The sequence below is a fragment of the Mesorhizobium sp. BHbdii genome (assembly GCF_053848045.1).
On the sequence record NZ_JBSPKX010000001.1, the window covers coordinates 1,290,571 to 1,403,326 of the forward strand.

Below are 112,756 nucleotides of genomic sequence, written 5' to 3' on the forward strand. Positions count from 1 at the left end.
ATGTCGATTCCAGGGGCGTAGCCCGTTATCCGGTCGGCACGATGCCGGTGATGGACCCGCAAACGGGTGAGACGCTGGTCGACGAACTCGGCCGCCGGTCGTTCACGACCTCGATCGCCTATGGCCCGACCATCGGCAAGAACATCGCGCTCGCCTATCTGCCCTGGGCGTATTGCCAGGAAGGCCGCAAGCTGAACGTCGAATATTTCGGCGAGACATACCCGGTCGAAGTGGCCGCCGTCGGCTACAGGCCGCTCTACGACCCGGAGAACCTCAATCCACGCAGCTGAGCCTCCCACAATAGATGGTGAGGGGCGGACTCGCAAAAATGTGAACGCAAAGCCTTAAAGCGCGTCGCGTCTGAGGGGAGTCATGCGACGCGCTTTAAGTTATTGTTTATCATTACCGCAAACCGCTGCGCACTTTTGGCGACATGCATTAGCCCAGCGCCGGGCTTTTCGCTTTGTGACACGACGATTCTCGCTTACCTTGCGGCATGTCTGCTTTTTCTCGTGCAGGACATCTCCTTTCAGGCGCCGCAGCGCTGGCGCTGATGCTGGGGCTGGCGCCGGAATCCCGCGCCGCCGAACCCGTCGATATCGAACTGGTGCTGGCGGTTGACGTTTCGCTGTCGATGTCACCGGCGGAGCTCGAAATCCAGCGTCGCGGCTATGTCGCGGCGCTGACGCACGATACGGTACTGCAGGCGATAGCCGATGGCGCCTATGGCAAGATTGCCGTCACCTATGTCGAATGGGCCGGCACGACCTGGCAGCACGTCATCGTGCCGTGGACGGTGATCGCCAATCGTGCCGACGCCGAGCGGGTGGTCGAACAGCTCGCCGCCCATGCGCCCAACAGCGCACGGCGCACCTCGATTTCCGGTGCCTTGCAATTCGGCAGCGATCTCTTCGCCGAAAGCGGCTTTCAGGGCGTCAAGCGCGTCATCGACATTTCAGGCGATGGCCCCAACAATCAAGGTGCTCCCGTCGACATCATCCGTGACGAGCTGGTCAAGCAAGGCATCACCATCAACGGCCTGCCGCTGATGACCCGGAGCGGCTTCACCAGTGTCTACGACGTCAACTATCTCGACCGCTACTACACCGACTGCGTCATCGGTGGGCCCGGCGCGTTCATGATCCCGGTCAATGAGTGGACGCAGTTTCCCGAAGCGATCCGCCGCAAGCTGGTGCTCGAGCTTGCCGGGCCTGCCTCACCGCAATGGGCGGCGGACAAAGCGGCGCATCCGCCGGTGGTACTGGCGCAAGACAAGCCGGCCACCGACTGTCAGGTCGGCGAGAAAATGTGGCGCGACCGAAGCTGGATGTTCGACAGCCGCTAGAGCATCGGACGTTCTAGAATTGGCGAGCACTCCTCTCCGGGAGGCAATGGCGTCTACACCATCCAGGTGTTGCCTTTTTTACGCGACCAGCAACTGCTTGCGATCGACGCGCTCCTGCTGCGGCGAGCGCGCATAGAGCTCGCGGTAGCATTTGGAGAAATGCGAGGCGGAGACGAACCCGCAAGCGACCGCCACTTCGACCACCGGCATCGATGATTGGATCAGCAAGTGCCGGGCCCGGTCGAGGCGGATTTCCAGATAGTAGCGGGCAGGGGATCGTCCCATTTCGGTGCGGAACAGGCGCTCGATCTGGCGGCGCGACAAGTCGACATGATCGGCAATCTCGATCAGCGACAGCGGCTCGGACAGGTTTGCTTCCATCAATTCGATGATGGTCAGCACTTTGGAATTCTGCACGCCAAGGCGCGCACGCAGCGGCAGGCGCTGGCGATCGGTCGGGCTGCGTACGCGGTCGGTCAAAACCTGCTCGCAGACCCGGTTGACGAGGTTGTCGTCGAAATCGTCGCCGATCAGCTTCAGCATCATGTCGAGCGCCGCGGTGCCGCCCGCGCAGGTGTAGATGTTCTGGTCAATTTCGAAGAGGTCGGCAAAGACATTGGCCTTCGGGAACGCCTCGGAAAAACCCGGCAGGTTCTCCCAATGAATGGCGCAGCGCTTGTTGGACAACAGGCCGGCGGCGGCCAGTATATGTGCGCCAGTACACAAACCGCCGATGGCGACGCCGCGGTTGTATTCCTCGCGCAGCCAGGCGAAGGCCGATCTGTTCTGGTAGCGCTCGACATTGATGCCGCTGCAAACGACCGCCATGTTCGGCCGTTCGGGGCCGGACATCTTCTTGCGTTCGTCCTCCAGCGAGGTGTTGACGGCGCATTCGACGCCGTTCGAGGCGCGTACCGGCTTGCCGTCGATGCTGGCGAGCCGCCAACGATAGGCCTCGTAGCCGAGCATCCGGTTGGCCGAGCGCAACGGATCGAGCGCCGTTGCAAAGGCGATCATGGTGAAATCGGGGACCAGGAAGAATACAAACGACCGCCTGATCGGATGATTTACGACGTTCACAGGGTAACCCTCACGCTGCAATGGCGCGAACAGGATGTCGCGATCAGCATAGCGACATCAGGAAAAACCTTTCCTGTCAATTGGCTAGGCGGCGAAAGACAGACTTTATTTGCGACATGGGTCGCAAATGGGCAATCGCTATGCGTTGACGGTCCCAACATGCCGCCGGTTTGAGCAGATATGCGGCATGTGGTCGGCACATACAAAACACGCCGCCTCGGCAGAACCGAAGCGGCGCTGTGATCAACTTCGAAGCAGCAGCAGATAGCGCCGCTTGCGAGCTTGTCAGATCAGGCGACGAAGCCGAGGCGTGCGGCGGCCACGGCGCCGGTCTGGCCGGGCATGGTGTTGGCAAGGCGCTGGCGCTCGAGCGCGGTCGTCAGGTTCATTTCACGGCGAGAAAAAAGGCGGGCAAAAAGCTTCATCATCATCTCCATTCGGTTGCTCAGACGGGTCGCCTTCGCTTGATGGAGTGGGGCAGCTCGTTGGCTGGCGCTGATATAGGCTTACGTGAGGGGAAACTAAATCGCAAAAGCGAAGCACTTGATATGAAAAGCGACACGGAATGCGACAACTTTGGGCATTCCGCCCAATATTTATGATCACTTACAAGGCGTTAGTTCGAGATGTGAGCTGCTATGCAGCCCGCTCATATGCGCCATGCAGCGGCGACATGGCTTCAAGAAACATTTGACTGCAAACAAAAAGGCCTGCCGGGCATGATCTGCGCGACAGGCCGTCAGCTTTGAATACACACGATCTATTTTGCTCCGCCAGCCCAGGATCCAACGCCATAGCGAGTGCCGGTCTTGGTGTCGGCGGCTTCAGGCCAGCCGATATCCTTCTGCAGTTCGATCGGCAGAGAGCGGATGGCGCGTTCAGTCTGGTAGCGGGCGCGAGCCGCGCTGAATTCGGTCGCGATGCGGCCGATGGATGACAGGATGGACATTTTCATTCTCCTTTTGCATTGGGTCGAGAGCTTGCCGATTGCTCGGCATACGAAGCGCTAGACCCGGTTTGTTTCGCCTTCATTTCGTGTCGATTGCAGATCGATGTCGTGGGCGTTCAAGGCCGCTTTCGATACACCTGCCTTCGATGGAGTTGACTATCCCACCAAAGTGATGTTCAATCAAACGAAATGGAATGATAGTTTGCATCAGAAAAATTGAAGGCTGCATCCCATGAACGCCCCACTCAATCACCCGTTGCCGCTGCTTGATCTCGACGTCCTGCGCACCTTCGTGGCAATCGCCGAGACCGGCAGTTTCACAACCGCGGCCAATGCCGTCTTCCGCACGCCGTCGGCCGTCTCCATGCAGATCAAGAAACTTGAGGACATTCTCGGCCGCTCCGTGTTTGCGCGCGACGCGCGCTCGGTGACGCTGACCACGGATGGCGAGATGCTGCTCGGCTACGCCCGCCGGCTGTTGTCGATCAACCGCGAGGTGGTGTCGAAATTCATCATCCCCGACATTGTCGGGGTGGTGCGGCTCGGCTCGCCGGATGATTATGGCGAGCGCGTGCTGCCACATGTCTTGAAACGTTTTGCGCAGTCGCATCCCTCTATCGCAGTCGATGTCACCATCGACCAGAGCAGCAATCTGCGCCGGCGCATGGACGACCGGGCGCTCGACATCACGCTGCTCACCAATTCCTATAAGACCAGCGCGCTCGGCGCCGAAGTGCTGCTCACCGAACCGATCGTCTGGGCCGGCGCCAAGGGCGGCTGCGCGCATCTGCGCGAACCGCTGCCGGTGTCATTGTGGGAAGAGGGCTGTGCCTGGCGGGCCGGGGCGCTCGAAGCGCTCGGCCGCGAAGGCCGCAACTATCGCGTGGCCTATATGAGCGCGCATACGGCCGGCCAGCGCGCTGCAATCATGTCCGACCTCGCGGTAGCGCCGCTGCCGAAATCGTTCCTCGGCAGCGACATGGTCGAGCTTTGCCCGAAGGACGGCATGCCCGATATCGGCACCTACAATCTGGCCATGGTCGTGGCGCCGGACGCCAGCGCGCCGGTGAAGGCGGTCGCCGACCACATCCGTGCGACCTTCGAAGTGTTCAGGGAAACCGGGAAATTTTGATTCAGGACCTCAACGGCGTGGCCAGGTTGTGAGCGGTGACGCCGCGATCTGTCTTTTGCAGTGACAATTTGTCGGCTTTGGCGTGATAGCTCTCGGTTTCGCTGGTCAAAAACGCCACGATGCTATCGCGCGCACGCCGCGCCTCGGGCATGTCGATGAGCGGCCATGCATGGAACATGCCTTGCTCGAGAACAACCTCAATTTCGACACCGGCGGCACGGGCCTTTTGCGCGAAGATCAGGTTGTCGGGGGTCAGCATGTCGCGCGAACCGGTCAGAAGCAGCGTTTTCGGCAACACCGAGAGGTCACCGTAAAGCGGGCTGATGCGCCAGTCGCTGGGATTTATGCCGGCACTGTAGAGCCGGACCGCCTCCAGCCCGCCCGGAATTCCCAGCCACGGATCGTAGCGTTCCGCCTCGAACACTTCGGGGTTGGCGAGCGACACGTCGAGGCCGGGCGAGATCAGTACATGGCGTGACGGCAAGGGCAGGGCGTCTTCCGCGGCCATCATGGTCAGCACCACGGCCATATTGCCGCCGGCGGAATCGCCCATAAAGACGATGTCCTGCGCTTCCGTCTCATCGAGCATCTGCCGGTAGACCTTGCCGACCATGCCGAACATGGAGTGGAAATCGTGTTCGGGAGCAATCGGGTAGATCGGCACGGTGATGCCGAAGCCCAACCGACGGGCCATATCGCCGATCAACCGCCAATGATACGGCGTGATTTCAAAAACGTAGGCGCCGCCATGCAAGTAGAGGATACGCTTCCGCTCGCCAGCCTTTGGCGCGATTTCATAGACGGGAAAGCCGTCCACGCTGCGCGTCGTGATGTCGAAACGTGATCGGAGCAAGGCAGGCGGCTGATGGTTCTCCGTCTTGCGCGCATAGGCAATCCAGCGCTGCAGGTTTTCCGGACTGGAAAAGGCTTTCTTGCGGCTATACCTGAGGACAAAGGAAACGACGTGGCTTTTGAGGCTGGGCATGCGGACACACGGACTTCGGTTGAGCCGACTAAGAGAACCCCCGCTATCGAAGATCGTGCCTTCGCCCAGAATGTCAAGATTTGCGCTGAGACAACACGGCGGTGTGATCGGGCTGGCAATCAAGGCCAGCAGCTAGTCATGGCTCGCTGCAATGCTCAGCGCCGGTGCAGCAGTGCGGCGCGCAACCGCGGGTCGCTTGCCGCCGGAGCCGTATGACGGCTCCGGCGCTTGGCCAGCAGCTTGCATTTGTCGGCGAACGTCATCAGCGCGCCGAACCCAGAAGCAGGGCCGAGAAGGTGACCTGCGGGTCTTCGCGCGGCGACACTGGCCAGCCGATGTCCCTCTGAATTTCGGGCGGTAGGCTGTTCAGGGCCCGGACGGACTTGCTCCCTGTTGTGCGCATGCTTGATGGCCGTACCAAAGCGGCCGAGGCTTTCGAACATCGACATCTTCATCTCCCTTGGAGTGCTGCGGCGGCTGGAAGTTATTTCCTGCCTGCTGTTCGATGCCGGTTAAATGCGCCGCGCATGTATCTGGTGGATTTCACGAAAACAGCGCCTTGTTTCAGTTTGGGCTGATCCGGAAACATTTGCATGCAAACGAGAATGAGGGCGAAATGCTGCTTTCGCCGGCGGGATATTACCCCCGGCCGCGCCGGGCCGCGTGGCCTTCGCGCGAACGCCGCCGCGGGGCGGCGTCGCCGGCAATGCCGTCTTCGCTGACCGTCTTGCGCGGTGGCAGTTTCACCGCCGCCGAAAGTTTCGGGAACGGGTCGACCTTGTTCGGCAGCGCCATGGCGTAGACGAAGTGCTCCTGGAATTTCGGCTCCAGCGCGGTCTCGATCTTCTCGATCCGGCTCACCGTTTCCTCGATCTCGCGGCGATAGCCGCGGTTCAAAAGCGCCATGCGCGCGCCGGCACCGGCGGCATTGCCGACGGCCGAGACCTTGTCGAGATCGCAGTCGGGGATCAGTCCCAGCACCATGGCGTATTTCGGATCGATGAAGGAGCCGAAGGCGCCGGCGAAGTGGATGCGGTCGACATGATCGGTGTGCTGTTTTTCCATCAACAGCTTGGTGCCGGCATAAAGCGCAGCCTTGGCGAGTTGGATGGCGCGCACGTCGGTCTGGGTGATGGTGATCCTGGGCTCGCCCTCCTTCAGCACGTAAGAGAAGGTGCGGCCATTCGCGATGACCCGCGGTGAGCGGGCGGAGAGCCCGCCATCGACGACGCCGTCCTCGGAGATGATGCCGGCCAGATACATTTCGGCGACCACCTCGATGATGCCGGAGCCGCAGATACCAGTGACGCCGGTTGCCTGGACGCTGTCGAGGAAGCCGGGCTCGTCGGACCACAATTCCGAGCCGATGACGCGGTATTTCGGCTCTAGCGTATCGGGATCGATGCGCACGCGCTCGATGGCGCCGGGCGCGGCGCGCTGGCCGCCGGAGATTTCCGCGCCCTCAAAGGCCGGACCGGTGGGCGAGGAGGCCGCCACGACCCGCTGGCGATTGCCGAGCACGATCTCGGCATTGGTCCCGACATCGACGATCAGCATCATCTCGTCCTGGCGGTGCGGGCCTTCCGACAGCGTCACCGCAGCCGCGTCGGCGCCGACATGGCCGGCGATGCAAGGTAACATGTAGAGCCTGGCACCCTGGTTGAGCTTCAGGCCGATATCCGACGCCTTGATGTGCACGGCGCCCGAGACGGCCAGCGCGAAGGGCGCGCCGCCGAGCTCGGTCGGGTCGATGCCGAGGAACAGATGGTGCATGATCGGATTGCCGACAAAGACGGAATCCAGGATGTCGTTGCGCTGGACGTTGCCTTCCGCGCAAACCTTATCGACGAGACCAGAGATCGCCTCGCGCACCGCGACCGTCATGCCTTCGCGACCGTCCGGGTTCATCATCACATAGGAAACGCGGCTCATCAGATCCTCGCCGAAGCGGATCTGCGGGTTCGACGTGCCCGACGAGGCGGCGACGCGGCCCGACAGAAGCGAGACCAGATGCATGGCGATGGTGGTCGAGCCTATATCGCAGGCAAGCCCGTAGGCCTCGTTCTTGAGGCCGGGCCACAAAGAGATGACCCGCGCGGTCTCACTCTCGGCATCCTTGTGGATGGCGGCGGTGGCGGTCCAGTTGCCTTTGCGCAAGATGCCTTGCACCTGCGGCAGCAGATGGACGTCGAAATCGAGGCTCTTGAGCCCCCAGTCCTTCATCAGCGCGATCTTCAGGCGATCGAGATCGCCTAGCGGCTTGTGCATGTCGGGCTCTTCGATCTCGACATAGCACATGTGGATTGCCGAATCGCGGGCGATGACCCTGGTGTCGGCGTCCTTGCGGATGGTCTGCGCGTTGATGACCGTGTCCTGCGGCACGTCGACGACGAGATCGCCGAGGATCTGCGCCGAGCAGGACAGACGGCGTCGTTCGGGAAGGCCGCGCACGCGTTCGTAGCGCTCCTCCTTGGCACCCTTGGGCGAGATGTGGTCGTTGGAAGAGACGATCTTATGCTTGGCGAAATTGCCTTCCTGCACCTCGACCTGGCAGCGCCCGCAAGTAGCGCGTCCGCCGCACACGCTCTCGACATAGACGCCGAGCTGGCGTGCGGCATCAAGCACCGGCGTGCCGACCGGAAACCGCCCGCGCTTGCCGGACGGCATGAACAGCACGAGCGGATCGGTGATATTGGCAGGTGAGTTCACGATTGCGCGCTTATCCCCGGGCCATACGGGCTTCACGGCCGCCGCGCCGGCGGCCGCCATTGCCATTGCCTTCACCCGGCGTATTGACTTGCGTGGGCGCCGCGATCGCCTGGCCGCCTTCGGCCGGCTTGTAGTCCTTGTATGTCCTGATCCAGTTGGTGCAGTTCTCGTCGGTGCCGTTCAGCACATTGGCGCCGCGCACAGCTTCCATCTCCTGCGGCCGCACCGGGTTCATGATCGCCGAGGTCATGCCGGCGCCGATCACCATCGGGATGAAGGCGGCGTTGATGCCGTGGCGGTGCGGCAGGCCGAACGAGATGTTGGACAGGCCACAGGTGGTGTTGACCTTGAGCTCTTCACGCAGCCGGCGCAGGAGGGCAAAGACCTGGCGGCCGGCATCGCCCAGCGCCCCGATCGGCATGACCAGCGGATCGACGACCACGTCATGCGCCGGAATGCCGAAATCGGCGCAGCGCTCGACGATCTTCTTGGCGACGGCGAAGCGCACGTCCGGATCCATCGAAATGCCTGTCTCGTCGTTGGAGATGGCAACCACCGGAACGTTGTATTTCTTGACCAGCGGCAGGATGGCTTCGAGCTTCTCTTCCTCGCCGGTGACGGAATTGACCAGCGGCCTGCCCTTGGCGACCTTGAGCGCCGCCTCGATCGCCGCGGTCACCGAACTGTCGATCGACAGCGGCAGGTCGACCAGGCCCTGCACGATCTCCAGCGTCTGCACCAGCAGCGCTGGTTCGGTTGCGTTGGGGTCGACGGCGGTAACGCCGGCATTGACGTCGAGCATGGTCGCGCCGCAGGCGGCCTGTTCCAGCGCATCCCTGATGACGGTGTCGAAATTACCCGCGATCATTTCAGCGGCGAGCTTCTTGCGCCCGGTCGGATTGATGCGTTCGCCGATCACGCAGAAGGGCTGGTCGAAGCCGATGATGATTTCTCGTGTCGCCGAGGCGACGATCGTCCGGGTCATGAAGTCTCTCCCTCGTGATATAAAGACTTCTTTATATCGTTTCTGATTTCGATCAAGCGAATGGTGACCGTCCGCGCCATCAATGCGCGGTCTTGACCATATCCACTTGGGTTTCGGTGATCTCGTCGTGCAATATGTGGTCGAGCCGGTCGGCGACGAGCTGGTCGTCGCGGCGGATTTCGCGTTTCCAGGGCTGGCGGCCCTTCAGCACGCCCGATTCATCGACGATCTCGGCGACATATTCCTCCTGGCGATAGGCCATAACATGGACGCCGGAGACGCCAGGAATTTCCTTCACCTCGTTGATGATGTCGATGCAGAGCTGCTTGCCTTCCTTCTTCTGGTCCTGGGCGCCTTCCAGCCGCTTGACGATCGAATCGGGGATATGAATGCCCGGCACGTTGGAGCGGATCCATTTGGCCGTCTTGGCCGAGGCCAGCGGCCCGACGCCACACAGGATGAAGCATTTTTCCGTGAAACCGAGATCGCGGACCTGCTGCATGTAGGTGCGGAACATCGGCACGTCGAAGCAGTACTGGCTCTGCACGAATTGCGCGCCGGCGGCGATCTTCTTGCCCAGCCGGTAGGGGCGGAAATCGATCGGCGGCGCGAAAGGGTTGATCGCCGCGCCGAGGAAAAGCTGCGGCGGCGTCGTCAGCTTGCGGCCGGACAGGAACTTGCCGTTGTCGCGCATGATGCGGCAGGTTTCCAGGAGCGACATACAGTCGAGATCGAACACCGGCTTGGCGCCCGGCTGGTCGCCGGCCTGCACGCCATCGCCGGTCAGGCACAGCATGTTGGCGACGCCCATCGCCGCCCCGCCCAGCACGTCGCCCTGGATGGCAATGCGATTCCTGTCGCGGCAGGCGATCTGCATGATCGGGGCATAGCCCATGCGGGTCAGCAGCGCACAGATGCCAACCGACGACATGTGGCAGTTGGCGCCCGACGCGTCGACGGCGTTGATGGCGTCGACCCAGCCGTCGAAGATTTTCGCGCGGTTGTAGACGTCCTCCGGATCGGCGCTGTCGGGCGGGTTGAGTTCGGTGGTCACCGCGAACTCGCCGCGCCTCAGAACGCGCTCCAGCCGGCCGCGCGAGGTGTGGCCGGGCAGGGGATCGAGCGGCAGGTGGATGCCGGCCGGGTTCTCGTCGCGCTGGCGGCCGATCATGCCGATGCCCCGGTGTTCGTGGTATTCTGGGCCGCATTGCGGGCGGCTTCGCGCGCGGCGGCGCCCTGTGCGGTCACCCGCAGCCATGCCGAGGTCTCGCGCAGCGATTGGTCGACCGGCTTCTGCACGTCGAGGATCTTGTCGCCATGCTTCATGTTGCGAGAGCCTTCCCAGGCCTTGACCCAGACGCAGGGCATATCAGGCTCGACCTCGCAATTGCCGTTGGCGCGCACACCGCCGCAGGGGCCATTGCGCAATTGCTTGGGGCAATTCATCGGGCACGACATGCCGGTGGAGGAAAGGATGCATTGGCCGCACATGCGGCAGTCGAACATAAAACCCTTGACGCGTTTTTCGACGAATTTGATCGGGCCTTCGACGCGGCCGTAGCCGATGCCCTTCCACAGCGGATGGAGGAGCAGGAAAATGTCGGCGAATCTGGCGTAGAACCATTCGAGCAGTCGCGAGTGGCGGACGGACCACAACCTGACCGCGAAGGAGCGCTGCACGCGCCGCTGCGGCGACACGCTGGCCGGCTTGTAGTCGGATTTCGGCGCTGCCTTCTTGACCAGAGTGGCCTGGGTAACCGCCGGGGTTGTTTCAGGCATTTTCTTTTCCGCCCCCCTTGACCAGAGCGACCAGCCGCTCGCGGTCGTATTTCGCGTCGATGTCCTGAAGGGCTTTTTCGGCCTCGCCTTCAAGATCGTCGCTGACCGGCACAGGGTCGGCCTTGCGCCATTCGGCCAGGTAGTCGTCGGTACCGCCGGCGCCGGTGCGCATCGCACACATGTCGATCGCCTCAGTGAAGCGCAGCGGCAATTCGCGCTTGGCGTTCTGCCGGCCTTTCTTGACGATGACCTGGGCGGGGATGTCGCGCCAGTAGACGACGATCAGATCGGCCATGAATTCCTACTCCCGTAGAGCGCCGTGCGTCCAATCGGAAAGGACGCTCTACTACTTTGGCTCAGCTGCATCGTACTTTTCCGGAGATCGATTCCGATCTTCGGGCCGATGCAGTGGTTCGGAGCATTGCCGGAAGCGCTGTTGGGCTGCTTGTTATGGGACGACGCGCGCGCATTCAAAAGCGACGCAATTGGAGGCCGCAAAAGGAAAGGTGAGAGTTTTCGATATTGGCTTGGTTTGGATCAGCCGGTGCGACGATCGAAGCTGCCGACAAGCTTCCTGTGGAAACGGATATAGCCTCGCTCGGTTGTTCGCAGGTGTTCGGCGACGATCTGATGGAAACGCGGCAGGCGGTGAAAGGGAACGGCCGGATAGGAATGGTGCTCGGAGTGGTACGGCATGTTCCACGCCACGAAGCGCACCAGCCGCGTGGTAAAGGTGGTGCGGGTGTTTTCGAGCATGTTGGCGACATGCGGGCAAAGCGCGTGCTCGGCCAACAAATAGGCCCGCAAGAAGGGCTGGCCGACGAGCACCGGCACAATCCAGACCGACAGCAGCAGCGCCGACTGCGCGGCAAGGGAAGCCGCCAGCAGCACCGCATAGGCGATCAGAAACCAACGTGCTTCCGAAGTCACCTTGTCGCGGCCCTTTTCCGGCACGAAGCCGTCTCGGTTGCGGCCAGCGGCGTTGGTAACGACGACGCGCGCCATGCCGCTCCAGTAGGGGACGCCGGAGAGATAGCGCAGGTACTGGGCAATGGTCTTCGGTTTCGGCGCCATCAGTTCGGGATCATTGTCCGGATCATGCGTGTGGCGATGGTGCGCGAAATGGAAATAGCGAAACCACGCCGGCGGCAGCAGGATCAGGAAACCGGACACTGCGGCGATGGCGCGATTGAGCCACGCCGTCCTGAAGGCCGTTTCGTGAATGGTCTCGTGCAACAGCGTGAAGAGGAAGACGATCAGGATTCCCTGCGGCAGCATGAGAATGGGCCAGAACGAAATGCGGGCGGCGATCAGCGCGCCGAGCACGACAACCAGCCCGCCATGAACGGCCAGCCGGACTATGCCGGGCCTGTCCAGTTTGGCGGTGAGGTCGCGACGATCCTCGGCCGAAAGGCTGGCGATGATGGTGCGGTGGTCGATTTCGCTCATACCGGCAAGCTTATTGCCAGGGCGCTGTCCGGTAAATCGGTGCTCGTCAACAGACGCCGGTTTTTACGCCGGTCCAGAGATAGAACCAGGCCGTCGGATGGTGCCACTGTTTCGAAGGCAGGCCCGGGATATGATATGGCAAGCTTCCCGGCTGCGCATCCCTGACCGCCTCGATGCTGTCGCGTGAGAATGCCGCCTGCAGCAGCGCGTAGCTTGAAATCATATCGCCTGCCTCAGGCTTGCCGCGCGCCTGCCGCAGCACGCCGCAAGCCAGGGATCGCGCGCTCAGCGCTTGAATTCAAGGATGTCGAGCTTCGATTCGTATAAGGGCCCCGGGAACTCGATGCGCCATTCGTTGGCGCTGTTGCGAAAGGTATAGCCGACCTGATCGCTTTGCGGGCCGCCGCCATAGGGTTTTGCAGGATCGTCGTTGACAAAAAGGGAGCCGAGATAGATCGAGCGCTTTTCGCCGTCGTCGAAGAAACGCCCCTTGGTGCGCTGCGAACCGGTGATTTTTTCCAGCATCCAGCCCGAACCGTCGTCGCTCACCTTGCACTTGAACCAGCCATAGATGACGAGCGGGCTCAGCCCGCCGGCCTTGATCGTACGGCACTGCCAGTTGCCGGTCAGGTCCTTGTCGGAAAACGAGACCAACGGCTTCGCCAGCAAGGCGTCGAGCTGCTTGACATCGGCGGCGTCGCCAGCCCTGGCTTCGTCAAGGGCTGCCTTGCGCGTCTCGTCATATTTGTCGAGCCGCACCTTGTCGGCGGGCGTGATCAGCTTCTGCACCTCGCCATCGGCGAGCGCGGGCAGGGCGAAGCAGACAACGCCTGCGGCAACCAGGAGGCGAGCGATCATCGGTGCGTTTCCTGGTCGAAAGCTGGAACAGCCTGTTTTCTCGTTTGGCATACAACTTACCCGTTCGCGGTGACATGTCATCCGTGCTTAACAGCGATCAGCTTAAAAATCGTGGTTTCGCCGATGCGGATCTTGCTTACGGGATCGTCAGGGTGGCTGGGCAGCGCGCTAGCGCCGCGCCTGCGGGCTCTTGGCCATGGCGTCATCGGTCTCGATCCCACCCCGTCGGCGCAAACGCAGGTGATCGGCTCGGTCGCCGACCGTGATCTGGTCATGCGGACGATCAGGGAAAACCGCATCGAGGCGATCATCCACAGCGGCGCGCTGCACAAGCCTGACATCGAACACCAACGTAATGAGGATTTCATCGAGACGAATGTGCGCGGCACGCTCAACCTGCTCGACGCGGCGGTGGTATCAGGCGTTCAGCGCTTCGTCTTCACGTCGACGACCTCGCTGATGATCTCGAAAGCCATACGCGCAGGCTTGACCGGCGGTACGCGCAAGGCCGCCTGGCTGACGGAAGACGTGTCGCCCGAGCCGCGCAACATCTACGGCGTAACCAAGCTTTCGGCCGAGCATCTTTGCCGCCTCTATCACGCCCAGTCCGGACTGCCGGTGATCGTGCTGCGCACTGCGCGGTTCTTTCCTGAGACAGACGACATGGCGCATGCGATCGAGCAGTCGGACGCCAACACCAAGGCCAATGAGCTGTTGTTCCGCCGGCTGACCGTGGAAGATGCCGCCGAGGCCCATGTGGCGGCGCTGGAGAAGGCGCCACGACTGGGCTTCGACATCATCATCGTCTCGGCGCCAACGCCGTTCCGGCCAGATGATTGCGAGGCATTGATCGCCGACGCGCCGTGCGTCGTCGCGCGATATTTTCCGGAATTTCCGGCGCTCTATGCGCGAAAGGGCTGGACGATGTTTTCCTCGATCGACCGTGTCTACGACGCCTCGCGGGCGCGGGACAGGCTGGGCTTCGTCTGCAAGACAAGCTTTGCCGATGTGCTTGCCGCGCTCGCAGCGGACGAAGGGGCCGCCTGATCGAACCGTCAGGCGTGTGCCGCCGCGCTGGCCAGCTCCGTCGTCAGGTCGCCATAGCCGGTCGAGCGGCGCTCATAGGCGAGGCCGAGCATTCTTGCGGCCTTCTCGGCGACCTTGTCGAGTTCCGGGTCGTCGGTCTGGGCGATATAGACCAGCTTCTCGTAATTCCCGAAATAGTCCTTGATCAGCTCCGGATGCCTGTCGAGGCCGAGCGGCTTCATGAAGAAGGCCTCGAACTGCCGGCACAGGAAATCGGTCATGTAGAACGACATCATGTCGTCGTCGGCGACCTTCGCATAGGCATCCATGCCCTGATAGAAAGCAAAGCAATGCGGCCCGGCCATGCGCTCGACCCCATGCTTCTCGCAGACACGGTCAAGCAGGCCGCCGGTGCCGCAATCGGCGTAGCCGACGAAGATGTTACTGTAGCCGTCTGCCTTGGCCTTTTCGATTGCCTTGTCCATGGCGGGCGCGATGCGGTCCGGGTAGAAATGGAATTCCGCCGGCAGGCAGGTCAGGTCGAGATGGTCGAGCCCCAGCTGCTCCTTGACGGCCAGAACTTCGCGCGCAATCATCCCGCAGGCGATGACAAGCAGCCTGTCGCGTTGATCGGGTTTTAGCTTTTGCGCAATGCTCATGGAACCAGTCTAACCGATTTTCGTTGCTGTCCCACGAATCTATCTGTTGAGGGAGATACCATTCATGAAACCGCTACGCATTGCCCCGATCGCCATTCTCGCTTGCGCCCTGGCACTTTCGGCCTGCGCCAACACCGTCCGTGGCGTTGGCAGGGACGTCAAATCGACAGCCAACGCGGTTGAGGACACGGTCGAGAACCCCTGATCCGCAGTCTCGCCAAGGCGCATTGCTCTCAAGATAGTTCAAGCGATGCGTATTAAGCCCTTGTAACATCTGGGAACGAGAAAGTCGTGCTGCAAGGCGCGGATCGGATTATGGTCCATGCCGAATTCGCCCAGACGAGGCCGAAGCGCGGACGTCGTGTCCGCCTATTGCAGTTATTTTCGTTGGGGCGGGCACGAAAAGTTGACTTTTCGAGCGGGGGATATGCCGTTAATCTTTCCCTGTACCCTCAACAACGAAGCTAGGAGCCATAGGATGAAGACCGCTCTCTTAGTTGTTGCCGCTCTGGGTCTTTCGGTGTCCGGCGCCGCAGCGGAATGTGTTGGCCACACTAAAACGACGGCTTCCGTAGATCAGCAGACCAAAGCTGCAAGCGTAGATCAGCAGACCAAAGTCGCAAGCGTCGCGAATACGCCGACAACTGCCGAAACGCCGATCCTGAAAAAGGAAGAGGCGAAAAAATCAGAATAGGCGCTTCAACCCGCCCGATCCTACCATAAGCACCCTAGCCGCTAGCGCCGGAAGCTTCCATCGCGGCAGCCAGCGAGGTTAAGCCGTCTACTAACGGTGTCGTTCTTTGGCGTGACACTGGATGCCGAAGGCCAGTCGAGTGGCTGGCAAGCATGCGCAATGGTTGCGGCCATGCAACTGGCGTTAATGCAACAAACACCTACAGCGTACAGGCCTGGGTGGCGGTGTCGTACAGAAATTCGTAAAAAGGGGCCGGCGCGACGAACGCCGACCCTTCTCAGGCAGTAAGAGCGCTGGGTTTTAGCGTGTCAGATTCCGACGCCCGTTCCCTCGTTGCAGGTGCCGAGCGGCGAGGCTTCCAACGCGGCGCACAGGCCGGTGAAACGCCCGGTGACCCAGCCACCAATCGCCGGGATCGCAAGTATCGCTGCTGCGGCATGGACAGGCTCGGAACCGAATAGCACAAACTGCTTCCGCGCTCGGCAACACCCCGGCTGGGCGGGTTTGTTCAATAGTTATGCGAACCAGTTTGAGGGCGGCCCAGGCGCTGCGGATGTTCTCTTGGACTCTATGCTAGCCACCATGTCACGCAGCGGCTTGTTGCGCTTCTGGGGCCGGTATCTCTCCACCCGCCTGGTTCTCGCGTACCCGCTTTCGCACTGTAGCGGCGATCGCCACCACGTCACCAATACCCTATGCCCCGCGCCATGAAATCGAGTCTGGAGCGCGCTAGGGTTTGGTCAAGATGTTGCTAATATGCGGGACAACGCTCTTCGCTCTAGCGGGGGGCCGGCCCAGCGGCTTGGTTGCGAGGGGGACTGGCAGCTGGAGGCCGCTGGGCCTTGACCACCAGCGAGCTTAAGAGGAGGCGCTGTGCTGGCTGACCAAAACTTGCGCTCAAGGCAACGGAATAGCATCATTCGAACGAACACTGTTCGTCAGTATGTTCCTCATGCCGAACATTGGGGGCGCTCAATCTGCTCAGCCGCAGGCCAGCGGACGATGAGCAACCGCATTTTGCCGCCATGTCGAGAGGCTGACGGAATCTATTGTTCGGTCGGCAGCGGCTCATGGTCGAGGAGCAGCACCTCGCCAAGGTCCCGCTTGTCGAACGTCTGGCCACAAACGGGGGCAGGTAGAACAGCCCGACAGCCAATCGGGGGTGACCAGCGGGCCGCCGGGCCTAACCAGCGGGCAATTGGGTCCGTTCGCCGGGAGCCGGGCCTATCCCCGCGCTTAGCCCCCACTGCAGATCGGACCCGATCGGCCCCGCTCGGAGGAGGAGCGCGGGTTTCTCCTTGCCGGTCCGATGCGCCAGATTAGGGAAGGCCGGCGCCGCTTTGGGGGGCGTTGGGATAGATTGCCTTGTAGGGCGCCGGCCAGGCGGCGTTGGGGTCTGCCGCACGAATTAGCTGACAGAGGTTGGGACCGTGGGCATGGCGTGATCGCGGAAGTACCGTGCGTCCAATAGCTAGCCGGCCGGCGCCATGCCGACGGCAATGCCTATGCCGATCGAGAAATCCAGTGGCGAGCTTGCCGCCGAGGTCAATGGGACAAAGGCGCCGAGGGCACCGCGCCAGTCCCTCGGGAAATTGGCTAAAAAGCTCAGGCCGACGCGCGGACGTTGTGCTTGCGCTTCATGAAGTCCTTGGCGGTCTCGACCGCCACGGCCGCGTCGCGGCAATACGCGTCGGCGCCGACGGCTTTGCCGAATTCCTCGTTGAGTGGCGCGCCGCCGACCAGCACGACATAGTCGTCGCGGATGCCCTTTTCCTTCATCGTGTCGATGACGACCTTCATATAGGGCATGGTCGTCGTCAGCAGCGCCGACATGCCGATGATGTCAGGCTGGTGCTGTTCGATGGCGTCGAGATATTTTTCCACCGCATTGTTGATGCCGAGGTCGATGACGTCGAAGCCGGCGCCTTCCATCATCATGCCGACGAGGTTCTTGCCGATGTCGTGGATGTCGCCCTTGACGGTGCCGATCACCATCTTGCCCTGCTTCGGTGCGCCGGTGGCGGCGAGCAGCGGACGCAGGATGAACATGCCCGCCTTCATTGCATTGGCGGACAACAGCACTTCCGGCACGAACAGGATGCCGTCGCGAAAATCCTCGCCGACGATGCGCATGCCCTCGACCAGCGCCTCGGTCAGCACCTTGTAGGGCGCCCAGCCGCGCTCGAGCAGGATTTGCGTCCCTTCCTCGATTTCTTCCTTCAGTCCGTCATAAAGGTCGTCGTGCATCTGCTGCACGAGCTCGTCGTCGGAAAGCTCGGAAAGGATGATCTCGTCGTCGGCCATTTTTAATCCAGCTCCTTGCCGCACGGATACAGTTGCGGGGCCCCAATATCACGTCAATACCTAACCCGCTACAGGCTTGCGTCCATAGCTGATTTGCGACTTCCCGCAAAAGGAAAGCGACTGCAAATCTATTGGAATTCTTGTCGATTTTGCGACAGGCGTTGGCGCTGGCGGGCCGTTTCGAATAGGGTGCATGGCTACGATCCGGCCAGAAGCCGCGATATGCGGCCGTAATAATCAGGCCAGAACAAAAGTCAGGGAAGGACGATCATGAGTGAGAACGCGCCGGTCGACCAGGAAGCGTCAAACGCGCGGCGCGGACGCGCCGCCAGCGGTGGTGCCGCTGCCCGCCGGGCAGCGCGCTCGGGTGGCGGCCCCGGCACCCAGCTCACCTACATCAAGCGCAAGATCAACGTTTATGAGGTGCTGGACGAGGAAGGGCTGGCGCTGATCGAGAAGAACACCGACACGGTGCTCGAAGAGATCGGTATCATCTTTCGCGACGACGCCGAGGCGCTGCAGCTGTGGAAAGAGGCCGGCGCCGACGTCAAGGGCGAGCGCGTGCATTTCCCGAAGGGGCTCTGCCGCTCACTTTTGAAAACCGCGCCATCCGTCTATACCCAGCATGCCCGCAATGCCGAACGTTCGGTGCAGATCGGTGGCAACGCGACCGTCTTCGCACCGGTCTACGGCCCGCCCTTCGTGCGCGACCTCGATGGGGTCAGGCGCTATGCGACGATCGAGGATTTCCGGAATTTCGTGAAGCTCGCCTATATGGCGCCGTCGATCCATCATTCGGGCGGCACGGTGTGCGAGCCAGTCGACGTGCCGGTCAACAAGCGCCATCTGGACATGATCTACAGCCACATCAAATATTCGGACAAGCCGTTTATGGGCTCGGTCACCGCGCCCGAGCGCGCCGAAGACACGGTGGCGATGGCCAAGATCGTGTTCGGCGACGATTTCGTCGAAAACAACACGGTGCTAACCAGCCTGATCAACGCCAATTCGCCGATGGTGTTCGACGAGACCATGCTGGGTGCGCTGAAAGTCTATTCGCGTCACAACCAGGCCTGCATCGTCACGCCGTTCATTCTCGCCGGCGCAATGAGCCCGGTGACGGTCGCCGGCACGCTGACCCAGGTTCTGGCCGAAGTGCTGGCCGGCGCGTCGTTCACGCAGCTGATCCGGCCGGGCGCGCCGGTGCTGTTCGGCACCTTCGCCTCGTCGATTTCGATGCAGTCGGGCGCGCCGACCTTCGGCACGCCGGAGCCGTCGCTGGTTTCCTATGGCGCGGCGCAGCTCGCCCGCCGGCTCGGCCTGCCGTTCCGCACCGGCGGCTCGCTCTGCGCTTCGAAGATACCGGACGCGCAGGCGGCCTATGAGAGCGCCAACACGCTGAACTCAACGATTCTCGCCGGCACCAATTTCGTGCTGCATTCGGCCGGCTGGCTCGAAGGCGGACTCGCCTCCTGCTACGAAAAATTCATGATGGACATCGACCAGCTCGGCATGACGCAGAAATTCTCCGAAGGCGTCGACCTGTCGGAGAACGGCCAGGCGATGGATGCCATCCGCCAGGTCGGCCCGGGCAGCCACTATCTCGGCTGTGACCACACCCAGGCCAATTTCCAGACCGCCTTCTACCGTTCCAACATCGCCGATAACAATTCCTACGAGCAGTGGCTGGCCGAAGGCGAAAAAACCGCACCGCAGCGCGCCAACGAACTCGCCCGCCGCTGGCTGGAAAGCTACGAGGCGCCGCATCTCGATCAGGGTATCGACGATGGGCTGAAGGAGTTCATCGCCAGGAAGAAAGCGTCGATGGCCGACGCCTTCACCTGAAAGGAGCCCGAGTCAGGCGGGGCTAAAGTCGCCAACATCATCCATAAGGAAGTCTGGCGGAGCGCCTTCTCCGACCCGGACAGGAAGGGATGATCCTTGAGCGCAGCATGATCGAAACCATCGCGGCAGCGCTTTCCGCTCACGGTCTCACCTTGCGCGGCGGTGTCAAATTTGCAGGCGGCGAGGAAACGCCTTCCGGCCTCTCTGGCGGTGCCGCCAGATCGGTGCTGCTCGTAGGGCAGGCGGGCGCCGCACCATGGCCGCATTTCCTGCGCTGGAAAGAAAGCCAATCACAGGCCGTCGCCAATCCGCTCGATACATGGTCTCGCGAAGTGATCGGCGGGGTGGCGAACGACTTCGGCGCGCGTGCCGTGTCTCCGTCCGACAGACCGTATCTGCCGTTCCAGCAATGGGCGATGCGGGCCGAGGGGTTGCGGCCGTCGCCGCTCGGCATCCTCATGCATCCGCAATACGGACTCTGGCACGCCTATCGCGGCGCGCTGCTGTTCGAGGTCGAAATAGCGCTTCACGAACCCCGCGGCGTGATTCACCTTTGCGACACATGTGTAGACAAACCTTGCCTCAAATCCTGTCCCGTCAGCGCGTATTCTGCGGATGGTTTCGCGTATGAAACTTGTCTGGCGCATGTGCGTGGGCAAAGCGGCGCGCCTTGCCGCACCGGCGGCTGTCTCGACCGCAACGCCTGTCCCTATGGTGCCGACTACCGCTATCCGCCACAGGTTCAGGCCTTTCATATGGCGGCGTTCGCGGGTCGGTAGCGTCGCCGAATGCCGCACGCAATCTTGAAATAGGTTGCCTCATTGTGACTTGCCCTGTTGGCCTGCGTGGATATTGATCGCGCGACAATTAGAAGGAGTGGGTGATGGCGAAGCGGGACATTCAGATCAAGACCAGCGACGGCTTGGCAAAAGCCGGGCTGTTCCGCTCGGCGGCCTCGGCCAAGGCCGCAATCATCCTATATATGGACGCTTTTGGCCCGCGGCCGGCGCTCGACCAGATGGCGGAACGGCTTGCAGGCGATAATTACGCGGTATTGGTCCCGGACCTTTTTTACCGCAACGCGCCCTACGGCCCTTTCGAGGCCAAGACCGCCTTCAGCGAAGAGAAGCGCAAAGCTGTCATCACGGGTCTCCTCAGCGGCACGACACAGGACATGACCATCCGCGACAGCGGCGCTTTCCTCGATGCGCTCGATGCCGAAGGCGTTACCGGACCGGTCGGCACCGTCGGCTATTGCATGGGCGGAGCGCGGGCGCTGAACGCCGCCGCGACCTATCCCGGCCGGATCGTTGCCGCGGCTAGTTTCCATGGCGGCAATCTGGCGAGCGATGCCGCCGACAGCCCGCACCGAAACGCTACGTCGATCAAGGCGCGGGTCTATGTCGGCACGGCGGGTGTTGACAGAAGTTTCCCGCCGGAGCAGTCGGCACGGCTGGCCGAAGCGCTGCGCACGGCTGAAGTCGACCATGTCATCGAGAACTATGCCGGCATGGCGCATGGCTGGTGCGTGCCGGACCACAGCGCCTTCGACGCAACGGGCGCCGAGCGCCACTCGAAGCGATTGGCGACGCTGTTCAGTGAAACGTTGGGCTAGCTCGCCGGGGCCGGCGACATAGTCTCGAAACATAGCTCCTGAATACCGGCGGCAGTCGTTTGATCAGGGGGCATGATGCGGGTTTCTCTCAGGAGCAAGATTCTAGGCCTTTGCCTGTTGACCGCGATGGTCCAGCCAGCTTTTGCCGATCAAGCAAAATGTTCCTGCCGCAACCTGCGCAGCGTTCAGGAAGAACTGAAGAACGCCGAGTATGAGGCGATGTTCTTCGCCGATATGGCGGCCAAGCTCAAGGCGGTCGAGGATCCGCTGATCGAGGCGCACAAGAACCCGATCCATCCCGATTCAGACGTTAACATCCAGGACCGATCGTCCAGGGCGCGCGCCGACGTCATGCGCACGTTCAAGCTTCCTCACAACCCGGCCTACGGCTACTCGGGTCCTTTGACGGTGGACATGAAGTTTGGCAGCTGCGAGCAGAAGCCGGCCGATCTAGAGGCACTGCGCGCCGGCTCGCAGTGCAAGGAAATCGCGGACATCACGTTGGCTCACGAGGCCGCGCACAGGGAGAGATGCGCAAGGGAAACCGCTGCGGTCTATTGGGACAGGTTGCCCAGTCAGATCGCCGCCGAAGAAGCCGAACGCTATCGGGAGCAGGCCAACGCCATGCGGGCGCAGCTCAAGCGCATCGTGGATGAGGGGACAATCACCGTGGCAGCGAAGATGGAACCCCGCATCAAGGGTCCACAGTTCGATGTCACCTATTCCTTTGTGATGCCGTCGATCGAGATGGAGGGCAAGAGCTCGCCCGGGTCGGACAGTTGGACGGTGAACGGAAAGGGCAAACAATCCGGCAAGATCAAGAACGCGAAGATTGGCGGCATGACGTGCAAATCGAGCGGGCAACTCAACGACGACATCGATATGGCTCTGGATACGGATGGCTTTCTTATGAGCCTCAAGAGCAAGTCGAAAGGCAGGCCCGGCGACGTAAAGCTTCGCTGCATGGGCGGCTACGGCATGTCGATGCGTCCTCAAGGCGAAGTCGGCAGCGGCGAGGTGTTTGCAGCAGAACGCTTTGCGAGCGAGGCGGACATCTCGCAAGATGTCAGCACGATGCCGTTTGCCAAGATCGTGACACAGGGCGGCATGTCGGTCAGCGGCAAGCACACGGTCACCGTGCGCCTGGTCTGTCCCGGAGAGTGAGGAGCACCCATGGTTGGTGGTCTCGAAGGCGGTTTGTCCTTTTCTTTCCACCACCCCAAGGAATCGCCACTAGCCTTCGTCAAACAGGCAAATGATGGCGATGATGCTGGATGAAAGCGAAGCCTCCGACGCCGAGTTGATCGGGCGGGCAAAGGGCGGAGACAGGCGGGCTTTCGGCAAATTGCTCGAAAGGCACTATGATTTCGTCTATCGCGCCGCATATCGCTGGTGCGGGAAGAAGGCCGACGCCGAGGATATCGCCCAGGAAGTCTGCGTCCGGCTCGGCCGGGCGATCCGCGAATATCATGGTAGCGGCGCCTTCACCACCTGGCTCTACACCATGACGCTGAATGCGGCACGCGACGTGATGCGCAAGACGGTCCGCGAGACGATCAAGATCGAAGCCTACGGAGCTTACGAGCTGATCACGGGAGAAGCCCCGGCCGAGCCCGAAGATCCGGCCGAGGCGCTTTGGGCAGCGGTGCGGATGCTGCCGGACAAGCAGCGCGACGCGGTGCTGCTCGTCTATGGCGAAGGGCTCAGCCACGCAGCCGCCGCCGAGGCGATAGGCATCTCGGAGACGACGGTTTCCTGGCACATCCATGAAGCGAAGAAACGGTTGAAGACGCTCATGCGTTCAGCCGGGGAAGTGTGATCATGGTCGACGACAACGAACTCAACAGACTGCGCGACATCGCAGCACCGGCACCGGGTACCGACGCGAAGGCGCGTGCCTTAGAGGCCGCCATGCGGGCTTACGACCTGGACGAAAAAACTTCACCTGCCGCCCAAGGATCGGCGAAAGGGCTTCGTCTCACAGAGCGAGCACAAAAGCTCTGGAGCGAAATCATCCAAAAGAAACTCTTCGCCACTCCGGCCATTGCCGGGCTCGTCGCCCTACCGATAGCCGGATACGCCACCATCTACATGCTGCAGGAGCAGCCATTCCATTCCGGTGGCGACGAGAAGATCACCGAAACGCTGGCCGACAAACCAGTGGCTAGGAAGAAAGCCGATGCCGAGGCCGAAAGCCGCGACGCAGCCGAGGCGCTTGCGCCGGCATCGCCGCCGAAGCCAGAATCGGCTGCCGCCGGCGGCCTGACAAGGCAAGGTGCGCTGACCAACAATGCGCCTCCGCCGGCGCCGAGCGGCGAGTTCGCACAGGACGGCGGCGCAAGCGCCGCAGCGGTCAAGGGTATGGCCGGCACAACAGCCGAGTCCAAACTGATGGTACAACCGCCTATGCCGGCCGACCAGATGCCGTTGCCGGAGCAAAATCGCGACCGCGTCGAGGATTTCAAGAGCAATCAGGTGCGTGCCGCGCTCGAAGACCCGGTCTCGACCTTTTCGATCGATGTCGACACCGCTTCCTATTCCTTCGTGCGGCGTTCGCTCAGGGAAGGTATTGTGCCGCGAGCCGACACCGTCCGCGTCGAGGAGATGATCAACTACTTCCCCTATGACTGGAAAGGACCGGACTCTGCCTCGACCCCGTTCAATTCGACCGTCAGCGTCATGCCGACGCCGTGGAACGAGCACACCAGGCTGATGCATGTCGCTATCAAGGGTTTCGAAGCCAAGCCGGCCGAGCAGCCCAAAGCCAATCTGGTGTTTCTGATCGACGTGTCGGGCTCGATGAACGAGCAGGACAAACTGCCGCTCTTGCAATCGGCCTTCCGGCTTCTGGTCAACAGGCTGAGGCCCGACGACACGGTTTCGATCGTCACTTATGCGGGTGATGCCGGCACCGTCCTCGAGCCGACGAAAGTTTCGGAGAAAGACAAGATCCTCAATGCCATCGACACTTTGACGCCCGGCGGCAGCACGGCCGGCGAGGCGGGCATCAAGGAAGCCTATCGGCTGGCGCAGAAATCCTTCGTCAACGACGGGATCAATCGCGTAATGCTGGCCACGGACGGCGATTTCAATGTCGGCCAGACCGACGACGACGATCTGAAGCGGTTGATCGAAAAAGAGCGCAAGATCGGGGTGTTTCTGTCGGTGTTCGGTTTCGGTCGCGGCAATCTGAACGATCAAATGATGCAGACCATCGCCCAGAACGGCAACGGCACCGCCGCCTATATCGACACTTTGGCCGAGGCCGAGAAGGTGCTGGTCGAGGATGCGTCCTCGACATTGTTCACCATCGCCAAGGACGTGAAGATCCAGGTCGAGTTCAATCCGAACAAGGTCTCGGAATACCGGCTGATCGGCTACGAGACCCGGGCCTTGAATCGCGAGGATTTCAACAACGACCGCGTCGATGCCGGCGAGATCGGCTCCGGCCATTCGGTCACCGCGATCTACGAGATCACGCCGAAGGGCAGCGGCGGCGAGCAGATCGATCAGTTGCGCTACGGCCAGGCTTCGGTGAACAATGGCGGCGTCGCCAACGCCGACGAATATGCCTTCGTGAAAATCCGCTACAAGCTGCCGAACGAGGATGCCTCGAAGCTGATCACCACGCCGGTGACATCAGCCAACGAAGTGGCTGATTTCGACCAGGCCAGCACCGACCAGCGGTTCTCCATTGCCGTCGCTGCCTTTGGCCAGAAGCTGCGCGACGAGGATGCGACCGCGAAGTTCGGCTATGACAAGATCATGGAGATTGCCACTGCCGCCCGGGGAGCCGACCCGTTTGGGTACCGGTCCGAGTTCCTCTCGCTGGTGCGCCTTGCCTCGGCGCTTGGCGGTAACCGGTGACGGTGATGACGTCCGATTTTCGTCAAATCGACCCACGGGCGGGTGAGACAGGCCGGCAGGGGAATCTTACCGGCCTTTTTCAACATTTGTCAGGCGCGGCTGCGCCGGCGCTCGCGGCGGGCTTCGCTGGTCTCGGCGGTGTTGACTGTGGCCTGCTTGTTGCGCATCGGGCCAATGCGCTCGACGATTTTTTCGATGCTCGGGCGATCCGACCGGGTATGCGCATCGAGCGCCTTGCGCATTGCGGCGAGGTGGGCGAACGAGGTGCCGCAGCAACCGCCGACGATCTTTGCGCCGGAATCGACGGCCAGCCTGACATAGTCGGCCATCAGCTCGGGCGTGCCGGAATAATGGATCTCGGCGCCGCGAAATTCCGGAATGCCGCAATTGCCCTTGACGATCACCGTTGCCTCCGGCTTCGCCTCGGTCATGTCGAGCAGCGAAGCGAGGATGTCGGAGGCGCCGACGCCGCAGTTGGCGCCGACACCGAGCGGAGCCTGCGACAAGCCATCGGCGACGCCGTGGATGTCCTTCGGCAACAGCCCCATCATGGTGCGGCCGGCGGTGTCGAAGGAGCCGGTGTAGGTATAGGGCAAGCCGATGCGGATCGCGGCTTCGGCTGCGGCGCGGATTTCGTCCGGCGCCGACATGGTCTCGATCCAAGCGACTTCGGCGCCGCCGGCTTTCAGGCCCTCTATCTGTTCGGCAAAGGCCTCGACCGCCTCGTCATAGGTCATCGCGCCGAGCGGCACCAGCAACTCGCCGGTCGGGCCGACCGAGCCCGCCACGATGACCTTGCGGCCGGCTTTATCGGCGACAGCGCGGGCGATCTCGGCGGCGCGCTTGTTCAGCGCATGCACGCGGCCTTGCGCATGGTGCAGCTTCAGCCGGTGGCGGGTGCCGCCGAAGGAGTTGGTCAGGATGATGTCAGCGCCGGCATCGACGAAGTTCTGGTGCAGACTGGTGATGGTGTCCGGCGCCGTCTCGTTCAGCAACTCTGGAGCCTCGCCGGCCTCTAGCCCCATGGCGAACAGATTGGTGCCGGTGGCGCCATCGGCAAGCAGAACGCCCTTCTCAGCAAGCAGCGCGTCAATTGGATTGGTCATTGGAAATACGCCTTCCGGGGATTCTTTGTCGAGATAAGGATATAAAGAAATCTTTATATGGCGTCAATGTCGGCGCGATAGACAGCCGTCAAAATCGCATCTCCGCCAGCCTTTGCGTGAAGCTGGCCGCCTCATGCGCGTTGATGTCGGCGGCGCGGATCAGATTGTCGAAATGGCTGGTCAGCGTGCGGACTGGCTGGGTCGCGTTCAGCACCAGATACATGTCGCCAACATAGATGGCGGCACGATAGGGCCCGAATATGGTGTAGGGAATCGAGTAGCGCATCCGTCCGTCATAGAGAAACAGGCGGAAGGTGGGATAAAGGTCGTCGAGCAGCGTCGCCATGTGAAGAAGCTGCTGGTGGCGGTCGGCCTCAGGAAAACGGTCCCAGACGCCCAGTCCGCGCGCAAAGATCTCCAGCGTGTGGCGCGGCATGCAGACTTCCATGTCGGTTTCCGGCCGCCGGTTGTAGTCGATGCGGTACTGCGTCTCACCGGCCTGGGCCTCGCGGCTCTTGTTGGCGATACCAGCCTCGTAGTCGACGAGCGCCTCGGTGCGCAGAAGGTCGGGAATGCCGGCCGGCACGTAACGGATTTTCGTACCGGCGGCCTCGGCATGCCATCTGGCCAGCAGCGTGCGGTCGAAACCGTCGGGCGCTTCCTCGATCTCCAGGCTCTCGCGGATTTCACCGGTGACGCCTTCGTCCTGGCTGAGGCCAAGCAGCCAGTCGAGCGACACTTTGAATTCGGCGGCAATGTTGAGCAGCGTTTCGGCGCGGGGAAGGCGTGTCGAGGCGCCGGATAGCAGCTGCGAAAGCGCCGAACGATCGATGCCCACGGCCGTCGCGAAAGCGGACTGGTTCAAGTCGGATCGTGTCAGGAGCATTTTCAGGCGCTCCCGGAAGATCGTCGATAGGTCGCGTTTGTCCATATCGTGATTCCGGCCGTTGGGAGGAAAAAAATCCGGCAAGTCCATTAAAATGGCAGTTTAGGCGTAAATGAATCCTCCAATTTGTTTACAATGTATAACGCCTGCGGCTAAAAATGCGCAATCGCAACATTTTGTGCGCCTTGTCGCGTTGCGGCATCTCGATGCTCCTGACACAATGCTGTCAGGAATCAAAACGATTCCGGCGACTGGAAGGGCAGTGGTCGATCCATGACGAGCATGAATAACAGACGACGCAATGCACCGGCCATCGAATGGCCCACCGTGTTTCTCGCGTTTTTCTGTTACGGCACCTGGCTTGTAGCCGGCCTATTCCTGTGGCCGTCCTATCCGCTGCTGGCGCTCGTCGTTCTGGCCTTGATGGCCGCGCTGCAATCCTCGCTAGCGCACGAAGTCCTGCACGGCCATCCGACTCGCAATGCGCAGCTCAACGAAGCTTTCGTCTTCCTGCCGATCGGTCTCGTCTGGCCGTTCCGTCGGTTCAAGACCATTCATCTGCGCCATCATGCCGACGAACGGCTGACCGATCCGCTTGACGATCCTGAAAGCTACTACAAGGCGCTGTGGCACCATGACGAATTGCCGCCGGCGATGAAGTTCCTGCTGAAGATCAACAACACCATGATCGGCCGTCTCATTCTCGGCCCATGGCTGTCGTGCATCGGCTTCTTCATCGACGATGCCAAGCAGGTGCTCGCCGGCGACAAGATGATCCGAAAGGCATGGCTGCTGCACGCCGTCGGCCTCGCCGTGGTGCTGCCGGTCGTGCAGTTCGGCTTCGGCATCCCGCTATGGCTCTACATCCTGGTTCCGGTGTGGCTGGGCCAATCGCTGATCTCGATCCGCACCTTCGCAGAGCACCAATGGTCGGAGCATCCGGAAGGCCGCACGGTGATCGTCGAGCGTTCGCCGCTGTCGTTCCTGTTCCTCAACAACAATCTGCATTTCGTCCATCACAAGAGCCCGACGGTGGCTTGGTACCGGCTGCCGAAGCTGTTTCGCGAGCGCCGTGACGAGTGGCTGCGGATGAACAATGGCTACGCTTATCCGAACTATTTGGCGCTTCTCAAGGCTTATGCGTTCAAGGCGAAGGAGCCGATCGTCCACCCGGTGCTGCGGCGCACGCCGGAACCGGGCCGGGCGTTCAAGCCGCGCGTCAGAGCGCGCAGCCTCAATGGGCTTGGCAGTGCGCCGGTGCCCGCCGAGCCGCCGAAAGAATGAATTTTGTGGCATCGCCGGCGGCGATGCCCAGGTGCGCGTCAATGGTCTCGTCAGTTTCTCAGCGTAACGATCAAAATCCCGGCATGAGCGATTTCGTTGCCGCCTTGCCGATGTACGACTGGCCCGAAATGCGGAGCGAGGTCGATGCCCAATGGTCGCGGCTGCGTGATGCCTTCCGGCAAAAAGGCATCGACGCGCCGCAGACCATCGCTCGCTTCAATGCCGATCTACGGCCTGTGGAAGGCGGCATCCGCGACGCCGCCGGAAGGGTCATCGCGCCCGATCCGGCGACGCTGCCGCCGGGCGAACTGGATTTTCATGGCCTCTGGCTGCATCCGGCGCTGCTGTTCGCACAGACCTGCTGGGGCCCGATGGAGACCGGCCTGTCGGAGCATGTCCAGGTGATCGGCCAGCCGAATTACGATGCTTTCGAAGGCGGGCAGGGCGAACTCTATTCGAGCGCCATCGTGATGCGGGCAGGTGAAGCGCCATCGGTTGCCTCACCGGCCGACGGCAGCCCTCTCATCCCGCTCGATAGCCTGCGTGGCAAGCACTTTACCTTTAACAGCCTCGATTCCATGTCGGGCATCGTCGGGCTGACGCGTGACCTGGAGGCGCTGGGCGAAAGCCTCGACATCTTCTCTGAGCGCAGCGAAAGCGGTGGCCACCGTGCCTCGATCGTCGCAATTGCCGAGGGCAGGGCCGATGTCGCCGCCATCGATTGCCTGAGCTGGGCGCTGGCGCAGCGCTTCGAGCCTGCAGCGGAAGCGGTGGCGGTGGTCGGCTGGACAAGGCGGCGCAAGGGCCTGCCGTTCATCACCGCCAGATCGACACCGGAGAAAATCGTGGTGGCGTTGCGCGAGGCTGTCGCGGCGCTCGCATAAAAACAATCAGCCGCCGAGCAGCCGCTCGTCGAGCGGATAGTTCGAAAGCTGCTCGTTGCCGGTTTCGGTGATCAGGATCTGTTCCTCGATCTTGACACCCTCGTGACCGCCAAGCCGGCCGATATAGCTCTCGACGCAAAGCACCATGCCTGCCACAAGCACGCCGTCGGGCGTGTCTTCAGTCCAGTCGATCGCATGCGGCAGCGTCGGGTATTCGTCGGCCAGGCCGACGCCGTGGTAGAGCACGCCGTAGCGCGTCGGGAAACAATCTCCGGGCGGCACCGCCGAGCGTTCGACAAGGTCGCGGAAGGACATGCCCGGCTGCATCAGGCGGGTGTTGTGGGCGATCTGGTCGGCGGCGATGCGAAACAGGTCGCGTTGTTCGATGGACGGCTCGGTGTCGCCGCAGAGCCAGGTGCGCGACAGGTCGGCGCAGAAACCATAAGGGCCGATCAGGTCGGTATCGAAAGCGACGAGATCGCCGGCTTCGATCGTTCTCGACGAGCATTCCTGGAACCACGGATTGGTGCGCGGGCCTGACGTCAAGAGCCGGGTTTCGACCCATTCCCCACCACGCGCAATGTTGCCGCGGTGGAGTTCGGCCCACAATTCGTTTTCGGAAATGCCTGGCCGCAATGCTGCTTCCATCTCGCCCATCGCCGCCTCGCAAGCGACGATCGACCGGTGCATGGCCAGGATTTCGTCGGGCGATTTGATCAGACGAGCGTTTTCCATCAGCGCCTCGCCATTGCCGATCGAGATGCCGAGGCGGGCGAGCTCTTCGACGCCTTCGGTATTGATGTGATCGACGGCGATACGACTGATACCGCCGCCATGCTCTTTCACCAGATCGGCGATGCCGGCAGCCCAGCGGCGGACCTTTTGCTCGGTCAACTCGCCGCTGTAGAGATACATCCACGACACTGCCGGCCGCACCTCGTCGACCACGCCGGAGTGGTCGGAAAGGTGCTCGCACGAAAAATAGTCGAACAGCACCACCGGACCTTCGGTGGCAACGAAACAATGCCTTGTCGGGTTGTGCGCGACCCAGAGCTGCATGTTGGTCGAGTCGGTCGCATAGCGGATGTTAATCGGATCGTAGAGCAGGGCTCCTGCATAGTCGCGGCGCTTCAGCTCGGCGCGGATGCGGTCGAGCCGGTATTGACGCATGGCAGGCAGGTTGGGGGCAGCAATGCCGGCGGCGTGCCACTCGGCTTCCGCCAGTGCGCCATAGCCAAGCACATGCTGGTTGAGCTCAGCGGCCTTCTGCCGCGACTTCAGGCGCAACACATCGGTGGAGCCCGCTCCGTCCGGCTCGAACGGCATGATCTTGCGATGACGAGGAGGTCGATCAGTCGGGTTCCTGTCCACCCTCGGTTCCTTTGCTAACGCCTTCGTCGGGCGCTGTGGCTTTTTCCGCAGCCGTTTTCTTCAATCTTATGTAGGCGCCGGGCCGGGCAGGCTTGTCCGTGCTAGGCAATAGCGGAACCATGATTTGCCTTGGTTGGCCCTCGGGCTCATAGCCGGCTTTTTTGAGCTGCTCCAAAATGACCGGCCGCGGATCGTCGCGGTCGAGCCAGACGAGTACAGCCGGCTCCTGCACCAGCCTGTCGAAGTTCGGCACTTCCTGGTCAAGCGCGACCAATTTTTCGTCGACCAACCGCAGATTTCCGACCCATGCACCGTCGGATATTGCGGTTTTCACCGGCCCGTCGGCAGTCAGCTGGCGATAGAGGGCCGGGTAATCCACCCGGATCATCCGCGAGAGACCACTGGTCCCGTTTATCTGGAAGTACCAAGTGGCGGGCGCGAGCAGAACGGCGATGACCGCTCCGGCCGCGATCACCAGGAGCTGGGCGTCCCTGCCGCGTGGTGAAAGCCGTTCCATATAGGCGGCCATCGCCAGCGGCAAGATGATCAGGACCGGCACCAGCCAACGGGCCTTGACCTCGGTCACGCCGGTGGCCAGCACAAGTGTAGCCAGCATGGCCAAGCCGAGCGCCAAGGTACGCCACAAGAGAACTTCCCTGGCCGGAGCTTTGGGGTGACGCTCGGAGAAACGAAACCCCGTCAGCGCGAAAGCCAGCGCGGAAATGAACACCGGCAAGACAGCGAAATTGAAGGTCCCCATGATAAACTTGCCGGCGCCGGTGGCCGCGGCCGTCATGCGCGGCTGCTGTAGGTCTATTCCGAACTTCTCGCCTCTCGCCAGCAAATCGGCAGGATGCATGAGGCTCCAATATGTGGTTGGCGCCAGCACCAATATCGCGACGGCAATGCTGATTGCGAATTTCGGATCGAGGATCGCACCGCGCAACTCGCGCAGCGACAACACCGCCGCAACAAGGGCTAACACCAGGAATACGTCGTTGTATTTGGCAAGAATTGCCGCAGCCGTTGCCAAGCCAAACACCGCATAGGCGATCACGCTTCGCCGCTCGATCAGATTAGCCATCGCGAGCAGGAGCAGTGCGCAAAAGCCGACAACGGCGACCGAATGCGACAAGGCCCGCTGCGATTCCCAGGCGATTTGCGGGATTGTGAAAAGTCCAAGCATGGCCGCCGCTGCCGTCGCTTTCGTGTAGCCGAACCGCCGCATGGCGGCGAACACACTGCAGGCGGCGAGGAACAGCACGGAGTATTTGACGAGCTTCAGCGTGAAAATATTGGTGCCGAAAATTTGCGCGGCCAGCCAGTTGATCCATGTATAGAGAGGCGGTTGCGAGCCGCCATATCCAGCCCAAAGATATGGAAGATAAATCAGTTGCTCCGCGTCATCGACGCCGACGCCAGTTCCTGCCCAAGTGGCCAGAATGGACAATATGACGGTTTGCAAGGCCAAATAAGCGGCGACCATGACGATCGCCGCCGGGAAGGGGCCGATCCTGCTCTCGGCAAGCCATTCGTCCCATTTCATCGAATACTTCAACGAGTTCTCATCGCCCGTGCCAGTTGCCGCCGGCTCCGCTAGCACGAAGACCATGCCCCGCACAATGTGGCAGCCCTGATCGCTTCCGGGGCGGCGGGCTTCAAGTCGAATCGTACCGCCGCTCTAGCTTTTGGTTAAGCATCGGACTTCTCCAAAATCGGTCGCACCCCGGGTCGGGCCGGAGGGCAGGCCTTTGGGTGCGGTGCTCTAGGTCCGCATCTTCTCGCCGCTCGGGTCGAAAGGCGGCTCGACATTGATGCGGGCCGGGCGCCGGCTTCCGAGGATTTCGATCTCGAACAGTCCGGCGCTCGCTTCCCCGGCCAACGCCGCTGGCACATAGCCTTGCGCCATCGATTTCTGGACGTAATGGGCATAGCCGCCGGAGGTGACCCAGCCGACCACGCGCCAGTCGCCATCGACGATGCCGCGCACGGCCGAAGCGCCTTCCGCGGCCCTGGAGCCGCGCACTTCCTTGCCGTCCGTATCGAAACGCGGCGCACCATAGCCGTGCGGCTTTTCCACCGTGCCGTAGTCCTTGCCGCCGACCTTGGCCCAGATCGGTTCGTCGCCCATGACATCGGCGTCCGCGGCATCGACGATGAAAGAGACACGGCGCAGTTTTGGCCCTTCTGCCTGCTCCTTGGCTGCCGCTTCGCGTCCGATGAAGTCGTTCTTCTCCAGCTTGACGAAACGGTCCATCGCGCCTTCGAACGGCCCGTAGATCGGGCGCAGTTCGCGGAACCAGGTCGGGAAATTCTTCTCCAGGCGCATCGAGAGCAGGGCGCGCATGCCGAAATCGACGAGGCCAAACTCTACGCCGGCATCCTTGATCGCCTTGTAGACGAGGCGCTGGTATGCCGGCGCCATCCAGATCTCGTAACCGAGGTCGCCGGTATAGGTAATGCGATTGACCATGCAGGGCGCGCCGCCGACCGCCATCTCGCGGAAGTCCATGAAGCGGAAAGCCTTGGTCGAGATGTCGACATCGACCAGCTTCTGCAGCAGGTCGCGTGATTTCGGCCCGGCGATCGACAAGCCGACCAGCGTCTGGTCGAAGCGGTGAATGCGGACGCTACCATCCTTCGGCAGGTGCTTCTCGAACCAGCGCATATGATACTTCTGCGCCGCCGACGAGCTCCAGATCATGTAGCGCTCTTCACCCGCCTTGGCGATGGTGAAGTCGCCGATCAGCCTGCCGAATTCGTTGAGCATTGGGGTCAGCACGATGCGGCCGGTCTTCGGCATGCGGTTGGTCATCAGCCGGTTGAGGAAATCCTCGGCTGCCGGCCCGGAGACTTCGTATTTGGCGAAGTTGGCGATCTCGGTGACGCCGACCTTCTCGCGGGTCGCACGCACTTCCTCGCCGATCGGCCCGAAATCGTTGGAGCGATGGAAGGAAACGATGTCTTTCGGCTCCGTGCCTTTCGGTGCGAACCAGAGCGGGGTTTCGAGGCCCCAGCTATCGCCCATGACGGCGTTTTTGGCCAGCATCGTGTCGTAGAGTGGCGTCGTTTGCGCCGGGCGCGCCGCCGGCAATTCCTCGTTGGGAAAGCGGATCGAGAAACGGCGCGAATAGTTTTCGCGCACCTTGGCATTGGTGTAGCGCAGCGTCGCCCATTCGCCGAAGCGCGCCACGTCCATGCCCCAGACGTCGAAGCCGGGATCGCCATGAACCATCCAGTTCGACAATGCCAGCCCGACGCCGCCACCCTGCGAGAAACCGGCCATGACGGCGCAGGCGCACCAGAAATTGGTCAGGCCCTGCACCGGGCCGACCAGCGGGTTGCCATCCAGTGCGAAGGTGAAGGGACCGTTGATGATCTGCTTGATACCGGCCTTCTCGATGCCGGGAAAATGCTTGAAGCCGATCTCGAGCGACGGCGCGATGCGGTCGATGTCCGGCTGCAGCAGCTCATGGCCGAAATCCCACGGCGTATTGACCGGAGACCACGGCTTGCAGGCCTTTTCATAGGTGCCGAGCAGGATGCCGTTGCGTTCCTGGCGGGTGTAGATTTCGCCCTTAAAGTCCATCACGCCGATCATCTCGCGGCCGGTCGATCTGTTGAATTCCTCGACCTCCGGCATCGGCTCGGTCAAGAGGTACATGTGCTCCATGGCCAGCAGCGGCAGCTCGATACCGACCATGCGGCCGATCTCGCGCGCCCACAGGCCGCCGCAGTTGACGACATGCTCGGCCTGGACCGTGCCTTGTTCGGTGACGACGTTCCAGGTGCCGTCGACTTCCTGCGTCAGCTCGACGACGCGGTTGCGCAGCACGATCTCGGCGCCGAGCTTCCTGGCCGCCTTGGCGTAGGCGTGGGTGGTGCCGGAAGGGTCGAGATGGCCTTCGACCGGATCCCACATGGCGCCGACGAAATTCGTCTCGTCCATCAGCGGGAACATCGCCTTGGCCTCTGACGGCGTGATCAGCTCGGTGTCCATGCCGAGATAGCGGCCCTTAGCGTGGGCAAGGCGCAGGAAGTCCATGCGCTCGGGCGTGTCGGCCATCATCACGCCGCCGGTCAGGTGCAGCGAACAGGACTGGCCGGAAAGTTCTTCGATTTCCTTGTAGAGCTGCACCGTATAGGCCTGCAGCTTGGCGACGTTGGGATCGCCGTTGAGCGTGTGGAAGCCGCCCGCCGCATGCCACGACGAGCCGGAGGTGAGCTCCGAGCGCTCAATCAGCATGATGTCGGTCCAGCCGGCCTTGGCCAGATGGTAGAGCACCGAGCAGCCGACGACGCCGCCGCCGATGACAACCGCTTTTGTCTGAGATTTCATGAAGATAGTTCCGTTTTTGAAGAGATTGAATCGAGTGAGCGGGGGGTGAACACAAAGCGGAGAAGGGCGCCGGCTGGGATGATCTCACGCCCTCCCTCTACCCTGTCGACCGGGGGAGAGGTGTCGGGTGACGCTCGACGGAGTGGCGGTCGACTGTTCATCAAACCAATACAGATATTTAAAAATCGGTCGGCGCGCCGCCTTCGGACCGGCGTTTGTCGACGAAGGCGTTGAGCTCCTCGCGGATAGCCGGGTCCATATACGGCTCTTCATAGGAGGCCAACCGCTCCTTCCAGACCCGATTGGCCTTTTCGAGAGCCGTCGGCGATCCGGCTTCCGCCCAGGTCTCGAAATTGCGCCAGTCGGAGATGATAGGCGAATAGAAAGCGGTCTTGTAGCGGTCCTGGGTATGCTGGGTGCCGAAGAAATGGCCGCCCGGACCGACGGACTGGATGGCGTCGAAGCCAAGGGCCTCCTCGGAGAGGTCGAGCGGGGTCAGGAACTCGGCCACCATCTGCAGCAGATCGATGTCCAGAATGGTCTTCTCGTAGGAGCAGCGCAGGCCGCCTTCCAGCCAGCCGGCCGCATGCATCATCAGATTGCCGCCGCCCTGGATGGCGCCCCACAGCGAGAACACGCTTTCATAGGCCGCCTGCGCGTCGACCGTGTTGGCGGCGCAGGTGTTGGAGGTGCGGTAAGGGATGTTGTAGCGGCGGGCGAGCTGGCCGCCGACCAATTGCGCCTTCATATATTCCGGCGTGCCGAAGGCCGGCGCGCCGGACTTCATGTCGACGTTGGAGGTGAAACCGCCATAGCCGACTGGCGCGCCCTTGCGCACCATCTGGGCGAAGGCAATGCCGGACAGCGCTTCGGCATTCTGCTGCACCAGCGCGCCGGCGATGGTCACCGGCGCCATGGCGCCCGATAGGGTGAACGGCGTCACGATGACGACCTGGCCCTTGCTCGACATCTGGATGATACCTTCCATCATCGGCACGTCGAGCTTGAGCGGCGAATTGGTGTTGATGATGGTGAACACCGATGGCTCTTCGAGAAGCTGTTCGCCGCTGATGCCGCGCGCGATCCTGGTGATCTCGATGCCGTCGACATTGCGCTCCTTGCCGAGCGAATAGATGTGGAACACCTTGTCGGTTAGCACGCTCAGATCGCGGATGCATTCGAGGTGCCGGACGGACGGATGGATGTCGATCGGCTCGACCGGATAGCCGCCCGTGCAGTTTAGGATGTTGTGCATCTGCGCAAGCTTGAGGAAGTTGCGGTAGTCCTGCTGATTGCCCGGCCGGCGGCCGCGGTCGATGTCGGAACAATTGGGCGCCGACGCCATCATCGAGATGATCAGATTGTCACCGCCGAAGCGGACATTGTGCGCCGGATTGCGGGCATGGATGGTGAATTCCGACGGGCAGTGGGAAACCAGCTCGAGGATCATGTCGCTGTCGAAGCGCACCCGCTCGCTGCCTTCGCGGACATCCGCGCCGTGCGCCTTCATGATGCGCCTTGCCTCGTCGTGCAGCACGTCGACGCCGATTTCCCTGAGAACGCGGAGCGATGCGAGGTGGATCGATTCCAGCTCGTCGTCGGAGACCAGCTTCGTCGGCGTCAGCGGGATTTTCAGTTGGCGGAACGGCGGCTGCTCGAACGCCGCTGATCCGCCGGCGCGCTTTCCCGCGCGGCCGCCGCGACGGGCGCGGTCGTTTGCCAATGCCGGTTCGGCGGGATGAAGGGCGGCGGTCATGATAGTCCTCGTACGCTGCGATAAGTGCGGCGGCATAATGGACCGCCGGCTGTCCCGCCATTGCGGAGGCGACGACCACTAGGACGAGGGAAGCGACATGACAGCTCCCGGGCTGAAGCCAACCGACTGGATCACCCGGCTTTTGATCTCCTCAGGCTGGCGCAAGCGGTTTTCGCCCCCGGTGCTTCCCGGCGCGCTGCTGAAACGCTAATCGTGCAGGTTCCCTGTTGGTGCGGATCATGGACCTGGCGGAACAGAACAGCGATGAGACAATGCAGTGGGCGGCGATCACCGGCGTGATCGCCACCGTTTCGGTGTTCGCCATCGCGCAAGGGCTGAGCTATCCGCTGTTGAGCTTCATCCTGCAGCGCCAGGGCGTCTCGCCGGCCATGATCGGCCTCTCGGCGGCAATGACGCCGGTCGGCTTTATCGTCTCGTCGCCGCTGATCCCGGCGCTGGCGCGCCGGTTCGGGGCGGGGCGCACGGCGCTCACCTGCGCAGCTCTTTCCGCGATCATGCTGGCGCTGATCGGCTGGACGCAAAATGTCTATCTATGGTTCCCGCTGCGCTTCCTGATCGGCGTGGTGACCAATCCGCTCTACGTGCTGAGCGAGATCTGGGTGATCGCGCTGGCGCCGCCGTTACGCCGCGGCCGCGTGATGGGGGTCTATTCTACAGTCATTTCGGCTGGCTTCGCCGCCGGCCCGCTGTGCCTGCTTGCCGTCGGCACCGAAGGATGGCCGCCGTTTCTCGTCGGCATCGCCGCATTCGTTTTTTGCGGCGCCTGCCTGGCGCTCGTGCTGCGACGGCTGCCGAAGGTCGATGAGGCCGGGCACCGGGTTTCGGTCATGGGGTTCATGCCGATGGCATGGCTGCTGTTGTCGGCGGTTGTCGTGGCAGCCGGTTTCGAACAGGCGGTACTGGCACTGCTGCCGGTCTACGGAGCGCATTATAGCATCGAGGAAATCCGTATGTCGGCGCTGCTGTCGATGATGATCGCCGGCAATATCGCAATGCAGGTACCGCTCGGCCTGCTGGCGGAACGGCTGACGGCGCGTCTGGTCCGATTTATCTGTGTATCGCTAACGCTGCTCGGATGCGTGCTGTTGCCGGTTCTCATCGAGACGCCGCTGATCTGGCCATGCGTCTTTATCTGGGGTGCGGTCTCCTACGGCATCTACACGATGTCGATCATCGAGCTTGGCGAGCGGTTCACCGGCTCGGCACTGGTCGCCGGCAACGCCGCCTTCTCGCTGATGTGGGGCGTCGGCGGCATCGCCGTGCCCCCGCTGGCGGGCGGCGCCATGGATATTCTCGGTGCGGACGGCCTGCCGATCACGCTCGGCGCCATCTGCCTGGCGTTGGCGGTCACAACCGTATTGCGGGGGCGAGCAATCTAATGCAATTGCGGCGTGCCTTCTTTTCCTTGCCATCTGGAAATCGCCCATAAATCACAATTGGCGTGGTATTCAGAGGGATGCATCCCGCGTAGACGGTCTCGAATTTCAACGGCACGATCAAAGTCGGGTATCAATCCAACGTCAGACAGTTCCGTGTTCAAAAACACGTAAGGAAATCCTCCGCAGTTGGTCAAAGCGCTTATGGAGACGTCTTGATCCAACAAGTCGTAGCCCAGGAAGGTAAATCCGTTCCAGTCTAGTGAACGCACGTCAACCGACGGTCTTCGGATCACATTGAGGACATTCAAGTCGCCCGGATCCGCCAACTCCGAAAGGAGGAAGTCCAGGTCCACAAAGAAATCGAGCATGTAGTCCTCGTTCACAATATGCGGCCAGTAGCTGTCCTTTACCTCTCCCAGGGCGACCGGCCCGAGCATTCCATCGAGTGAAACGACCTCGCTTAATTGGGTGAGGCCGGACCAGTTGATGTACATGGTCCACGCAGTGCCGCTGAAAGGACCGAACTTCTCTTTCGCAATGTACAGATGTTGCATGAGTTCCCTCGTGGCCTGCGGGCGGCAGGAGGCCCCACCTTAGAGCGGCCAACAGCGCAACGGCTCGTTTTGCGCGTTCCAAGTTGAATATAGGTCGTCGCAAGACGATGTTTGCAACACCGAGCCTTGATGAGTTTATCGGAGACCATTTGACCATGTCGAACACAAAGACGCAGGCGAATTCGGCGGACGAAGATCCCTTTCTCTGGCTGGAGGACAGGACAGGCAAGGAAGCGCTCGACTGGGTTCACCGTCAGAATGAGGTTACGACAGGTGAATTGCAGGGCTATCCATCTTACCAAGCCTACTTCCAAACCGCACTCGACCTGATGACGGCCGAAGACAACATTGCGGTCGGCTCTGCACTCAACGGCCATGTCTATAATTTCTGGCAGGACAAGACCAATGTGCTCGGCCTCTGGCGGCGCACGACGGTCGCTTCCTACAAGACCGAGAAGCCGGATTGGGAGACCATCATCGACTTCGATAGTCTGTCCGCCAAAGAGGGCGTGAAATGGGTGTTCAGCGGCGCCAGCCGGCTTTACCCCGACTTCAGCCGCTGCCTGCTCAGCCTGTCGCCGGATGGCGGCGACGCCAGTGAGATGCGCGAATTCGACATCGACACCAAGTCCTTTGTCGAGGGCGGCTTTCGTGCTCCTGCCTCGAAGTCGGGCTTCAGCTGGCTGGACAAGGACACGGTCATCGTCTCGGCTGCCTTCGAAGAGAACGAAAAAACCCAGTCCGGTTATCCGCGCGTGGTTAAGCTTTGGCAGCGCGGCACCAGGCTGGAGGATGCGACGCCGATCTTCGAGGCGCAGAAGCAAGATCTCGCCGCCGGCGGTTCCCTCGAGTTCGACGACGACAAGCGGCATCTGTTCCTGACCCGGACGCTCGATTTCTTCGCCTCGCACAGCTTTCTGCGTCTGCCTTCCGGCGAAAACAGGCGCATCCCGCTGCCGGACGACGTCACCGACACGATGCTGTTCAGGGATCAGCTCGTCTTCGGGGTGCGCAGTCCATGGACGGCGCCGGACGGCGCGCGATGCCGACCCGACGGCCTCTATTCGCTGGACTTTGCCCGCTGGATCGAGACCAATGCGCTCGGACCCGTCGATACCGTCCTCGAGCCGGCGGATCGTGTCTCGATCGCTGGCATCGCCCGTACGCAGGACCGGTTGTTCATCAATCTGATGGACAATGTGCGCGGGAAGGTCGTCGCCTGCCAACGCGGCGGCAGCGGCTGGTCGCTGCAGCACGTGGCGCTGCCGAAAAACGGCAGTGTCGGCATCAGCCACGCCGAGCGTTTCGGCTCTAGCGTCTCCTTTTCCTTCACCGATTTCCTGACGCCGAGCTCGATCATCTGGTCGGATGACAATGCTGCGACACTTATGACGGTGAAATCGCAGCCGGCGCGTTTCGATGCGTCGTCGCTTGTCTCGGAACAGTTCGAGGCACGCTCGAAGGACGGTACAGAGATCCCATATTTCGTCGTCAGGCGGCGCGACCAGCACGGGCCGGTGCCGACGCTGCTTTATGGCTATGGCGGCTTCGAAGTGCCGCTGTTGCCCGGCTATGCCGGCGTGCGCGGCCGGCTGTGGCTGGAAAAGGGCAATGCCTATGTGCAGGCCAATATTCGCGGCGGCGGCGAGTTCGGCCCGAACTGGCACCAGGCCGCGCTCAAGGCCAATCGCCAGAATGCCTTCGACGATTTTATAGCGGTTGCGCAAGACCTGGTGAAACGCGGCATCGCCACGCCGGCGACGCTCGGCATCCAGGGCGGCTCGAATGGCGGCCTGCTGACCGGCGTTTCGCTGACCCAGCATCCGGAGCTTTTCGGTGCGGTGATCATCGATGTGCCGCTGCTCGACATGCTGCGCTATACCGAGCTGCCGCCTGGGGCATCCTGGATGGCCGAGTATGGCGATCCAGCGAAGCCTGAAGAAGCCGAGTGGCTTGCGGCTTATTCGCCTTATCAGCATGTCGAGACCGATGCCGCCTATCCGCCGGTGTTGCTGACCACATCGACGGCCGACGACCGCGTCCATCCCGGCCATGCCCGCAAGATGGCCGGGCGGCTGCAGGCTGCCGGCCACACCAAGACACTATTCTTCGAAGAAACCGAAGGTGGCCATGGCGGGCGCGGCGATCGCCGGCCGCAAGCGGCACAGGCGGCGATGAAGTATGTCTTCCTGCAACGGGCGCTGAACGGAACGGCTTGAACTGATCGCATCAGACCGCCTAAGGTGCTGCATGGCTCGGATGAAGACATGTCGCGCATTTGGGGTGGCGGTGACGCCGTCGCCGCGCACGCTTCGCGCCGAGCTTTTGCGGCTTTGCGCCCGCATCGGTTATTCGCCGCCCGACTTCCTCTGACGAATCCGCCCCGGCAGCTAATGTCGGATTGGTTCAAGAGGAAAGATCAGACATGACTTACCAGAATTACTCGCTGAAGCAGCTCCAGCAGATCGATGCTGCGCATCACCTTCATCCGTTCACCGATCACAAGGAGATGCGCGAGGCCGGCTCACGCATCATCACCCACGCCAACGGGCCGTTCATCTACGATTCCGAAGGGACGGAAATCCTCGACGGCATGGCCGGGCTGTGGTGCGTTAATGTCGGTTACGGCCGCGATGAACTGGCCGACGCAGCTTACGCCCAGATGAAGGAACTACCCTACTACAATTCCTTCTTCAAATGCTCGACTCCGACGCCGGTGCTGCTGGCCAAAAAGCTGGCGGAACTGGCGCCGAAGCACGTCAATCAGGTCATCTACGGCTCGTCCGGTTCGGAAGCCAACGACACGGCGCTGCGCCTTGTCCGCCATTATTGGGCGTTGGAAGGCAAGCCGGAGAAGAACCGCATCATCTCGCGCAAGACGGCCTATCACGGCTCGACCATCGCCGGCGCGTCGCTGGGCGGCATGGAGCCGATGCACAAGCAGCTCAACGGCGCGGTTCCCAACATTGTCCATGTGATGATGCCTTATGCCTACGAGCTGGCTCTGCCCGGCGAAAGCGACCATGATTTCGGCCTGCGCGCGGCCAAGGCCGTCGAGGACGCCATCCTCGAGGCCGGCGCCGACAGGGTCGCCGCCTTCATCGGCGAGCCGGTGATGGGGGCAGGCGGCGTGAAGATACCGCCGATGAGCTATTGGCCGGAAGTGCAGCGCATCTGCCACAAATACGATGTCCTCCTGATGCTGGACGAAGTCATCACCGGCTATGGTCGAACGGGCGAGTGGTTCGCGGCTCAGACCTTCGGCATCGAGCCCGATACCATCACCACCGCCAAGGCGCTGACCTCCGGCTATCAGCCGCTGTCAGCCCTGCTGGTCGGCGACCGCGTCGCGGCGACGCTGGTCGAGAAGGGCGGCGAGTTCAACCACGGTTACACTTACTCCGGGCACCCTGTGGCCTGCGCCGTGGCACTGAAGAACCTCGAGATCATGGAGCGTGAAGGTCTGGTCGATCGGGTCAAGAACGACACCGGACCATATTTCGCCAAGGCGCTTCAGGAGCACATTGGCGGTCACGATCTGGTCGGCGAAGTGCGCTCGATCGGGCTGATGGGGGGAATCGAAATCGTTAGGGACAAGGCGACCAAGGAGCGCTTCCTGCCGGCCGGAAGCGCGGCCGTGCTTGTCCGCGACCACGCAATTGCCCAGGGCATGATGCTGCGCGCCACCGGCGATACGATGATCCTGTCTCCGCCGCTGATCTGGACGCGTGAGACGATCGACATGGCCTGCGACCGCATCGCCAAGGCGCTTGATCTGGCGCAAGCGGATTTGCGAAAGCAGTAAGATAGAACGATTGCCGGGCGTTCTGCAGTCGGACGCCCGGTGTTTGAATACCGCATTCTGCCGAAGATCTCGCCAGGGCGAGGATCGGTCGTGAGCGCGGCAGGTCTCCTACACCTTGGAGGAGCCGCTCACCAAGGGCTGCTACGAGGCGATCGCTTCGTCCATCGCCGCGATTTACCTTGTTCGTCAGGACCTGTGTTTACCTGCCCTAGTTGTCGGCCGTAGCGTCGGTGCTGCTACGCTGGGCGTTAGCGCCGTCGCTCTGTTGCTCGGCCCACCCACCCGGACCGGTCGGAAAGCTCGACTCTCCTTCCGCCTCTAAGCTCTCGTGGAACTCAGTGGCAGGTCTTCCTGGGTATTCGCGGCCGCTCGACAGGTGCCCTTGATGAGCGGGATGGAGCTTTGCGTCATCGTTGCGGGCATGGTCCGGCGGCTCGGCACAGGCTGCCGTGGCAAACAGCGATCCGGCGCCGATGAAGAGTGCAAATGCGAGAACGTGCTTCATCGTGCTGTCCTCCAGTATTTGGAATCAAGCTGTAGGTAGAGCCCATCCAGACTGTGTGAAGGGCAGCTCGGAATGAAATTGATTAAGGGGGCAGCACCTGCACATCCCTGGCCGTACGGTATGGCTTGCCCAATTTCGGCAATATCGACGATCCGAGCCTCGAGCCGATGATGCCTTCGGCGGACCGCATCGGCCGTCCGCGCAAAGGCGACAGGCTGGTGTTTCGATTAGACTCGCTTAGGCGTCGTTTTCGAACACCAGCCTCTCGCGCGCCGCCCAAGTACAGCGTCACGGGATGTGCGGAGTGCTTTTCATCCGCAGTACGGCTCCAAGAACAGTTGACGTTGGAACTGCCATTCATCTGGGGAATTGTAAAGTTGGCGAGGCTAAGCAGAAATTGGTTAGCAAACGAACTTGTCAGAGCAATCGAAGCCTCAACCGTAAGGTTTTCAAGATCGCCTGCGCAATTTGCGGTTGCGCTTTACATAATAGGTCAAAAAACAACATAGGGAGGTTATCATGATCAGGATTCAATCAGTTCTATTTTCTATTCTACTACTAGGAGTGGCAGGGTCACCCGCGACAGCGGAGGAGGTCTGGTCGCTTGACGGCTTAAAGGCCCCCGAGAGCGTACTTTTCGATACCAAGCGGAACGTCTTCTACGTTTCCAACATTGTTGGCGAGCCCGCCGGCAAGGATGGGGTCGGATACCTTTCGAAAGTTTCGCCTGACGGAAAGTTGCAGGCAGCCGATTGGGTGACCGGGTTTAATGCGCCCAAGGGATTGGTGATGCAAGGCGATACGCTTTTCGTCACCGACATCGATCGACTTATGGCCGTCAACGTCGAGAGCGGTCAGATCACCGGAACGTGGCCCGCAGAAGGCGCTCAGTTCCTCAATGACCCCGCAGTCGACGAGGCGGGTCGCATCTTTGTTTCCGACATGCTGGCGAACAGGATTTATGTTCTGGACAATGATGCTCTCACCGTCTGGCTGGAGAGCGAGGATCTCCTGCATCCGAACGGTCTGCGCGTCGAAGATGGTCGCCTCCTCGTCGCCGGCTGGGGTCGCGATATCCAGCCGGATTTTTCGTCCAAGACACCCGGCCATCTGATCGCGATCGACCTGAACACGAAGGCTATCTCTGACATCGGGTCCGGCGAGCCTGTTGGAAATCTAGATGGTCTAGAATCGGACGGAGCAGGAAATTGGCTTGTTACGGACTGGGTCGCAGGGGCGCTCTTTCGCATTCATCCGGATGGAAAAGTCGAGCAGCTGATGGACCTCAATCAAGGCAGCGCCGATCTGGAATTCCTGGAAGAAAAAAAGCTGGCAATCATCCCCATGATGATGGACGGCAAACTGGTCGCAACTCGATTGGGTGGAGCAACTTGAGAAGAGGCTCGCATAGTCCTCTCCCCAATTGGCCGTACAGGGTCATGACTTGCACCATCGAAGGGCCGGATCAGCGGCCCTTTCCACATCTGTGCCAGCTCTTGCGCGGTGCCGTTCCGAAACGCAAAAACCGCGCTCCATCGGGAACGCGGCTTTGCCAGATACGCATGGCGCTTCGCCAACAGAACACTTGCGAAACTTACGGGCTCCGGTACGCGAGACCTGATCCGGAGCGCCGGGCGGATGCGATATGCCGCCTCGCACTCCGTTCTACAGGGACATCGTTACCGGGTGGTTATCGATAGTTTAAGCAAATCTAAATTTCCGATGTTTCTCTTTGCCGGGAACGGAAAAGCCCGTCGAGTTCGAGGCTTAAGCGCGTCGCGTCTGAAGGGACGGTCAAGCCCGAGCGCAAGCTCTTGGGCGACATGCGTTACGCCGGGGTACCGCGCAGGAAATTTATGATGCCGGAAAAATCGGCACCGGCATCTCCCTGGGCGTTGAACAGCGCATAAAGCTGGGCGGCCTCGGCGCCCAGCGGCGTCACCGCACCGGCGCTTTGCGCGGCTTCCTGCGACAGTTTCAGGTCCTTCAGCATCAGTGCTGCGGCAAATCCCGGCCTGTAGCCATTGTTGGCCGGCGATGTCGGCACCGGACCGGGCACCGGGCAATAGGTGGTCAGCGACCAGCACTGGCCCGACGAGTTCGAGGCGACGTCGAACAGCGCCTGATGCGACAGGCCGAGCTTTTCCGCCAGAACGAAGGCTTCGGCGACGCCGATCATCGAAATGCCGAGGATCATGTTGTTGCAGATCTTTGCCGCCTGTCCGGCGCCGTCATCGCCGCAATGGACGATGCGGCCGGCCATCGGCTTCAGGATGGGTTCGGCCTTGTCGAATGCGTTCTTCGAGCCACCGGCCATGAAGGTCAGCGTGCCGGCTGCGGCGCCGCCGGTGCCGCCGGAAACCGGCGCGTCGATCGACAGCAGCTTATGTTTGGCGGCAATGGCGTGGGCTTTTCGTGCCGATTCGACGTCGATGGTCGAGGAATCGATGAACAGCGAGCCTTTTTTCGCCTTGGGCGCGATGTCCTCATAGACCGACAGGACATGCCTGCCGGCCGGCAGCATGGTGATGACCACATCGGCCTCCTTCACTGCGGCAACGGCATTGGCCATGACGACGACGCCATGCTCCTTGGCGATGACGAGATTCTCCGGCATCAGGTCGAAGCCGTGCACGGCATATCCAGCCTTGACGAGATTGGCGGCCATCGGGTTGCCCATATTGCCGAGGCCGATGAAGGCGATGGTGGTCATCGTTTTCTCCCGGTTTTGCCGTCAGCGGCCGATCAGGGCGCGTGCGATGATGACGCGCATGATCTCGTTGGTGCCTTCGAGAATCTGGTGAACGCGCAAATCGCGGACCAGCTTCTCGATGCCGTAGTCGTGCAAATAGCCGTAGCCGCCATGCAGTTGCAGCGCGTCGTTGGCGACATTGAAGCCGATGTCGGTGACGAAGCGCTTGGCCATCGCCGACCATTTCGAGGCATCGGGAGCTTTGCGGTCGAGCTTCGAGGCGGCGGCGTAGAGGAAGATCCGAGCCGCCTGCAGCTCGGTCTCCATGTCGGCGAGCTTGAACTGCAGCGCCTGGAACTGGTTGATCTTGGAGCCGAAGGCCTTACGCTCCGCGGTGTAGGCCAGTGCCTTGTCGAACGCCGATTGCGCGCCGCCCAGCGAACAGGCGGCGATGTTGAGCCGGCCGCCGTCGAGTCCGGCCATGGCGATGCCGAAGCCGGCGCCTTCGACTGAGAGCAGGTTTTGCGCCGGCACCTTGCAGTCCTCGAAGATGACCTGGCGCGTCGACTGCATGTGCCAGCCCATCTTGTGCTCGTTGGCGCCAAAAGACAGGCCGGACGCATCCTTCGGCACGACGAAGGTGGAAATGCCCTTCGGCCCGTCGGCGCCGGTGCGCGCTATGACGATATAGAGGTCGCTGTCACCGGCGCCTGAGATGAACTGCTTGACGCCGTTCAGCACATAGTCGCCGCCGCTTTTCACCGCGCGCGTCTTCAGCGCCGCAGCATCCGATCCCGAGCCTGGCTCGGTCAGGCAATAGCTGGCCAGCCATTCCATCGAAGTCAGCTTCGGCAGGAAGCGTTGGCGCTGCTCGTCACTGCCGAAGCGGTCGATCATCGAGGCCACCATGTTGTGGATCGAGATGAAGGAGGAAAAAGCCGGATCGGCGCGCGAAAGCGCCTCGAAGATCAGCACGGCGTCGAGCCGACCGAGCGCCGAGCCGCCGACATCGTCGCTGATATAGATGCCGCCGAGACCGAGCGGGCCTGTCTCGCGGATCACGTCTGCCGGAAAATGCTTGTTGCGGTCCCAGTCGAGCGCGTTCGGCGCGACGCGGTCGGCGGCGAAGGCCTCGGCCATCTCTTGGATGGCGCGCTGGTCCTCGTTGAGTTCGAACTGGCTGGTGCCCGCATCGACAGCGGCGTCCATGGCGTGCTCCCTGATGTTGTCGGCCGGCTGGCCTGTCGTTTTTGGCTTTGCGCGCGGTTCAATCTAGACCAATGATGCCGCCGCGCAAGCTGACCGTCTGCATCCAACCATCTGGGGGCGCCGTGCGCGAATGCGTGTGTGGAGCAAGGCGTGATGACAGATTTCGATGAACTGCTCGAGTGTTTCCATGCCTATCTCGAAAGGTTCGATGATACGCTGGTGCGCGATGCCGTGGCCCGGATCGGCTGGGCCATGCCGGCGCGTCGGCTCGAGCCGCATCCGCTCGCCTGCCTGCGCCAGCTCGACCGTATCGCCGAGCTCGCTCCGGCAAACGCCAACCCGCTGGCGCGGCTGCTTGCGGAGCGTCGCGGCGAACTGCGCTGGGGGCAGACCTACAGCGAGGCGGATTTCGGCAAGACTTTCATCGACAATTACGGCTGGCTGGAGGTATTCGGCACGCGCGGCCATTTCGTCAACGACGAGATCGCGGCCGGGCTGCTGATCCTTGGACCTGATGTCGTTTATCCCGACCATCATCATGTCGCCGAGGAGATCTACATTCCGTTGACCGGCGGCACCGAATGGCGCATGGGCGAAGGCGGTTTTCGCACGCGCGAGGCGGGTGAGGTGATCCACCACGCCTCTGATGTCAGCCACGCCATGCGCACCGGCAAGGAGCCGCTACTGGCGCTCTACATCTGGCGTGGCGGGCCGCTGGCGGCAAAATCCACGATCACCGGAACGACGGTACAGGGCAAGGACTGATGGCCAAGGCGATCATGCTGCAAGGCACGGGCTCCGATGTCGGCAAAACAGTGCTGGTCGCGGGCCTCTGCCGCGCGGCCAGGAAACGCGGGCTGCAGGTGCGGCCGTTCAAACCGCAGAACATGTCGAACAACGCCGCCGTTGCCGATATTCCGGGCGATAAACTCGGCGGTGAGATCGGCCGCGCCCAATGGCTGCAAGCGATCGCCTGTGGCGTTGCGCCCTCCATCCACATGAACCCGGTGCTGCTTAAGCCGCAGACCGATATCGGTGCGCAGGTAGTGGTGCAGGGCAAGGTGTCAGGGGAGGCGAGGGCACGCGACTACCAGGCGCTGAAGGGCAGGCTGATGGATGCCGTGCTGGACTCCTGGGCAAAGGTCGGCGACGGCGCCGATCTGGTCATCGTCGAGGGCGCCGGCTCGCCGGCCGAGATCAATCTCAGGAACCGAGACATTGCCAATATGGGCTTTGCGACGCGCGCCAATGTGCCGGTGATTCTGGTCGGCGACATCGATCGCGGCGGCGTCATCGCCTCGGTCGCCGGCACGCATCTGATCCTGCCGGAAGAGGACCGGCGCATGATCGTCGGCTATCTCATCAACAAGTTCCGCGGCGATGTCTCGCTGTTCGATGACGGCATCAAGGCGATCGAGACATTCACCGGCTGGCGCTGCTTCGGGGTCGTGCCGTGGCTGAAGGCGGCGGCGCGGTTGCCATCTGAAGATTCCGTGGTACTCGAACGCCTGGCGACCGGCGAGAAACGCGCGCTGAAGGTCGCCGTGCCGATGCTTTCGCGCATCGCCAATTTCGACGACCTCGACCCGCTCAAGGCCGAACCGCAGGTCGAGGTGGTATTCGTGCCGCCTGGTCAGCACCTCCCCGAAGATGCCGGGCTGGTGATCATTCCCGGCTCGAAGTCGACGATCGGCGATCTCCTGAGATTTCGCGAGAACGGCTGGGACCGCGACCTTGCCGCCCACCGCAAGCGCGGCGGCCACGTCGTCGGCATTTGCGGCGGGTTCCAGATGCTCGGCCACGTCGTGCGCGATCCCGACGGCATCGAGGGCAGCGTGACCGAGACCACAGGGCTTGGCCTGCTCGATGTTGAAACGGTGATGGAGCCGGAAAAGACCGTGCGCAATGTCAGCGCGCGCTCGGTGCAGTTCGACCTGCCGCTCGAGGGCTATGAAATCCATCTCGGCCGCACCACCGGTCCGGATACGCTGCGGCCGTCCGCCGTCATCAACGGCGTCGATGACGGCGCCATCTCCGCCGACGGCAAGGTATCGGGCACCTATCTCCACGGGCTGTTTTCCGCCGACGCTTTTCGGGCGAAATTCCTGGAAAACCTTGGCGTGAAAGGCGGCGGCGTCGACTATCGCGCCGGGGTCGAACGGGCGCTGGACGAGGTCGCAGCCGAGTTGGAAACTCACCTCGACTGCGACGCCATCTTTGGCCTGGCGCGTTAGCTGGCGGGTTCGGTGGCCTTGGGCCAATAGGTGCCAAACGACCAGACATTGCCTTCCGGATCGCGGCAGATGAATTCGCGGCTGCCGTAATCGCGGTCCGTCAGTTCTTCCAGTATTTCGGCGCCGGTCTTTTTGGCTCTGGCATAAGCAGCATCAGCATCGTCGACGGCAACATAGATCGATCTGCCGCCACCAGGGCCCGGTGCACCGATCATCTGGCCAAACTTGTCGTCGCGTGCAGTGCCCAGCATGATCATCGAGGAGCCAAAAGTCAGTTCGGCGTGACGGACAATGTCGCCTTCGCCGTAGCGGGCATGAACGGCAAAGCCGAAAGCTTCGCCCAGCCAGTCGATCATGTTGACTGCATTGCGGTAGCGCAACGTGGGATAGAGCCTGGGCGGTTCGACATTTATTGTCATGGCGATCTCCTTCAATTGGATTGTCGATAACCCAGTCTGGGCGAAGGCTGTTCGCACGTCTTGAAGAAATGTTACCACGCACATGCCCGTCGGGCGTCGCAAGAGGCGTTCCAGAACCTATGCCTGGGCGGAAAGCGTCGTCGGCGTTTCGCCGGCAAGGTCGCGGAATTCGCGAACAAGATGCGCCTGGTCGGCATAGCCGCAATCGGCGGCGATATCAGCCCAATCGGATTTGTCCTGCCTTGACAGCCCAAGCGCCCGATTGAAGCGGACGATGCGCGACAGCGTCTTAGGGCCGACGCCGATCGCGTTGGAGAATTTTCCTGCGAGATGCTTGCGACTCCAGCCCAGCCTGTCGGCGAGCGATGAGACGCGAATGCGGCCGCCCGAGACGATGATCCGGTCATAGGCCCAAGCGATTTCGGCCTGCGTTTCCCGGGCTTTGTCCAGCCGTGCTGCGACGAACGTCTCGACGATGGCAAAGCGTGCGCTCCAACCGTGCGCATTGCCAAGTCTTTCCCGCAGCGCGATGCCTTCAAGTCCGAGCACATCGTCGAGGCCGACCATGCGGTCGGTGAGTTCGCTCATCGCAAGGCCGAAGAAGCGGCGGGCGCCGAGCGGGGTGAAATTGACCTGGACGCAGCAGGCGCCACCGAAGGATTCGATCACCACCGGACCGGCAAAAAGGCCGGCGGCGAAACTGGCGAAGCGGTCGTTGTCGCCCGGATCCTTGCCGAGTCCGATGGCGAAGGGTTCGGCAAAGCTGATGACCAGCGGCACGGTCAGCGATGCATATTCGACGTTGCGGAAACGGCCCGGTGCCGTTTCGCGATAGCCGCAGATGTCGGTGACCGCGCCCCGGAGGCAAGGGCCGGACGTACGCCGCACCATCTCGAACCGGTCGAGGCCGGGATTTTCATATCGGCTGCCGTCTTCGCTCTTGGCGGGCATGAGCTTTCCTTCCGCCCAAGGATTCTAACAGACCAGCCCCCAAAATCAAAAGCGCCCGCCTTGTGGCCGGGCGCTTCGAGTTACCTGAGATTTGAATACCTAAGCGCCGCGAACCAAGCAGCCGCCAGCAAGCACAATATAAGCGATGAGGACGATCCACACCGCGGCCAAGGGAATGAACGCAAAAACGCCGAGAGCGGCGAGAAGGCCGATGATGGCGATAACAAGGGATATGATGAAAACAAGCTGCGTAGGCGCACTGAGATTCATGTGTGGCTCCTCCGACATGATTCGTACAACCGCATAGTATCAGGCGCGCCGTTCACACACCAATCAGCGTCCGCAGCGGGTTCGCCGGATCGGCCAGCAGCTTGATGGCCAGCGCCAGACAGACCATCACCAGCAGCGGCTTGATCAGTTTTGCGCCATTGCGGATGGCGAGGCTGGCGCCGACGCGGGCGCCGAGGAACTGGGCGATACCCATCATCAGGCCGATCTTCCAGTAGACGACCCCGGCAGCAGCGAAGACGATGAAGCCGCCGATGTTGGAGGCGAAGTTGAGCAGCTTGGTGTGCGCCGTCGCTTTGAGCACGCCGTAGCCGGCTAGGGTGACGAAGGCCAGCATGTAGAAGGAACCGGCCCCCGGCCCGAACAGGCCGTCATAGAAGCCGACAATCGGCACCAGGATCAGCCCGAACAGGAACGGCGACAGGCGCCGGGCGCGGTCGACGTCACCCATGTTGGGCTTCAGGGCGAAGTAAAGAGCGATGGCGATCAGCAGGACCGGCAGAAGAGCGCGCAACAGGTCGCCCGGCACGAATGTCGCCAGCAAGGCGCCGAGAGCACTGCCGGCAAGCGCCAACAGGGCCGAAGGCAATTGCCGGCGCAAATCGACATGGCCCTTCGCGGCGTAGTGGATGGTCGCCGAGCCTGAGCCGAACATGCCCTGCAGCTTGTTGGTTCCCAGCGCCTCGACCGGCGAGAAGCCGGCGAGCAGCAGTGCTGGAATGGTGATCAAGCCGCCGCCGCCGGCAATCGAATCGACGAAGCCGGCAGCGAAGGCGGCGGCGCCGAGAATAACGACGGTCTGGGTGAAAAAATCGAACATCGGATGGTTGCGGGAGGGGTTCCGGCCAGCGGGAAAATATGGCGCGTTCGAACCACAGCCGACCCGTTTGCGCAAGACCGATTCCGCGCTACCTATTCGCAACGAATCGGAAAGGGACGCTGATGGCATTCGCATTGCTTGACCAGATACGCTCGATCTTCGATGGCGACCCCGGCGTGCGCAAGGTTGCGGACGATCCTGTGCTGTCGGCGGAACTGCTGATGCTGTTTCGCATGATCCTGGCCGACGGCACGGTCAGCGAGAGTGAAATGGCCGCCTTCAGGCGCATCTGCCGGGAAGCCTTCGGCATTCCGGAAGCCAGCATCGACAGCGTCATCGAATATCTCAACGAGTTCGGCTACGAGACCAACAGCTCGCAAGCCATCGCGCAGTTCCGTGACCTCGACGTCGAGAGGCGCAGCCTGCTTGCCCGCCATATGGCCGAGATCGCCAAGGCCGATTCGCAACTTGCCGGGACCGAGATGCAGCTTTTGCGCCGCACGCTCGACTTGCTCGACATCAGCCCAACGGATGTGGTGAAGGCCGAAGAGTAAGTCGTTCTGAACGGTCGGCGGCTCACCCCTGTTCCTGTAACCGCCGAGCAATCGCGCGGTGCAGGTCTGGGGCCGCAGCGACCAGCGCCTTGGCGGCTTCGGACTGCGGATGGTCGAGAACCTCGCTCGTCCTGCCGCGCTCGACGATCCTGCCGTCATACATCACCATCACCTGATCGGTGATGGCGCGAGCGACGGTCAGATCGTGAGTGATGAATAGATAGGCAACGCCGAGTTTCTGGTTGAGCTCGGCGAGCAGATCGAGAATCTGGGCACGGATCGAGACGTCGAGCGCCGAGACCGGCTCGTCGGCGACGACAAGTTTGGGGCGGGTGATGATGGCGCGGGCGATCGACAGGCGCTGGCGCTGGCCGCCTGAAAATTCGTGCGGATATTTGTCCATGTCGCGTGGGCTGAGACCGACCTCGTGCAGGACCTTTGCCACCATCTCGCGCCGCTCCGTATTCGTCGGCTTCTTCTCCAGGACATGCAGCGGCTCGGCGACCAGTTTTTCGACTTTCTGGCGCGGGTCGAAAGAGCCGTAAGGGTCCTGGAACACCACCTGCATGTCGCGGCGCGCCGGCTTGAGCTCCGCCTCGCTCTTGCCGGTGATGATCTCGCCGCGAAACCGGATCGTTCCCGATGTCGGCCCGTCCAGCGCCAGGATCATGCGGGCAAGCGTGGACTTACCGCAGCCGGAACGCCCGACCAGCGCCACCGACTGGCCGGGATCAATCAAGAACGAGACATCGTCGACGGCGCGGATCGGAGCCGCCCGCTTCAGCAGCGACGGGCGACGTCCCGGATAGTCCCGCGTCACGCTGTTTACCTGAAGAAGAGGTTTGGCACCCTGGAGCAGGGGGGTGTCTTGGCCGACCTCATGTGTCCTGGCGCGCGCCGGCACATGCATCGAGGCCTGCGCCAGTTGTCGGGTGTAGGGATGGAGCTGTTCGGACAAGGTGCGCGCCGTGTCGCCGGCCTCCATCACTTCGCCGTGGCGCAGGATGGTGATCCGATCCGCCATCTCCGTCACCACCGCGAGGTCGTGCGAGATCAGGAGCAGGCCCATGCGATTTTCCGCGACCAGATCGCGCAACAGGTCGAGGATCTGCGCCTGCAGCACGACGTCGAGTGCCGTCGTCGGCTCATCGGCGATCAGCAGCTTGGGTTTCAGCGCGCAGGCAATGGCGATGACGACGCGCTGGCGCTGGCCGCCGGAAAGCTCGTGCGGATAGCGCGATAGCGGGAATTTGGTTGAGGGCAGGCCGACCCGGTCGAGCATCTTTCGCGCGCGGTCCTCGGCGTCAGCGCGGCTTGCCTTCGTATGCCAGCGGATGCCTTCGGCGACTTGCTCGCCAATGGTCTTGACCGGGTTCAGCGCCGTCATCGGCTCCTGGAACACCATGCCGATGTCGTCGCCCCGCAGCGCGCACATCTGGTCTTCGCTGGTCGCCAGGATGTCGATGCCGTCGAAGACGACGCGCCCGGTGGCGCGCGCCGACCAGGGGAGAAGCCGCATCACCGTCAGCGCCGTGATCGATTTGCCCGAGCCGGATTCGCCGACCAGCCCCATCACCTCGCCGGGCGCGACGAAGAGCTCGACATCCCTCAGGATCGGCGTGTCGCCGATGCTCAGCGAAAGGTTCTCGATTTCGAGCAGGCTCATCGCTGACGCCGTGACCGGGGATCGAGGATGTCGGCAATACCGTCGCCGAGCAGGTTCAGGCCAAGCACGGTGACGACGATCGCCATGCCTGGAAAGATTGCCATCCAGGGCGCCGCCACCATGCGGGTCTGCGCATCGAACAGCATCCGGCCCCAACTCGGCATCGGTGGCTGTGTGCCGAGCCCGACATAGGAAAGCCCGGCTTCGGCCAGGATGCCGAGCGCGAACTGGATGGTGCCTTGCACCAGAAGCAAGGTGACGATGTTGGGCAACACATGTTCCAGTGTGATCAGTGTTTTGCCTTTGCCGGCGGCGCGCGCGGCGAGGATGAAGTCGCGCGGCCAGATAGCCAGCGCGCCGGCCCGGGCGACGCGGGCGAAGACCGGAATGTTGAAAATGCCGATGGCGATGATGGCGTTGAGCGCGCCCGGCCCGAAGATCGCGGTGATCATGATCGCCGACAGCAGGGCAGGGAAGGCGAAGACGAGATCGTTCAGCCGCATCACCGCTTCGTCGGCGATGCCGCCGCGCGCCGCAGCGAAGGCACCGAGCGGCACGCCGATGCCCATGCCGATGCCGACCGCCACCAGCGCCACGGCGATCGAATTGCGGGCGCCGACCATGATCATCGACAGGATGTCGCGGCCGAAATGGTCGGTGCCGAACCAGTGCGCCGGCGAGGGTGCCTGGGTCTTGTCGGCGATGATCAGCTTGGTGACGTCAAAAGGCGTCCAGAAGAACGAGACGATGGCGACCGCTGCCACCAGCGCGGTGATGACGAAGCCAGCGAGGAACGAGCGGTTGGTGAAGGCCTTGACGAGGATGTCGGCAAAATTTTCCTCTGGAATGTCGAAGCGCAGCGTCATTGGCGGCTTCTCAGGCGCGGATCGACGACCGCATAGGAGAGATCGACAAGCAGGTTGACCGCGATGACGGCGGCCACCAGCAGCATGACGACGCTTTCGACGACGATCAGGTCGCGCTGGGTGATCGCCTGGAACACCAGCCGGCCAAGGCCGGGCAGGTAAAAGACGTTCTCGATGATGATGGTGCCGGCGAGCAGGAAGGCGAACTGCAGGCCGAGAATGGTGAGCACCGGGATCATGGCGTTGCGCAGCGCGTGCCGCCACAGCACCGCGCGATAAGGCAAGCCCTTGGCGCGGGCGGTGCGGATATAGTCCTCGTTCAGCACTTCGATCAGCGCCGAGCGGGTGACGCGGGCGAGGATCGCCGCTTGCGGCAGAGCGAGCGCGATCGCCGGCAGGACCAGCGATTTCAGCGCCGGCCAGACGCCGGCGCTCCAACCCGGAAAACCGCCGGCCGGCACCAGCCGCAGCCAAACCGCAAACAGGTAGATCAGCATCAGCGCAAACCAGAAGTTCGGCACGGCGACGCCAAGCTGGGCGGCGCCCATCGCAATCGTGTCGCCGGCCCGACCGTGCCTGCCGGCGGAAAACAGCCCGACCGGAATGGCAATGATGGTGGACAGCGCCAGCGCGATCAGCGCCAGCGGCAGCGAGACGACGACGCGCTCGCGGACCAGGTCGATGACCGGCACCGAATAGGTGTAGGAACGGCCGAAATCGAGGCTCAGCAAGCCGCCGGCCCAGTGCAGATAGCGCAGAGCGAGGGGCGCGTTGAGGCCCATCTGGTTGCGCAGCAGCTCGAGCTGGTCGGCGCTGGCGTTCATGCCAAGCATCAGCCGCGCCGGGTCACCGGGAATGATCTCCAGCACGGCGAAGACCACGATCGAGGCCAGAACCAGCGTGATGACGGCGATGGCAAGACGATTGAGAAGATAGGTGGTCATGGGAGGAGGACCGCTGCGCTGCCTCACTCCGTCCACTTCACCTTGGTCAGGTCGTTGGCCTGGATCGGGGCGTTTTCCCAAAAACCCTCGAGCTTGGCGTTCCAGACGCCGGCTTTCGGCAGTTCGTACAGGAAGCCGACCACGGCATCGTCGGCCAGTATCTTCTGCGCCTCGCCGAGCAGCGTCATGCGCTTGGCCTCATCGGAGGTGAGGTTCAGATCGGCGATGATCTTGTCGAAGGTCGGGTTGTCGTAGTTGAAGTAGTAATCCTTGCGCGAATAGATATCGATGTCGTTGGGCTCGGTGTGGGAGACGATGGTCAGGTCGTAATCCTTCTTGGTGAAGACCTGGTCCAGCCACTGCGCCCATTCCACGGGCACGATCTGCAGATCGATGCCGACGTCGCGAAGTTGCGACGCGATGATCTCGCCGCCAAGCCGCGCATAGGGGGGCGGCGGCAGTTTCAGCGTCGCCTTGAAGCCGTTCTCCAGACCGGCTTCCTTCAGCAGTTCCCTGGCCCTCTCGACGTTGTGCGGATAGAGGCCGGTGAGGTCGACATAGGCCTTGTTGGCGGGCGACATGTGCGAGCCGATCGGCACGCCAAGGCCGGCCGAGGCGCCGTCGATGATCGCCTTGCGGTCGAGCGCAAACGAAATCGCCTGCCTGACCTGCAGTCTGTCGAAAGGCGGTTTCTTGTTGTTGATCGAGAGAATGGTTTCACCCTCGGTCGCGCCGATCACCACCTTGAAGCGCGGGTCGTCCTTGACCTGCGCGACACTGTCGGGATCGGGGAAGAAGGGAAAGGCCTGGACGTCGCCGGAAAGCAGCGCCGGTATCGCGGCGGCGGCATCGGGAACGATGCGGAACTCCGCCTTGTCGAGGGACACCGGGGCGCCCCAGTAAGTATCGGACTTGATCAGCGTGATCGACGAGCCCTTGGCCCAGCTCTGGAACCTGAACGGGCCGGTGCCGACAGGCTTTTCCTTGTTGGTGTCGGCTGTCTCCGGCGCGACGATGACCGCGTCGCCCCAGCCCATATTGTAGAGGAAGGAACTTTGCGGGTTCTTCAGCGTGATCTTGACCGTCGCCGGATCGACGACCTCGACCGTATCGATGGCGGCGAACAGGCCCTTTTGTGCGTTGACGGAGTTGTCGGCGCGGGCGCGGTCGAGCGAGAATTTCACGTCGTCGGCGTTGAAGTCGGTGCCGTCGTGAAACTTGACGCCGGTATGCAGCTTGAAGGTGTAGACCTTGCCGTCGTCGGAAATGGTCCAGCTTTCGGCGAGATCCGGCAGCACCTCGCCGTTCGGACCGATGCGGGTCAGCCCCTCGAACACATTGGCGTAAAGCACTTCGTCGATCGCCGCCGCAGCACCCGCAGTCGGGTCGAGATGCGGAGGTTCGAGCGTGATGCCGATGACCAGATCGGTCCGCACAGCGAACGCCGACGCCCCAGTGGCCACCACCAGGCCCGCAGCGGTGAGAATGGTTTTCCACAATTTCATCGTGCAGCTCCCGTATGCTCAAAAATGCTCAAAACCCGGTGGATAGAAGCGTGATTTCGCCAAGGAGTAAATTGCGTTTCGTGCTTTCCGGCAGCGCCGGCGGGAATGTTTTCCGTTAGCCGCCGGCTCAAGCGTTCGAAGCTTTCCGTCGCAGCCGGGTTACCGTGCGCCGGCGCCCCTGAGCAATATGTTCAGCCCAATCGCCATCACCTTGGCAGATTCGACCATGTCGGAGATCCCTACCCATTCGTCGGGCCTGTGGGCGAGGTCGAGAATGCCCGGGCCATAGGCGATGCAGTCGTAGATGTGGCCGATGCGGGCAATGTGCTTCTGGTCGTAGGTGCCGGGTGAAATCACGTAGTCGGGCTCGCGGTCGAATATCTCCATGATGCCTTGCGCCACCGCCTTGACCACCGGTGCATCGCGCTCGGTCATCAGCGGCAGCACCTCCATGAGATCGCGGATCTCGTAGTCGAATTTCTTGCGCTCGCGCTTCAGCTGGTCGAGGATATCAGTCACCTCGCTCTTGACCGTGCCGAGGTCCTCCTCCAGCAGGAAGCGGCGGTCTATGGTCAGCCGGCAGGAATCGGGCACGTTGGGCGAGGGCAGGCCCGGCCGGAAATCCTCGGCCTGGCCGCCGTGGATCGAGTTGATGTTCATGGTCGAGCGCTTTGCCCCATCGGGCACGACCGGCATTCGCGTCATCTTGCGGTCGAGCGCCGGGAACAGTTCTTCCTCGAAAGCCCTTAGCACGGCGCCCATATGGCGCACCGCGTTGTCGCCGAGGAACGGCATCGAGCCGTGGGCGATCTCGCCCTTGGTCTCGATCTCCGCCCACCACACGCCGCGATGGCCAAGGCAGATTCGGTCCTTGTTCAACGGCTCGGGGATGATGACGTGGTCGACCTTCGGCTTGGAAAAATAGCCGAGCTTTGCCAGATGGGCGACGCCGCCAAAGCCGCCGGACTCCTCGTCGACCGTGCCTGATATTTCGATGGCGCCCGGAAAATCGGGGAAGACCTCCATGAAGGCCTCGGCGGCGACGATCGAGGAGGCCAAGCCGCCCTTCATGTCGCAGGCGCCGCGGCCATAGACCTTGCCATCCCTGACAATGCCGGCGAAGGGATCGAGGCTCCAGCCATCGCCGGCTTCGACCACGTCGATATGCGAGTTGAAATGCACGCAGGCGCCGGGCGAGCGGCCATCGACGCGGGCGACGACATTGACGCGCGGGTAGCGGTCGGTGTCGCCGGGCGTGTCTTCGGCGCGGATGAATTCGACTTCGAAACCGCGTTTCTTCAGCCGCGCTCCGACGTATTCGGCGCATGGCCGATAGGCTTCGCCTGGCGGATTGATTGTCGGAAAGCGGATCAGATCCGCGGTCAGCGCGACCAGGTCGTCGACCCGATCATCGACCGCTTTCAGGAGCCGTTCGTTCATTTCGTTCATTCGACGAATTGAGCAGCCAACGGTGCGCTTTGGCAAGCCTCTTGGCGGACCGCGCCGCTGCTGCGTGTTGTTGCGGCAACTATCGCGGGAAATCGTTCAAATTCGCTGCTTTGGATTGGCGAATTCGTCAAGGAGTATGTGGTTACCTCACTTGCCATTTAAAAAATCAACAATAGCGTGAAGGCAGGCGGGCAAGGGCAATCAAAGGGGTTTGACCGCATGAAAAAGACCGTTCTCATGGCAGCGTTACTGGTAACGATGCTGTTCGGTTCTTCGGTCGAGGGCTGCGCAGCCAAGCTGGTTGCGAGGATCGACGTGTCATCGCAGACGATGACTGTAAGATACGGTCAGGCGGTTTACCGATGGCGCGTATCGACGGCGCGTAAGGGGTATATCACGCCGCGCGGCAGCTACCGGCCGCAACGAACGGCACGGATGTGGTATTCGCGCAAATACGACATGTCGCCCATGCCTCATTCGGTGTTCTACCGCGGCGGCTATGCCATCCATGGCACGGGCGCGGTGAAGTCTCTCGGGCGCCCCGCGTCGCATGGCTGCGTGCGGCTGCACCCCGCCAATGCCGCCGCCTTCTATTCGATGGTGCGGCAAGCCGGCTTCCGCAACACGCGTATCGTCGTGACCAACTAACTTTAGGTGGTTGCAAGCTCGCGGTTCCTACAAGAAGTCAGAACGGGCGCTTCTTGTGAGGCAACGCCGGCTTTCCGCTCTGAACCAATTCGTCGGGGAAAGTGGGAGCGCTATTTACGTGGGCGAGCTTTGGGCAGAATATACGGGGTGGGAGGAAGCATTCGGAATCCCTGAATAATGCGCCTGAACGGCTTCCGACCGTTGGTTGCAAGGGAGGATAATCATGAAACGTATTTTCTCGCTCGCGGCGGGTGCCGCGGCGTTATCGCTCGGCGTATCGAACGCCTACGCACAATCGGGCGGCGTCGATAAGGCGGTCGGCGGCTACAGCTTCGAAGAAGCCGCAAAGGAGGCCCCTGGTACCAAGGACTTCCATTCGGCCGATGGTCACCTCACTTTCGCTATCGTTACACACACTGCCGGCAATGGTTTCTTCGATCCGGTCTACGTCGGCGCGACCGTCGCCGGCAACCTGATCGGCGCCAAGGTCCTGCTGCTCGGCTCGGAATCGCCGACCGACGACCCTGCCCGCGAGATCGAAATCCTGAACCAGATCGTGCAGGATCCGACGATCGACGGGCTGATCATGACAACGCCCCAGGTCGGCGCCTATAACGACATCGTCAAGGCCGCCGAGGCGAAGGGCATACCGGTCGCTACGACCAATTCCTTTGACGGCACGCTCCTCAACCGCAGCAGCATTGGCCACACCGGCCAGGACGCCTCCGCTGCCGCAATCGCCGGCGAGGCGCTCGTCAAGTGTCTCGCGGACAAGGGTATCGAGAAGGGTTCGATCGTCCTGCCGTCGTCGACCGCAATGGGCAACATCGAGGTGAACAATCGCGTCACTTCGGCTTTCAACGCCATCGTCAAGGGCTTGAAGGATGCCGGCAAGCTTGATGCCTTCAAGGTCGACGCGGGTCCGGAGAACACTGGTATCGACACCAATCCGAATGATCCGGTGAACGGCATCGTGACGCTGTTCGAATCGCGAGGCGACGTCGTTGGCGCGTTCGCCGGCAATAACGTGTTCACGCCGGCGCTTGCCAAGGCCGTCGCTCAGACCGGACTGACCGGCAAGATCTGCGCCTACGGTTTCGACCTCGGCCCGGCCCAGCAGGATGCGATGAAGAGCGGCGATCTGACCGGCGCGCTCGGGCAGCAGCCCTTCTTGCAGGGCTTCTGGCCGGTCATGCAGCTCTATCTGGAGATCGATCGCGGTATCGCGGCATCCAACCTCGACACACGTGCCCAGCTGGTGACGAAGGAGACCGTCGAGGATGTCGGCAAGCGCTTCGAGAACTGAGTCCGCTCGGAAGGTCTGAAATCATTGCGGGAGGGCGCAAGCTCTCCCTCAATGCGGCAGCAGGGAAATCGACCAGAAGAGACCATGGCGCTTACCGCGACCACATCACTCGGCCGTGCGCCGTCCCAGATTGTCGGCGGCTGGGAGGTGGGGCTCGTTGCCTTGCTTTTGCTGCTCTATCTCGGCGGTGCTCTCGTCAATCCCGCGTTCTTCGGGTCGACAGGAGCGTTTCACTCGCTGCTCCGCGACACCTCGCGGGTTGCCATCATCGCGGTCGGAGTGACCTTCGTCATCGTCAACAAGGACCTCGATCTTTCGGTCGGTTCAACTTACGGCCTAGTCGCCGTCGTCTTCGCCAGGCTGTTCGCGCCGAGCTTCCTTGACTTCGGCGTCGTCACGTCGGTGATCCTGTGCGTGCTTCTCGGTGTGTTGATCGGTCTCGTCAATGGCGTGCTCGTTACCATCCTGAAAGTGCCTGCATTCATCGCCACCCTGACGATACTTTTCATCGGCCGCGGCTTCGTGCTGGCGCTCACTCACGGCCAGGCGATCTACTATCCTGCCAAGGCGACCGGCTATCCGCTTTTTTTTCACCTCGGCGAGACTAACCTCCTCGGCTTCAACAACCAGGTCGTGATCTTCGTTGTTGTCGCAGTGATCGGCGCCTATGTGCTCGCCAAGACGCGCTGGGGCTACGAGACCTTCGCCACCGGCGGCAACGAGCAGGCGGCGTCCTATGCCGGCATCCCGACCAACTGGGTGCGCATTCGAGCCTACCTGATCTCCTCGCTCTGCGCGGCGCTTGCCGGCCTGATGTCAGCTGCCCAGGACAAGGGCGTGACGCCCCTCTACGGCGTCAGTGGTGAGCTGACCGTCATTGCCGCCGTGATCATCGGCGGCGCCTCGATCCTTGGCGGCCGCGGCCGGGTCGCCGGATCCTGCCTTGGCGCCCTGCTGGTGGTGCTGCTCGACAAGGTGTTGCGCGAGGGCTGGCCGATCACGCGCACCATCAAGATCGGCGACGAGGAGATCACGGTCAACGCCGTTTTCTCGCTGCCGGTCGGCGCGGTGCCGGTGTTCCTCGGACTGCTGCTCGTCGTGGCGGTGCTCATCGAGCCCTATCTCATCCGCCGCCAAGTGGCAGGGCGCCTCTGGGCCTGGCTCCGCGGCCGGCCACCGCCACCGGCCTACGAGATCGGTGGCATTGCGATCGAGGGAGTGCAGACCAAGGGGGCGATGGCGACCGACATGGCGCTGTCGGCCACCGGGTTCGGCAAGTTCCTCGCCCGGCGCGACGCGCTCGCCATCATCTTGACGGTGCTCCTGTGGCTGACCGGCCTCGCGCTCCGGCCGGACTACTGGTGGAACCTGTCCAACAGCTTCGCGATCCTGCTCAACTATACCGAGCTTGCGCTGATCACCATCGGGCTCACCTACGTCATCGCCGCCGGCGATATCGATCTCTCCGTCGGGGCGGTGCTCGCCCTCGCCGGCAGCACCGCCGCCTATTTTCTCAAGGTTCTCGGCGCCGACCCCGTGACCGCGGTGGCGATGGGCCTGCTCGCGGGCATGTGTGCCGGCCTCGTCAACGCGATCGTCACCGTCGGCTTCAAGCTGCCGGCCTTCATCGCCACGCTCGGCATGTTCTACATCGCCCGCGGCCTCGCCGCCTGGTTCGTCGCCGGGCAGCAGCTCACCGGCTGGCCCGAGGGCTACAACCTGCTTGGCCGCAAGGTGAACGACATCATGCTGCACTACCGCATCTCGCTGCCGGACGGGCTGCTGCGCTCGATCGCCGAGGTGGTGAGCGTCCAGACCATCTGGATGCTGTTCGTCGCCGTCATTGCCGGCGTCGTGCTCGCCTATATGCCGTTCGGGCAGAAGGTCTATGCTACCGGCGGCAACATTCGCGCCGCCGCCTATGCCGGGATCAACACCAACCGGGTGCGGTTCCTCGCGCTTATGCTGGCGGCGCTCTGCGCGACAATGGCCGGGATCATCAACGTCGCCTACTTCCGCAGCTTCAACCCGGTGGCCGGCCAGTTCCGCGAGCTCGACGCCATCGCTTCGGTGATCATCGGCGGCGGTTCGATCTTCGGCGGCTACGGCACCGTGATCGGGGCGCTCGCCGGGGCGGCGGTGATCACCCTGATCCGGGCGCTGCTGCAGCTCAACGTCCAGGGCTTCACTATGCCGCAGCACTGGATCAACGTCTTCATCGGCGGCATCCTGATCGTGGCGGTGCTGATCGACATCTGGGTGCGCCAGGCCAACATCTTCGGCCGCCTGCGGGCGCGCCTCGCACGGCGCACAAGAACGGCGGAGACCACCCATGCGTGACCCGACCACGCCTGCACCGATCGTAGAAATGCGGGGCATCGAAAAAGCCTTCGGTGCAGTGCAGGCGCTCCGCAACGTCGACCTCGTGCTCTATCCCGGCGAGATCCTGGGCCTCGTCGGCGACAACTCGGCCGGCAAATCGACGCTGATGAAGATCCTGACCGGCGCCTACCAGCGCGACGCCGGCGAGGTTTTCGTCGCTGGGCAGCCGGTGCACTTCAAGAGCCCGCACGAAAGCCGCGACGCCGGCATCGAGATGATCTACCAGGATTTCGCTCTTTGCGGGAATATGGATGTCGGTCAGAACATCTTTCTTGGCCGTTGGCCGCGCAAGGGCCTTTTCGTCAATCGGCGGAAAATGTACGCGGAAGCCGACAGCGTGCTGAAGCGACTCAAGGTCGACGTGAACTCCGTCTATCAAAAGGTCGAGAGCCTGTCAGGCGGACGCCAGCAATCTGTGGCGATTGCCCGCGCTATCTCCTTCCAGCCGCGCGTGGTGATCCTCGACGAGCCGACCGCCAATCTCTCGGTGATGGCGACCGAGCGGCTGCTCGAGACCATGCTGGAACTGAAAAAGCAGGGCGTTGCCCAGATCATAATCTCCCACCGCCTGGTTGACATATTCGCTGTGGGCGATCGCGTGATGGTGCTGAAGCGCGGCGAGAACGTCGGCGATCGCTACGTCAGGAACACCGGCGAGCATGAGGTCCTGGAGATCATCGTCTCCGGCACGCGAGAGCACGCACTTACGGCCGATGAGGCGAGGCTTTGACCGATCAGGTTCACTTTTCTCCAGGCGTGGCTGTCAAACAGCCCTTTCATATCGGACGTGCTTAACGATTGGCGGTGAAACTTGCCGCGCCGAAAGACCGAAACTTGAAACAAGGCCGCCATCGAGCGATCCGGCCGAAACAAAAAACCCGCATCAGCGGGCGGGTCGTTGGCGCAGATCAAGAATTGTGCTTAAATTCCTAGCATAACTGCCGTCACTTGTCAAGTCGAAACTACCCCTAGTTGCAGGGCAAATCGCTTCACGCTTGCGCTGCATCTCGATACTTGCCGCTTCAGGCCGCTTCGCCGCGCTGTCTCGCCTTTTGACGCTTTCTGCGCGGGCCGCTGATTTCCCACCTTTTATGGAACCACATCCACTGGCCTGGATCCTCGCGCACCCAGCGCTCGACCACGTCGTTGAGCAGCTGGGTGGTGCCGTGGACGTCGACACTGCCTCCGGCGGTGCGCGGCAAGGTCAGTTTGTCCTCGATCTCGAGCCGGAAGCGGTTGCCCGGCAAGCGCACGCAGCGCGCCGGATAGACATCGCAGTCATAGTGCCGCGCCAGGGTGCCCAGAACCCGGTTGCTCTCGCATGGGCGGCCGAAGAATGTCGTTTCGAGCCCGCTCGAGAATTTCTGGTCGACGAGCACGCCGATATTGCCGCCTTTCTCCAGAATGGACGCCAGCGCGAATGAAGCGCCGGTCGAAGAAGGCAGAAGCGACCCCATGGTCGAGCGGCGAGTCGAGAGGATGTAGTCGGCAAGGTAAGGGTTGTTGGGCGGGCGAAACAGCGCCGTGATGTTCATGCCGAAAGTGGCTGCCGCCACCGGAAGCAGTTCGAAGTTGCCGAGATGCCCCGTGAAGATGATATGCGGCTTCTGTTCCTCGGCGATATGCACGAAGTGCTCGACCCCCTTGACCTCGACGCGGCCCGGTTTCGTCGCGGCGGGATCGTAGTCGAACAGGGCGTCGAGAAAAATGTATTCTGCGGCGAGGCGGGCCATGTTGCCCCACATATCGGACGCGATGGCCTGGATTTCGCTGTCGCTCTTTTCCGGGTAGGCGTTGCGCAGATTGGCGGTGGCGACATTGTGGCGTCCCACCCACGGACCAATGAGGCGGGCGGCTCGGTCGGCGAAATTGAGCGCGCTGTCGACCGGCAGCAGACGCAGCAGCCAAATTATCGTCATCGCGGCGCGCGCAAGCAGCCAATAGTTGAACTGGCGCAGCCGCCTGCCGTGGCGGAACGCCAAGTCCCGGCGGAGCTTCTTGAAGGTGTTGCCGACCATTCCTAGCCCATGATGTTTTTAGACAGCAACATCATGGTCAGCCGACGCGCAGGATGATCTTGCCGAACACGTCGCGGCCTTCCATGCGCTTCAGCGCGGCGTCGATGCCGTCGAAGCCGACTTCGGTGTCGATAACCGGAAAAACCAGCCCCGTCGCCATTTTCTGCATGGCGTCGGCCATGTTTTGCATACGGCAGCCGAAGGAGCCGAGCAGCTTCAGCTGCTGCTGGAACAATTGCATCAGATTGATCTGCGTCGAGACGCCCGAGGTCGAGCCGCAGGTCACCAGGCGACCGCCGCGTTTCAGGCACAGCATCGAGGCGGCAAAGGTGTCCGCGCCGACATGCTCAAAGACGACGTCGACGCCCTTCTTCTTCGTCAGCTTGCGAACCACGCCTTCGAAACGGTCCTCGCGATAGTTGATGACGTGGTCGGCGCCAAGCGCCTTCGCCTTGTCGATCTTGTCGTTCGAGCCGACCGTGGTGATCACAGTGCAGCCCATTTTCTTAGCCAGCTGGATCGCGGCGGAGCCGATGCCCGAGCCGCCGGCATGGATAAGGATGATCTCCCCGGGCTGCAGCCTGGCATTGTCGAACAGCATGTGTTCGACCGTGCCGAAGGTGACGGGCGCGACGGCCGCGCCGATGTCCGTCACGCCGGGCGGGGCGGGGACCAGCAGGCGCGCCGGCAGGTTGATCTTCTCTTGCGCAAAGCCATCGAGATGGAAGCCGTGAACGCCCGAGACATTATCGCAGAGATTGTCGCGGCCTTCGCGGCAGGCGCGGCAAAGCCCGCAGGTGCGCGCGCCGTAGATCGACACAAGCTGTCCGGGTACAAGGCTGGAGACGCCGCGGCCGACCGCCTCGACCTCGCCGGAAGCTTCGGCGCCGACGACCAGCGGCAGCTTGCGCTTGGCGAAGGCCATGCCGCGCCAGCCCCAGACGTCGATATGATTGAGCGCCACGGCTTTGATGCGCAGCGTCACTTCGCCCAGCGCAGGCTGCGGCGGAGGCGGCAGGTCCACCGTTTCAAGGCGGCGGTCCTCGATAAGTTGCAATGCGCGCATTGAGCCTGTCGGTTCTGTTGAGCGGGAAAAGGCTCGCTTAGACTGGTTCCCGCGCCATGACAAGGCAGGTGTTCTGGCCGCCGAAGCCGAAGGAGTTCGACAGCACCGTGCCGACCTCGGCGTTGCGCTTCTCGTTCGGTACCACGTCGAGCACGATCGCCGGATCGGGATTGTCGTAATTGATGGTCGGCGGGATCACGCTCTCGCGCATGGTCATCAGCGAAAACGCGGCCTCGACGGCACCGGCGGCCGACAGCGTGTGGCCGATCATCGACTTGTTCGACGAGATCGGCATCGAGCCGATCCGCTCGCCGAACACGGTTGACAGCGACAGATGCTCCATCTTGTCGTTTTCCGGCGTCGACGTGCCATGAGCGTTGACATAATCGATCTCGTCCTCGCCCAAGCCGGCATCGGCGAGGGCGGCGCGAACGGCGGCGATCGCCGGCGAACCGTCCGGCTTCGAACGGGTGCGGTGGAAATCGTCGGCCTTCTCGCCGCAGCCGCGCAGGATGCCGAGGATGGTCGCGCCGCGGGCCAGTGCGGCCTGCAGCGATTCCAGCACAAGCGCGCCCGAGCCCTCGGCCAGCACGAAGCCGTCGCGATCCTTGGAGAACGGCTTGGACGCCCTTTCGGGGATGTCGTTATGCGTGGAGAGCGCCGAAAGCAGGGAGAAACGGATCAGCGCCTCGGCCGTTGCCGAGCCGTCGGCGCCGATCGACAGCGCCCTGTCGCATTCGCCGCGGCGGATCGCCTCGACGCCGAGCTGGATCGAGGTGGCGCCCGAGGCGCAGGCCGTCGACAGCGTGATCGGCAGGCCGCGCGTCCCAAAACGGTCGGCGAGCCGGTCGGCGATCGAACCGAACTGGGTGGTTTCGAAAACATCGAGTTCCTTCAAGCCGCGCGCCACGCGAAGCAGCCGTTCGGCGCCGATGTCGTGCTTGTCGGAATTGTAGAGCGAAAAGCGCTCGCTCCAGTCGAGTTCGACCGGCGGCGAGGCGAGGAAAAGCGGCCCGCCGAAATCGCCCGAATCAAGGCCGGCTTCGGCCACGGCTTCCTGCGCGGCGATCTGGGCGAGATCGTAGGTAAGAAGACTGGCGCCCTTGGAGCTCGACGGCAGGAAATCGACCATGCCGGAGATGCGGGTGTTCAGATGGTCAACGGGAAAGCGGGTGATCGGATGGATGCCGGACTTGCCCGCGGTGAGCGCTGCCCAATTGTCGGCCTTGCCGACACCCAGCGAAGTCACCACGCCGATACCGGTGACGGCGACGATCGGCCTGCCCATGTGGTCGTTCAGATTGGCCATGACTTGTCCCGGATCTTTAATCGGCGGCGTTGACCAACGCCAAGCCCTCGAATTGGTGATAGCCGACCGCCGTTGCAAGGACGGTCCTGGGAATGCCGTTGAACGGCTTCTCGGTGGCGGGGTCAAAAGCCGGGTAGGCGGCCTTACGTTCGACAGCCAGTGCCGCCAGCGCCACGGCGAAGGGAAACTGTGCTTCCTTCATGTGGCCGGTCAGCGTCGAAAAGCCGCGTGCGGCAATCGCCGGATTGGCGTCGAGCGCCGATTTCTCGGCAGCAGTAGCGGTATGGGCACCCGAAGCGCCCGAAATCGTCAGCAACTCGCCGTTCGGCAATTCCGCCTGCCTGAGCAGGGCGGCAATCTCGGCATCGAGTTCGCTCTGCCGGCGTTTTGCGCGTCCGGATATGACCGGGCCGAGTTCGGCATAGATCTTTCGCCCGCGGCTGATCGCATGTTCGCGCTGTTCCAGGACAAGAAACGCGCCGCCTGATCCAGTCACCACGCCTCCGCCTTGCAGGCCTTGTCTCTGCCAGACCGGCCTCCAGGGGCCGCGATGCAGATAGCCGGCCAGTTCATAGCCAAGCAGCATGTCCGAATGCTCGGTCTGGAAGGCGCCGCCGACCAGGATATGCGTCGACTGGCCGGAGCGGATACGTGCGGCGGCCGTCTCGACGGCAGCGACGCCGGCGCCTTCCTCGCCCATGAAGGTGCGCGACGAGCCGGTCACCTTGTGAACGATCGAGATGTTGCCGGCGAGCAGGTTGGAAAGCTGCGCCAGAAACAGCGTCGGCCGCAACTCAGTGGTCAGTTTCTCGTTGAGCAGGACGTCACGGTCGTTGCGGCTTTCCGAAGCGGCGAGAATGTCGGCGTCGACGGTTTCGTCGCGCTCGCCGCCGCCGGCAGCCACCACCATGTCCATGGTCGTGCAGAGTTCGTCATTGCCCTTGATGCCGGCGTCGTCGAGCGCCATGCCGGCGGCGTAGGTGCCGAGCCTTTGCCAGGTTTCCATCTGCCGCTGGTCGCCGCGCTTGGCGATCTGCAGGTTCCAGTCGATCTCCGGCAGCGGGTGGATGGTGTACGGCGAGAAGCGCGATGCTTCGAGCACGGGTTCCAGGCCGGGCTGGGCGAGTTTGCGCCAATGCGCATCCGGACCTTCGCCCAGCGAAGAGACAAGGCCGATGCCTGATATGACGACGTGGTGGGGACTCATGGGCGGTTGTTGTGGGTCAGGTTTGAAGGCGCATCAAGATCGCGGGCTGAACCATTTCAGGCGTTCTTGGCCGCGACGAGAGCGTCGATCTTGGCGCACAGGTTCTTCATGACGAAGTAATCGTCGGTCGAGGCCTTGCCGTCATTGACCTCTTGCGTCCACTTTTCCAGCGGCACCTTGATGCCGAATTCCTTGTCGATGGCAAAGACGATGTCGAGGAAGTCGAGGCTGTCGATGCCGAGATCGTCGATAGTGTGGCTTTCAGGGGTGATCGTGTCGATATCGATCTCACTGGTGTCGGCGATGATCTTGGCGACTTTGTCGAACGTGGTGGACAAGGGCTTTTCCTTCGGTTGCGGGCGGAATCTGTCCGCATGTGTTTGCGCGCTGTCTAATCGGTTTTTCCGGGCAGGAAAAGGGCCTGATACGCCGGGCGCAGATGGGGTAGCTGTTCTACCAGGGCAATAGGGTCGCGGGAACCTGCCGGGATATGCCGCAACCATCCTATCTCTGGTCATTGCGTGAAGGTGCTCAGGGCCTTGGCCGAACATCGCGACATGAGCCTGAGTGACGTCGTCGAGGGCATCGTGCTTTTGAAGGCCAGACGCCGTTTTCCCCGGTGACCCTGGAAACGATCGGCCAATTGAAGCGCATCTACGGGGCTGGAGCTTGGCGCAGCGGACAGCCACGGTCTGGCGGAAACCGGCGGGGAGGAGGATGACGAACGATCTTGAGCGCAGCCACGGCATCGTGCTTTCGGGGCCGATGCTTTTCCCGTGTAGCGAACGCGAACCTCCGTTCAGGGCAGCAAGCGGCGCGACTGAATTTGCCACAGCTACGTACCTTGTCGATGTCGATTTCGGCCACGACGCGCAGTATCATTAACGTGGGAGAAGTAGAGAGACATTGGCACGAGGTGCGAAAAAGCAACGCCAATACAGCTGATTAGTTACGACGTAGGTACTCTCGCAGATATGGTATTGGCCGTCCGGGGATTCCTGTACGCGATCCCGGGGGATGATGAAATTATGCGGCAAGTAAGTGTAACCACCGTCTATCCTGGACCGCACCGAAGACCGTGGTATGGCGCGGCAATCAGAACCACCGCAACACTTGAATTTCGTCTGTGGGTCAACCTTGTCCTCGTACCAATCGTGGGCGCTAGCGGCTGTCGCGGTTGCGATACACATTGCCGTGAAGATTAATCTTCGCATGGCATTCCTCAAGTATTTGGCAGCCGCTGCTCGTTCGAGCGTCTATGTATATTAGCGTTCCATTAAAAATACCATTGGCCCCCGACCGACTAACGCAGCTCCAGCAAGCGACGCTCGCAACTGAAAGACCGCAACGGGTCCGGTATTCCGCTTAGGGTACCAGCGCTAGATTTTCACCACTAGCGAACGCTTCAACCGTCTCCAGCGCAGCTTAGAAGGTGACGCGGCCGAGCACGCGCAGGCCGTCGCCTTGCAGCTCGACGATCACGGCTTCGCCTTCGCGGGGCGAGATGCCGGTGAGCGCCATGATGTTCTCCAGATGGGTGACCATGACCACATTGTCGGAACCGGAATAGCCGCGGATCTCGTTCATGATCGCCTCGAGCTGGGCGGCTTTCTCGCTCGCGTCTGTCTTCAGCAGGTCAAGCGGCGCGAACGGTTCGGGTTCCGCTCTGAAAGCGATGCGGGCCGTGTCGAGGCAGCGGCAATAGCGGCTGGACAGCACGCGCTCGATGGGCGCGGCGCGGGCGGCGAACAGCGCGCCGATCTTGCGCGCCTGCTGCTTGCCGCGCACCGAGAGATTGACCTGGGTCGCGCACTTCTCGATGTCGAAATTCGCCGGATCGGTGGTGCCGGTGACCATGGCATGGCGAAGCAGCACCACATGTCCGCCGTCGCGCAACAGCGCCCAGCCGGCTTCAGTCGCATGGGCCGACGCGGGAATGACGAGCAGCAATAGCGCCAGCACAAATCGAAGCATCTAACGTCCTTTTCCGGTCACCGGAGGTTGGTTCCGGTGATCGCATATAGGGACGGCAAAGCCGGCTGAAAAACAAGGCACGACCAATCCCGGCTGTTTGCGAGAACAGACCGCTTCGTAAGGCGGGGCGATTGCGCTGCAATCCCGGCTCGCCTATCAGGAGAAAAATGTCTCCACTCATCGAAACCGTCCTTTTCGTCTTCGGCCTAGTCGCGCTCGGCTATCTGGCCGGGCTCACCGGCTATCTGAAGGCCGAGGCGGGCGAGGCCATCGCCGAATTCGCCGTCGGGGTGGCGATGCCGCTGCTTCTGTTCCGCACCATGGTCAATGCCGATTTCCATGGTGCCGCGCCCTGGTTGTTCTGGGGAGCCTATTTCACGGCTGCCGCAGTCACCTGGGCTGCAGGCCATCTGGTGATCACGCGGGTGTTCGGGCGCGACGCGCGTGCGGGGGTCGTCGGCGGCGTGTCGTCGGCTTTTTCCAATCTCGTCCTGCTCGGCATCCCGTTTGTCCTCGGCACAATCGGGCCAAGTGGATTCGAAGTGCTGTCGCTGCTGATTTCCGTGCATCTGCCGACGATGATCATGGCGTCGATCATCTTGTTTGAAGTCTTTGGCCGCGGTGACGAGCATGTGCATCCGCTGCGCATCATCCGGCGCTTCTTTCGAAAGCTGCTCTCCAATCCGCTGATCATCGGCATCCTGGCCGGATGGGTATGGCGTATCACCGGCCTGCCACTGCCGGGGCTGGCCGTCCGGCTGGTCGACGCATTGGCCAACATCGCCGGACCGGTCGCGCTGTTTGCCATGGGGCTTGGCCTGTGCCGTTTCGGCATCTCCGGCAACGTGCGGCCGGCGCTGGCGCTGTCGGCGCTGAAGCTGTTGCTGATGCCGGCCGTTGCACTCGGCCTGGTCTGGCTGTTCGGGCTGCCGCCGCTGTCAGCGAAGGTCGCGGTTGTGGCCGCCGCGCTGCCATCCGGGGTCAATTCCTACTTGATTGCGACGCAGTTCAACACCGGCCAGGCATTGGCATCGAACCAGATGACCATCGCCACCGCCTGCGCGGTCGTCACCACGGCGTTCTGGCTGACGGTCGTCGTCCACGTGTTTGGTAGCAACGTGTTTGGATAGCAATTTGGGCGCAAGTTGGCCTCGCCTTGCGCTGGCCCAAACCCTATATGCCATCTTGCGATTGATTGCGGGGCTTGCCCTAGGTAAAGAGCAGTGGCTCCAGGCGTGCCGACACCGATGCCATTGCGCACGCCCACCAAAGAAATCCAGATAGCGGCCCGTCAGCGCGCCGAACGGAGGCTAGACCATGCTTCAGAAAACCAGCCATTTCATGCGCCAGGCCAATCTCATCAATGGCGAGTGGGTGCAGGCCGACAGCGGCCAGACGGTGGACGTCAACAATCCGGCCACCGGCCTCAAGATCGGCACCGTGCCGAAGTCGGGCAGGGTCGAGACGCGCCGCGCCATCGAAGCCGCCGACGCCGCTTTCAAGACATGGCGCAAGACCACTGCGCTCGAGCGTTCGAAGTTGTTGCGCAAGCTGCATGACGCGATGATGGATAATCAGGATGTGCTGGCCGAGCTGCTGACCATCGAGCAGGGCAAGTCGCTGTTCGAATCGAAGGGCGAGATCGGTTCGGCCGCCTCCTACATCCTGTGGTTCGCCGAAGAAGGCCGCCGCACCTATGGCGATGTCGTGCCGTCGCCCTGGGCGGACCGCCGCATCCTGGTGACCAAGGAGCCGGTCGGCGTCATCGCCGCCATCACGCCGTGGAATTTCCCGTCTTCGATGCTGGCCCGCAAGCTCGGCCCGGCGCTTGCCGCCGGCTGCACCGCGGTGGTCAAACCGGCCTCGCAGACGCCTTATTCCGGCCTCGCCTGGGGCGCGCTCGCCGAGGAAGTCGGCTTCCCCAAAGGCGTCATCAACATCCTGACCGGCGCCGCCGGCGAGATCGGCGACGAGATCTGCGCCAACCCGCTGGTCAAGAAGATCACCTTCACCGGCTCGACCGAGGTCGGCAAGATCCTGATCCAGAAGTCGTCCGTCACCGTCAAGAAGGTGTCGATGGAGCTCGGCGGCAACGCGCCGTTCCTCGTCTTCGACGACGCCGACATCGAACGTGCCGTCGCCGGCGCGATCACCGCCAAGTACCGCAATTCCGGCCAGACCTGCGTCTGCACGAACCGCTTCCTGGTTCAGGCCGGCGTCTACGACAAGTTCGTCGAGAAGCTCGCCGCTGCCAGCAACGAGCTGAAGGTCGGTTCCGGCCTCGAAGATGGCGTGCAGCAGGGGCCGCTGATCGACGAGAAGGCAGTCGAGAAGGTTGAAGAACTGATCGCCGACGCCACCGCCAAGGGCGGCAAGGTCGTCGCCGGCGGCAAGCGCCATGCGCTCGGCGGTTCGTTCTTCCAGCCGACGGTGATCGCCGACGCGACGCCGAAGATGCGCTTCATGAAGGAAGAGATTTTTGGCCCGGTCGCGCCGGTGTTCAAGTTCGAAACCGAAGAGGAAGCCGTGGCGCTTGCCAACGACACCGAATTCGGCCTCGCCTGCTATTTCTACACCGGCGATCTCGGCCGCGCCTTCCGGGTCATGGAAGGGCTGAAATACGGCATGGTCGGCGTCAATGAAGGCCTCATCACCACGCCTGAGGCGCCGTTTGGCGGCGTCAAGGAATCGGGCCTCGGCAAGGAAGGCGGACATCAGGGCATCGAGGATTATCTCGACACCAAATATGTCTGCATCGGCGGCCTCGGCCTCTGATTTGGCAGGGCCTGTTGACCGTCAACAGACCCAAGCCGGCCCGAGAGGCCAGGCGGGGATGGATCAACCAACTGGCGTTTCGGGCATGGCGATGAAAGACGGCGAGGTCTTCGGTACGACGCAAGCGGGTGAGGCCGTCCGCCGCTTCACCATCCGCGGCGGCGGCCTCACCGCCAACATCATCGGGCTGGGCGCCATCGTCCAGGATCTGCGCCTGGCCGGGCACGATGCGCCGCTGGTGCTCGGCTATGGCAATTTCGAATCTTATGAAACGGATACGGCCTTCTTCGGCGCCGTCGTCGGACGCTATGCCAACCGCATCCGCGATGGCCGCTTCACTATCGCCGGCCAGCGTTACCAGACCGAGCGCAACTTCCTCGACAAACACACGCTGCATGGCGGCTCGCAAGGTTTTTCGCACCGGCCATGGGAGGTTTCGCTGCATGGCAGGGATTTTGTCACGCTGACACTGCATGATCCCGACGGCACGATGGGCTTTCCCGGGGCGCTCGACGTGACCTGCACCTACAGGCTGAAAATCCCCGGCACGCTCAGTGTCGAGATGACCGCCACCTGCGAGGAGCCGACGCTGTGCAACCTCACCCAGCATTCCTATTTCAACCTGGATGACGGCGGCGCCGGCGATATCCTCGACCACCGGCTGATGCTGAACGCCGGCGCCTATCTTCCGGTCGATGGCGACCTGATCCCGACCGGCGTCGTGAAGCCGGTCGATGGCACGCCGTTCGATTTCCGCCAGGCGCGGCCGCTGCGCATGGAGAGCGAGGGCAAGCAACTCGCCTACGACCAGAATTTCTGCCTTGCCTCGATGCGTGGGCCGCTCAAGCTGGCATCATGGGCGCAAGGCGCAAATTCCGGCGTCGAGATGGAGCTCTGGACCACCGAGCCGGGCGTTCAGCTCTATACCGGCCAGTATCTGGCGCCGCCTTCGCCGGGGCTCGAAGGACGTCGTTACGAGGCTTTTTCGGGCTTTTGCCTGGAGCCGCAGGTCTGGCCGGACGCGCCGAACCGGCCGTATTTCCCACAGGCCACGCTATGGCCGGGCCAGATCTACCACCATGTCACGGAATACCGGTTCCGACTGCCTGGTGCCTGACACGGAAGTCGGGTGGTACCGGTTCTTGCTGCGCTACCTCCGGTTCGGACAGGATCGTGCGCAAGTTCAAAGGCCGTCCTTTGCGCTCCCATTGGACGCGCGACGCTCTCGGATCGGAACCCAAATATTCTCAGCGATCGAGTTCGGACCTTCTCGGACGTTTGTAGCCGATAGCGGGATGACGCAGGTTGACCCGAAAGCGACCTTCGTAGATCGGGCCGGAACGTCTGCAAAGGGGACAATCCACTTCGTAGCACGCGATGGCAACAACCACTTAGCGCCCAATTTTGTTGAGAACCTCGGCAAGCGCGAGCGCTTTAGCCATCAACTAACTCGCGCAGGGATATGGCAAATCCTGGTAGAACCCTAATCAACGACGAGACGAGTGCGCTGTATGACCAGCCAAGATATCTACGCTCGCGGAAAGGACTGTCGGCGTTGACGGGATTGGCGTAAACTACTCGCTTGGGGTGTCCTCCATGCACCGTATCATCACAGTGGCTTTTGTGGCGCTCGCGGTCGCGCTTAACTGTCCTGCGCAGGCGGAGGTGCTGATCGGGGTCGCAGGCCCGATGACCGGAAAGCTTGAGTGGACTGGCACGCAATTGAAGCGCGGCGCAGAGGTGGCTGTGGCCGACATCAATGCAGCGGGCGGCGTTCTAGGCCAACAGGTGCGGCTCATCACGGTCGACGACTTCTGCGATCCCGAGCAAGCAGTGGCTGCGGCCCAAAAGCTGGTGGCTGACGGTGTAGTGTTCGTCGTCGGGCACTACTGCTCTGGAGCCTCGATCCCAGCTTCGAAGGTGTACGAGGCGGCGGGAATTCTGCAGATTTCGCCATCCTCGACCAATCCGATGTTAACCGAGCAAGGTCGCGCAAACGTTTTCCGCGTCTGCAGTCGCGACGATGCGCAGGGCTTCGAGGCCGGCAACTACTTGGCCGATCATTGGAGCGACAAGAAGATCGCGATCCTTCACGACAACACGACCTATGGGAAGGGTCTCGCCGATGAGACAAGAAAGCAGTTGAACAAGCGGGGCGTGAACGAAACAATCTATGATGGCTACGCTCCCGGGAAAGACGACTACTCGGCCGAGGTCAGTAGGTTACAGGCGGCGGATATCGCCGTGCTTTATATGGGTGGGTATCATACCGAGGCTGCGCTTATGGTCCGTGCGGCGCGCGACCGGGGCTACTCGCTTCAGCTGATCTCGGGTGACGATACGGCGACCGAGGCGTTTGGGCTCATTGCCGGCCCTGCCGCCGAGGGCACACTCTTCACCTTTGTCCCCGACCCACGTCGAAATGCCGAAGCGGCGCAAGTCGTCGAACGATTCCGTGCCGAGAACTTCGAACCAGATTCCTGGACGCTGCATAGTTACGGTGCCGCCCAGACTTGGGCGCAGGCGGTCGAGAAGGCAGGCTCACTAGAACTCCAAGCCGTGATTGCGTCGCTGCGGAGCAATCAATTTGATACTGTGCTGGGCCGTATGGACTTTGATGACAAGGGCGACCTCACTGTTCAGAGTTGGGTATGGTATGTTTGGAAGGGCGGCGAATACGTGCCGTTGGAGTAACGGACCACCGAGCTGGCCGATCGCATTGAGCCAATCTGTGCAGATCTTATTGGTCGCGCCAGCTGAATCAACGCGTCGCCGCGATGCTTAAGCGTCTCGGCATACGCGGCCGCCTGTTGCTCGCTTTTTTCGGTATCAGCACCTTCGCGGTGCTCGCGACAGCTGCCGCTCTTTATGCCTTTCTCGAGGTGGGGGAGGTTCTCGACCGCATCACCAAGGACCCATCGGCGCTCGCATCCCTCCAGCTGTCGCGGCAGGCCGAGCGGGTCGCCGCCACTGCGCCCGCCGTACTTGCTTCGACCAGCAAGGCTCAGCACAACGAGGTGTCGGCTGCGATCGCGGCCGAGATGACGCGCCTAGAGGAACTGCTTGCCGCTCTCAAAGGCGCCAAGCCTGGCACGGCGGTGGTGGCTGAGATCGAGGCTGCGGTGCTTGGTCTGCGCCGCAATCTCAATGTCCTCGATGACCTTGTCGCCGCCCGCCTGTCCGTGGTGGCGCACAAAGAGGAACTGTTACGCCGCCTGTCGGCTACGACAAATGCAAGCCAGCGCCTTGTGGCGCCCGGTATGCTCGTGATGAATTCCAAACTCCAGCAATGGCGGGCGGTCACAGCCGGCACGTCGCTTGCGTCGGATCGAGGCACGGAAGCGACGGCCGACCTGGTTCAAGCGATCGCGGCCTACATCCCGCAGCAGAAGGCGCAGCAGGAGATCTCGGCGGTCAATGACGCGCTGGTCAACACGGCGGACGCGCCTACGCCAGGCGATCTGGCGTTGATCATGTTTCCGCTGCGCCGGTCGTTCGCCGTTCTAGATACGATTTCCAACGAGATCGACGAGAGGCTGCGAACCCGTTTCCAGCAGCGGGTGAACGAGTTCAAGGCATTGATCGACGGTGGAAACAGCATCCCGAAGACGCGGCAGGACGAGTTCGCCGTCCTTGCGCAGGGCGAAAAGCTTCTGGCCGAAAACCATCAGCTGTCGCGCAGTCTTACCGCTGCCGTCGATCGCCTGGTCGCCGCGGCAGACCGCGAGATCGCGGCGTCCGGTCTCGAAGCCGCGGTCGTCCAGCGCTACGGGACCGGAGTTGTCCTTGGCTCCGCCGTTCTCAGCCTCTTGAGTTCCGTTCTGTTTGTGTGGCTCTATGTCGACCGTAGCCTCCTCGCGCGGCTGGGAGGGTTGAGCCAAAGCATGCTCGCGATCGCCGGCGGCGATCTTCGTGCGCCATTGCCTGCTGCGGGCCACGACGAAATCGGCCGCATGGCCGAGGCGCTCAGGCTCTTCCGGGATACCGCAGTCGAGGTGGAGGAGAAGAACCTGCGCGAGGTCGCCGAAGCGCGTCAGCGGCTCATTGATGCCATCGAAAGCATCTCCGAGGGATTCGCTCTCTACGACGCGGAGGACCGGCTCGCCCTTAGCAATAGCCGCTACCGCGAACTGCTCTACAGCGACCTTTCGATCGAACTGACGCCCGGCACGGCCTTCGAGTACATCATTCGCCGATCCGCTGAGCGCGGCTATATCAGGGATGCTGAGGGACGGTTAGAGGAATGGGTCGCCGAGCGCCTCTCCCGGCACCGCAACCCTGGCGAACCGTGGCTGCAGCGGCGAGGCGACGGGCGATGGATTATGATTAGCGAGCGGCGGATCACCGGCGGCGGCACAGTCGCGGTCTACTCGGACATCACCGAGCTGAAGCAACGGGAGGAGAACCTCGCCGAGAAATCCGCGGCTCTCGAGGCGCTTTCCAGCAAGCTGGCGAAGTACCTGGCGCCGCAGGTCTACAACTCGATATTCACTGGCCGTCAGGACGTCAGGATCGCCAGCCAGCGGAAGAAGCTGACGATATGCTTCTCGGATATCGCCGGCTTTACCGAGACCACTGACAAAATGGAGTCCGAAGTTCTCACCCAGCTCCTCAATCACTATCTGACGGAAATGTCGAAAATTGCTTCGGATCACGGCGCGACGATCGACAAGTATGTCGGCGACGCGATCCTGATGTTTTTCGGCGATCCGGAGACTCGCGGCGTCAAGGAGGACGCGTTCGCCTGCGTGCAGATGGCTCTCGCCATGCAGAAGCGGATGAGCGAACTTGCCGAAATCTGGCGCGACATTGGAATTGAAACACCGCTGCGCTGCCGCATCGGCATCCACACCGACTACTGCACTGTCGGCAACTTCGGCAGCGAGGACCGGATGGATTACACGATAATCGGCGGCGCTGTGAATCTCGCCTCACGTCTCGAGCAGGAGGCGCAGCCAGGGACCGTGCTCATTTCTTATGAGACGTTTGCGCAAGTGAAGGACATAATCGACTGCGATGAACTGGGGCACATTCACGTCAAGGGGATCGCGTATCCGGTCGCCACCTATCGCGTCATCGATCTGAAGGCCAATCTTGTCGCTGCCCATCGCTCCGTTCGAACCGAACTGCCGCATCTCAGGCTAGAAGCTGAGCCCGAGCTGATGTCTGCTGACGAGCGTGACCAAGCCGCCACTGCGCTTCGAGACGTGCTCGATCAACTTTGTCACAAGCCTAGGTAGTAGGGCCCGTACCTGAATTCTACAGCGCTCACCTCGTCGACCAGCCCACAGCCAGGCATGCCTGTCGGCCAACGTGTTCTTTGGGATCGAGACACGACCTTCCCGGCAGCGCTGGCAAGGTCGGCAATTGGCGCCCTGTGCTCGTTCCGCCGACCGATTCAAGCGGCAAGTTCTCGGCCATTGGCGGCAGCCAGCCTGATTGAGTTTTGACCCAATCTTCGAACGCTGCCCTCAACGCAATCAGCGTTTCCATCGGAATAGCGCCACACTTGTTACTCCCACTGTTTGCTTTCCGGTGCCAAACTATCTCACGCCAACGAGCGATGAGCAGCGAATGGAACCGCGCTTCAGCCATGAGGCGCGGGAATTCGCCCAAATCAGGAGGTATCAAGCCATGACTTCATCAGCCGAGAGCGGACGGAAAAGCGGACAGCCTGCCATGCGCACACCCCCAGTGGTGTCGCCTGAGGCGTGGGAGGCGGCCCGCGAGCGGCTGTTTGTGAAGGAAAAGGCCCAGACCCGCGCCCGTGACGCGCTGGCCGCCGAGCGGCGGCGGATGCCGTGGATGGCCGTGGAGAAGACGTATGCGTTTGAAGGGCCTGACGGAAAGGCCAGCCTGCTCGACCTGTTCGACGGACGGCGTCAGCTGATCGTCTACCGCGCCTTCTTCGAGCCGGGAGTGTTCGGCTGGCCCGACCACGCCTGCCGCGGCTGCTCCCTGGTAGCCGACCAGGTCGCCCACGTCGCCCACCTGAACGCCCGTGACACCACCCTTGTCTTCGTCTCGCGTGCGCCTCAGGCTGATATCGGGCGGCTGAAGGCGCGGATGGGCTGGGAGATGCCGTGGTACACGCTCACCGACAGCTTCGACGCCGACTTCGGCGTGGACGAGTGGCACGGCCACAACGTGTTCATCCGCGACGGCGATCGCGTGTTCCGCACCTACTTCATCAACAACCGCGGCGACGAGCAGATGGGGAGCACCTGGAATTATCTCGACATCACCCCGCTTGGCCGGCAGGAGGTCTGGGAGGACTCGCCCGAGGGCTATCCCCAGACCCCGACCTACAAGTGGTGGAACTGGCATGACAGCTACGCCGCGGATCCAGCGGCCGACAAGAAGTGGGCCGAGGTGTCGGACGCCGGAGAGGCGGCGTTCCGGGAGGCGAGCACGAAGCAATGAGCCCGGCCTGGTCCAGTGGAGATCGACGGCGGCGACTGTCGGTCGGCTAAGACAAAGCCGCTGGACTATTGCAGAGGGAGCGCGGGGCGACGGCTTGCAGGAGCGCAGATCGCTCCGCCGCCATTCATGCGGACTTGACGACCGAAAATGGGCGTTTGTAGGTGACCGGTCTCGTCCGGAAACTCGCGGCGGGAGCGGGACGGCCGACGTGAAACCCTTGGATTTTATCTATGTCAAATTCGCGTACGAGGGCCATCTGCTCGTCGGTTTCGACCCCTTCGAGCAGGATTTTATGACCGCGATTTCGGACCAGGGCAATAATGTCTTGCAGCATCGCCTTGCCCCTCGGGGTGCCGCAGTCATGTAGAAACGAGCGGTCGATCTTCACCGTATCGAAATCGATTAGACGAAGCCATGAGAGGCCGGCGAAGCCCGTCCCGAAGTCATCGAGCCATATCCTGATCCCTAGCAGTTTCAGGTCGCTGATGCAGCGGAGAACGTCGGAGTGCATCTCCATCTCCAGCCCTTCGGTGATTTCGAGGGCCAGCCTGCTGCCGGCTACGCCAGTCTCGCTCAAAATGGCCGCAACAGACGTTGCGAAGCCAGGCGTCTTGAGCTGAATCGGAGAGACGTTGACGCTGACGACACGGACGTGACCGTCCGCCAGAAGCTCAGTGCACACTGTCCTTATTGCCCAGCGCCCAAGCGCCAGGACCGCGCCAGTTCGTTCCGCGACGGGAATGAACAAGCTCGGCGGAACCGATGTACCGTCCAGCATTTTGAGGCGCATCAGAGCCTCGACGGCTTCAACTCGGCCGGACGTGACATTCTGGATAGGCTGATAGACGAGTGAAACGAGATCCTGGCCGATCGCGATCTTCAGCAAAGCCGCAATATTCTCGCTCTCGTCGCTGCTCTGGGGATCGTTTGGATCGAAGAGCCAGGTACAATTTCGACCGCCTGCTTTTGCCAGATAGAGTGCGCGATCGGCCTCATGGATGATTTTTTCCAGCTTGGCGCCAGTCTGCGGCCTGGTGAATGCAGCGCCAACGCTCACCGTCACAACCGAGATACCGTCTCTGCGCTGCTCGTGGGGAAGCGCGAGGTTCTCCACCGTGCTTCGAATGGCTTCGGCGATATCTGCGACCTGTTCTCTTTTCTCCATGCGAGCCAGAACAATGAATTCCTCACCGCCGTAGCGGCCGATTGAGCCATTGTGCTGCTTAATCATTTCGGCAAGGGCATTGGCGACGAGAATCAGGCAGCGGTCGCCTTCTTGATGTCCGTAGTAGTCATTGAACCTTTTGAAGAAGTCCACGTCGATGAGGATCGCCACAAAACTGCTGCCAGACCTTTGCCAGTCGCTCCAGTAGTCCCGCAGCTTCTCGTCAATCGCCCGCCGATTCTCCAGACCCGTAAGCGGATCGGTTCTCGACAGATTCAACAGCGCCTGTCCGCGCTCGGTGGCTTCCTTGTGCTGGATTTTGGCTTCGAGGGCATTCAGGAAGACGTTGTAGCGCTCCTCGTTCAGCTTCCAGTTAACGTAGGACGTAAATGTGAAGCATGAAATGTAAAAAGTTCCAAATACCATTTTGTACGTTAATGTGGAAGGCACAAAGTAGTTTACGACATACAGTATTACTAAAATTATTGCAGACGTTACAATAGACAGGCTGAACTTAAACGTGAAGAAGAGATTGGCGCTAATCATGAAGATGGTGCCGAACACCATGTAATAAGAGACGCTTTCCTTGTCTGCACCCATGACCGCTGGGCACAGCCAGCCAACATAGCCAAAGATGATGGCTCCGGCGCAAGTGACGTCAATCCATTCCGTTCCGACGCCCCGGCGAAGTTGTGCCTCCAAGATCAGGAGTGCAGTCACTCCGACCGCGAAGCGTGCCATGATCGTATAGAGTGCCACATCCGGAATCAGCAGCAGATCCGTTGCCGAAAACAGCAGATAGATGGCAACGGCGATCCAAAGCCCTGGCCTGGCGTCCATTCTTCGCTTCGCTTGGCCTTCCTCTCGGTAGAGGTTGCGGAGCTCGTCGGACCGCGGCTCGTAGCGCGGTTCGAACGGTTCCGCATGGGCTATATCGGCCAATGCAGATGACGCGCATTCGTTCGTCACCACAAACCCCATCTGAACGGGACTTTGTATTCCGAACTCATTTCTAGCTTCTGCCCCCAACGCCGGCCGACTCCTCAGGCGCGACAGCGATTGCGGCGCCTCGCAAACAATTATGCAGTCGCGCAAATAGGTTTTCGTTAACTCGTATCCGGAATCCCACCCGCAAGGCGTCCAAAGAACCAGCATGGTTGGCGGGAAATTAACGACACCGCTAAAATGCCGGGGATGTTGGCTTGGCAAAGGTAAAATTTTACGCAATATCTAACTAATATCTAGCTAGTTGTAACTATGGGGTTATGTGGTGGCAACCATCCTTGATGGCAAAAGTCTGATTACTGCCGAGATGATCGCCGCCAGTCTCCCTCCAGGAAAGCTCGAGCCTCATAGCGAAGCGTTCGAAACTGCTCGCGTAGAGCTTGCGCTCATTCTCCACACGACACACCAGCAAATCGAGCAACGAAAGGATCCCGCGGAGATCATTCGTCGTCTGATGGCGCACCTCGAAGCAACCCGTTCCAAGGTTCATCCAGACGTTTGGCAAGCATTGATACCCGTGGTGCAGAACCACCCGGTCCTGGAGTACTTTCTTGAGGATCCGCTCACGCGGTGGTCCTATGACAAGCCCAGAGGTTATTCTGGCGACGCGCAGTTGCTCGACTATATCTATTGTGATCCGCACGTGGCCGAGAGCGTGGCAAACGCCTCGGAAATCGGCAAGGCGCTCTATAGCCATACCAAGGATGTACCGTCGTGCATCGCGGCACGGGAACGGCGCGATCTTTTAACCCGATATGTCGATGAGATTGCGACCAAGAATGGACCGGAGGCCGAGGTCCTGGCGATCGCGGCCGGCCATTTAAGGGAGGCCAATCGCTCGACCGCTTTACGGGAGGGCCATCTCAAGCGCTGGGTTGCGCTCGATCAGGATCCTCAGAGCGTTGGATTGATCACGCGCGACTTCCAGGGCACCGCGGTAGAGGCCATCGACGGTTCGGTACGAACCATGCTCACGCGGGGCCACAAGCTTGGCAAGTTCGACCTCATCTACGCCTCTGGCCTTTACGACTATCTTGCGCACAACGTCGCCGTGAAGCTCACGAAAACCTGCCTGCAGATGTTGAAGCCGAACGGGACATTCCTCTTCGCGAACTACGCAGAGGGCAACCCTGACGCCGGCTACCGGGAGACGTTCATGAACTGGGTGTTGCTGCTGCGGTCGGAGGCCGATATGTGGAACATCATCAACGCCAGCGTCGACCGCAACACCGTCGAGGCGCAGGTGTTCTTTGGCGAGAACCGAAACGTCCTGTACGGCGTCATCGAAAAGCGCGGATAGCGGTCAAAATCCAACGCTTGGGACCCGAGACGAATACAGCCTCCCGACCCCTTTCTATCCTTCCGTCGGAGAGTCCGAACGGGAAGTTGTAACCCCAACTGGTCGTTCCCAGAGCTATGTGGCGCCTCCAAAGCCGACGTTCATCGGAACCAACGATATTGACCCAAGCGAGCCATTCCGGCAGGCAAGCTCTAATGTCTCGAATGTGGTAGAATACGATATTGGTTAACCGTCGCCGCATCAGCCATCAATGAACGCGCGGAAGGTAGGGATTTGCTGAGTACTGGTGAGGTCAGTTTCTTATCGGGACAACCAATACTATGATCCGCCGGGGCCAGGCCACCAATGGACCGCAAGCTTGCCGCGATGCTAGCCGCAGATGTAGTGGGCTATTCGACTCTGATGGAGCGCGACGAGGCCGGTACGTTTGAGCGACTACGTGCCGGACGCAAGGAACTGTTCGAGCCCGAAATTGCCCGCCACCACGGCCATATCTTCAAGCTGATGGGCGATGGGATGCTGGCCGAATTCGGCAGTGTCGTCGATGCCGTCGAATGTGCAGTGTCGTTGCAGCGGGGCCTGTCCGAGCGCAACGCCTCGCTTCCCGCAGTGGAACAGATCCTGGTGCGGATCGGCATCAACCTCGGCGAGGTGATCGTCGACGGCGACGACCGGTATGGCGATGGGGTCAACATCGCGGCCAGACTTCAGCAGTTGGCGGAACCGGGCGGCATCTGCATCTCGGGAAAAGTGGCCAAGGAGGTCGATAGGAAGCTGGCGTTCGCCTTTGAGCCAATGGGCGAACAGAGGGTCAAAAACATCGCCGAACCGGTTCAGGCGTATCGCGTATTGCTTGATTCCGCGGCAGCGGGCAAGATCCTCCATGCTCGCCGCCAGCCACGCGCCTGGCGTTTTCCGGTCGCGGCGGGTGTTTTCGTCCTGGCTCTCGGCCTTGCAGCAGCATGGTGGCAGCCGTGGGAGAGGCCTGCACAGCCTGCCGTCCCGGCAGGCAGCGAGGCAGCCGACACCCGGCCCTCGCTAGTCGTCCTGCCCTTCGACAACCTCAACGATGACAAGGAACAAGAATATCTCGCCAACGGCTTCACAGAGGACCTGACGACTGAACTGGCGCGTGTGCCGGGTCTTTTCGTCGTCTCCCACAGCGCGGCCTTCGCCTACAAGGATAAGGACCCGAAGCCGGAGGAGATTGCGGCGGCATTGGGCGTCCGGTACCTGCTGAAAGGCTCGATTCGCCGCATCGGCGACAACATGCGCATCAATGCGCATCTGATCGACAGCTCGACGTCCGGACATCTCTGGGCGGAGCGCTTCGACGGCAGGTGGGCGGACGTGTTCGCGCTGCAGGACAAGGTCGTCGGCAGCATCGCAGGCGCGCTCCGACTCCGCCTGGTGAGCGTTGCGCCGGCCGCCCGCTCGGGAGGCACAAACAGTCCCGAGGCCTATGATGTCTATCTCAAAGGGATGGACATTTATAACCGTATCAACACCCCCGAGGAGTTTGCGCAGGCTGTGAAGCATTTCCAGCACGCGGTGCAACTCGACCCCGATTTCGGCGCGGCTCATGCCCAACTCGCTTGGGCTTATTGGGACGCGGACATCACCCGGGCCGTGGTGATGGGGCTTACGCGAGCCGAGGCCTATGACAAAGTCCACGAAACCCTCAAGCTCGCCGCCCGACATCCTTCGCCCGGCTACTATCAGCTAGTCGCCGAGTTGATGGTCCGCGAACACAACTCGGACGAAGCAGTCACCGTTCTGCTGAAGTCGGTGGCGCTAGATCCCAGCGATACCTGGAATTATCTCTCGCTAGCCAATGCCCTGAATTTCAACGGCAGGCCGAAGGAAGCACTGAGCTATCTCGAGGCGGCCGCGCGCGTCGACCCGATCTCGTGGATGGACTACCGGCACTACCAGGCCGGACTAGCCGAGTTCGGCCAAGGGAAATTCGAGGACGCGGTTCACTCCATCGAGAAGATGGATCCTGAATCGCCCGACCCACGGGCGAAATTCTATGCTCTGCAAGTCCTTGTTTCTGCCTATGGGCATCTTGGGCGCACCGACCAGACCGCGGCTGCCTTGGAAAGGTTTAGGAAGGTTGTTACGCAAAGGCTACTGTGGGAACCAAGCCAACTGATCACCCAGGACTTCATGGTTTTCAAGAATACGGCCGATATCGAACGCCTTTTGGCCGGCCTGACCAAGGCAGGCGTGCCCGAGCTGCCGGCATTGGCAAAGGCAGGCATGAATCCGAAGGACCGGCTCACAGGCGCGGAAATAAGGTCTCTCATGTTCGGCCACGAAACGCGCGGAAAATTGGCGTTTGGCGAGTTCCTGCCGATGCAGCGCACGACCTCCGTCGACGGCGCCGTCAGCGAAACCATTGGCCTGAGGACCCGAACAGGAACCTCGTGGGTGCAAGGCAATTTCCTGTGCGATGCCTTTCCCGGAGAGCTGACAAGCTGTGGAGCAATTTATCGCAATGTGTTCAGGACGCCGGGGCGCGACGACGAATACAAGGCCGTTTACCGCTGGGAACAGTTCGAGTTTTCGGTCGTCAAGTGAGCTCCCAAATGCGGCAAAGGCCGAAAGTTTGCTTGCGGATGTACATGTGACCTTGTTTGCCATAACCGCAAACGACCGGAACTGGCGCTGGTTGCTCGTTCTAATTGCGAACGTGAACGGAAATGCAATCCGGAGCGGTCTTTCACGACCGGTACCAACCGTCAGGTTTCACCACTAGCGACCGCCTTGGGCTGCAAGCTTGTCAGCCGTTGGCGGCAGCCAGTCTGATTGCGTTTGATCCTAATCTTCGAACGCCGCCCTTAACGTTTCGAATGGCGCCAGCGCGCCGCGCACCTGCACGACGGCCGCGGCGACGCGATGCGCGCGCAGCACGGCCTCAGTCGGAGCGTGCCCGGCGAGCCGGGCGGCGAGATAGGCGCCATTGAAGGAATCGCCAGCGCCGGTCGTGTCGACGGGGGCGGCGACATGCACGGCCGGAACGGGTTGCAGGGTTCCGTTTGCGGCGATCAGCGCCGGCTCCTCGCCGTTCTTGACGACGACTTCGCCGACCAGCTTTCGCAGCCGTTCCGCGGTTGCTTGCGGCGCCGCGTCGCCGAACAGCATCTGCTCGTCGGGAAAGGTCGGTAGCGCTAGGTCGGTGACTGTGAGCGCATCGAGGATCGCGGCCTGCGCTTCCTCGCGCTGGCGCCATAACCGCGGCCGGTAGTTGGGATCGAAGGCGACAAGCGAGCCGGCGGCGCGTGCCTTGGCCACCGCTGCCAGCAATGTCTTGCGCGCAGCGCCATCCAGAATTGCCAAAGTGATTCCGGAAAAGTAAACAAGCGCCTGATTTTCAAGGCTTTTCGCCAAAGCAGCCGGGTCGGAGGCAAGCTGCCTTGCAGCCGCATCGCCGCGCCAGTAGGTGAAGGAGCGTTCGGCTCCGGTCAGCGTGATCGCATAGAGGCCGGGCCGGGCGCCTGATATGATCGGGCTGGCGCCGACGCCGATGCCGTTTTGCGCGAAGAAACCGATCTGGTCGCGCGAGAACGGGTCGTCGCCGAAGGCCGACACATAGGTCGCCGGCCGATCGCCGCTCAGCGCATGCAGCGCCCACAGCGTATTGAACGTGTCGCCGGCAAAACCCATGCGCCAGTTCGGCCCCGCCTGGCCTGAAAGTTCGAGCATGCATTCACCGATCGAGGCGACGCCGTTTCCTGTCATGAATCTCTCTCCTGGTGCATGTCGCACAAAACCTTGCGCAGCGGTTTTGGGATAACGACATGCACAAAACCAAGACCCGGTGCTGTAGCTTTTTGCGAGCGGCAGCGCCATGCTTGGCCATGGCGGATTTTTGCGCCAACGGCGTTTTCTCACGCGGAAGGCGGGACGCAATCTGCCCAGCGAGACGTTATCTCCGGAAGAGGAAACGGTTTGGCATCGTTATGGCGTTATGTTCTGGCAGGTCTTGGCCTGGCTGCCTTGCTGGCCGGCATTCTCGCTGCCGTCTATCTGACCGCGCCGCAAGCGCCTCGGCTTGCGAGCTCCGAAGTCGCCCGCTCGAAGAAGACGACGAACGGGCTGTTTGTGGCCAGTTTCGAGCCGGAGCGGGGTGTCATCAGGCAAGGCGAGCTGCAATCCTGGCTGCTGACCCTGAAGACAGGTGCGGGAACCCCGGTGGAGGGCGCCGGGATCACGATTTCCGGGGGCATGCCGCGGCACAGGCACGGTCTGCCGACCAGCCCGCAGGCGACCGACTATCTGGGCGACGGCTGCTATCGCATCGATGGGGTGAAATTCACGATGAGCGGATTGTGGCAATTGCATTTCGCCATTTCCGCGGCGGCGGGATCCGATACGGTGGTCTTCAATGTGTTGCTCTGAGCGCTGGAGCAAGATGAACCGCTTTTCGCGTCTTTTCGCGCTGCTGGCGATGGGCGTGCTTGCCGGCTGCGGCAAGCCGGAGTTTTCCGATGCCGAAAAGAAGACCATCGCCTCACTGGCGCTGTCGGCGCTACCGCCGCCGAAAACCGACACCACCAACCGCTTCGCCGACGTGCCGGCCGCCGCCGCCCTCGGCGCGACGCTGTTTTTCGACGTCGGGATGAGCGGCGACGGCAAGGTTTCCTGCTCGACCTGCCACAAGATCGACCGGCAATTCCAGGACGACCTGCCGCAAGCGGTCGGCGTCGGCCGCACCAACCGCCGCACCATGCCGCTGGCCGGCGTCGCGCATGATCCATTCTTCTTCTGGGACGGGCGGCGCGACAGCCTTTGGGCGCAGGCGCTGGCGCCGCTGGAGAATCCGCTGGAGCAGGCCGGCAATCGCGCCGCCTACGCGCATTATATCAAGGCGCGATTCGGCGAGCGCTATGAGCGCATCTTCGGGCCGCTGCCCGACCTTTCGACTGTGCCGGCCAATGCCAGCCCGGTCGGCAGCGATGCCGAGAAGGCGGCGTGGAGCACGATGACCGAAGCGCAAGCCGAGGGCGTCAATCGCGTCTTCGCCAATATCGGCAAGGCGATCGCCGCCTTCGAGCGGTCGATCGCGCCGCCGCAGACGCGCTTCGACCGGTTCGCTGCCGCCCTGGCTACCGGTATACAGTTGCCGCAAGGCGACGATGCTTTTTCGCCCGAGGAAATCCTCGGGCTAAAGCTGTTCATCGGCAAGGCCAATTGCCTGACGTGCCACACCGGGCCGCGTTTCACCGACGGCAGCTTTCACAACACCGGCGTGCCGCCGGTTGCAAATCTGCCTGCGGATCGCGGCCGCATAGATGCGGTGGCGCAGGTCGAGGCCGACCCGTTCAACTGTTTCGGCGCGTTTCGCGATGGCGACGCCAGCGCCTGCGGCGAGCTGCGCTTCATGGTCAAGGCCGGACCGGAACTCGCCCGCGCCTACAAGACGCCGTCGCTGCGCGGTGCCGCCACCCGTCCGCCCTACATGCATGCCGGGCAGTTCTCCTCGCTCGAAGAAGTGGTGGCGCATTATTCGACGGCGCCGGCGAGTGTCGAGGGCATATCCGAGATCCATCCGCTGCAGCTTTCGGACCGCGAGCGCGCCGCGCTGGTGGCGTTTTTGAAGACATTGGCGGAGTGAAGGACTCGGAATAAAGGCCGCTCGGTAGCGATCTTTCGCGCCCCCTCTGTCCTGCCGGACGTCCCCCACGAGGGGGAGATTGGCTGTCCCCTCGGCTTTCGCCAATTTTCAACATTGAAGAAAAGGGCGCTGTCGCCGAAGCCGTCGTTCTGGGAGATGTCCGGCAGGACAAAGGGGGCGCTGTCCCGCCGACGTTCACCGCAGCAGCGCTCTACTACCGATCCTTGACCGTCTCCATCGCCACGAAGGTCGAAGTCTGGGCGACGTGGGGCAGGGCGGAGATGCGCTCGCCGAGCACGCGGCGATAGGTGGCGATGTCGGTGGTGCGGACTTTCAGGAGGTAATCGAAGCTCGACGCCATCATGTGGCATTGCTCGATCTCCGGCACCGCCTGCACGGCGCGGTTGAAGGCGTCGAGCGCGGCCGAGCGGGTGTCGGACAATTTCACCTGAACGAAGGCGACGTGGCCTTCGCCCATGCGCTCACGGTCGATGATCGCCTGGTAGCCGCGGATGATGCCGTCCTTCTCCAGCCGCTTGACCCGTGCCTGCACCGGCGTCTTCGACAGGCCGACCTTGGCCGCGAGTTCCGACATGGAAAGCCGGCCATTGCTGCCCAGCGCCGACAGGATGTTCCTGTCGATGCGGTCTAATTGGTCTTCTATCATCGAATTTGTGGTCAAATTGGAGAAAATCAGGCCACACGATAATCCAATCGGCCTCTCCTGTCGATTTCTTTGGACCGATCGAAACCAAGCTTTGTGTTAGCTTGCGCCATTCGGTCCGGTGACCGCCGGACCGCTCCCTGACGCTTGCTCTATAGGACCGTCATGCCAGCGCTCGATGCCATCCGCCAGCAGATCCGTGCCAATTACTTGCCCGATGAAGACGAGGCCGTGAAGCGGCTGGCCGAGGCGACAGGGCTTTCGACGAAAGAGCGGAAGGCAATCTCGGCCCGCGCCGCCGACCTGGTGCGGGCGGTGCGCGGCTCGTCCGATCCGCGGCTGATGGAAGTCTTTCTGTCCGCTTATGGCCTTTCCACCAAGGAGGGCGTCGCGCTGATGTGCCTGGCCGAAGCGCTGCTGCGGGTGCCCGACACCGAAACGATGGACGACCTCATCGCCGACAAGATCGCGCCGCACGACTGGTCAGCGCATTCAGGGGGCTCGAGCTCGATCTTCGTCAATGCGTCAACCTGGGCGCTGATGCTGACCGGCCGGGTGCTCGACGAGGGCGAGGGCGGCATCGAAGGCACGCTGCGCGCCATGGTGCGCCGGCTGGGCGAGCCGGTCATCCGCAAGGCGGTCGCCGCCGCCATGCGCGAGATGGGCGAGCAGTTCGTGCTCGGCCGCACGATTGCCGAGGCCGTCAAGCGCGGCCGGCCGATGACCCAGAAAGGCTATTTCTATTCCTTCGATATGCTGGGCGAAGCGGCTCGCACCGAGGCGGACGCGTTGCGCTATCTCAAGGCCTATGCCGACGCCATCTCCTCGCTCGATGCCGGCGCCAATGGTCCCGACATCCGCCAGAACCACGGCATCTCGGTCAAGCTCTCGGCGCTGCACCCGCGCTATGAAGTGACGCAAAAGGAAAAGATGCTGCCTGTGATGGCCGAGCGGCTTTTGTCGCTGGCGCTGGCGGCGCGCCATTCGCGCATGGGCCTCAACATCGACGCCGAGGAGGCCGACCGCCTCGACCTGTCGCTCGAAATCATCGAGCGGGTGCTGGCCGAGCCGGAGCTTGCCGGCTGGAATGGTTTTGGCGTCGTCGTCCAGGCCTATGGTCCGCGCGCCGCCTTCGTCATCGATTGGCTCTATGCGCTGGCGAAGAAGTACGACCGCACCATCATGGTGCGGCTGGTCAAGGGCGCCTATTGGGACACCGAGATCAAGCGGGCGCAGACGCTCGGGCTCGACGGATATCCGGTCTTCACCCGCAAGGCCAACACCGACGTGTCCTACCTCGCCTGCGCGAAAAAGCTGCTGTCGATGACCGACCGCATCTATCCGCAATTCGCCACCCACAACGCCCACACCGTCGCCGCCATCCTGTCGATGGCTGGGGATCGTGACTCATTCGAGTTCCAGCGCCTGCACGGCATGGGCGAGGCGTTACATGAGACGGTGCGGCGGGCCGAGGGTACGCGCTGCCGCATCTATGCGCCGGTCGGCGCGCATTCCGACCTGCTTGCCTATCTGGTCCGCCGGCTGCTCGAAAATGGCGCAAACTCCTCCTTCGTCCACCAGCTCACCGATGAGGAGGTCGAGCCGGAGGATATCGCTCGAGACCCACTCGAAACCGTCGAGAAACAGGGTCCGGCCACCAATCCGGCGATCCCCAGCCCGTCGGCCATCTTCGGTGCTGGCCGCCGCAATTCAAAGGGGTTCGACATCACCGATCCGGTGACGCTGGCCGCGATCGACAAGGCGAAGGCCGAGTTTGCCGGGCCGGACCGCTGGCACGCCAAGCCGATCACCCGGGCCGCCGGCTACGGCAAGCAGCGTCCGGTGGTCAATCCGGCAAAGCCGGACGAAGTGGTCGGCACGGTCAGCGAGGCCACCGCCAAGCAGGTCACGACCGCCGTGCGCATCGCGGTGGAGGCGCAGCCGGCATGGGCGAGGCGCGCCGTCGCCGAGCGCGCCACCATCCTCAACCGCGCCGCCGACCTCTATGAGGCCAATGCCGTCGAATTCTTCGCGCTCGCCGCCCGCGAGGCCGGCAAATCACTGGCCGACGGCGTCGCCGAAGTGCGCGAGGCGGTCGATTTCCTGCGCTATTACGCAACCGAGGCGGCCAATGCCGAACCTGGAACCGAGGCGCGCGGCGTGATCGCGTGTATCTCGCCATGGAATTTTCCGCTCGCCATCTTCACCGGTCAGATTGCGGCAGCTCTCGTCACCGGCAATTCGGTCATCGCCAAGCCGGCCGAGCAGACGCCGCTGATCGCCTTCCGCGCCGTCGAATTGCTGCGCGAAGCCGGCGTGCCGGAAGACGTCATCCAGCTTCTGCCCGGCGATGGCCGCTCGGTCGGCGGCCCACTGACCGCCGATCCGCGCATTGCCGGCGTCTGCTTCACCGGCTCGACCGAGGTCGCCAAGCTGATCGAAAAGCAGTTGGCCGAGACCGCCGCGCCCCACGCCATGCTGATCGCCGAGACTGGCGGGTTGAATGCCATGATCGTCGATTCCACCGCGCTTCCCGAACAAGCAGTACGCGACATCCTTGCTTCGGCCTTCCAGAGTGCCGGCCAGCGCTGCTCGGCGCTGCGCGTGCTCTATGTGCAGAAGGACGTCGAGAAGAAGATGCTGGAGATGCTGAAGGGCGCGATGGAAACGCTCAGCCTCGGCGATCCCTGGCGGATTTCGACCGATGTCGGCCCGGTCATCGACGAGGAGGCACAAAAATCGATCCGCGACTATTGCACTGACATGGGCCTGCAGGGCCGGCTGATCGCCAAGCTCGAAGCGCCGAAGGATGGCCGCTTCGTCGCGCCGCATGTCTTTCGGGTCAAGGGCATCGAGGACATCGAGCGCGAGGTGTTCGGACCGGTGCTGCACGTCGCCACTTTCGACGCCGACGATATCGACGGGGTCATCGCCGCGATCAACCGCAAGGGTTATGGCCTGACTTTCGGCCTGCACACCCGCATCGAAGGCCGCGCCCAGCATTTCGTCGACGGCATCCATGCCGGCAACATCTATGTCAACCGCAACCAGATCGGCGCCGTGGTCGGCTCGCAGCCGTTCGGCGGCGAAGGGCTTTCCGGCACCGGGCCGAAGGCCGGCGGACCGCACTATCTCAGGCGGTTCCGCAGGGGGCCGGAGGCGGGCACGCCTATTCTTGACGGCCGCAAGGTGACGGCGACCGAACTCGCCGACAATCTGCCCGACCCGACGCTGGGCGGCTGGTCGACGCGGGCGGACCGCATTGCGGTGCTGAGGAAACATTTGCGCGGCAAAGGTGCGGCGGCCATCGGTGCCGCCGCCGGCATCGATTTCGGCCAGGTCGATTTGCCCGGCCCGACCGGCGAGGCCAACACGCTGTCGCTGTCGCCGCGCGGCCGCGTGCTCTGCCTCGGACCGGATGCCGACACGCTGCTTGCCCAGACCATCCAGGCGCTGGCGGCCGGCAATGCGGTGCTGGCCGTCGCGCCCGATGCGCCGGCGGCCCTGTTGTCACTGACCGGCAAGGGCCTGCCGCTGGCGGCCATCGACGGCCGGCCCGATCCGGTCGAGGCACGCGCGCTGCGTGTCGACCTCGTCGCCTTTTCCGGCACGCCGGAGGCCGCGCGCATCGTGCGCAAGGTGATCGCCGACCGCGCCGGCCCGATCGTGCCGCTGGTCAGCGAAGTGCTCAACCCGGCGGCCTATGCGCATGAGCGCGCCGTCTGCGTCGACACTACGGCTGCTGGTGGCAATGCCAGCCTGCTGGCCGCGGCTTAAGGCGGCTGCTTCTATCTGTTAGGCAAGGTCACCTCACGCGCCCTCGACGACCGAAAAGCCCTCGAACTGCGGATGACCGAGATAGTGCACCTTGCTGGAGCCGGCGTTGCGGTGCGCGGCGCGGAAATTCTCGGATTTGGTCCAGGCGACGAAATCCTCATGGCTCGCCCACACGGTGTGCGAGGCAAACAGCGTGTAGCCTTCGGCCTCGTTGACCGGACCGCGCAGCAGATGAAATTCCTTGAAACCTTTTATCTCCGAAAGGCTCGAATCACGGTTTTTCCAGACGTCCTCAAAAGCGTCCTCAGAGCCGTTTTGTATCTTGAAGCGGTTCATGGCGATGTACATTGGTGGTTCCTTTCGAGATTGGCGAACTGTGGCGGAAGCTGGAAACGACGAGGCGAAGATTCTCAAAACGGACCGATCTCGCCTGTAAACACCAGATTGTTGCCGACTTTTGTCGGGATGGGAGGGAAGGGGGCTGCCTTCCGCACGATGCCTAGCACGACCTGATCGAAGTCTGACGATCCGGAGCTTTGCAGGATGCGCAGTTCATTGATGCCGCCACGATTGCCAATGACGAATGTGACTACAGCATTGTTGCGGGCGGTTGCTTGCACCGACGGCGGGACGCCGCGATTGACGCGGCTGAGCTTTCTTATGACGTCGCTGCGGTAGCTGGATTCCGCTGCGATGCCTGCTTCATTTTGTATCTTGCCCTTACTCGCCGCCTGAGCAGAGCGGTCCTGGCCATCTGCCGTGCCACGCTTCTCATCAGCTTCGCTTGCTCTTGAAGGGGGACTTGGTCTGGCGCTGGGGATCGGCGGCTGCCCGGCAAACGCAGCAGGCGCCTCGGTGCTTTCTGTCTGAACAGTCGGCTGTGCTGGCGTCTTCGGGACCAGGCTCTGGTCATCGGCCGCCCCAGACACCAATATGTCTGGCATGGCTGCCGACTGTTTGACAGCTTCCGGCAGAGGCTCAAGGGGCTGCTTCGTTGCTTCCGTGGTGGGCTGAGGAGGCTTTGTTGGCGGCACCGGTTTTTCGGCCTTTGCCGCCGCTGGTTTGGTCGGCTGCGGGTTCGGCACCAATGTGACCTTCATTGCCGGCGCTTCCCGATCCAGCGCGCTGCCGACCACGTTGGCGCCCGACTGATCGCTGCCCTCCGACTGAGTGGCATCCTGGAAGTCAAATGTTCCGGCAGGCGTAATCAGAAAAACCGCCGCGACCGTCGCGTGTGCCAGGCAGGAGACGATGATCGCCGCGGCCCATCCTCGGCCTGTCGGGCGCGCCTGTTCGAGCGGCTCGACCGGCGTTACGCCAATTTCGGCGCCGGTGTCTTGGCTTGTGTTTGGGCCGGTGCTTGGGCCGGTGCCTGGGCCGGTAGCTGAGATGGAGCTGATTTCCTGCATGTCGCGGAACGGAAACTGCAGCGACCCTCTTGTCAAATCAAGATCATTTGCCCCCAACGGCAAGAGGCCGGCCAGCGGTCTTGCAAGCGGGTTTCGCGCGAGTGCGGGCTCCGGTCCCACTGTCTTCTCAGACCCCGAAGGCGATACCGGTCTTGGTCTCTGTCTTCAGTCCACGCATGCAAGCGCCCGGCTCGATGCCGGTGCCCGCACATTCGGTCGAGCTGTTGATCAGCACACGGCTGACCTTCGCGCAATCGGCGCCGGCAAGATCGAAACGCGTCACCTTGGTCTTGCCCGCCGGCAGGTCCTTGAAGTCGAGCACGGTCAGCCGGTCGACGACGCCGGCCTCGTTGAACAGCGCGATCTCGAACGCTGCTTTCGAGAGGTCGGCGCCGAGAGTGTTGTTGACCACGAACGTCAAACGGCAGCCCTTTTCGGAGGCCTGCGCACCATTGAGCTCAAGCGTGAGAGCAGGGACCGGCGCGGACTCTTGCGCCCACGCCGGACCCATCACAAGCGGCATCGCCAGCACCGAGGTCAGCAGGCGAAGCGATGCCGTCAAGCTTATCATTGTCGTCAGCCTCCAAATCGCATTGTCGCCGCCAGCTTGAGCGTGACGCCGGGCTCGTAAATTACACTCGTGGCCGATGCATTCAACGGGTTGGTGTATTTGACGTCGAACAAATTGTCGGCGCGGAAGTCGACCTTGAAATTGTCGGTCGCCTGGTAGCTGGCGAAGGCATTGACCAGCGTGTAGTCCTTGGCCACTGGGTTGCCCTTCGGCTTGCCATTGTACTGCACCTCGCCGCCGACGGTTAGCTTGTCCTCCAGAAAGCGGAAGCCGAGCTGCGCGGTGACTTGGGAAGACGGGACGGTGACGAGGTCTGCCCGCTCGCCGTCATAAGAGATGGTGTGGCCATCGATGATCGACGCCGAAATCCCGGCGAAACCCCAGCTGGCGTCATAGACGCCTTCCATTTCAAAGCCGCGGATCTTGGCTTCTGCAAAGTTCTGGTACTGGAAGCAGATCGGGATGCCGGGGCCGAATGGGCAGCCGCTGGTCGGGTCGAATGCCGACAGGGTGACGCCGTCGATGTAGTCTTCGACATCGTTGTTGAAGTAGGCCGCCTTGAAACGAAACGCGTCGCCGGCTTCGAGGATGTCGTCCAGCTTGTGGTTGACACCGAATTCGACGGTCTTGCCGATTTCAGGTTTCAGATCGGGATTGGGGAGAAACGGAAAGCTGACGCCTGCCGGATGATTGCCACTGATGAGGGTTTCCGACAGCGACGGAGAGCGATATCCCTCCGCATAGGTGCCGTAGAATTGCAGCCCCGAAAGGCTGGCGATTTCGAACGGCGAGACGCCGATGGTGATGCGCGGCGACAGCCGGTCGCCGGAAGTTTCGCCGACATCGCTTTCGAGCTTGTAGCTGTCGTAACGCAGCCCGGCGATGACTTCGAGCCAGTCCCAGGTGAGCTTGTCCTGGATGTAGGCGCCGGAAACGTTTCGCTTGCCCGAAGGGGTGTAGAAACTGGCACCGCCTGCGGCGCCACCCGTCTCGACGTCGTCGCCAACCCAGTCGCCACCGTAGGTCAGCTCGTGCGCAATGCCAGTGGTTTCGAAACGCGAGGTGTTCCAGATGTCGATACCCGAAGTGCCGATATCGAAAGTCGACATCGAATCCACCGGCAGGACGATGGGAAGACCGGTGACCGGATCAAACCGGTTTTGCGGAACGAGGCTTGTCATCTCCAGCTTGGTCTTATTGTAGGAAGCGTTGACGTGAAGATCGAGCCAGCTCTTGTTCTCATCGGTGATGTTGTAGCGCGCCGTGAAAGTATTCGCCTCCAGGTCGACGTCATTCACCGGCGTGCCGCCGCTGACCTCGTTCCAGCCGTCGCTCGTGCCATTCCAGCCCAGCTTCAATTCGCTGTTTTCGCTGGGGCGGATGGTCGTCTTGAGAAGACCGCTTAAAACGTCGAAGCCGGTGCCGTTCACCGTATCGCCGCCGCCATCCTTGTAGTCGTCATAGTCGCGATAGACGATGTTGCCGAGGACATCCCAGTTTTCGTTGAAACGGTAGGCGCCGGCGGCGCTGGTCGTCCAGCCTTCGCCGTTGCTCTCGTAGCGCCCGGTCGCGGACGCGGCCCATGTCTCGCCGTCGCGAAGATAGTCTTCCGCGTCCTTGGTCTCAAACAAGACGACGCCGCCGATGGCGCCCGAGCCGTAGGTGTTGGCGACCGGGCCGCGGATCACGTCGACGGATTTGATGAGCTCGGGGTCGATGTAGAAGGTCGATTGCGTGCCGTGGTCGGAGCGCTGGAAATTCTGCCGCGCACCGTCGACGATCACCGCGACGCGGCCGAAATCCTGCAAGCCACGGATATTGATGCTGGAGCTGACGCGCCTTGCGTCTGCCTGGACCGCTACACCCGGCACACCCAACAGCATTTCGTTTGGCGTAGTCGCCATGCGGCGTTCCAATTGCTCCTGATCGACATGGCTGACCGAAGCCAGGGAATCGATCGCCGTCTCGCCGGTGCGGCTGATGACCAGGATCTGGTCGAGCAGCGTTGCGCCTGCCGGGCCAGCCTCTTCAGGCGTCTGCTCTTGTTCGGCCTGCTGCTGGTCTGCTGTCGGCTGGGCGGCCTGTTGAGCGTTTGCCGATGGCGTGAGCAGAGCGATCGCCGCAGCACCCGCCAGCAATGCCGCCATGCCCTTTGCCATTGATCGATGCGCCGGACTTCGATGCGCCCTACCTGGGCTGCCATTCGCCAGACCCAGCCGTCCCCAATTCGCCAACCCCATGCCCCAACTCCAAAATTCCAGGTTCGATGCTGGCTGGCGTGGCGCTTGCTGGCATTTTTCATCGTGTCCGGCGTCTTAAATCTTGACTAACTTAGTCCGGTATTGCACTGACTAATAAACATGATTATTCGAGTCAAGAAATGAATCGGCATTTCACGCAGCGTCGAGCCAGCCGACCAAGCCCGGCCCAGGAAAGGGATCGAACCAGATGAACACGCACAATCCCAATGACTTTCGCTATCGCGTCCGCCGTTCCGACGACAATTCGGCTCGTTTCGATCGGGTCCCGTTGACCGTGAGGACCCTGTCCAGCAACACACTGTTCCAGGGCGAGCACGAGATCGGCATCGAGCACCATGGTGCGCTCTATCGGTTGAAGATTACCCGCCAGGGCAAGCTGATCCTCAACAAGTAGCTGCAAGGCGAGTGGCCGTAAAGCGAGTGAGTGTTAAGACAAGCAGGTGTTTAAGACATGGACCAGCGCGTAAAACCCGCTCCGCACGAGATCCGGCGGGCGCGGGCAGACAATCCGAAGACGCGCGAGCGCGATCTCGCCGCCCAGCTTGGCATTTCGGAAGCCGAGCTGGTCGCTGCGCATTGCGGCGACGGAGTCGTCCGCGTCGAGCCGCGCGTCAACGACCTTCTGACCGGCCTCGAAGCCGTCGGCGAGGTTATGGCGCTGACCCGTAACGAAAGCGCGGTGCACGAGAAGATCGGCGTCTACGACAAGGTCGTTACCGGCAACCACAATGCCATGGTGCTTGGCGAAAATATCGATCTGCGCATCTTCCCGAAAGTCTGGGCGCACGGCTTTGCCGTCGAAAAACGCGACGGCGGCGATATCAGGCGCAGCCTGCAGTTCTTCGATGCGGCAGGCGCGGCGGTGCATAAGGTGCATCTGCGGCCCGCGTCCAACCTCTATGCCTATCAGAAGCTGGTGGCCGAACTCGAATCGCCGAACCAGGAGTCAATGGTTGCGATTTCAGAGGGGGTCGCGATTTCAGAAGGGGCGATTTCAGAAGACGGGCTCGAGAGCGAGGCCGGGCCTTCCCACGCTCCCGCTGATGTCGACGATCTGCGCGACCGCTGGAGCCGCCTGACGGACGTGCATCAGTTCTTCGGCATGCTGAAGACGCTGAAGCTCGACCGCCGCCAGGCGATGCGCATGGTCGGCCAGGATTACGCCTGGCTGCTCGACAACGATGCCGTTAGCGCGATGTTCCATCATGCCGCCGAGGGCGAGATGCCGATCATGTGCTTTGTCGGCAATCGCGGCTGCATCCAGATCCATTCGGGCCCGATCAAGTCGATCAAGCCGATGGGGCCTTGGATCAACGTGCTGGACGAAACCTTTCACCTGCATCTGCGAACCGATCACATCCAAGAGGTCTGGGCCGTGCGCAAGCCGACCAAGGACAGCCATGTCACGTCTCTCGAAGCCTATGGCGCCGACGGCAAGTTGGTCATCCAGTTCTTCGGCAAGCGCCATGAAGGCGAAAGCGAGCGCGAGGACTGGCGGTTTCTGGCAGAGAACCTGCCGCGCATTCCAAGCCCGACCGCAGCCTGAGGACAACGACAATGGCTCCTTTGCTTAGACGGGCGGGTGTTTTCAGAATGGCGCTTGGGGCCACCATCGGCCTTGCCCTGGCCTTTGCCGCATTGCTGCCGGTCCGTGCCGCAGAAGGGACAGAGGTCTTTGCGGACCCGTCGAGGATAGCGGCCATCGGCGGTTCGATTACCGAGATCGTCTTTGCGCTCGGCGAGCAGGATCGGCTGGTCGCTCGCGATTCGACCAGCCGATATCCCGAGGCGGCGATCAAGCTGCCTGACGTCGGTTACATGCGCCAACTGTCGCCGGAAGGTGTCCTGTCGGTCAATCCGTCGGGCATCCTGGCGCTGCACGGCAGTGGGCCTAAGCAAGCCGTCGACGTGCTGAAGAAAACGAGCATTCCGTTCGTCGATGTGCCCGAGCGCTACGACCATGAAGGCATTCTCGAAAAGATCCGCATCGTCGGTAAGGCGCTTGGCGTGGACGCCAAGGCCGATGCGCTGGCAGCCGAGATCGATGCCAAGTTGAAGGCCGCCGAAAAGCAGACCGCTTCGATCAAGGACCGCAAGCGCGTCCTGTTCGTGCTGTCGATGCAGGGCGGCAAGATCCTCGCTTCCGGCAGCGACACTGCCGCCGACGGCATCATCAAGCTTTCCGGCGGTGTCAACGCGGTTGACGGCTTCTCCGGCTACAAGCAATTGTCCGACGAGGCTGTTATCACCGCCAGACCCGACGTGATCCTGATGATGAACAATGCCGGTCCTGCCGCATCGGATGACGAATTGTTCGCGAACCCGTCCATCCTGTCGACACCGGCGGGTGCCGCGCGCAAGGTGGTCCGCATGGATGGCGGCTATCTGCTCGGCTTCGGGCCGCGCACGGCCGACGTCATCCACGACCTTGCCGCCTCGCTTTATGGCGGGCAGGCCGAGGACTGAGCGGGCACCCAATGGGGGATCAATCGATCGCTGGTGCGGGCACTATGGCGACAGCATCCGACGGCGACCGTTCGGGGCGCGCGCGCATCGTCATCCTGCTTTTGTGCCTGGGGCTTGCCATTGCCGTGCTGCTGTCGCTGACCTCAGGCGCATCCGATGCCTCGGCCGTCAGCGTCGTCGGCGACTGGCTGGTGGGTGCAGCACCCGGCAATGCGGCGCTGAGCGCCCGCGACCGCCTGATCGTCTACGACATCCGCCTGCCGCGCGTCATCCTCGGTGTGCTGATCGGCGCCGCACTTGCCGTCTCCGGCGCGGTCATGCAAGGGCTGTTCCGCAATCCGCTGGCAGACCCCGGTCTCATCGGCGTTTCGGCTGGATCGAGCCTCGGCGCGGTGGCCGTCATCGTGCTTGGCGCCACGGCGCTGGCACCGATAACCTCGGTGCTGGGCACACTCGCTCTGCCGCTGGCGGCGTTCTGCGGCGGGCTGGCGACGACATTGGTGCTTTATCAGGTCGCCACCCGGCACGGCCAAACCTCGGTCGCCACCATGCTGCTCGCCGGCATTGCGCTGGCGGCCCTTGCCATGGCGCTGACCGGTATCCTGATCTTCATGGCCGACGACCGGCAGTTGCGCGACTTGACCTTCTGGCAGCTTGGCTCGCTCGCCGGCGCGACCTGGCAGAAGATCGGCTCCGTAGGACCGATCATAGTGCTGGCGCTGGCGGCGATGCCGTTTCTGGCGCGCGGCCTCAATGCGCTGGCGCTGGGCGAAGCCACCGCCGGCCATCTCGGCATCCCGGTGCAGCGGCTGAAACACACCGCCATCATCGGCGTTTCGGCGGCAGTTGGGGCATCTGTCGCCGTCAGCGGCGGCATCGGATTTGTCGGCATCGTCGTGCCGCATTTGCTGCGCTTGGCTATCGGCCCGGACAATCGTTATTTGCTGCCGGCGTCGGCCCTGCTCGGCGCTTGCCTGCTGCTTCTGGCCGACGCCGTCGCCCGCACCATCGTGGCGCCGGCCGAGCTGCCGATCGGCATCGTCACCGCGATCGCCGGCGCTCCGTTCTTCCTCTGGATCCTGCTGCGTAAGCGTGGGGTCGTCGACCTGTGAGAGACCGCACCACCATATGACTCCCCACAGCGAATTTCGAAACGGTCTGTGAGCGGGATTTGCATGATCGAAGCACGGGATGTCTCGGTGGCGATCGGCGGCAAGCGGATCGTCGCCAATGTCGATTTCGACATGCGGCCCGGCGAAATCGCGGCCATCGTCGGCCCCAACGGTTCCGGCAAGACGACCTTACTGAGGGCATTGTCCGGCGATCTTGCCTATTCGGGAGAGGTCACCATCAACGGCCGCGACCTGTCGGTGATGAAGCCGGTCGAGGCCGCGACGATGCGCGCCGTGCTGCCTCAGGCGACGACGCTGTCCTTTCCGTTCACTGTGCGCGAGATTGTCAGGCTCGGCCTGCTCGGCGGGCGCTCGGGCGCGCTGCCCGGCGAGGACGAGCGCCTGCCCGAACGGGCGCTGGCGCGCGTCGATCTCGACGGCTTTGCCGGCCGGTTCTACCAGGAGCTTTCGGGCGGCGAGCAGCAACGCGTGCAGTTGGCCCGTGTGCTCTGCCAGGTCTGGGCGCCGGTCCTCGACGGCAAACCGCGCTATCTCTTCCTCGACGAGCCGGTTTCCAGCCTCGACATCAAGCACCAATTGATCATCATGAACATCGCCCGCGAATTCGCCACAGGGGGCGGCGGCGTGGTCGCCATCCTGCACGACCTCAATTTGACGGCCATGTATGCCGACCGGATTTTCGTCATGCATCGCGGCAGGCTTGCCGCCACCGGCTCACCGCAGGACGTGCTGAGCGACGATCTGATCGAAAAAGTGTTCGATTGCCGGCTGAGGGTCGGCGTGCTGCCGGCCGGAGACATGCCGTTCGTCCTGCCGCAGTCCGCGGTGTAGGTCTATTGATATTCAGCCGGCCTGCAAAATGACGCCCCTGCGCTTGCGGCATTGACGCGCCAATTGTCGAAGTCGGCGCCGCCCCTCATTGCCCTGCCGGGCATTTCTCCCCGTGAACGGGGAGAAAGTAGCTGGCCGCAACGCTTCCCTCTTGCAATGTTGGAGGTTGGCGAAACCGTCGATGACATTGTACTCTCCCCGTCACTATACGGGGAGAGGATGCCGACAGACAGGTGAGGGGCAGCGCAAGCGCTCGGAAAGAGGGGGCGAATTCAACCTGAAGTGATCCCTTGGCTGCGGCGATCGAAATCAGGCGGCGGGCGCCCTTTGCACCAGCATGTCGATGCCGAGCAGGTGGCGCACATTCGGGCGCGCCGCCACCATATCGGCGATCGTATAGCGCGCGAGCACGGCGAAGAAGGCGTTGAGTGCCTCGCGCAGCGCCGAATTCAGTGCGCAACTGTCGACCAGCGGACATTCGGCGGCGTCGTTCTCGAAGCATTCGGCCATGGCGAAGCTCTCTTCGGTCACGCGCACGACGTCGAACAGGGTGATGGATTCGGCCGGACGGCCGAGCCTGACGCCGCCGTTCCTGCCGCGCACCGTCTCGACCAGACCATGCTCGACCAAAGGCTGCAGGATCTTGAAGAGAAAGAGTTCGGACACCGAGTAGGCGGCAGCGATCTCCGGAATCCGGCTCAGCCGATCGGTATTCGCAGCGCAATACATCAGGATGCGCATCGCGTAGTTGGTCTGGCGTGTCAGCCGCATTTTGTCCTCACGAAGCAGTAGCTCAGGCCCAATATGGCCTATACCTTGGAATAATTCCAGACAAGCACCGCATGATAGATGAACATTCTTGTCAAGTTTGTGTGGGCGGTCGTGCAAACCATAATCCCAATATGGCGCGCATTCGGGTGGGCGGATTACTAAGTTAAGTCCGCGAGATCGACCAGGAGCAGTTCATCCATGTCACAATCAGCACCGGCTTTGGCATCCGCTCGGTTCGATGCCGACGCGGAGGCCAAGCTTTCGGCGCTTCGGCGCACCAAGTTCGTCGCCACCGCAGCGCTCGCGCTCTGCGTCCTCATCTTTGCGGTGGCCAAGTCGTTCGAGGGCAGTTTTGCCTGGCTGGGCTTCGTCGCCGCTTTCGCCGAGGCGGCGACGATCGGCGGGCTGGCCGACTGGTATGCGGTGGTGGCGCTGTTCAGACGGCCGCTCGGCCTGCCGATCCCGCACACCGCGATCATCCCGGAGAACCAGAACCGCATCGCCGACAATCTCGGCCGCTTCATCGAGGTCAATTTCCTGGCGCCCGAGCCGGTGCGTGAAAAGCTTGCCGAGGTCGACTTTTCCGCGCTCGTCGCCGACTGGCTGGCCGACCAGAACCGCGCCGCCGATCTGTCGCATTTCGTCGGCCGGCTGGTGCCGCAGACACTGGCGGCGGTCGAGCAATCCGGCCTGCGCGGCTTCGTCACCAGCCGCATGCTGGAGCAGATCGAAAAGGTGCCGCTGGCGCCGCTCGCCGCGGAGTTGCTGTCGGCTCTAACCGATGATCGCCGTCACCAAAGACTGTTCGACGAATTCACCAAGGTCGTTGGCCGCTTCCTGAGCGACGAGCAGGCGCTGGCAACGATGCGCGAGAAGATCCGCGAGGAACTGCCGTCGCTGTTCAATCTGTTTCGCGCCGACGCCTATCTGCTGAAGAAGATCGTCGCCTCCGCCGGTTCGCTGCTCGACGAGGTGAGGGCCGATCCCGATCACCCGATGCGCGCCGAGTTCGACCGTTTTGTCCTGACCTTCGTCGAGCGGCTGAGGACGTCCAAGCAATACGCCAAGCGCGCCGAGAAACTGAAGCGCGATTTCCTCGCCCGGCCGGAGCTGAAGGCGCTGGCCGGCGATATGTGGGAAAGCCTCAGTGTGTTTATCGAGCAGGACGCCAAGGCGCCGAATTCGATGATCCGCGCCCATCTCGCCAACATGTTCGTCGAGGTCGGCCGCCATCTTGCCGGCGACGCACAGATCAGGGCCGACATGAACCAGGGGTTCGTCGTAGCGCTGTCGTCTTTCGTCGAAAGCCAGAAGAGCGGCGTCTCGAAATTCATCGCCGATCAGGTCAAGCGTTGGGACCTTGCCCAGCTTACCAGGCTGATCGAGATGAACATCGGCAGGGACCTGCAATATATCCGCTTCAACGGCATGGTCATCGGCGGCATTGCCGGCGTCGTGCTCCATACCGCGGAACGGCTGTTCCTCGTCGACTGAGCCGCGATGTGTTGCGCCTCCGAATGGACCGCGAAGCTCCAGTGCCCTATTGTTCTCTTCAGGTGCCGCATTCGCAGCAACAGGGGAGAAACCAGCATGGCAAAGCGACCGGAATCCGACACCTTCATGGACATATTCGGCAGGTTCGGCCGCGACCTGAAGCTGCCGAACATCGATGTCGAGGCGATCCTCAACCATCATCGCAAGAACCTTGAGGCACTGGAAAAATCAGCCAGGGCTAGTGCCGCCGGAGCGTCGTCCCTGCTCTCCAGACAGCGCGAGATGCTGCAGGACACACTGCACGAGATCGCCGAGATGGCGCAGAGCTACAGGGCGCCGGGCGATCCTCGGGAGTTGATGGCCAAGCAAGCGGCGTTCGCCAGGAAATCCTTCGAGACCGCATTGAAGAATGCCGGCGAGGTGGCCGAACTGACCAGGAAATCCGGCACCGAATCGGTCGAGATCCTGCGCGACCGCATCAAGGAGGCGATGGCCGAAATCCGCAGCAGCTACGATAAGAAGTAAGCTGTTCCCACACCAAAGCAGGCGGATTTTTCTCCCGTCATGTCCGGCTCCTGAAAGCCGTATTGTTGGTCCTTGGCCCCGGCGGGGCGCACAAGTGTCCTCTTGCCCGGATTAACCTGTTTCCGGCGCTGGACACCCGCACCGACGCGATCCGGTCTGGGATACCGCAGCGGAAGGCGCGGAGCGAATTGACAGAGGCGGCCGGTTCGTGGTCCGGAGGCAGGGCAAGCGATCGGGAAAGCAGGAATGACGCAAACACGGCTGAGGACGCCGCCGACCTACGAACAGCTCAGGACGATGACAGGGCAGGAGCTTGGCGTGTCGGACTGGACGACGGTCGACCAGAGCCGCATCGACCAGTTCGCCGAATGCACGGGCGACCGCCAATGGATCCATGTCGATCCAGAGCGGGCGAAGCGGCAGAGCCCGTTTCGCGCCACCATCGCGCATGGCTATCTAACGCTGTCGATCATCGGCGCGCTGGCGCTCGATATGGGCATCGTGCCCGAAAACACGCAAGCCGTCTTCAACTATGGTTTTGACAAGGTGCGGTTCCTGGCGCCGGTCAGGGCCGGCGCACGCATCAGGCTGCGCAGCACGCTTTTGTCCATGGAGGACAAAGGCCCCGGCCAATATCTGATGAAGGCTGCCAACATCGTTGAGATCGAAGGTGAGCAGAAGCCGGCGCTGACCGCCGAAACGCTGGTTATGCTCTATGAGCGGCGGCGCAGGCGGGCAGGGGCGTGAGACGAAGCGCTGCATTTTCGTGACAGCGAAAATCAACGCGACATCGCCTCTTCGAGCGTCCTGAAAATTCTCTCGTCTGCTGACTGCGCGACGTTGAAGCGCAGGAAACGGCTGGCAGTTTGGGACAGGCTGAACGCATTGCCGGGCGCCAGAACGACATTGGCCGACAAGGCGCGGCGGGCCATTTCAGCTGCATCCACGTCTTCCGGCAGGCTGCACCACAAAAACATGCCGGCCGGCTGGTCGATCCACGGCGTGATGCCGATTGCCTTCAGGCGGGTGCTTGTCTCAGCCATGGCGCGTGAAAGCCGCGTGCGCAGCAAATCCACGTGCTTGCGATAGCTGCCGTCCTTCAGCAGCGTCAGCACCAGTTCGGAGGCAAGCCGTCCGCCGCCGAAGGACGTGGCGATCTTGAGGTCGGTCAGCCCTTCCATCCAGTCGCGCGGAGCCGCGATGAAGCCGCAGCGCACCGACGCCGAAAGCGTCTTGGAGAAGCTGCCGATATGGACGACGCGACCAAGGCCGTCGAACGCCGCCAGCCTGGGTGCGGGCGTGTGTTCGAAGTCGGCAAAGATATCGTCTTCGATGATCGTCAGATCCGATTGGTCGGCGAGCTTGAGCAATCGATGGGCGACGACCGGCGACAGAATTGCTCCCGTTGGATTGTGAAGCGCGGAATTGGTGATGTAGAGGCGCGGCCGGTGCTCGAGCAGCGCCTGCGCAAACAGCTCGGTATCCGGCCCCGACGGCGTATAGGGAACGCCGACCACGTTGGCCCGGTGAGCGCGCAACAGGGCATGGAAGTTGAAATAGCAGGGGTCGTCCACCAGCACCGTGTCGCCCGGCTCGAGCAGGAACCGGCAGAGGAGGTCGATGGCCTGGGTGCCCGATTCCGTCAGCATGATCTGGTCGGGAGAGGCTTCGATGCCGTGCTCTGCCATGCGCCGTGCGAGCAGATGACGCAGCGTCGGCAGCCCGAGCGGGGTGCCGTAATCCGTCAGCGTGACATCATCGCCGCGTGCCATTGTCCGCAGTGCCCGGCGCAATCCAGCCTCCGGCATCCACGAGGCAGGCAGCCAGCCGCAGCCGGGTTTGAGCACGCCGTCGCCGGCTTCCAGCGACTGGCGCGAAACCCAGAGTGGATCGACAGCACGGTCAACCCTGGGGCCGATCTCGGCCAGTGACAAGGGAGCCAGCGGTCCGGCGGCATAAAAACCCGAACCTGGACGCGACCGGATGATTCCTTCCGCCGCAAGGCGCTCATAGGCTTCGACCACGGTGGATTTGGAAACCTGCATGGTTCTCGCGAAAGCCCGGATCGAAGGCAGTCGTGTTCCCGGTGTCAGGCTGCGCGCGGCGATCCTGTGCCTGACCGTCGACATGACACTTTCGACAAGCGTCACGCTGCCCTCACTTGCCGTCGCCTGCTCGTCCATCCGTACTGCTCAACCTACCATGACAGTTTTATCAAACTGTACCTCATTGTCTCTGGTAGCGCCATACGTCCGGCCCGATAGAGGGCGAGAACATCAGGAGCATGCGATGGACAAGACGGCGGGTGGCTGGATCAACGGATTTGTGGGCGTTCTGATTTTCAGCGGATCGCTTCCGGCAACGCGCGTGGCGGTGATGGATTTCGATCCGGCCTTCTTAACCGTCGCCCGTGCTGCCACGGCAGGCATACTCGGCCTCGCGCTTCTGCTCATTTTTCGCCAGAAGCGTCCGGAGCGACGAGATCTGTTGTCGCTGGCCATCGTGGCGCTCGGCGTCGTGGTCGGCTTTCCGCTGCTGACTGCGTTGGCGCTCAAGCACATCACCTCGGCCCATTCCATCATTTTCGTCGGCCTGTTGCCGCTGGCGACGGCGATCTTCGGCGTCATTCGCGGCGGCGATCGCCCCAAACCGGCCTTCTGGCTGTTTTCGTGCCTTGGCAGCGCCCTTGTTGCCGGTTTTGCGGTGACGCAAGGCGTTTCGGCCTCGCCGGTTGGCGACATGCTGATGCTGGCCGCCATTATCCTGTGCGGACTGGGCTATGCGGAAGGAGCCACGCTGTCCCGCAAGCTTGGCGGCTGGCAGGTAATCTCGTGGGCGCTGGTGCTGTCGCTGCCGGTCATGCTGGCTCTGACGCTCATCACCATGCCGCCGTCGCTCGAAAGCGTCGGCAAGGCCGCCTGGATCGGCCTGGCCTATGTCTCGCTGTTCAGCATGCTGATCGGTTTTGTGTTCTGGTATCGCGGACTGGCGCAAGGCGGCATCGCTGCGGTCGGGCAACTGCAGCTCCTTCAGCCTTTCTTCGGCCTTGGGCTGGCGGCAATGCTGCTGCACGAGCAGGTCAGTCCTGCCATGATAGCGGTCACCGCAGCCGTCGTGCTCTGCGTGGTCGGTGCGAAGAAATATGCGCGGTAGGCGCCGGCCCTTCTCCCTTCTCCCCTTGTGAGAGAAGGTGGATTGGCGCGCAGCGCCAAGACGGTTGAGGGGTGCTGGCCGGAACGCCCACGTGCCAAGCTGGAACACCCCTCATCCGACCGCTTCGCGGCCACCTTCTCCCACAACAAGGGGAGAAGGGAGAGCCGACTTGGCTAGAACTTCGTTACCACGCCAATGCCTATGCCTTCGAAACCGCCCATCGCCATCAAGGCCGCGGGCGCCTCGTCGAGGCTGATCTTCTTGCCGACCAGCAGTTCGGGCTTCAGTTTGCCGGTGCGGATCATCTCCATCATCGCCTGATAGCGGTGGGCCTGCATGCCGTGGCTGCCGAGGATTTCGAGCTCGAAGGCGATCACCTTGTCCATCGGGATCTGCGGCCTGGCGTGATCGCCGAGCATCAGGCCGACCTGCACATGGCGGCCGCGCCGGCGCAGATTCGCGATCGAGTTGAATGAGGTACTGGAATGGCCGAGCGCGTCCATCGACATATGCGCGCCGCCATTGGTGATCTGCTTCACCGCCTTGACCACATTCGGCGTCTTGGCGGCATTGATCGTCGCCACCGCGCCGATCTTGCTGGCGAAGTCCAGCTTCTCGTCGGTCAGGTCGATCGCAATCACGTTGGCACCCATGGCGCTGGCGATCATGATCGCCGACAGGCCGACGCCGCCGCAGCCATGCACGGCTACCCATTCGCCGGGCGTCACCCGGCCCTGGTCGACAATGGCGCGGAACGAGGTGACGAAGCGGCAGCCGAGGCTGGCGGCGGTGGCGAATTCCATCTCGTCCGGCAAGCGGACCAGATTGGTGTCGGCATGGTCGATGGCGACATATTCGGCGAACGATCCCCAGGCGGTGAAGCCGGGCTGGGACTGATGCTCGCAGACCTGATGGTTGCCGGAGCTGCATTCGAAGCAGCGGCCGCAGCCGACGGCGAACGGCACGGTGACGCGCTCGCCGGTCTTCCAGCGGGTCACCTGACTGCCGGCGGCCACCACGACGCCAGCAAGCTCGTGGCCCGGCACATGCGGCAGGCGGATGCCGTCGTCATGGCCCATCCAGCCATGCCAATCGCTGCGGCAGAGACCGGTCGCCTCGACCTTGATGACAACGCCGCCCAGTGCCGGCTCCGGATCGGGAACGTTCTGGATCGTCGGGGTTTCGCCGAATTTTTCGAAGACAACGGCTTTCATCGGCAATTCCTCACGCTTTAATCCAACTCGCTCTATTCGGCATCGATCTGGTTCTCGGGTGCTGCCTTTCGAAAGGCCGGCACCGCCATGCAGGCGGCGTGGACACGTGTGATCGTCGGGTAGGGCATCAGGTCGACGCCGAAACGCGCATTGCTGGCGACCTGAGCCACCAGGCAGATGTCAGCCAGCCCCGGCGTGTCGCCGTGGCAGAATGTCCCGGTTTCGGACGAGGAAGCCAGAATCTTTTCAAGCGGCTGGAAACCTTCGTTCACCCAGTGCCGGAACCAGTTGGCGACGTCCGCGTCGCCGGCGCCGAACAGGGTGCGCAGCGAGGTCAGCACGCGCAGATTGTTCACCGGATGGATGTCGCAGGCGATCATCTGGGCCAGCATCCTGACGCGGGCCCGGCCAAGTGCGTCCTGCGGCAAAAGCGGCGGTTCGGGCCTGGTTTCGTCGAGAAATTCGATGATCGCCAGCGATTGCGTCAACAGCGTGCCGTCGCCGAGGATCAGCGCCGGCACCAGCCCTTGCGGATTGACCGCGAGGTAGGCGGGCTCCAGATGCCCGCCGTGGCGCAGATGATGTGGCACGTATTGGTAGGGCAAGCCCTTCATCTCCAGCGCAATCCGCACCCGGTAGGAGGTGGAGGAGCGGTAGTAGTTGTGAAGGACGAGGTCGCTCATTTCTGCACATTCGGCCGATTTGGCCGACCGGGCAAGGCATGGTGGTCCGGAAATTGCCATCTCCGCCTTTCGGCCAGGGATGGCGATGTACTATTTGCCAATAATCTGGCCATGGTCGCTGGGCTATTCTATCCTGCCTGAACTGAACGAATGCCATGACCGCAGTCAACGATCGCGCCCGGTTTCTGATCATCGACGACCACCCGCTGTTTCGCGAGGCGCTGCACAGCGCTGTGCAAATGGCATACCCGGACGTCGACACTGTCGAGGCGCGTTCGATCACCGAGGCATTTGAGCTTCTGGCGGATGCGAAGCCATTCGATCTCGCGCTGCTCGACCTCAGCATGCCTGATGTCCATGGCTTCGACGGACTGCTGCAGCTTCGGACCCGCTATCCGCGCCTGCCGGTGGTCATCGTTTCGGGGCATGAGGAGCCCAAGATCATTTCCGAGGCGCTGTCCTATGGCGCAGCCGGCTTCATCCCGAAATCGGCGCGCAAGAGCGATCTGGCCGCCGCCATCCGCTCGGTGATGGAAGGCGCGATCTATGTGCCCGAAACCTATGAAGGCCAGCCGCCGGACGCCGACAGCACCGACCGCGCCGAGATGGTGCAGCGCCTTGCCAAACTGACGCCGCAGCAATTGCGGGTGCTGCAGATGCTGCGCCAGGGCTTGCTCAACAAGCAGATCGCCTACGAGCTGCAGGTCGGCGAAACCACTGTCAAGGCGCATGTTTCCGAGATCCTGCGCAAGCTCAACGTCTACAGCCGCACGCAAGCCGTCATCGAGGTTTCGAAGCTCGACAGTGCCGAGCTGTTTCGCGGCCAGGCGGGGTTTTGAAAGGGCCTCGCTCCGTCTTCATATAGCGCTTAGGCTACGACAAACTCCGGATAGGATTCTCGAAACTCCTTCAGACAGGGAATTGCATCGCCATAGCCGACAATTGTGTCATTCTGGTCGCGAATTGTCAGGAGTCTGAGATTCGGCGTAAAGCATACGTGATCTACGCCACCGTAGTGCGCATGAGACATCGCCAATCCGATGGAGCTGGGGAGTTTAAATAAAGTGTCCGGCTTGGATATTTGTCCGTGCAATTCGGTCAACACATAAACCGAGTTGCCAATTACTTCTCTATACATCGTGTAGAATGCGATGAAATAAGAAAATCCTTGAGTTCTATATGCCGCCGATTGAAACCAATCGATCTCTCGCGCTACGACCGGTCTAAGATCAAAGACTTTTCCATAATTGGTTATAAGCTCGCCGTATATGGCGCTAAACCGATCTCCATTTATTACTTCAAATGGCAAACTAAATCTGTGGAGGCAATCGACAAATTTTCATCTGTCTGATTTCTGAATTTCATACCAAGTACCGAAAAAGCAATTGCGGTGACAGTGCACCATTTTGGATTACGGTGACAGTGCACCATTTTTCTTTCGTCGCCCGCGTCGTTTTTCTGGGTTTCACGGCGGCATACCGGGAAGGATAATGCGGGCAAGGCGAGCCATTCAGGGACCTATTCGGGAAAATACTCAATATCCAGCGATGCTCCAATTCTGCCCACAAAGGCAATCGTCTTAGCAGAGAAATTCAAAGGGACATCCTCGCGCTCTGGAGCAATCGCTATCTTCAAAGATATCTCATTCAGATGTTCATGATGACGTAGCCAAGACAGGTTTTCTGCTTTCTCGCCAAGCCTCAGAGCCAGCTCGCCGATGGCGAAGTCGAGATCTACATATTCCTCGAACCTGCAACTGATGTTCCAGCCATTGTTCTTGGGCCATGGCCGAGGGGGCGTCCTCTGGCTGCCTTTGACGACTTCGTGGTCGGCGTCAATTTCTAGGAGGTCGGATATTTCGTGTGGGTCAAGCGTTCTTGATGTGACTGATAGAAAGACGGTGATCCGGGTCATCTCTTTTCCATAGCCACTTCTCAAGCCAAGAGATGCGCCAGCAGCGCTCGTAATTGTGCCGGTTTCAGCGGCTTGCGCATCAGCTCGATGCCGGCCGCGCGGGCAGCTATGGCGACGGTCTCCGAACCGTCGGCGGTGACGATCAGCGCCGGCACGGCGCGGCCGAGATAATCGCGGACCTCGCCGATGGTCGTGGTGCCGAGATCGCCGCCGTCGAGATGCTGGTCGGCTATGACGATGTCCGGCACCCAGTCCGTATCGCCAAGCATCTCGAGCGCAGCATCGGTCGAGGTGGCGGGGCGCACCAGGCATTGCCAGCGCTCGAGCAGGGACGTCATCGCCTGCAGCACCTCGACGTCATTCTCGACCAGCAGCACCTTTGTGCCGAACAGCCCGTAGCCGCGCGGCCGCTCCATGTCGACGGTGCCGGCAATGGCATCGACGCTGGCGCCGATCCCGACCGGAACGTCGATATGGAAAATCGTGCCGTGCCCGACCTTCGACGAAAACGTCACGGGATGGCCGAGTGCGGCGGCGATGCGGCGCACGATGGCCAGGCCCAGTCCCAGCCCGCCGCCGGCAAGCCCGGCATCGGTCGGGATCGTGCCGCGGTGGAATTCCTCGAACACCGCCTCGCGCTGGTCGTCGGGGATACCGCAGCCGGTATCGGCGACATCGATGCGGATCGTGTCGCCGCGATGCCTGGTGCCGACCAGCACGCCGCCGGAGCGGGTGTAGCGCAGCGCGTTGGAAAGGATGTTCTGCAGGATGCGGCGCAGCAAGGTGCGATCCGAATGCACGACGGCGTTGACCGGCCGGAATTTTAGCGTCAGGCCCTTCATTTCGGCGACCGGCAGGAAGTCCGAGCGCAGCGACGAAAACAGCATCTCCAGGCTGACGTCGCCGATATCGGGCTGCACGACG

103 protein-coding genes (2 of these 103 running past the window's edge) are annotated in these 112,756 nt (G+C 62.1%); 48 read left to right on the forward strand and 55 right to left on the reverse strand.

From position 1 onward, the window contains the following. Together ACWTU8_RS06300 and ACWTU8_RS06305 are read left to right on the forward strand one after the other, a co-directional pair. Positions 1–290, forward strand: partial view of a GcvT family protein gene (locus tag ACWTU8_RS06300; protein ID WP_455847442.1) — the end only. It extends 2,272 nt beyond the left edge of the window; 290 of the gene's 2,562 nt are visible here — the last part of the coding sequence; the start codon falls outside the window, past its left edge; its stop codon occupies positions 288–290. Between the two features lie 206 nt (positions 291–496). Beyond that, a complete protein-coding gene (locus tag ACWTU8_RS06305; protein WP_287336018.1) occupies positions 497–1,345 on the forward strand; it encodes a DUF1194 domain-containing protein in 849 nt (282 codons plus the stop codon). A gap of 78 nt (positions 1,346–1,423) precedes the next feature. On the opposite strand, the gene ACWTU8_RS06310 is transcribed toward ACWTU8_RS06305, so the two are convergent. The 3 genes from ACWTU8_RS06310 to ACWTU8_RS06320 form a co-directional block, all read right to left on the reverse strand. Continuing rightward, complete coding sequence (locus tag ACWTU8_RS06310; protein ID WP_029351952.1) at positions 1,424–2,425, reverse strand: GlxA family transcriptional regulator; 1,002 nt, start codon at positions 2,423–2,425, stop codon at positions 1,424–1,426. Between the two features lie 290 nt (positions 2,426–2,715). Beyond that, positions 2,716–2,862, reverse strand: coding sequence for a hypothetical protein (locus ACWTU8_RS06315; protein ID WP_163602974.1), 147 nt, complete (start codon positions 2,860–2,862; stop codon positions 2,716–2,718). Positions 2,863–3,185: 323 nt separating this feature from the next. Beyond that, positions 3,186–3,374, reverse strand: a complete 189-nt coding sequence (locus tag ACWTU8_RS06320) for a hypothetical protein (RefSeq protein ID WP_029351950.1) — start codon at positions 3,372–3,374, stop codon at positions 3,186–3,188. 232 nt (positions 3,375–3,606) lie between these two features. Here ACWTU8_RS06320 and ACWTU8_RS06325 point away from each other — a divergent pair, with 232 nt between their 5' ends. Next, positions 3,607–4,506, forward strand: a complete 900-nt coding sequence (locus ACWTU8_RS06325; protein ID WP_029351948.1) for a LysR substrate-binding domain-containing protein — start codon at positions 3,607–3,609, stop codon at positions 4,504–4,506. 1 nt (position 4,507) lies between these two features. Here the strand turns inward: ACWTU8_RS06325 and ACWTU8_RS06330 are convergent, their stop codons facing one another. The 10 genes from ACWTU8_RS06330 to ACWTU8_RS06375 all read right to left on the reverse strand — a co-directional run bounded on the left by ACWTU8_RS06330 (position 4,508) and on the right by ACWTU8_RS06375 (position 13,271). Then, positions 4,508–5,491: an alpha/beta hydrolase fold domain-containing protein gene (locus tag ACWTU8_RS06330; RefSeq protein ID WP_095521906.1), complete on the reverse strand. Its 984-nt coding sequence runs from the start codon at positions 5,489–5,491 to the stop codon at positions 4,508–4,510. A 155-nt stretch (positions 5,492–5,646) separates the two neighbouring features. Further along, the gene (locus tag ACWTU8_RS06335; RefSeq protein ID WP_455847443.1) at positions 5,647–5,940 is read right to left on the reverse strand and encodes a hypothetical protein; all 294 of its coding nucleotides are present in this window, start codon (positions 5,938–5,940) and stop codon (positions 5,647–5,649) included. Positions 5,941–6,130: 190 nt separating this feature from the next. Then, on the reverse strand, positions 6,131–8,260 hold the full coding sequence (locus tag ACWTU8_RS06340; protein WP_455848398.1) for an ASKHA domain-containing protein: 2,130 nt from the start codon (positions 8,258–8,260) through the stop codon (positions 6,131–6,133). After that, positions 8,211–9,185: a methyltetrahydrofolate cobalamin methyltransferase gene (locus ACWTU8_RS06345; protein ID WP_127209057.1), complete on the reverse strand. Its 975-nt coding sequence runs from the start codon at positions 9,183–9,185 to the stop codon at positions 8,211–8,213. Before ACWTU8_RS06345 ends, ACWTU8_RS06340 begins: the two co-directional genes overlap by 50 nt. Positions 9,186–9,264: 79 nt before the next feature. Continuing rightward, a complete protein-coding gene (locus ACWTU8_RS06350) occupies positions 9,265–10,356 on the reverse strand; it encodes a methylenetetrahydrofolate reductase (protein ID WP_029351936.1) in 1,092 nt (363 codons plus the stop codon). After that, positions 10,353–10,964 carry a methylenetetrahydrofolate reductase C-terminal domain-containing protein gene (locus ACWTU8_RS06355; RefSeq protein WP_455847444.1) on the reverse strand — a complete coding sequence of 204 codons (612 nt, stop codon included), beginning with the start codon at positions 10,962–10,964 and terminating at the stop codon, positions 10,353–10,355. The genes ACWTU8_RS06350 and ACWTU8_RS06355 overlap by 4 nt, the downstream gene beginning before the upstream one ends. Continuing rightward, positions 10,957–11,259: a virulence factor gene (locus ACWTU8_RS06360; protein ID WP_455847445.1), complete on the reverse strand. Its 303-nt coding sequence runs from the start codon at positions 11,257–11,259 to the stop codon at positions 10,957–10,959. Before ACWTU8_RS06360 ends, ACWTU8_RS06355 begins: the two co-directional genes overlap by 8 nt. Before the next feature lie 242 nt (positions 11,260–11,501). After that, on the reverse strand, positions 11,502–12,413 hold the full coding sequence (locus ACWTU8_RS06365; protein WP_455847446.1) for a fatty acid desaturase: 912 nt from the start codon (positions 12,411–12,413) through the stop codon (positions 11,502–11,504). Between the two features lie 46 nt (positions 12,414–12,459). Further along, positions 12,460–12,636 (reverse strand): hypothetical protein, encoded by a 177-nt coding sequence (locus ACWTU8_RS06370; protein WP_455847447.1) that lies wholly within the window; start codon positions 12,634–12,636, stop codon positions 12,460–12,462. A gap of 62 nt (positions 12,637–12,698) precedes the next feature. Next, entirely contained in the window at positions 12,699–13,271 is a 573-nt protein-coding gene (locus ACWTU8_RS06375; RefSeq protein ID WP_455847448.1) for a DUF4893 domain-containing protein, read from the reverse strand. Positions 13,272–13,394: 123 nt separating this feature from the next. On the opposite strand from ACWTU8_RS06375, the gene ACWTU8_RS06380 reads away from it, so the two are divergent. Further along, positions 13,395–14,318, forward strand: coding sequence for an NAD-dependent epimerase/dehydratase family protein (locus ACWTU8_RS06380; protein WP_455847449.1), 924 nt, complete (start codon positions 13,395–13,397; stop codon positions 14,316–14,318). 8 nt (positions 14,319–14,326) lie between these two features. Here the strand turns inward: ACWTU8_RS06380 and ACWTU8_RS06385 are convergent, their stop codons facing one another. Further along, positions 14,327–14,956 (reverse strand): DUF1638 domain-containing protein, encoded by a 630-nt coding sequence (locus ACWTU8_RS06385; RefSeq protein WP_455847450.1) that lies wholly within the window; start codon positions 14,954–14,956, stop codon positions 14,327–14,329. A gap of 64 nt (positions 14,957–15,020) precedes the next feature. Here ACWTU8_RS06385 and ACWTU8_RS06390 point away from each other — a divergent pair, with 64 nt between their 5' ends. Beyond that, a complete protein-coding gene (locus ACWTU8_RS06390; protein ID WP_023798937.1) occupies positions 15,021–15,161 on the forward strand; it encodes an entericidin A/B family lipoprotein in 141 nt (46 codons plus the stop codon). 273 nt (positions 15,162–15,434) lie between these two features. Beyond that, positions 15,435–15,650, forward strand: coding sequence for a hypothetical protein (locus ACWTU8_RS06395; RefSeq protein WP_455847451.1), 216 nt, complete (start codon positions 15,435–15,437; stop codon positions 15,648–15,650). A 308-nt stretch (positions 15,651–15,958) separates the two neighbouring features. Here ACWTU8_RS06395 and ACWTU8_RS06400 read toward each other — a convergent pair whose 3' ends face one another. Both ACWTU8_RS06400 and ACWTU8_RS06405 read right to left on the reverse strand, forming a co-directional pair. Beyond that, a complete protein-coding gene (locus tag ACWTU8_RS06400; RefSeq protein WP_455847452.1) occupies positions 15,959–16,114 on the reverse strand; it encodes a hypothetical protein in 156 nt (51 codons plus the stop codon). 1,141 nt (positions 16,115–17,255) lie between these two features. After that, positions 17,256–17,954, reverse strand: coding sequence for a corrinoid protein (locus ACWTU8_RS06405; protein ID WP_008876431.1), 699 nt, complete (start codon positions 17,952–17,954; stop codon positions 17,256–17,258). A gap of 270 nt (positions 17,955–18,224) precedes the next feature. On the opposite strand from ACWTU8_RS06405, the gene ACWTU8_RS06410 reads away from it, so the two are divergent. The 3 genes from ACWTU8_RS06410 (at position 18,225) to ACWTU8_RS06420 (ending at position 21,414) form a co-directional block, all read left to right on the forward strand. Further along, a complete protein-coding gene (locus tag ACWTU8_RS06410; protein ID WP_236386362.1) occupies positions 18,225–19,799 on the forward strand; it encodes a trimethylamine methyltransferase family protein in 1,575 nt (524 codons plus the stop codon). Positions 19,800–19,906: 107 nt separating this feature from the next. Continuing rightward, positions 19,907–20,578 carry a hypothetical protein gene (locus ACWTU8_RS06415; protein ID WP_455847453.1) on the forward strand — a complete coding sequence of 224 codons (672 nt, stop codon included), beginning with the start codon at positions 19,907–19,909 and terminating at the stop codon, positions 20,576–20,578. A gap of 104 nt (positions 20,579–20,682) precedes the next feature. Next, a complete protein-coding gene (locus ACWTU8_RS06420; protein ID WP_455847454.1) occupies positions 20,683–21,414 on the forward strand; it encodes a dienelactone hydrolase family protein in 732 nt (243 codons plus the stop codon). A 102-nt stretch (positions 21,415–21,516) separates the two neighbouring features. Here the strand turns inward: ACWTU8_RS06420 and ACWTU8_RS06425 are convergent, their stop codons facing one another. After that, positions 21,517–21,696 carry a hypothetical protein gene (locus ACWTU8_RS06425; RefSeq protein ID WP_455847455.1) on the reverse strand — a complete coding sequence of 60 codons (180 nt, stop codon included), beginning with the start codon at positions 21,694–21,696 and terminating at the stop codon, positions 21,517–21,519. Positions 21,697–21,765: 69 nt separating this feature from the next. Between ACWTU8_RS06425 and ACWTU8_RS06430 the strand changes: the two genes are divergently transcribed. The 3 genes from ACWTU8_RS06430 (at position 21,766) to ACWTU8_RS06440 (ending at position 25,281) form a co-directional block, all read left to right on the forward strand. Next, positions 21,766–22,578 (forward strand): hypothetical protein, encoded by an 813-nt coding sequence (locus ACWTU8_RS06430; protein ID WP_455847456.1) that lies wholly within the window; start codon positions 21,766–21,768, stop codon positions 22,576–22,578. 94 nt (positions 22,579–22,672) lie between these two features. Beyond that, positions 22,673–23,233, forward strand: coding sequence for an RNA polymerase sigma factor (locus tag ACWTU8_RS06435; protein WP_029351906.1), 561 nt, complete (start codon positions 22,673–22,675; stop codon positions 23,231–23,233). Positions 23,234–23,235: 2 nt separating this feature from the next. Continuing rightward, entirely contained in the window at positions 23,236–25,281 is a 2,046-nt protein-coding gene (locus ACWTU8_RS06440) for a YfbK domain-containing protein (RefSeq protein ID WP_455847457.1), read from the forward strand. A gap of 89 nt (positions 25,282–25,370) precedes the next feature. On the opposite strand, the gene bmt is transcribed toward ACWTU8_RS06440, so the two are convergent. Both bmt and ACWTU8_RS06450 read right to left on the reverse strand, forming a co-directional pair. Further along, positions 25,371–26,387 carry a betaine--homocysteine S-methyltransferase gene (gene bmt / locus ACWTU8_RS06445; RefSeq protein WP_455847458.1) on the reverse strand — a complete coding sequence of 339 codons (1,017 nt, stop codon included), beginning with the start codon at positions 26,385–26,387 and terminating at the stop codon, positions 25,371–25,373. Between the two features lie 88 nt (positions 26,388–26,475). Then, complete coding sequence (locus ACWTU8_RS06450) at positions 26,476–27,318, reverse strand: helix-turn-helix domain-containing protein (RefSeq protein WP_029351899.1); 843 nt, start codon at positions 27,316–27,318, stop codon at positions 26,476–26,478. Between the two features lie 237 nt (positions 27,319–27,555). Here ACWTU8_RS06450 and ACWTU8_RS06455 point away from each other — a divergent pair, with 237 nt between their 5' ends. Further along, on the forward strand, positions 27,556–28,557 hold the full coding sequence (locus tag ACWTU8_RS06455) for a fatty acid desaturase (RefSeq protein WP_455847459.1): 1,002 nt from the start codon (positions 27,556–27,558) through the stop codon (positions 28,555–28,557). An 83-nt stretch (positions 28,558–28,640) separates the two neighbouring features. After that, a complete protein-coding gene (locus ACWTU8_RS06460) occupies positions 28,641–29,441 on the forward strand; it encodes a phosphate/phosphite/phosphonate ABC transporter substrate-binding protein (protein WP_455847460.1) in 801 nt (266 codons plus the stop codon). 6 nt (positions 29,442–29,447) lie between these two features. Here the strand turns inward: ACWTU8_RS06460 and ACWTU8_RS06465 are convergent, their stop codons facing one another. The 4 genes from ACWTU8_RS06465 to ACWTU8_RS06480 all read right to left on the reverse strand — a co-directional run bounded on the left by ACWTU8_RS06465 (position 29,448) and on the right by ACWTU8_RS06480 (position 36,907). After that, positions 29,448–30,767, reverse strand: a complete 1,320-nt coding sequence (locus ACWTU8_RS06465) for a M24 family metallopeptidase (RefSeq protein WP_455848399.1) — start codon at positions 30,765–30,767, stop codon at positions 29,448–29,450. A gap of 25 nt (positions 30,768–30,792) precedes the next feature. After that, positions 30,793–32,370 (reverse strand): ArnT family glycosyltransferase, encoded by a 1,578-nt coding sequence (locus ACWTU8_RS06470; RefSeq protein WP_455847461.1) that lies wholly within the window; start codon positions 32,368–32,370, stop codon positions 30,793–30,795. 207 nt (positions 32,371–32,577) lie between these two features. Further along, on the reverse strand, positions 32,578–35,151 hold the full coding sequence (locus ACWTU8_RS06475) for a GcvT family protein (protein ID WP_455847462.1): 2,574 nt from the start codon (positions 35,149–35,151) through the stop codon (positions 32,578–32,580). Positions 35,152–35,329: 178 nt separating this feature from the next. After that, the gene (locus ACWTU8_RS06480; protein WP_455847463.1) at positions 35,330–36,907 is read right to left on the reverse strand and encodes a trimethylamine methyltransferase family protein; all 1,578 of its coding nucleotides are present in this window, start codon (positions 36,905–36,907) and stop codon (positions 35,330–35,332) included. Between the two features lie 239 nt (positions 36,908–37,146). On the opposite strand from ACWTU8_RS06480, the gene ACWTU8_RS06485 reads away from it, so the two are divergent. Then, positions 37,147–38,307, forward strand: coding sequence for an MFS transporter (locus tag ACWTU8_RS06485; protein ID WP_455847464.1), 1,161 nt, complete (start codon positions 37,147–37,149; stop codon positions 38,305–38,307). Here ACWTU8_RS06485 and ACWTU8_RS06490 read toward each other — a convergent pair. Continuing rightward, positions 38,304–38,861 (reverse strand): hypothetical protein, encoded by a 558-nt coding sequence (locus ACWTU8_RS06490; protein ID WP_455847465.1) that lies wholly within the window; start codon positions 38,859–38,861, stop codon positions 38,304–38,306. The genes ACWTU8_RS06485 and ACWTU8_RS06490 overlap by 4 nt on opposite strands. A gap of 155 nt (positions 38,862–39,016) precedes the next feature. On the opposite strand from ACWTU8_RS06490, the gene ACWTU8_RS06495 reads away from it, so the two are divergent. From ACWTU8_RS06495 to ACWTU8_RS06505, 3 genes are read left to right on the forward strand one after another with little or no spacing between them, the layout of a single operon-like run. Next, on the forward strand, positions 39,017–41,080 hold the full coding sequence (locus tag ACWTU8_RS06495; protein WP_455847466.1) for a prolyl oligopeptidase family serine peptidase: 2,064 nt from the start codon (positions 39,017–39,019) through the stop codon (positions 41,078–41,080). 40 nt (positions 41,081–41,120) lie between these two features. Further along, a complete protein-coding gene (locus ACWTU8_RS06500; RefSeq protein WP_455847467.1) occupies positions 41,121–41,234 on the forward strand; it encodes a capsid protein in 114 nt (37 codons plus the stop codon). A 52-nt stretch (positions 41,235–41,286) separates the two neighbouring features. Next, positions 41,287–42,666, forward strand: coding sequence for an aspartate aminotransferase family protein (locus ACWTU8_RS06505; RefSeq protein ID WP_455847468.1), 1,380 nt, complete (start codon positions 41,287–41,289; stop codon positions 42,664–42,666). A gap of 208 nt (positions 42,667–42,874) precedes the next feature. Here the strand turns inward: ACWTU8_RS06505 and ACWTU8_RS06510 are convergent, their stop codons facing one another. Beyond that, positions 42,875–43,171 carry a hypothetical protein gene (locus tag ACWTU8_RS06510; protein ID WP_455847469.1) on the reverse strand — a complete coding sequence of 99 codons (297 nt, stop codon included), beginning with the start codon at positions 43,169–43,171 and terminating at the stop codon, positions 42,875–42,877. Positions 43,172–43,690: 519 nt separating this feature from the next. Between ACWTU8_RS06510 and ACWTU8_RS06515 the strand changes: the two genes are divergently transcribed. Next, positions 43,691–44,566 carry an SMP-30/gluconolactonase/LRE family protein gene (locus ACWTU8_RS06515; RefSeq protein ID WP_455847470.1) on the forward strand — a complete coding sequence of 292 codons (876 nt, stop codon included), beginning with the start codon at positions 43,691–43,693 and terminating at the stop codon, positions 44,564–44,566. 433 nt (positions 44,567–44,999) lie between these two features. Here the strand turns inward: ACWTU8_RS06515 and mmsB are convergent, their stop codons facing one another. Both mmsB and ACWTU8_RS06525 read right to left on the reverse strand, forming a co-directional pair. Next, positions 45,000–45,884, reverse strand: a complete 885-nt coding sequence (gene mmsB, locus ACWTU8_RS06520; RefSeq protein WP_455847471.1) for a 3-hydroxyisobutyrate dehydrogenase — start codon at positions 45,882–45,884, stop codon at positions 45,000–45,002. Positions 45,885–45,905: 21 nt separating this feature from the next. After that, a complete protein-coding gene (locus ACWTU8_RS06525; protein WP_455847472.1) occupies positions 45,906–47,072 on the reverse strand; it encodes an isobutyryl-CoA dehydrogenase in 1,167 nt (388 codons plus the stop codon). Positions 47,073–47,222: 150 nt separating this feature from the next. Between ACWTU8_RS06525 and ACWTU8_RS06530 the strand changes: the two genes are divergently transcribed. Together ACWTU8_RS06530 and ACWTU8_RS06535 are read left to right on the forward strand one after the other, a co-directional pair. Continuing rightward, positions 47,223–47,837 (forward strand): dimethylsulfonioproprionate lyase family protein, encoded by a 615-nt coding sequence (locus ACWTU8_RS06530; protein ID WP_455847473.1) that lies wholly within the window; start codon positions 47,223–47,225, stop codon positions 47,835–47,837. After that, positions 47,837–49,306, forward strand: coding sequence for a cobyric acid synthase (locus ACWTU8_RS06535; protein ID WP_455847474.1), 1,470 nt, complete (start codon positions 47,837–47,839; stop codon positions 49,304–49,306). The genes ACWTU8_RS06530 and ACWTU8_RS06535 overlap by 1 nt, the downstream gene beginning before the upstream one ends. Here the strand turns inward: ACWTU8_RS06535 and ACWTU8_RS06540 are convergent. From ACWTU8_RS06540 to ACWTU8_RS06555, 4 genes are all read right to left on the reverse strand, one after another. After that, entirely contained in the window at positions 49,303–49,725 is a 423-nt protein-coding gene (locus ACWTU8_RS06540; RefSeq protein WP_455847475.1) for a VOC family protein, read from the reverse strand. The genes ACWTU8_RS06535 and ACWTU8_RS06540 overlap by 4 nt on opposite strands. Positions 49,726–49,842: 117 nt before the next feature. After that, positions 49,843–50,676 carry a helix-turn-helix domain-containing protein gene (locus tag ACWTU8_RS06545; protein WP_455847476.1) on the reverse strand — a complete coding sequence of 278 codons (834 nt, stop codon included), beginning with the start codon at positions 50,674–50,676 and terminating at the stop codon, positions 49,843–49,845. A 99-nt stretch (positions 50,677–50,775) separates the two neighbouring features. Further along, a complete protein-coding gene (locus ACWTU8_RS06550; RefSeq protein ID WP_084831397.1) occupies positions 50,776–50,946 on the reverse strand; it encodes a hypothetical protein in 171 nt (56 codons plus the stop codon). Positions 50,947–50,998: 52 nt separating this feature from the next. Then, the gene (locus ACWTU8_RS06555) at positions 50,999–51,784 is read right to left on the reverse strand and encodes a TSUP family transporter (RefSeq protein WP_455847477.1); all 786 of its coding nucleotides are present in this window, start codon (positions 51,782–51,784) and stop codon (positions 50,999–51,001) included. Between the two features lie 122 nt (positions 51,785–51,906). Here ACWTU8_RS06555 and ACWTU8_RS06560 point away from each other — a divergent pair, with 122 nt between their 5' ends. Further along, on the forward strand, positions 51,907–52,338 hold the full coding sequence (locus ACWTU8_RS06560) for a TerB family tellurite resistance protein (RefSeq protein ID WP_455847478.1): 432 nt from the start codon (positions 51,907–51,909) through the stop codon (positions 52,336–52,338). 22 nt (positions 52,339–52,360) lie between these two features. Here ACWTU8_RS06560 and ACWTU8_RS06565 read toward each other — a convergent pair whose 3' ends face one another. The 5 genes from ACWTU8_RS06565 to ACWTU8_RS06585 all read right to left on the reverse strand — a co-directional run bounded on the left by ACWTU8_RS06565 (position 52,361) and on the right by ACWTU8_RS06585 (position 58,759). Beyond that, the gene (locus ACWTU8_RS06565) at positions 52,361–54,004 is read right to left on the reverse strand and encodes an ABC transporter ATP-binding protein (protein ID WP_455847479.1); all 1,644 of its coding nucleotides are present in this window, start codon (positions 54,002–54,004) and stop codon (positions 52,361–52,363) included. After that, positions 54,001–54,870: an ABC transporter permease gene (locus ACWTU8_RS06570; RefSeq protein ID WP_095521956.1), complete on the reverse strand. Its 870-nt coding sequence runs from the start codon at positions 54,868–54,870 to the stop codon at positions 54,001–54,003. The genes ACWTU8_RS06565 and ACWTU8_RS06570 overlap by 4 nt, the downstream gene beginning before the upstream one ends. Beyond that, entirely contained in the window at positions 54,867–55,814 is a 948-nt protein-coding gene (locus tag ACWTU8_RS06575) for an ABC transporter permease (RefSeq protein WP_455847480.1), read from the reverse strand. Before ACWTU8_RS06575 ends, ACWTU8_RS06570 begins: the two co-directional genes overlap by 4 nt. Before the next feature lie 23 nt (positions 55,815–55,837). Continuing rightward, positions 55,838–57,319 (reverse strand): ABC transporter substrate-binding protein, encoded by a 1,482-nt coding sequence (locus ACWTU8_RS06580; RefSeq protein WP_455847481.1) that lies wholly within the window; start codon positions 57,317–57,319, stop codon positions 55,838–55,840. A 159-nt stretch (positions 57,320–57,478) separates the two neighbouring features. Next, positions 57,479–58,759, reverse strand: coding sequence for an acetylornithine deacetylase/succinyl-diaminopimelate desuccinylase family protein (locus tag ACWTU8_RS06585; RefSeq protein ID WP_455847482.1), 1,281 nt, complete (start codon positions 58,757–58,759; stop codon positions 57,479–57,481). A gap of 228 nt (positions 58,760–58,987) precedes the next feature. Between ACWTU8_RS06585 and ACWTU8_RS06590 the strand changes: the two genes are divergently transcribed. From ACWTU8_RS06590 to ACWTU8_RS06605, 4 genes are all read left to right on the forward strand, one after another. Beyond that, a complete protein-coding gene (locus tag ACWTU8_RS06590; RefSeq protein WP_455847483.1) occupies positions 58,988–59,416 on the forward strand; it encodes a L,D-transpeptidase in 429 nt (142 codons plus the stop codon). 223 nt (positions 59,417–59,639) lie between these two features. Next, the gene (locus ACWTU8_RS06595) at positions 59,640–60,722 is read left to right on the forward strand and encodes a substrate-binding domain-containing protein (RefSeq protein WP_455847484.1); all 1,083 of its coding nucleotides are present in this window, start codon (positions 59,640–59,642) and stop codon (positions 60,720–60,722) included. 84 nt (positions 60,723–60,806) lie between these two features. Then, positions 60,807–63,062: an ABC transporter permease gene (locus ACWTU8_RS06600; protein WP_455847485.1), complete on the forward strand. Its 2,256-nt coding sequence runs from the start codon at positions 60,807–60,809 to the stop codon at positions 63,060–63,062. Beyond that, positions 63,055–63,834 carry an ATP-binding cassette domain-containing protein gene (locus ACWTU8_RS06605; protein WP_095521961.1) on the forward strand — a complete coding sequence of 260 codons (780 nt, stop codon included), beginning with the start codon at positions 63,055–63,057 and terminating at the stop codon, positions 63,832–63,834. The genes ACWTU8_RS06600 and ACWTU8_RS06605 overlap by 8 nt, the downstream gene beginning before the upstream one ends. 292 nt (positions 63,835–64,126) lie before the next feature. Here the strand turns inward: ACWTU8_RS06605 and ACWTU8_RS06610 are convergent, their stop codons facing one another. From ACWTU8_RS06610 to ACWTU8_RS06630, 5 genes are read right to left on the reverse strand one after another with little or no spacing between them, the layout of a single operon-like run. Next, complete coding sequence (locus ACWTU8_RS06610) at positions 64,127–65,122, reverse strand: lipid A biosynthesis lauroyl acyltransferase (protein WP_455847486.1); 996 nt, start codon at positions 65,120–65,122, stop codon at positions 64,127–64,129. A 37-nt stretch (positions 65,123–65,159) separates the two neighbouring features. Beyond that, entirely contained in the window at positions 65,160–66,188 is a 1,029-nt protein-coding gene (locus ACWTU8_RS06615; RefSeq protein WP_455847487.1) for a zinc-binding dehydrogenase, read from the reverse strand. 37 nt (positions 66,189–66,225) lie between these two features. Beyond that, the gene (locus ACWTU8_RS06620) at positions 66,226–67,497 is read right to left on the reverse strand and encodes a beta-ketoacyl-ACP synthase (RefSeq protein WP_455847488.1); all 1,272 of its coding nucleotides are present in this window, start codon (positions 67,495–67,497) and stop codon (positions 66,226–66,228) included. 16 nt (positions 67,498–67,513) lie between these two features. Continuing rightward, positions 67,514–68,704 (reverse strand): beta-ketoacyl-ACP synthase, encoded by a 1,191-nt coding sequence (locus tag ACWTU8_RS06625; protein ID WP_455847489.1) that lies wholly within the window; start codon positions 68,702–68,704, stop codon positions 67,514–67,516. A gap of 56 nt (positions 68,705–68,760) precedes the next feature. After that, positions 68,761–69,042 (reverse strand): acyl carrier protein, encoded by a 282-nt coding sequence (locus tag ACWTU8_RS06630; protein WP_006335407.1) that lies wholly within the window; start codon positions 69,040–69,042, stop codon positions 68,761–68,763. 379 nt (positions 69,043–69,421) lie between these two features. Between ACWTU8_RS06630 and ACWTU8_RS06635 the strand changes: the two genes are divergently transcribed. Beyond that, complete coding sequence (locus tag ACWTU8_RS06635; RefSeq protein ID WP_455847490.1) at positions 69,422–69,589, forward strand: hypothetical protein; 168 nt, start codon at positions 69,422–69,424, stop codon at positions 69,587–69,589. A gap of 540 nt (positions 69,590–70,129) precedes the next feature. Here the strand turns inward: ACWTU8_RS06635 and ACWTU8_RS06640 are convergent. Beyond that, positions 70,130–70,678: a histidine phosphatase family protein gene (locus ACWTU8_RS06640; RefSeq protein ID WP_455847491.1), complete on the reverse strand. Its 549-nt coding sequence runs from the start codon at positions 70,676–70,678 to the stop codon at positions 70,130–70,132. Positions 70,679–70,845: 167 nt separating this feature from the next. On the opposite strand from ACWTU8_RS06640, the gene ACWTU8_RS06645 reads away from it, so the two are divergent. The 6 genes from ACWTU8_RS06645 (at position 70,846) to ACWTU8_RS06670 (ending at position 79,876) form a co-directional block, all read left to right on the forward strand. Next, positions 70,846–71,808 (forward strand): AEC family transporter, encoded by a 963-nt coding sequence (locus tag ACWTU8_RS06645; RefSeq protein ID WP_455847492.1) that lies wholly within the window; start codon positions 70,846–70,848, stop codon positions 71,806–71,808. A gap of 187 nt (positions 71,809–71,995) precedes the next feature. After that, positions 71,996–73,453, forward strand: a complete 1,458-nt coding sequence (locus ACWTU8_RS06650) for an NAD-dependent succinate-semialdehyde dehydrogenase (protein ID WP_065012184.1) — start codon at positions 71,996–71,998, stop codon at positions 73,451–73,453. An 85-nt stretch (positions 73,454–73,538) separates the two neighbouring features. Further along, complete coding sequence (locus tag ACWTU8_RS06655; RefSeq protein WP_455848400.1) at positions 73,539–74,570, forward strand: aldose epimerase family protein; 1,032 nt, start codon at positions 73,539–73,541, stop codon at positions 74,568–74,570. A gap of 479 nt (positions 74,571–75,049) precedes the next feature. Next, a complete protein-coding gene (locus tag ACWTU8_RS06660) occupies positions 75,050–76,147 on the forward strand; it encodes a branched-chain amino acid ABC transporter substrate-binding protein (RefSeq protein WP_455847493.1) in 1,098 nt (365 codons plus the stop codon). 83 nt (positions 76,148–76,230) lie between these two features. Further along, complete coding sequence (locus tag ACWTU8_RS06665; RefSeq protein WP_455847494.1) at positions 76,231–78,693, forward strand: adenylate/guanylate cyclase domain-containing protein; 2,463 nt, start codon at positions 76,231–76,233, stop codon at positions 78,691–78,693. A 394-nt stretch (positions 78,694–79,087) separates the two neighbouring features. Next, positions 79,088–79,876 carry a DUF899 domain-containing protein gene (locus tag ACWTU8_RS06670; protein WP_455848401.1) on the forward strand — a complete coding sequence of 263 codons (789 nt, stop codon included), beginning with the start codon at positions 79,088–79,090 and terminating at the stop codon, positions 79,874–79,876. A gap of 124 nt (positions 79,877–80,000) precedes the next feature. On the opposite strand, the gene ACWTU8_RS06675 is transcribed toward ACWTU8_RS06670, so the two are convergent. After that, positions 80,001–82,022, reverse strand: a complete 2,022-nt coding sequence (locus ACWTU8_RS06675) for a putative bifunctional diguanylate cyclase/phosphodiesterase (protein ID WP_455847495.1) — start codon at positions 82,020–82,022, stop codon at positions 80,001–80,003. A gap of 289 nt (positions 82,023–82,311) precedes the next feature. On the opposite strand from ACWTU8_RS06675, the gene ACWTU8_RS06680 reads away from it, so the two are divergent. Together ACWTU8_RS06680 and ACWTU8_RS06685 are read left to right on the forward strand one after the other, a co-directional pair. Then, positions 82,312–83,346, forward strand: a complete 1,035-nt coding sequence (locus ACWTU8_RS06680; RefSeq protein ID WP_455847496.1) for a class I SAM-dependent methyltransferase — start codon at positions 82,312–82,314, stop codon at positions 83,344–83,346. Between the two features lie 345 nt (positions 83,347–83,691). After that, positions 83,692–85,929 (forward strand): adenylate/guanylate cyclase domain-containing protein, encoded by a 2,238-nt coding sequence (locus ACWTU8_RS06685; protein ID WP_455847497.1) that lies wholly within the window; start codon positions 83,692–83,694, stop codon positions 85,927–85,929. A gap of 240 nt (positions 85,930–86,169) precedes the next feature. On the opposite strand, the gene ACWTU8_RS06690 is transcribed toward ACWTU8_RS06685, so the two are convergent. Beyond that, positions 86,170–87,090, reverse strand: a complete 921-nt coding sequence (locus ACWTU8_RS06690; protein WP_455847498.1) for a sugar kinase — start codon at positions 87,088–87,090, stop codon at positions 86,170–86,172. A gap of 210 nt (positions 87,091–87,300) precedes the next feature. On the opposite strand from ACWTU8_RS06690, the gene ACWTU8_RS06695 reads away from it, so the two are divergent. Together ACWTU8_RS06695 and ACWTU8_RS06700 are read left to right on the forward strand one after the other, a co-directional pair. Next, the gene (locus ACWTU8_RS06695; protein WP_029353363.1) at positions 87,301–87,750 is read left to right on the forward strand and encodes a FixH family protein; all 450 of its coding nucleotides are present in this window, start codon (positions 87,301–87,303) and stop codon (positions 87,748–87,750) included. A gap of 13 nt (positions 87,751–87,763) precedes the next feature. After that, positions 87,764–88,966: a cytochrome-c peroxidase gene (locus ACWTU8_RS06700; RefSeq protein ID WP_455847499.1), complete on the forward strand. Its 1,203-nt coding sequence runs from the start codon at positions 87,764–87,766 to the stop codon at positions 88,964–88,966. Positions 88,967–89,180: 214 nt separating this feature from the next. Here ACWTU8_RS06700 and ACWTU8_RS06705 read toward each other — a convergent pair whose 3' ends face one another. Further along, entirely contained in the window at positions 89,181–89,633 is a 453-nt protein-coding gene (locus tag ACWTU8_RS06705; protein ID WP_455847500.1) for an Lrp/AsnC family transcriptional regulator, read from the reverse strand. Between the two features lie 162 nt (positions 89,634–89,795). On the opposite strand from ACWTU8_RS06705, the gene putA reads away from it, so the two are divergent. After that, positions 89,796–93,407, forward strand: coding sequence for a bifunctional proline dehydrogenase/L-glutamate gamma-semialdehyde dehydrogenase PutA (gene putA, locus ACWTU8_RS06710; protein WP_455847501.1), 3,612 nt, complete (start codon positions 89,796–89,798; stop codon positions 93,405–93,407). 33 nt (positions 93,408–93,440) lie between these two features. Here putA and ACWTU8_RS06715 read toward each other — a convergent pair whose 3' ends face one another. From ACWTU8_RS06715 to ACWTU8_RS06730, 4 genes are all read right to left on the reverse strand, one after another. Next, positions 93,441–93,755 carry an antibiotic biosynthesis monooxygenase family protein gene (locus ACWTU8_RS06715; RefSeq protein ID WP_455847502.1) on the reverse strand — a complete coding sequence of 105 codons (315 nt, stop codon included), beginning with the start codon at positions 93,753–93,755 and terminating at the stop codon, positions 93,441–93,443. Positions 93,756–93,817: 62 nt separating this feature from the next. Beyond that, on the reverse strand, positions 93,818–94,936 hold the full coding sequence (locus tag ACWTU8_RS06720; RefSeq protein WP_455847503.1) for a TonB family protein: 1,119 nt from the start codon (positions 94,934–94,936) through the stop codon (positions 93,818–93,820). A gap of 7 nt (positions 94,937–94,943) precedes the next feature. Next, positions 94,944–95,387 (reverse strand): hypothetical protein, encoded by a 444-nt coding sequence (locus ACWTU8_RS06725; RefSeq protein WP_029353355.1) that lies wholly within the window; start codon positions 95,385–95,387, stop codon positions 94,944–94,946. Between the two features lie 5 nt (positions 95,388–95,392). Beyond that, a complete protein-coding gene (locus ACWTU8_RS06730; protein WP_455847504.1) occupies positions 95,393–97,627 on the reverse strand; it encodes a TonB-dependent hemoglobin/transferrin/lactoferrin family receptor in 2,235 nt (744 codons plus the stop codon). Between the two features lie 208 nt (positions 97,628–97,835). Here ACWTU8_RS06730 and hemP point away from each other — a divergent pair, with 208 nt between their 5' ends. From hemP to ACWTU8_RS06755, 5 genes are all read left to right on the forward strand, one after another. Beyond that, entirely contained in the window at positions 97,836–98,042 is a 207-nt protein-coding gene (hemP, locus tag ACWTU8_RS06735) for a hemin uptake protein HemP (protein WP_095494491.1), read from the forward strand. A gap of 57 nt (positions 98,043–98,099) precedes the next feature. Continuing rightward, positions 98,100–99,194 carry a hemin-degrading factor gene (locus ACWTU8_RS06740; RefSeq protein WP_455847505.1) on the forward strand — a complete coding sequence of 365 codons (1,095 nt, stop codon included), beginning with the start codon at positions 98,100–98,102 and terminating at the stop codon, positions 99,192–99,194. An 11-nt stretch (positions 99,195–99,205) separates the two neighbouring features. Further along, positions 99,206–100,114 (forward strand): heme/hemin ABC transporter substrate-binding protein, encoded by a 909-nt coding sequence (locus ACWTU8_RS06745; RefSeq protein ID WP_455847506.1) that lies wholly within the window; start codon positions 99,206–99,208, stop codon positions 100,112–100,114. Positions 100,115–100,125: 11 nt separating this feature from the next. Continuing rightward, the gene (locus ACWTU8_RS06750) at positions 100,126–101,226 is read left to right on the forward strand and encodes a FecCD family ABC transporter permease (RefSeq protein ID WP_455847507.1); all 1,101 of its coding nucleotides are present in this window, start codon (positions 100,126–100,128) and stop codon (positions 101,224–101,226) included. 63 nt (positions 101,227–101,289) lie between these two features. Next, the gene (locus ACWTU8_RS06755) at positions 101,290–102,078 is read left to right on the forward strand and encodes a heme ABC transporter ATP-binding protein (protein ID WP_455847508.1); all 789 of its coding nucleotides are present in this window, start codon (positions 101,290–101,292) and stop codon (positions 102,076–102,078) included. A gap of 309 nt (positions 102,079–102,387) precedes the next feature. Here the strand turns inward: ACWTU8_RS06755 and rirA are convergent, their stop codons facing one another. Next, positions 102,388–102,849, reverse strand: a complete 462-nt coding sequence (gene rirA, locus ACWTU8_RS06760; RefSeq protein ID WP_455847509.1) for an iron-responsive transcriptional regulator RirA — start codon at positions 102,847–102,849, stop codon at positions 102,388–102,390. A 198-nt stretch (positions 102,850–103,047) separates the two neighbouring features. Here rirA and ACWTU8_RS06765 point away from each other — a divergent pair, with 198 nt between their 5' ends. From ACWTU8_RS06765 to ACWTU8_RS06775, 3 genes are all read left to right on the forward strand, one after another. After that, positions 103,048–104,343, forward strand: a complete 1,296-nt coding sequence (locus ACWTU8_RS06765) for a DUF445 domain-containing protein (RefSeq protein ID WP_455847510.1) — start codon at positions 103,048–103,050, stop codon at positions 104,341–104,343. Positions 104,344–104,439: 96 nt separating this feature from the next. After that, entirely contained in the window at positions 104,440–104,868 is a 429-nt protein-coding gene (locus ACWTU8_RS06770) for a phasin family protein (protein ID WP_455847511.1), read from the forward strand. A gap of 246 nt (positions 104,869–105,114) precedes the next feature. Then, entirely contained in the window at positions 105,115–105,615 is a 501-nt protein-coding gene (locus ACWTU8_RS06775; RefSeq protein ID WP_455847512.1) for a MaoC family dehydratase, read from the forward strand. Between the two features lie 32 nt (positions 105,616–105,647). Here the strand turns inward: ACWTU8_RS06775 and ACWTU8_RS06780 are convergent, their stop codons facing one another. Then, on the reverse strand, positions 105,648–107,051 hold the full coding sequence (locus tag ACWTU8_RS06780; protein WP_455847513.1) for an aminotransferase-like domain-containing protein: 1,404 nt from the start codon (positions 107,049–107,051) through the stop codon (positions 105,648–105,650). A 106-nt stretch (positions 107,052–107,157) separates the two neighbouring features. Here ACWTU8_RS06780 and ACWTU8_RS06785 point away from each other — a divergent pair, with 106 nt between their 5' ends. Further along, positions 107,158–108,021 (forward strand): DMT family transporter, encoded by an 864-nt coding sequence (locus tag ACWTU8_RS06785; protein ID WP_455847514.1) that lies wholly within the window; start codon positions 107,158–107,160, stop codon positions 108,019–108,021. Between the two features lie 173 nt (positions 108,022–108,194). Here the strand turns inward: ACWTU8_RS06785 and ACWTU8_RS06790 are convergent, their stop codons facing one another. Together ACWTU8_RS06790 and maiA are read right to left on the reverse strand one after the other, a co-directional pair. Further along, positions 108,195–109,235 (reverse strand): zinc-dependent alcohol dehydrogenase family protein, encoded by a 1,041-nt coding sequence (locus tag ACWTU8_RS06790; RefSeq protein ID WP_455847515.1) that lies wholly within the window; start codon positions 109,233–109,235, stop codon positions 108,195–108,197. Positions 109,236–109,267: 32 nt separating this feature from the next. Continuing rightward, positions 109,268–109,918 (reverse strand): maleylacetoacetate isomerase, encoded by a 651-nt coding sequence (gene maiA / locus ACWTU8_RS06795; RefSeq protein WP_455847516.1) that lies wholly within the window; start codon positions 109,916–109,918, stop codon positions 109,268–109,270. 155 nt (positions 109,919–110,073) lie between these two features. On the opposite strand from maiA, the gene ACWTU8_RS06800 reads away from it, so the two are divergent. Next, positions 110,074–110,757 carry a response regulator gene (locus tag ACWTU8_RS06800; RefSeq protein WP_023803603.1) on the forward strand — a complete coding sequence of 228 codons (684 nt, stop codon included), beginning with the start codon at positions 110,074–110,076 and terminating at the stop codon, positions 110,755–110,757. Positions 110,758–111,436: 679 nt separating this feature from the next. On the opposite strand, the gene ACWTU8_RS06805 is transcribed toward ACWTU8_RS06800, so the two are convergent. Together ACWTU8_RS06805 and ACWTU8_RS06810 are read right to left on the reverse strand one after the other, a co-directional pair. Then, positions 111,437–111,832, reverse strand: a complete 396-nt coding sequence (locus ACWTU8_RS06805) for a DUF4279 domain-containing protein (RefSeq protein ID WP_455847517.1) — start codon at positions 111,830–111,832, stop codon at positions 111,437–111,439. Positions 111,833–111,852: 20 nt separating this feature from the next. Beyond that, positions 111,853–112,756, reverse strand: the 3' portion of a protein-coding gene (locus ACWTU8_RS06810) for an ATP-binding response regulator (RefSeq protein WP_455847518.1). Its footprint extends 437 nt past the window's final position; the window shows 904 of its 1,341 coding nt (coding positions 438–1,341); its start codon lies beyond the right edge, outside the window — the gene reads right to left on this strand; it ends in the stop codon at positions 111,853–111,855.

What these genes read in the sequence shown, in the direction of transcription:
- ACWTU8_RS06395 (WP_455847451.1), top strand. Translation starts at nt 15,435, where the DNA reads ATGAAGACCGCTCTCTTAGTTGTTGCCGCTCTGGGTCTTTCGGTGTCC.
- ACWTU8_RS06605 (WP_095521961.1), top strand. Translation starts at nt 63,055, where the DNA reads ATGCGTGACCCGACCACGCCTGCACCGATCGTAGAAATGCGGGGCATC.
- ACWTU8_RS06585 (WP_455847482.1), bottom strand. Translation starts at nt 58,759, where the DNA reads ATGAACGAACGGCTCCTGAAAGCGGTCGATGATCGGGTCGACGACCTG.
- ACWTU8_RS06635 (WP_455847490.1), top strand. Translation starts at nt 69,422, where the DNA reads ATGACGAACGATCTTGAGCGCAGCCACGGCATCGTGCTTTCGGGGCCG.
- ACWTU8_RS06705 (WP_455847500.1), bottom strand. Translation starts at nt 89,633, where the DNA reads ATGATAGAAGACCAATTAGACCGCATCGACAGGAACATCCTGTCGGCG.
- ACWTU8_RS06730 (WP_455847504.1), bottom strand. Translation starts at nt 97,627, where the DNA reads ATGGGGTTGGCGAATTGGGGACGGCTGGGTCTGGCGAATGGCAGCCCA.
- ACWTU8_RS06340 (WP_455848398.1), bottom strand. Translation starts at nt 8,260, where the DNA reads ATGGCGGCCGCCGGCGCGGCGGCCGTGAAGCCCGTATGGCCCGGGGAT.
- ACWTU8_RS06715 (WP_455847502.1), bottom strand. Translation starts at nt 93,755, where the DNA reads ATGTACATCGCCATGAACCGCTTCAAGATACAAAACGGCTCTGAGGAC.
- ACWTU8_RS06655 (WP_455848400.1), top strand. Translation starts at nt 73,539, where the DNA reads ATGGCGATGAAAGACGGCGAGGTCTTCGGTACGACGCAAGCGGGTGAG.
- ACWTU8_RS06790 (WP_455847515.1), bottom strand. Translation starts at nt 109,235, where the DNA reads ATGAAAGCCGTTGTCTTCGAAAAATTCGGCGAAACCCCGACGATCCAG.
- ACWTU8_RS06460 (WP_455847460.1), top strand. Translation starts at nt 28,641, where the DNA reads ATGAGCGATTTCGTTGCCGCCTTGCCGATGTACGACTGGCCCGAAATG.
- ACWTU8_RS06750 (WP_455847507.1), top strand. Translation starts at nt 100,126, where the DNA reads ATGGGGGATCAATCGATCGCTGGTGCGGGCACTATGGCGACAGCATCC.
- ACWTU8_RS06570 (WP_095521956.1), bottom strand. Translation starts at nt 54,870, where the DNA reads ATGACGCTGCGCTTCGACATTCCAGAGGAAAATTTTGCCGACATCCTC.
- ACWTU8_RS06670 (WP_455848401.1), top strand. Translation starts at nt 79,088, where the DNA reads ATGACTTCATCAGCCGAGAGCGGACGGAAAAGCGGACAGCCTGCCATG.
- ACWTU8_RS06360 (WP_455847445.1), bottom strand. Translation starts at nt 11,259, where the DNA reads ATGGCCGATCTGATCGTCGTCTACTGGCGCGACATCCCCGCCCAGGTC.
- ACWTU8_RS06535 (WP_455847474.1), top strand. Translation starts at nt 47,837, where the DNA reads ATGGCCAAGGCGATCATGCTGCAAGGCACGGGCTCCGATGTCGGCAAA.
- ACWTU8_RS06465 (WP_455848399.1), bottom strand. Translation starts at nt 30,767, where the DNA reads ATGCCGTTCGAGCCGGACGGAGCGGGCTCCACCGATGTGTTGCGCCTG.
- ACWTU8_RS06475 (WP_455847462.1), bottom strand. Translation starts at nt 35,151, where the DNA reads ATGAAATCTCAGACAAAAGCGGTTGTCATCGGCGGCGGCGTCGTCGGC.
- ACWTU8_RS06315 (WP_163602974.1), bottom strand. Translation starts at nt 2,862, where the DNA reads ATGGAGATGATGATGAAGCTTTTTGCCCGCCTTTTTTCTCGCCGTGAA.
- ACWTU8_RS06305 (WP_287336018.1), top strand. Translation starts at nt 497, where the DNA reads ATGTCTGCTTTTTCTCGTGCAGGACATCTCCTTTCAGGCGCCGCAGCG.
- ACWTU8_RS06805 (WP_455847517.1), bottom strand. Translation starts at nt 111,832, where the DNA reads ATGACCCGGATCACCGTCTTTCTATCAGTCACATCAAGAACGCTTGAC.
- ACWTU8_RS06610 (WP_455847486.1), bottom strand. Translation starts at nt 65,122, where the DNA reads ATGGTCGGCAACACCTTCAAGAAGCTCCGCCGGGACTTGGCGTTCCGC.
- ACWTU8_RS06620 (WP_455847488.1), bottom strand. Translation starts at nt 67,497, where the DNA reads ATGGCCAATCTGAACGACCACATGGGCAGGCCGATCGTCGCCGTCACC.
- ACWTU8_RS06320 (WP_029351950.1), bottom strand. Translation starts at nt 3,374, where the DNA reads ATGTCCATCCTGTCATCCATCGGCCGCATCGCGACCGAATTCAGCGCG.
- ACWTU8_RS06600 (WP_455847485.1), top strand. Translation starts at nt 60,807, where the DNA reads ATGGCGCTTACCGCGACCACATCACTCGGCCGTGCGCCGTCCCAGATT.
- ACWTU8_RS06775 (WP_455847512.1), top strand. Translation starts at nt 105,115, where the DNA reads ATGACGCAAACACGGCTGAGGACGCCGCCGACCTACGAACAGCTCAGG.
- ACWTU8_RS06800 (WP_023803603.1), top strand. Translation starts at nt 110,074, where the DNA reads ATGACCGCAGTCAACGATCGCGCCCGGTTTCTGATCATCGACGACCAC.
- ACWTU8_RS06430 (WP_455847456.1), top strand. Translation starts at nt 21,766, where the DNA reads ATGCGCACGTTCAAGCTTCCTCACAACCCGGCCTACGGCTACTCGGGT.
- ACWTU8_RS06700 (WP_455847499.1), top strand. Translation starts at nt 87,764, where the DNA reads ATGAACCGCTTTTCGCGTCTTTTCGCGCTGCTGGCGATGGGCGTGCTT.
- ACWTU8_RS06490 (WP_455847465.1), bottom strand. Translation starts at nt 38,861, where the DNA reads ATGCAACATCTGTACATTGCGAAAGAGAAGTTCGGTCCTTTCAGCGGC.
- putA (WP_455847501.1), top strand. Translation starts at nt 89,796, where the DNA reads ATGCCAGCGCTCGATGCCATCCGCCAGCAGATCCGTGCCAATTACTTG.
- ACWTU8_RS06690 (WP_455847498.1), bottom strand. Translation starts at nt 87,090, where the DNA reads ATGACAGGAAACGGCGTCGCCTCGATCGGTGAATGCATGCTCGAACTT.
- ACWTU8_RS06725 (WP_029353355.1), bottom strand. Translation starts at nt 95,387, where the DNA reads ATGATAAGCTTGACGGCATCGCTTCGCCTGCTGACCTCGGTGCTGGCG.
- ACWTU8_RS06780 (WP_455847513.1), bottom strand. Translation starts at nt 107,051, where the DNA reads ATGGACGAGCAGGCGACGGCAAGTGAGGGCAGCGTGACGCTTGTCGAA.
- ACWTU8_RS06330 (WP_095521906.1), bottom strand. Translation starts at nt 5,491, where the DNA reads ATGCCCAGCCTCAAAAGCCACGTCGTTTCCTTTGTCCTCAGGTATAGC.
- ACWTU8_RS06545 (WP_455847476.1), bottom strand. Translation starts at nt 50,676, where the DNA reads ATGCCCGCCAAGAGCGAAGACGGCAGCCGATATGAAAATCCCGGCCTC.
- ACWTU8_RS06375 (WP_455847448.1), bottom strand. Translation starts at nt 13,271, where the DNA reads ATGATCGCTCGCCTCCTGGTTGCCGCAGGCGTTGTCTGCTTCGCCCTG.
- ACWTU8_RS06355 (WP_455847444.1), bottom strand. Translation starts at nt 10,964, where the DNA reads ATGCCTGAAACAACCCCGGCGGTTACCCAGGCCACTCTGGTCAAGAAG.
- ACWTU8_RS06555 (WP_455847477.1), bottom strand. Translation starts at nt 51,784, where the DNA reads ATGTTCGATTTTTTCACCCAGACCGTCGTTATTCTCGGCGCCGCCGCC.
- ACWTU8_RS06455 (WP_455847459.1), top strand. Translation starts at nt 27,556, where the DNA reads ATGAATAACAGACGACGCAATGCACCGGCCATCGAATGGCCCACCGTG.
- ACWTU8_RS06485 (WP_455847464.1), top strand. Translation starts at nt 37,147, where the DNA reads ATGGACCTGGCGGAACAGAACAGCGATGAGACAATGCAGTGGGCGGCG.
- mmsB (WP_455847471.1), bottom strand. Translation starts at nt 45,884, where the DNA reads ATGACCACCATCGCCTTCATCGGCCTCGGCAATATGGGCAACCCGATG.
- ACWTU8_RS06685 (WP_455847497.1), top strand. Translation starts at nt 83,692, where the DNA reads ATGGACCGCAAGCTTGCCGCGATGCTAGCCGCAGATGTAGTGGGCTAT.
- ACWTU8_RS06675 (WP_455847495.1), bottom strand. Translation starts at nt 82,022, where the DNA reads ATGGGGTTTGTGGTGACGAACGAATGCGCGTCATCTGCATTGGCCGAT.
- ACWTU8_RS06625 (WP_455847489.1), bottom strand. Translation starts at nt 68,704, where the DNA reads ATGAGTCCCCACCACGTCGTCATATCAGGCATCGGCCTTGTCTCTTCG.
- ACWTU8_RS06645 (WP_455847492.1), top strand. Translation starts at nt 70,846, where the DNA reads ATGTCTCCACTCATCGAAACCGTCCTTTTCGTCTTCGGCCTAGTCGCG.
- ACWTU8_RS06510 (WP_455847469.1), bottom strand. Translation starts at nt 43,171, where the DNA reads ATGAAGCACGTTCTCGCATTTGCACTCTTCATCGGCGCCGGATCGCTG.
- ACWTU8_RS06755 (WP_455847508.1), top strand. Translation starts at nt 101,290, where the DNA reads ATGATCGAAGCACGGGATGTCTCGGTGGCGATCGGCGGCAAGCGGATC.
- ACWTU8_RS06765 (WP_455847510.1), top strand. Translation starts at nt 103,048, where the DNA reads ATGTCACAATCAGCACCGGCTTTGGCATCCGCTCGGTTCGATGCCGAC.
- ACWTU8_RS06420 (WP_455847454.1), top strand. Translation starts at nt 20,683, where the DNA reads ATGGCGAAGCGGGACATTCAGATCAAGACCAGCGACGGCTTGGCAAAA.
- ACWTU8_RS06565 (WP_455847479.1), bottom strand. Translation starts at nt 54,004, where the DNA reads ATGAGCCTGCTCGAAATCGAGAACCTTTCGCTGAGCATCGGCGACACG.
- ACWTU8_RS06405 (WP_008876431.1), bottom strand. Translation starts at nt 17,954, where the DNA reads ATGGCCGACGACGAGATCATCCTTTCCGAGCTTTCCGACGACGAGCTC.
- ACWTU8_RS06435 (WP_029351906.1), top strand. Translation starts at nt 22,673, where the DNA reads ATGGCGATGATGCTGGATGAAAGCGAAGCCTCCGACGCCGAGTTGATC.
- ACWTU8_RS06370 (WP_455847447.1), bottom strand. Translation starts at nt 12,636, where the DNA reads ATGATTTCAAGCTACGCGCTGCTGCAGGCGGCATTCTCACGCGACAGC.
- ACWTU8_RS06365 (WP_455847446.1), bottom strand. Translation starts at nt 12,413, where the DNA reads ATGAGCGAAATCGACCACCGCACCATCATCGCCAGCCTTTCGGCCGAG.
- ACWTU8_RS06770 (WP_455847511.1), top strand. Translation starts at nt 104,440, where the DNA reads ATGGCAAAGCGACCGGAATCCGACACCTTCATGGACATATTCGGCAGG.
- maiA (WP_455847516.1), bottom strand. Translation starts at nt 109,918, where the DNA reads ATGAGCGACCTCGTCCTTCACAACTACTACCGCTCCTCCACCTCCTAC.
- ACWTU8_RS06505 (WP_455847468.1), top strand. Translation starts at nt 41,287, where the DNA reads ATGACTTACCAGAATTACTCGCTGAAGCAGCTCCAGCAGATCGATGCT.
- ACWTU8_RS06440 (WP_455847457.1), top strand. Translation starts at nt 23,236, where the DNA reads ATGGTCGACGACAACGAACTCAACAGACTGCGCGACATCGCAGCACCG.
- ACWTU8_RS06390 (WP_023798937.1), top strand. Translation starts at nt 15,021, where the DNA reads ATGAAACCGCTACGCATTGCCCCGATCGCCATTCTCGCTTGCGCCCTG.
- ACWTU8_RS06525 (WP_455847472.1), bottom strand. Translation starts at nt 47,072, where the DNA reads ATGGACGCCGCTGTCGATGCGGGCACCAGCCAGTTCGAACTCAACGAG.
- ACWTU8_RS06500 (WP_455847467.1), top strand. Translation starts at nt 41,121, where the DNA reads ATGAAGACATGTCGCGCATTTGGGGTGGCGGTGACGCCGTCGCCGCGC.
- ACWTU8_RS06740 (WP_455847505.1), top strand. Translation starts at nt 98,100, where the DNA reads ATGGACCAGCGCGTAAAACCCGCTCCGCACGAGATCCGGCGGGCGCGG.
- ACWTU8_RS06560 (WP_455847478.1), top strand. Translation starts at nt 51,907, where the DNA reads ATGGCATTCGCATTGCTTGACCAGATACGCTCGATCTTCGATGGCGAC.
- ACWTU8_RS06615 (WP_455847487.1), bottom strand. Translation starts at nt 66,188, where the DNA reads ATGCGCGCATTGCAACTTATCGAGGACCGCCGCCTTGAAACGGTGGAC.
- ACWTU8_RS06325 (WP_029351948.1), top strand. Translation starts at nt 3,607, where the DNA reads ATGAACGCCCCACTCAATCACCCGTTGCCGCTGCTTGATCTCGACGTC.
- ACWTU8_RS06450 (WP_029351899.1), bottom strand. Translation starts at nt 27,318, where the DNA reads ATGGACAAACGCGACCTATCGACGATCTTCCGGGAGCGCCTGAAAATG.
- ACWTU8_RS06550 (WP_084831397.1), bottom strand. Translation starts at nt 50,946, where the DNA reads ATGAATCTCAGTGCGCCTACGCAGCTTGTTTTCATCATATCCCTTGTT.
- hemP (WP_095494491.1), top strand. Translation starts at nt 97,836, where the DNA reads ATGAACACGCACAATCCCAATGACTTTCGCTATCGCGTCCGCCGTTCC.
- ACWTU8_RS06650 (WP_065012184.1), top strand. Translation starts at nt 71,996, where the DNA reads ATGCTTCAGAAAACCAGCCATTTCATGCGCCAGGCCAATCTCATCAAT.
- ACWTU8_RS06335 (WP_455847443.1), bottom strand. Translation starts at nt 5,940, where the DNA reads ATGTCGATGTTCGAAAGCCTCGGCCGCTTTGGTACGGCCATCAAGCAT.
- ACWTU8_RS06745 (WP_455847506.1), top strand. Translation starts at nt 99,206, where the DNA reads ATGGCTCCTTTGCTTAGACGGGCGGGTGTTTTCAGAATGGCGCTTGGG.
- ACWTU8_RS06660 (WP_455847493.1), top strand. Translation starts at nt 75,050, where the DNA reads ATGCACCGTATCATCACAGTGGCTTTTGTGGCGCTCGCGGTCGCGCTT.
- ACWTU8_RS06590 (WP_455847483.1), top strand. Translation starts at nt 58,988, where the DNA reads ATGAAAAAGACCGTTCTCATGGCAGCGTTACTGGTAACGATGCTGTTC.
- ACWTU8_RS06515 (WP_455847470.1), top strand. Translation starts at nt 43,691, where the DNA reads ATGATCAGGATTCAATCAGTTCTATTTTCTATTCTACTACTAGGAGTG.
- ACWTU8_RS06380 (WP_455847449.1), top strand. Translation starts at nt 13,395, where the DNA reads ATGCGGATCTTGCTTACGGGATCGTCAGGGTGGCTGGGCAGCGCGCTA.
- ACWTU8_RS06595 (WP_455847484.1), top strand. Translation starts at nt 59,640, where the DNA reads ATGAAACGTATTTTCTCGCTCGCGGCGGGTGCCGCGGCGTTATCGCTC.
- ACWTU8_RS06495 (WP_455847466.1), top strand. Translation starts at nt 39,017, where the DNA reads ATGTCGAACACAAAGACGCAGGCGAATTCGGCGGACGAAGATCCCTTT.
- ACWTU8_RS06785 (WP_455847514.1), top strand. Translation starts at nt 107,158, where the DNA reads ATGGACAAGACGGCGGGTGGCTGGATCAACGGATTTGTGGGCGTTCTG.
- ACWTU8_RS06540 (WP_455847475.1), bottom strand. Translation starts at nt 49,725, where the DNA reads ATGACAATAAATGTCGAACCGCCCAGGCTCTATCCCACGTTGCGCTAC.
- ACWTU8_RS06575 (WP_455847480.1), bottom strand. Translation starts at nt 55,814, where the DNA reads ATGACCACCTATCTTCTCAATCGTCTTGCCATCGCCGTCATCACGCTG.
- ACWTU8_RS06415 (WP_455847453.1), top strand. Translation starts at nt 19,907, where the DNA reads ATGATCGAAACCATCGCGGCAGCGCTTTCCGCTCACGGTCTCACCTTG.
- rirA (WP_455847509.1), bottom strand. Translation starts at nt 102,849, where the DNA reads ATGCGGCTGACACGCCAGACCAACTACGCGATGCGCATCCTGATGTAT.
- ACWTU8_RS06665 (WP_455847494.1), top strand. Translation starts at nt 76,231, where the DNA reads ATGCTTAAGCGTCTCGGCATACGCGGCCGCCTGTTGCTCGCTTTTTTC.
- bmt (WP_455847458.1), bottom strand. Translation starts at nt 26,387, where the DNA reads ATGACCAATCCAATTGACGCGCTGCTTGCTGAGAAGGGCGTTCTGCTT.
- ACWTU8_RS06385 (WP_455847450.1), bottom strand. Translation starts at nt 14,956, where the DNA reads ATGAGCATTGCGCAAAAGCTAAAACCCGATCAACGCGACAGGCTGCTT.
- ACWTU8_RS06350 (WP_029351936.1), bottom strand. Translation starts at nt 10,356, where the DNA reads ATGATCGGCCGCCAGCGCGACGAGAACCCGGCCGGCATCCACCTGCCG.
- ACWTU8_RS06345 (WP_127209057.1), bottom strand. Translation starts at nt 9,185, where the DNA reads ATGACCCGGACGATCGTCGCCTCGGCGACACGAGAAATCATCATCGGC.
- ACWTU8_RS06640 (WP_455847491.1), bottom strand. Translation starts at nt 70,678, where the DNA reads ATGCTTCGATTTGTGCTGGCGCTATTGCTGCTCGTCATTCCCGCGTCG.
- ACWTU8_RS06410 (WP_236386362.1), top strand. Translation starts at nt 18,225, where the DNA reads ATGAGTGAGAACGCGCCGGTCGACCAGGAAGCGTCAAACGCGCGGCGC.
- ACWTU8_RS06480 (WP_455847463.1), bottom strand. Translation starts at nt 36,907, where the DNA reads ATGACCGCCGCCCTTCATCCCGCCGAACCGGCATTGGCAAACGACCGC.
- ACWTU8_RS06580 (WP_455847481.1), bottom strand. Translation starts at nt 57,319, where the DNA reads ATGAAATTGTGGAAAACCATTCTCACCGCTGCGGGCCTGGTGGTGGCC.